Here is a 91,913-nt window from a genome sequence, read left to right on the forward strand (position 1 = left end):
CCCCCGCCGCCGCCGCCGCCGCCGAAGCCGCCGGAAACGCCGCCGCCGCCGGTGAAGAACCTGGCGCCGCCGAAGCCGACCCCGCTGCCGCCGCCGCCGGAAGCCCCGGTGATCGACGTGCCGGAGCCGCGCCCGAACGACGTGGCCACCCCGCCGTCGCCGCCTGCGCCGCCGGCCGCGCCCTCCGACATCAGCGCTAGCGTCGATATCTCGTCGAAGAACATGAACCCGCCGAAGTACCCGCCGGCTGCATTCCGGTCGGGCGCGCAGGGTGAGGTGATCCTGATCATCGACGTCGACGCCAGTGGTAACGTCACGAACGTTGCCGTCGAGAAATCCAGCCGCAACCGCGACCTGGACCGCGCCGCCATGGAAGCAGCGCGCAAGTGGCGGTTCAATGCCGCTGTCGTCAATGGACAGAAGACCGCAGGCCGCGTCCGCGTCCCGGTCAACTTCGCGCTGAACTGATACAAAGGTTGCGCGGACCGGCGCACCGCCGGTCCGCAAGCCCTGTCTACTCTTTGCACCACCCTCATCACCACCACACACAACAAAGGTAAGCGTCATGCTGCAGGAAATTTTCATCGCCGCTGCTGCGGGGGGCAACAACGCATCGAACGCCCTGTCGCAGATGGGCTTCGAGCACCTGATCACCGAAATGACCTCCAAGCCGGGTGACTTCGCCGTCTCCTGGGTGGTGCTCATCACCCTGATCATCATGTCCGCCTCGTCCTGGTACTGGACGATCATCAACATCTTCCGCGCCACCCGCCTGAAGAGCCAGGCCGACCGCGTCACCAGCCTGTTCTGGGACACCCCGAATGCCCAGGACGCCATCCGTGCGATGGAAGAGCAGCCGGCCTCCGAGCCGTTCTCGAAGATCGCCCTGGACGCCGCGCAGGCCGCTGCGCACCACCAGCGTGCCGAAGCCGGCACCGGCACCGGCCTGGGCGAGACCCTGAGCCGTTCGGAGTTCGTCGACCGCGCCCTGCGTCAGGCCGTGACCCGCGAAAGCACCAAGCTGCAGTCGGGCATGACCCTGCTGGCGACCGTCGGTGCGACCGCGCCGTTCGTCGGTCTGCTCGGTACCGTGTGGGGCATCTACGGCGCGCTGATCAAGATCGGTGCCACCGGATCCGCCTCGATCGACGCCGTGGCCGGCCCGGTCGGTGAAGCGCTGATCATGACCGCGATCGGTCTGTTCGTCGCGATCCCGGCCGTGTTCGCCTTCAACTTCTTCAGCAAGGTCAACAGCTCGGTGATCGCCAAGTTCGACACCTTCGCTCACGACCTGCACGACTTCTTCGCCACCGGTTCGCGCGTTCGCTGATCCCGGCTAAGTCGTCCACGCAACGTTAACGGAGCCCGTTATGGCTTTCAGTAGTGGTAACAGCGGCGGCCCCATGGCCGACATCAACGTCACGCCCCTCGTGGACGTGATGCTGGTGCTGCTGATCATCTTCATCATCACGGCACCGCTGATGTCCCACAAGGTCAAGGTGGAACTGCCCCAAGCCAACTTGAAGCAGGATCCGGACAAGGACGACAAGCGTTCGAATCCGATCACGCTGGCGGTCAAGGAAGACGGGTCGCTGTACTGGAACGATGAGCCGATCTCCAAGGAAGCCCTGGAGTCGCGCTTCTCGACCGCTGCACAGCAGACCCCGCAGCCGCCGCTCAACCTGCGTGGCGACCGCACCACCAAGATGCGCACGATCAACGAGATCACCAAGATCGCGCAGAGTCAGGGCATGCTGGACGTCGGCTTCGTTGCGACCAAAGAGAAGGGGAACTGAGCCATGGCGTTCAGCTCAGGAGGCGGCCGTGGTCCCATGGCCGACATCAACGTCACGCCGCTGGTCGACGTGATGCTGGTGCTGTTGATCATCTTCATCGTGACCGCGCCGATCATGACGTACCCGATCGACGTGGATCTGCCGCAGCGGGTCATCAACCCGCCGCCGCAGTTGCGCGATCCGCCGCCGCCGATCGATCTGCGGATCGATGCGTCGAACCAGGTGTTCTGGAACAACAGCCCGGTGGCGGTGACTGCGCTCCCGCAGATGATGGAAAACGAAGTCCAGCGCGATCCGACCAACCAGCCGGAACTGCGCATCGATGCCAATCCGGATTCCGAGTACGAAGTGATGGCCAAGGTGCTGGCCGCCGCCAAGAACTCGGACATGAAGAAGATCGGCTTCGTGCAGCAATAAGCTTCACCGCAATTCGCTTCACCGCAACACCTCAGTCATGACGCGACTGCAAACGCCACCGGCAACGGTGGCGTTTTTTTATGCGCGTGGCGGGGGTCCGACTGCCCTGCCCGTTCCGCCGGCGTCGGCCTGCGGCCGAGCGCGTCGCAGGGCGCGCCGCCTGCCGCGCTGGACGCGCTTCGCGCTCGGCTGCCTCTCGGCCCAAGCGGCCGAGAAGCGCACCGAGCGCCTCTACGCGCTGGGGCGTGCGCGCGTGCTGGCGGTGGCCGAGTTCGTGCCCGGCCTGTCGATGGTGACCGTTCTCCGCCCGGGCCACGTCGCCCCTCGCGGCCCCTCGCACACCGCTGCGTTGCGGGTGTAGGCTGGTGACGCGACACCACACCCACAGGAGGCTGGCCATGGCGTTCAGTGCTGCAGGGAATCGAGGACCGCTGGCGGAGATCAATGTCACCCCGCTGGTCGATGTGATGCTGGTGCTGTTGATCATCTTCATCGTCACCGCGCCGATGCTGACGCGCACGATCACCATGGACCTGCCGCAACGAACGTCGGCGCCATCCACGCCTTTGCCGCCGCCCGACCCGATCCAGTTGCGCCTGGATGCCAGCGGCCAGTTGTTCTGGAACGCCGCGCCGCTGCCCTTACGCAATCTGCAGCCGCGTCTGCAGGAGGCCATGGCGCAAGCCGCCGGCAATCCGCCCGAGCTGCGCATCGATGCCAGCCCGGATGCGGAATACGCGTCGATGGCCAAGGTGCTGGCGGCCGCGAAGAACGCCGACGTCAAGCGCATCGGCTTCGTGCAGGCGCACTAGCGAGCGATACGGTAACGCGCGTCAGCAGCGATGCTGGCGCGCGTGCGGTGGCGTGCTTGGCACGCTCTGGCCGCTTCCCTGCCGCTTCCCTGCCGCACCTCGAAGCACGTGAATCGCGGACCTTGTGTTGCGATCGCCCCGTGCGGCCGCGCTCAGGGCAGCGAAGCCAGGGTCCGGCGGCTACCGGTTCGCCGCCAGCACCGCCAGATACGCCTTCACCGTGGCGTCAAGCCCGGCGTACAGCGCCTCGCCGATCAAGGCGTGGCCGATCGAGACCTCCAGCACCTGCGGCACGTTCGCCAGGAACGCGCCGAGGTTGGCCTGGGCGAGGTCGTGGCCGGCGTTGACCCCCAGTCCGGCCGCCTGCGCACGGCGTGCGGCGGCGGCGAACGGCGCCGCCGCGGCGCTGTCGCCCTCGTCCCATGCGGCGGCATAGGGGCCGGTGTAAAGCTCGATGCGGTCGGCGCCCAGTTCGGCCGCCACCGCCAGGTCGGGATTGTCGGCATCGACGAACAGGCTGACCCGGCAGCCCAGCGCCTTCAGCTCGGCGATCAGCGGTCGCAGGCGGTCGCTGTCGCGGCCGAAATCGAAGCCATGGTCGGAGGTGAGTTGGCCGTCGCCGTCGGGCACCAGCGTGGCTTGCGCCGGGCTGGTCTGCGCGCACAGCGCGATCAGCCCCGGATAGCCGGGCCGCGGCGGCGCGAACGGATTGCCTTCGATGTTGAATTCGACGCCGCGGTCGCGGGTGAGCACGGACAGCGCCAGCACGTCCTCGGCATGGATGTGGCGCCGGTCCGGTCGCGGGTGCACGGTGATGCCGTGCGCGCCGGCGTCCAGACAGGCGCGCGCGGCCTCGAGCACGCTGGGCAGGTCGCCGCCGCGCGAATTGCGCAGCACCGCGATCTTGTTGACGTTGACGCTGAGCTTGGTCATCGCCGGTGTACCGGTTACGGCGCCGCGGCGTCGTCGCTGGCGGCGGCCGCGGCGCGGCGCGCCTCGGCCTGCTCGCGCAGGCGGCGCAGTTCGGCCGGGTCGATCATCGGCATCGCGTCGCGCTGGCTGGCGTCGCCGATCTTGGCCACGTACCAGCCGCGCGCCCAGCCCAGCAGGAACGCCAGCGCGGCCAGCAGGCTCACCACCAGCAACCACATGTGCGGCGTCGTGAACGCCAGAACGAAAGCACCCAGCGCGAGCGGCAGAAAGAGCCAGTACATGACGATCTCCCCAAGGATGGCGCAGTGTAGCGCCGCCGGGCATGCAGGTTCCACGTGGTGCGCGGCCGGCCCAGGTCCGGCTGGCGGGGCGCCGCGACCAAGGGCACCTCCAATCACGACGCAAGCCCCACTGCAGGAGCGGCTTCAGTCGCGAGGGGCGTTACCGGGGACTTCCCGTCGCGGCCGAAGCCGCTCCCACGAGGGTGCCGCTGTGTCCGGTTGAGCCATGGCAAAGCGCGTTGTCGGAGATGCGCTACAGCAGCGGCGAGGTCAGCCGCGCCACCGCCTCGGGCAGCCGGTAGCGCCACAGCGAGCGCTTGCGGTCGTCGCGCACGCGCACCGCGTCGGCCATCTCGCCTTCCAGCAGTTCGGCCAGCTGCTTGGTCAGCCCGCGGTCGCGGAACAGCGTGGCGACCTCGAAATTGAGCCGGAAACTGCGATTGTCGAAGTTGGCGCTGCCGACCAGACACAGGTCCTCGTCGGTGATCAGCGCCTTGGTGTGCAGCATGCGCGGGCCGTACTCGTAGATCCGCACGCCGGCCTGCAGCAGTTCGTCGAAGTACGAGCGCGCCGCCAGCGTCACCAGCCGCGAGTCGCTGCGCTTGGGCACCAGCAGGCGCACGTCCAGTCCGCCCAGCGCCGCCGAGGTCAGCGCCATGCGCGCGGCCTCGCCGGGCACGAAGTACGGCGTGACCAGCCACACCCGCCGCTGTGCCTCGTAGATCGATGCGACCTGCAGCCGATGGATGCTCTCCCACGACGAATCCGGGCCCGACACCAGCACCTGCGCCTGGATCGTGCCGGCGTCACGGCTGGGCATGTCGCTGGGCCAGATCCGCGCCATGTCGAAGGCGTCGCGGCCCTGCCGGGTGGCGTACAGCCAGTCCTCCACGAACACCAGCTGCAGGCTGCGCACCACGTGGCCCTCGCAGCGCAGGTGCAGGTCGCGGTAGGCGTCGGCGCGCAACGCCTCGTTCTCCTCGTCGGTGACATTGATGCCACCGGTGAAGGCAATGCGGCCGTCGATCACCACGATCTTGCGGTGGGTGCGCAGGTTGACCCAGGGTCGCTTGAACTTGAACGGCCGCAGCAGCTGCGTGGGATGGAACCAGGCCACCTCGGCACCGGCGTCCAGCAGCGGCCGCAGGAAGCGCTTGCGCACCTGCGAGGAGCCGACCGCATCCAGCAGCAGGCGCACCCGCACGCCGGCGCGGGCGCGCTCGACCAGCGCGTCGCGGATGCGCGTGCCGGTGCGGTCCGGATTGAAGATGTAGTACTCCAGGTGCACGTGGTGCTGCGCGGCGCCGATGTCGCGCACGATCGCCTCGTAGGTGGCCGCGCCGTCGACCAGCCACTGCACCGCGGTGGCCGAGCTCGGCGCCAGGCCGGTGGTGGCCTGGGCGATCTTGGCCAGTTCCGTGCAGTCGGCGTCCGGCGGGCACACGCTGCTGTAGTGCTCCATGCCCGAGCGCGAGCGGCCGCGGCGCAGGCGCTGCCGCTTCACCTTCTGCGGGCCCAGCAGGTAATAGATGACGAAGCCCAGGTAGGGCAAGGCGGCCAGCGACAGCACCCAGCTCAGCGTCGCCGCCGGCTCGCGCTTCTGCAGCACGATCCAACTGCTCAGCCACAGGATGTACAGCAGGTAGGCGGCGGTGACGTAGGCGCCGATGTGCGGGATGCCGGTCAGCCGGTCCCAGGTGTTCTGCAGAGTCGCGATCACGAGCATCGGCGGATTCTAGAGGGTGGCGCGCGTGTTGCGGCGAAGGCGATGCCGGCCTGGCACTTTGGCGGCCGGCCGGATCGCGCGTGACTGCTGTCTGTCTTGCCGGCCCGGCGGCCACCCTGCTCTGCGAACCGGCGCCGCACTGCGTGGGTATGACACGTGTCCGCGGCAGTCGCATGACGCCAAGGCGTCGGCATTCGCATGCGCTGGCGACGACGTCCCGGTCCGGCCAAATGAGGCGTCGGCAAGCACTGCGCGGCTGCGGCTGGGCCGCCGTGGAGTGTCGACCTGCTGTGCTGCCGGTGTCCGATGCGTCCACCAGGTGCGGCGGTGAGCATGTCGCCTGCGTCGGCCTGAAAGATTCAGCGCACCGGCGGGTAGCGTCGCATCCGCCGAGACGGCCGGCGCGTAGCCTATGCTGATGAGCACTGCCATCAAGGGCCGCGGCGCCGGCAGCCACCTGCCGGGCCGCTTCGAGCGGACCGTCAGCCAGGCCGAGGACGACGGCTGGCATCCCGACGACAGCGAGGAATTCGCCGCCCCGCGCCTGCGCACCCAGGTGAGCGAAGAGACCGCGCGCAGCATCATCAGTCGCAACCAGTCGCCGGACGTGGGCTTCGCGCAGTCGGTCAACCCGTACCGCGGCTGCGAGCACGGCTGCAGCTACTGCTTCGCCCGCCCCAGCCACGCTTATCTGAACCTGTCGCCGGGGCTGGACTTCGAGACGCGGCTGTTCGCCAAGACCAATGCGCCGGAGCTGCTGCGCCGAGAGCTGGCCAAGCCCGGCTACGTGCCCAGTCCGATCGCGCTGGGCATCAACACCGACGCCTACCAGCCGATCGAGCGCAAGCTGCAGCTGACCCGCCGCCTGATCGAGGTCTTCGCCGAGACCCGCCACCCGTTCTCGCTGATCACCAAGAACGCGCTGGTCGAACGCGACCTGGATCTGCTGGCGCCGCTGGCCCGCGACAACCTGGTCAGCGTGCATTTCTCGGTGACGTCGCTGGATCCGCGGCTGTCGGCCAGGCTGGAGCCGCGCGCCTCGGCGCCGCACGCGCGGCTGCGGGCGATGCGCACCCTGCACGCGGCCGGGGTGCCGGTCGGAGTGATGGTGGCGCCGGTGATCCCGTGGATCAACGACCACGCGCTGGAAGCGGTGTTGGAAGCGGCCCGCGAATCCGGCGCCGAGTCCGCCGGCTACGTGCTGCTGCGCCTGCCGCACGAGGTGGCGCCGCTGTTCCGCGACTGGCTGCAGGCGCACCACCCCGACCGCGCCGCGCACGTGATGAGCACCGTGCAGCAACTGCGCGGCGGCAAGGACTACGACAGCACCTTCGGCAAGCGCATGCGCGGCGAAGGGGTCTATGCCGACCTGCTGGCACGGCGCTTCGCGCTGGCGCACAAACGACTGGGCTATACCGAGTCCCCGCGCCGCCGCTTGGACTGCAGCCACTTCGTCAAACCGCAGCCGCCGCGCCCGCCGTCGCCACAGGGCGTGCTGTTTTGAGCGGTGATTCGGGATTGGGGATTGGGGATTCGTAAGGGGGCAGGGATTCGGGATTAGGGATTGGGGATTCGCAAGAGCGGCGCGGCGCTGCGGCCCGACGCAGCCACTGAAATCCAGCTGCCAAGAAAGCAGCTTTTTACGAATCTCCAATCCCCAATCCCCAATCCCTGCTTTTTGACGAATCCCCAATCCCGAATCCCTACTCCCTGCCGTACAGCGCCTGCGCCGACTGGAACAAGATCCAGCTCGTCGCGATGAACTTGTCGCCGCGCTGCGGGCGGTTGCCGCGGTGGGTGTGGGTGAAGGCGGTGGGGGCGATCAGCAGGCTGCCGGCGCGCGGGGCGATCTTGCGGCGCTGGAACAGGAACTCGGTCTCGCCCTCTTCGAAATCGTCGTTGAGGTACAGGGTCCACAGCAGGTGCCGGTGCAGGGTCTCGGCGCTCGGATCGCGCGGGTACAGTTCGCAGTGCCAGTACGGATAGCCGCCCTCGCCCGCTTCGTACCACTGCAGGTTGATCGCGCCCGGGCGCAGGCAGGTGCGCGCCAGGTTGGACAGCGCGGCGTCGTCGAGCAGGGTGAAGTCGTCGGCGCCGAGCCGATGCGGCTGGCCGTCGGCGCCCGGTACCTGCAGCATCAGCGGCGAGATCAGGGTCTGTGGGTACTTGCGCAGGTAGCCCAGCAGCCCGCCGAACACCGCCTGCTGCAGCCGCTGTTCCACGTCGCTCCAGGCCTCCAGGCCGCTGATGCGCAGGTCGCGGCTGCGCTTGAGCTCGGGAAACACGCCGCTGCCGACCTCGCCCGGCCGCAACTGGGTGCTGCCGCGCAGGCGGCGCAGGATGACGGCGCAGTCCTCGCGGGACATGGCGCCCTCGAACACTTCGATGAAATCGGGATGCGTGTCGGACATCGCGCGACCTTACCAGTGATTCTCTGGCACCGCAGCTACGGACGGCGCCGGGACGCTGCCGGCCGCGGATGGCTCAGCCATGCGCTGCGACGACGCTTGGGCTGCCGCGGCGTCCGCTGGTGGATGGCTTGGTGGCGGCGCATTGGAGCGCGCGGTGCCGGCGAACCTCAGCCCTTCCGACGACGCTATCTCGGGCAGGCGGCTGGCGAGCCGCGGCCGCCGCAAGGTCATTCCGTGCGGTCAGCGCCGCTGGCGCGTTTGCGCGCCTTGCGCCGTTGATTGTCCGCACGGAGCGCCGCCGTGCAGTCCGCGCTGGTCGGCAGCGTGCTCCGGGTATCGACGGTGTAGAAACCGCCGCAGCCGGGATCGGAACAGCCACACGGGGTGAAGCGTAGCGGATGCTGCGTCAGCCCAAGCCGCTTCTGTCGCGCGTTGGCGCACTCGCCGCGCTTGACGACGTCGATGATTGCGCTGCGCTGCAGGAACTTTCCAGCCACGTGTCTTTCCTCTGCCGGTGTGACCACGGCGCCCGCCCTGCGGCGTGGGAAGCCGTGCGGCAGCGACCGCGGCCGTCATCCATGATAGACGATGGTGTTGTTCCCACCGCCGCCTCAGCGTCGCGGCCGTCGCCATCACGCCAGCGGCGGCGGGTACGGATTCGCCTTGAGCAGGCGCGCCAGATGCGCGGCGTTGCTGGCGGCGGTCCTGATGGTGTCGGCCAGGACCTTCGGTGTCTGTTTCAGGTCCTGGTAGTCGGTGCTGCCCATCGCCTCGCCGACCCAGTACGGCGGGCTGCCGGCGGCGACGCTGAAACCGAAGTCCGTCAGCCCCTGGTACAGATCGGCGCTCACCTTGTGCGCGCCGTCTTCGTTGCCCACCACCGCGACCATGGCCACGCGGTTGAAGGTGGGATAGATGCCGTCGTCGCCGATTTCGCCGAGAAACGCGTCCATGCGCTCCAGCACGCGTTGCGCCAGGCTCGACGGATGGCCCACCCAGATCGGTGTGGCCAGCACGAAGATGTCCGCGTCCAGCACGCGCTGGCGCAGCTGCGGCCAGGCATCGCCCTCGCCTTCGTCCGCGCTGACGCCAGGATGCACGTCGAAGTCGGCCACGCGCGCCGAATCGCCCTGCACGCCGTGCGCGGCCAATGCCTGCAACACCTGGTCGAGCAGCCGCTGGGTGGACGAGGGCGCGGTGCCGCGCTTGAGCGTGCAATTCAGGCCGAAGGCGCGCAGGGACATGGTCCGACTCCACTTGAAAGCCGTGACTCTTGAACATCGACGGTAGCCTAAGCGTCTCGATGGCGTGCAAGGTCCGTGAGTGGACGCTTGCGACTGGAGCTTTCGCCACCGCTGGCACGCTGCACAGCGTCACACCTCCGACCGGACAACCGATCAGCCGGCGGCTGTCTCTTGTGCTTCGAAGATGGTCAGATGCTGGGCGAGTTCGGTGTACTGGAGATAGTCCCAACTCATGTACAGAAACTCGGTGCCGTCCTGCAGGCGCCGTAGTCCGAAGCGTCTGTCCGTACCATCGACCATTCGCCCCCAGTCGAGCAGCTTCTCGGCCTGGAGGATCAGGTGCTGGGTAGTGATCGCGGCGACGCTGAACACGCGTCCGCCGCGTGTGTCCAGGAACGCCTGCACTGTCAGATGCGGGTAGCTCAGACCGAGTTCGGGCTGCTTGATCGCCGCAAGACGCTTTTCGTATTCCGTTCCGGCACCGCTGGGCTTCCGGTAGCGGATCGAAAAGGTCCGGCGATCCTGCCCCCATTGGACACGGCTGGCGATGCTGCGCATGCCAATACGGTTGCCTACCACCTGCCACGCATCGATGCCGGCCAATGTGTCCATATCAAGCGCCAGCGCCGTGTCCACGTTTGCCTCGACCAGGTGTAGATCGCCACCGCCGATACGTGGATGTGCGGCGATGAGCGGCCACACCCGTGTCTGGAAATCGGACGCGCTTTGCGAAAGGTTGGACTGAAACTGAGATGGACCATCCATGTAGTGCTTCATTCGCGTTCGACTGTGCGCTGGATGCTAAGCGCCGTGCGTGGCTGTGGTACCGCAAGACAGCGATTTGTCTACTCTCGCCGACACATGGATCCGAGTGACCGCTGCTGCACAAGGCCCATCGTGCAAGACGACACCCTGGCGTGCGCTAGGCGCCGGCTAGGGTCTGTCCGATGGCGCCGAATTGCCGCGGATCGCGATGCCGAGCAGGGCCAGCCACACTGCCAGCGCCAGCAGGGTCGGTAGCTCGAAGTGGCTGGAGTTGTACAAGGTGAAGCTCCTGGCGGCGAAGAACAGCAGCGTCCACAGTGCCAGGTTGACCAGCACGATCCGCCGCCGCCAGCGGTGGCGGGTGAACAGGGCGATGACGGTGGGCATCAGCGCGACCGGTGCGGTGGCGAAGAAGAACAGCACGACGAGGGTCTGGTTCATGGGTTGCTCCCGCCCGGTACGACCAGGTGTACGCGACGACCGTCAGCGATCAGCGCACTCCGCGCATGCCGCCGGACTGCCGCTACCCTACCGCAGTCGCGCCGCCGCGCCACGGCCGTTGCGCAAGCGGCCGTGACGTGCCTCCCACACGCCCTGTGGTCTTCGGGCGCGGCTGGTCATACGCGCCCAGCCGCCCGCACCCAAGTTGCGGGTCAGTACGAAAGATCGACGTACTGAACCCGCTTGGCGCCGAACGCACTGCAGCCTTCGCTGGTGGCGTAGTGCAGGACGACCGGAGTCCGCGTACTCGCCGCGGCGAGGATGGCGGAATACTTTTCCTTCGCGATCGAGTCCACCGAAAAATCGATGACCCATCGTCCGTCCGCCGGGCACTCATTGTTGGTCGGCTGGTTCTCCAGCCAGATGGAGGCGTAATTGCCTTCGACCACGAACCGGATGATCTTCCCTTGTTGCGCGGTGTCGGCAAGCGCGCTTCCGCAGACAAGCAGCAACAGCATTCCAAGTACGACTTTCATTGCGTTTCCCCCTGAGCTAAAACCGTTGCGTCCATCCACTACCGATACGGTATCGGCGACGGGACATCCTGCGATGAAACACAGCCATCGACATGCCCACGTCGGCACCAGGCCAACGCGGGTGATATGAGCAATAAAGATCCCCGCTTTCATCGTGGCGCCTGCAACAACACCCCTGTGCAGACAGCCGGCCATCTACGTCGAGCCGCTTCGCCTGGGACTATACGACAGCGTCAATGGCAATCGCTATCGGCAGACCGCCATCTGGCCGCCCGTTTGCATGGGAAACGCTCATTGAGGACGGGCGTCGTGCTCCAGGTGATACCGCACGGCCTCGGCCACTTCGTTCTTCGAGCCCAGGAACACCGGCACGCGCTGGTGCAGTTGTTCCGGCTGCAGGCCGAGGATGCGCGCGCGGCCGGTGCTGGCGGCGCCGCCGGCCTGCTCCACCAGCATGCCCATCGGGTTGGCTTCGTACATCAGCCGCAGCTTGCCGGCCTTGCCCGGGTCCTTCTTGTCCCACGGGTAGATGAAGATGCCGCCGCGGGTGAGGATGCGGTGCACGTCGGCGACCATGCTGGCGATCCAGCGCATGTTGAAGTTCTTGCCGCGCACGCCTTCGCTGCCGGCCAGCAGGTCGGCCACGTACTGCTGCATCGGCGCCTCCCAGTGCCGCTGGTTGGACATGTTGATCGCGAACTCGGCGGTGTCCTCGGGAACGCGCATGTCGGCCTGGGTCAGCAGGAAGCTGCCCTCCTCGCGCTCCAGGGTGAAGGCGTGGGTCCCGTGGCCCAGGGTCAGCACCAGCATCGTGCTGGGGCCGTAGATGCAGTAGCCGGCCGCGACCTGCGCGGTGCCCGGCTGCAGGAAATGCTCGTCGCCGGGCTTGTCGGTGCCCGGCGGCGCGCGCAGCACCGAGAAGATGGTGCCGACCGAGACGTTGACGTCGATGTTGGAGCTGCCGTCCAGCGGATCGAACAGCAGCAGGAAATCGCCGCTGGGGTACTTGTCGGGCACCGGCTGGCAGTGGTCCATCTCTTCGGAGGCGCAGGCGGCGAGGTGGCCGCCCCAGGCGTTGGCTTCGAGCAGGATGTCGTTGCTGAGCACGTCCAGCTTCTTCTGCGCTTCGCCCTGCACGTTGCCGGTGCCGGCATCGCCGAGCACGCCGCCCAGGGCGCCCTTGCTGACCGCGATGGAGATGCGCTTGCAGGCGCGGGACACGATCGTGATGAGCTGGCGCAGTTCCGGGCCGATACGCCCGGCATGCTGTTCTTCGATCAGGAAGCGGGTCAGCGACGTTCGCGACATGGGCAGGACGGCCTTGCGTGAGAAGGGGCCGCCATTGTCGCGGGTTGCGCGGCAGATTTCGATCAGCCGTGTTCCGCGAACGCGCGGTGCGCGCAGACGCAGCCGCCAGAGAGGCACAAAAAAGCCGGAAGCGCAGGCACTTCCGGCTTCGGGGCAGGACCGCGGGGGCTCAGCCCTTGTGCACGGTCGCCACGGCCTGGGTCACGTAGTCCAGGTTGTTCTGGCTCAGCGCGGCCACGCAGATGCGGCCGGTGCCGACCGCGTAGATGCCGAACTCCTCGCGCAGCCGATCCACCTGCACCTTGCTCAGGCCCGAGTAGGAGAACATGCCGGCCTGCTGCTGGATGAAGCCGAACTCCGGCGCGCCCAGGGCGGCCAGCTTCTGCACCATGCCGGCGCGCAGGGCGTGGATGCGCTCGCGCATCTCGGTCAGCTCCTGCTCCCACATCGCGCGCAGTTCCGGGCTGTTGAGCACCCCGGCGACCAGAGCGGCGCCGTGCGTGGACGGGCTGGAGTAGATGGTGCGGATGATGCGCTTGACCTGCGACTGCACCGCCTTGCTCTCGGCGGCGTTGGCCGAGACCACCGACAGCGCGCCGACGCGCTCGCCATACAGCGAGAACGACTTGGAGTAGGAACTGGCGACCACGTAGTTGTCGATGCCGACCTCGGCCAGCAGGCGCACCGCGTAGGCGTCGGCGTCGATGCCCTTGTCGAAGCCCTGGTAGGCGATGTCCACGAACGGGAACAGGTTGCGTTCCTTCAGCAGCTCGGCCACGGTGCGCCACTGCGCCTGGCTCAGGTCGGCGCCGGTCGGGTTGTGGCAGCAGGCATGCAGAAGCACCACGCTGCAAGGTGCGAGCGCGCGCAGGTCGGCGAGCATGCCGTCGAAGTTCAGGCCGTGGCTGGCCGGGTCGAAGTAGGTGTACTCGACCACGTCGAAGCCGGCGGCGCCGAATACCGCGCGGTGGTTCTCCCAGCTCGGGTTGCTGATGGCGATGGTGGAGGTGGACAGCAGCTTCTTCAGCAGGTCCGCGCCCACGCGCAGCGCGCCGCTGCCGCCAATGGTCTGCGAGGTGGCCACGCGGCCGGCGGCCAGCAGCGGCGACTCGGCGCCGAACAGCAGCTTCTGCGTGGCCAGATCGTAGGCGGGCAGGCCGTCGATCGGCAGGTAGCCGCGCGGCTTGGCCTCCTGCGCCAGCTGCTGCTCGATCTGCTGCACGGCGCGCAGCAGCGGGATGCGGCCGTTTTCGTCGTAGTAGATGCCCACGCCCAGGTTGACCTTGGTCGGGCGGGAGTCGGCGTTGTAGGCCTCGGTCAGGCCCAGGATCGGGTCGCCTGGGACCTGTTCCACGTTTGCAAAGAAGGACACGGCGGTACTCGTTCGGTGGCGGAGGTGGGGGCCGGAAGGACCGGAGCCGGCACGGTCAAACGCCTCATCCTAACAAACGCTGCCGCGCTTGGCCGGGTGCGGCCCGGCGGCACATGGGCGATGATGGCGCATGTCCGTTCCCCTCCCCTTCGCCCCGCTCTGCGGGGCCTGCGCTCTGGCGCTGTCTTCCCTTGTCCGTGCCGCCCCCGGCGAGGATCCCGCCACCACCCTGCCCGCGCTGCAGGTCCAGGCCGCCCGCGTCGGTGGCGTGGCCGATTTCGACCTGCCGGCGTCGCTGACCACCACCGGCCTGGGCGACAGCGACCGTCTCGGCGTGCAGGCCTCCGAAGCGCTGGCCGGCGTGCCCGGCCTGCTCGCGCGCGACCGCCAGAACTATGCGCAGGACACCCAGCTGTCGATCCGCGGCTTCGGCGCGCGCTCTGCGTTCGGTGTGCGCGGCGTGCGCCTGCTGCTGGACGGCATCCCGGCGACGATGCCGGACGGCCAGGGCCAGCTGTCCAACTTCAACCTGTTCGGCAGCGAGCGCGTCGAGGTGCTGCGCGGCCCGTTCTCGGCGCTGTACGGCAACTCCTCCGGCGGCGTGGTGCAGCTGTGGAGCGCCGACGGCCAGCCGGACGATCCGTGGCGGCTGCGCAGCGCGATCGGCAGCCACGGCACCGCCGCCCTCAGCGCGCAGGCGCTGGGCCAGCAGGGCGACGTCCACTACAACCTGGCCGCCACCCATTTCAGCACCGACGGCTACCGCGACCACAGCCACGCCCAGCGCACCACCTTCAACGCCAAGATCGGCATCGACCTGGCGCCCGGGCGGCGCCTGGAGCTGCTGCTCAACGCGCTGGAAGCGCCTGACGCGCAGGATCCGCTGGGCCTGAGCCGCGCCCAGGCCGCGGCCGACCCGCGCCAGGCCACCGCCGCGGCCGGCCAGTTCGATACCCGCAAGTCCACCCGCCAGGTGCAGGCCGGCGCGATCTTCACCCAGCAGGTGGACCAGCAGACCTGGCGGCTGATGGGCTACGCCGGACGCCGCGACGTCACCCAATACCTGTCGGTTCCGGTGAGCGCACAGAGCAACCCGCTCAACGCCGGCGGCGTGATCGACCTGGACGGCGACTACGGCGGCCTCGACGCGCGCTGGGCCTGGCAGGGCGAACTGGGCGGCCGCCCGTTCCAGTTCACCGTCGGCGCCAATGCCGACCGCCAGCAACAGCACCGCACCGGCTACGAGAACTTCGTCGGCAGTACGCTCGGGGTGAAGGGCCGGCTGCGCCGCGACCAGCAGGACCGGGTGGAGAACGTGGACCAGTTCGCCCAGGCCTGGTGGCAGTTCGCCGAGCGCTGGTCGCTGCTGGCCGGGCTGCGCCATAGCCAGGTGCGGTTCCGCTCGGACGACGCCTACATCGTCGGCCGCAACCCCGACGACAGCGGCCGCACCGACTATGCGGCGACCACGCCGGTGGCCGGGTTGGTGCTGCGCGTCAGCGACGACCTGCGGCTCTACGCCTCGGCCGGGCGCGGGTTCGAGACGCCGACCTTCAACGAACTGGGCTACCGCCGCGACGGCGGCGCCGGCCTGGCGCTGGACCTGGCCGCCGCGCGCAGCCAGAACCTGGAACTGGGCGCGAAGTGGCGTAACGCCGCCGGCGCCAGCTGGGACGCGGCCCTGTTCCGCGCCAGCACCGACGACGAGCTTGCGGTGGCCAGCAACACCAACGGCCGCAGCACCTACCGCAACATCGGCCGCACCCGCCGCCAGGGCGCCGAGACCAGCCTGACCCTGCCGCTGGGCGACAGCGCACAGCTGCAGGTGGCCTACACCTGGCTGCAGGCGACGGTGCGCCAGGCCTACCTGACCTGTGCCAGCAGCGGCTGCGCGACGCCCACCGCCGTGGTGGCCGCCGGCACCCGTCTGCCCGGCGTGCCGCAGCAGCAACTGTTCGCGCGCTGGCAGTGGCAGCCGCGGGCCTGGCAGTTCGCAGTGGAGGGCGTGGCCGCCGGCGACACCGTGGTCAACGACCTGGCCAGCGAGGCCGCACCCGGCTATGCGCTGCTCAACCTGGAAGCGGCGCGGCGCTGGACCACCGCGCACGGCACCCTGCGCACCTTCGCGCGCATCGACAACGCGTTCGATCGCCGCTACATCGGCTCGGTCATCGTCAACGACGGCAATGGGCGTTACTACGAGCCGGGCCCGGATCGCAGCTATACGGTCGGGTTGCAGTGGGACATGCCGCACTAGCCGAGAGAAGCTGCCAGTCGATCGCCTGTTGGACGTGCCGCCTCCGGACGCCATATGTACACCCCGCATCCCAGCGCAGAACTTCGCCGGCACTTCAGCGAACGTCCGTTTCAAGGAGCAGCTCCATGGGACGCACGCTTTTTGTTCGTTGGGCTCGATGCGAACTATGCACCTGACATTGAGCGCAGCCCGATCTTCCCCGAACTGCTGCGCTATCACCAGGACGGCGTGGACTTCTGGCACCAGCACGGTTTCCACCATCCGTTTCTCCTGCCCGGCTACCGCGGGGATGGCCGGCGCTACCACCGCAACTTCGCGCGACTGGGCTTCCTGCCGCGAGACGCCGCGGAGGTGTCGTTCGTCGAACTGCTGCATCTGCCAACGGTCGGACGCAACTCCTTGGTGGTGTCCGATCTGGATCCCAGCCACCTGCGCATGCTCGATGCGGCGATGCGTCAGGGGCGAGCGCAGCACGTGTTCGTTTCCGCAGGCGTTGCGCGACTGCTGCGTCGCCTGCCGTCGTTCGGCTGGCTACGTGCGCAGCCACTGATCGGCGATGGCCTGCCACAGCTGTACGCCGATGGCGGTCGCTGCGTCCATCAGCATCTGCACCTGTCGAACTACGGCAAGTTCGAGGCGCAGATGCGGCATGAGGCGCACGCGGTAGCGGCGCTACGGCAGGAGTCGCTTGGCAGCCTCGTGTGAATCCGTACCAGGTGCCGTGGTGTCTACACATTGCGCCGCCACTGCAAGCCGTCTACCAAACGCACTGCACCTGTCTACGCGAACCGGCAGCGGACGCTGGCGGCGCGCTTTGCGGCGGCGCTAGCGTAGTGACACCCCCGCACACCGCCATGCTCTCTCCAGGAGACGCACCATGAGCACATCCGACGACAGCCGCGACAACGCCGGCACCAAGAGCAAACCCGCATTGGCCGAAGGCGTCAGTGCCACGCCGTACCAAGGCACCTTCACGGTGGTCAATTGCACCGGCCAGACGATCAGCAACGTCAGTGTCAAACACACCTGTGGCGACTACATGGATCCGGCCGCATCGGCGTCGCTGCTGGCGGGTGGCACCATCGCCTCCATACCGCTACGTGCGCAAACCGGCTCCAACGACTATTGGAACCTGTCGTTCCAGATGAGCGACGGCAGCTCGCGTAGCCGCAACAGCAAACAATGCAATTACGTGCAGGGTGATGCGCCGGGGACCTGCATCATCGCGCTGTACGCAAGCAGCTTCAGTGTGCTGACGCCGGTCAGCTCGCCGTGCATGAACAACAGCTACGACTGAGCCGTCGTGCATGCGCTTGCCGCTGCCGCTTCCCGGCCGCGGCAAACCGCTGTAGGAGCGGCTTCAGCCGCGATGGGCGTTACCGGGATGCCCGTCGCGGCTGAAGCCGCTCCTACAGACGATCCAGGGCTAGCCGGATCGCGCGGCTTCTTGCCGAAGAGGTCCCCCGCGTCTGCGCCCGCCTGCTCTAATGCATCCCCAACTGCAGCCGCCGGTACAGCGTGCTGCGGCTGATGCCCAATCGGCGTGCGGCCTGCGAGACGTTGCCGTCGCAGGCGTCCAGGGCTTGGCGCATGGCCTGCAGCGCCAGGCTGTCGAGATCGGCGGCCGGCAGCGGCGACGGTGCGACGTGGGCGCCGCCCTGCTCTGCCGCGCGGATGCCGGGCAGATAGGCCGGCAAGGCGTCGATATCCACCAGCGCGTCCGGCTCGCTCAGCGCCACCAGGGTGCGCAGGCAGGCCACCAGCTGGCGCAGATTGCCCGGCCACGCATAGGCGCTCAGCGTCGCCAGCGCCGCCGCGGTCAGGCGCCTGCCCTGCCCCAGCCGCGCCCACAGGTCGGCGACCAACGCACGCCGGTCCGGATGCGCGCGCAGCGCCGGCACCTGCACGCAGTGGTGGGCGATGCGGTAGTACAGGTCGGGCCGGAAGCGCTGCTCGGCCATCGCCGCGTCCAGGTCGCGGTGGGTGGCACAGATCAGGGCGAAATCCAGTTTCACCGGCTTGCCGCCGCCCAGCGGCAGCAATTCGCGTTCCTGCAGCACGCGCAACAGCCGCGGCTGCAGGGCCAGCGGCATGTCGCCGATCTCGTCCAGGAACAGCACGCCGCCATCGGCCTGGCGCAGCAGGCCCGGGCTGCCGTGCTTGCGCGCGCCGGTGAAGGCGCCATCCTCGTAGCCGAACAGTTCCGCTTCGATCAGGCCTTCCGGCAGCGCGGCGCAGTTGACCGCAACGAACGGCCGCCCGGCGCGCGCGCTGCGCCGGTGCAGTTCGCGCGCGAACACTTCCTTGCCGGTACCGGTCTCGCCCTGCACCAGCACCGGCAGGTGCGCGTCGAGCACGCGCCGCGCACGTTCCAGCGCCAGCTCCTGCGTGGCATCGAACAGCGGCGCGTCGGACGCCGCCGCGGCCGAGGATCGCGACGCGGTCACGGTGATCGGCGCCTGTTGCGGGCGCCGCCGTGGACGGTCGTCGGCCGGGCTGTCGATGCGTCCGTGCAGCGCCCGACCCTGCAGGTCGAACACGCTGCCCTGCTGGCGCAACCGCGACAGCGGCTCCTCGAACAGCGCCTCGTAGGGCGCACGGCCGAGTTCGTGGCGTTCCAGCCCGAATAGCCGCAACCCGGCCTGGTTGGCGGCCACCAGGCGGCCGTTGCGGAATGCCAGCAGCGCCTCGCGTGCGGTGCCGAGCAGCGCCGGGTCGTGGTGCACCCGCAGCAGCTCGCAGCCGGCAATGCCGTCGTCGAAATAGCGGTGCTCGATGTTGGCCACCGCCATCCGCGCCAGTGCCAGCGCATGCATGTGCTGCACGCTGGCGTCGCCGGAGATGTCGAGCACGCCGGCCAGGGCGCCGTACGGATCGAAGATCGGCACCGCGGCGCAACTGAGGATCTGGTGCGGCGCGAAGTAGTGCTCGCCGCCGCGCACCTCCACCGAGCGGCTTTCGACGATGGCGGTACCGATCGCATTGGTGCCGACCTGGGTTTCGCTCCAGCAGGCGCCGGGCATCAGCGCCACCCTGCCCGCCTTGTCCAGGAAGCGCGGGCTGCCTTCGGCGTCGAGGATCCAGCCGGCCTCGTCGGTGAGCAGCACGATGCTGCCGGTGGCCGCGGCGTCGCCGGCCAGGCCCTCCAGTTCGGCGCGGGCCAGCCGCCACAGGCGCTCGTGCGCTTCGCGCAGGGCGCGCAGGCGCGAGGCTTCCAGCGGCTCGATCGCCGGTTGCGCGTCCGCGGCCAGGCCCAGGCGCTGGCAGCGCTGCCACGACTGCAGGATGGTGTCGGGCACCTGCCCGACCGGCGCGCCGCCGCGTTCGAAGAACGCGCGGCGGGCCTGGCCGAGCTGATGTTGCGAGGGTTGCTGCGCCATGTCCGGCTCCGCTGTCGCAGATTGCGACACATGGTGATACGGGTGTTCCGATAAACAGCACATCCGCCGGCGCGGCGCAATCGAAAGGTGTGACGCGTCGCAGCAAAACCAGCACGCGTGCGTCGATGTATCGCGGCACGACGAGGTGACGCGGCGCAGCACGCAAAACCTGGCATCGGTCTTGCGCCTACGCAGCTACCCGGACGGGCCTGCCCTGTCCTTCTCGACCGCCGAAGGAGACACCACGATGAATGCCGTCAGCACCGCCAAGCCGCATGCCACCGATCCGCAGTCCATCTTCAAGTCGCGCTACGGCAACTTCATCGGCGGCAAGTGGGTGGAGCCGAAGAGCGGTCAGTACTTCGACAACAGCACGCCGATCAGCGGCAAGGTGTTCACTTCGGTGGCGCGCTCCAACGCCGAGGACATCGAGGCCGCGCTCGATGCCGCGCATGCCGCCAAGGACGCCTGGGGCAAGACCTCCAGCACCGAGCGCAGCAACATGCTGCTGAAGATCGCCGACCGCATCGAGCAGAACCTGGAGCTGCTGGCCTACGCCGAGACCTGGGACAACGGCAAGCCGGTACGCGAGACGCTCAACGCCGATGTGCCGTTGTGCGTGGATCACTTCCGCTACTTCGCCGGCGCGGTGCGCGCGCAGGAAGGCGGCATCTCCGAGATCGACCACGACACCATCGCCTACCACTTCCACGAACCGCTCGGCGTGGTCGGGCAGATCATCCCGTGGAACTTCCCGCTGCTGATGGCGTGCTGGAAGCTGGCACCGGCGCTGGCCGCGGGCAACTGCGTGGTGATGAAGCCGGCCGAGCAGACCCCGGCCTCGATCCTGGTGCTGATGGAGGTCATCGGCGACCTGCTGCCGCCGGGCGTGCTCAACGTGGTCAACGGCTTCGGCCTGGAGGCGGGCAAGCCGCTGGCCAGCAACCCGCGCATCGCCAAGATCGCCTTCACCGGCGAGACCACCACCGGCCGGCTGATCATGCAGTACGCCAGCCAGAACCTGATCCCGGTGACGCTGGAGCTGGGCGGCAAGTCGCCCAACATCTTCTTCGCCGACGTGATGGCCGAGGACGACGATTTCCTCGACAAGGCGGTGGAAGGCTTCGTGCTGTTCGCCTTCAACCAGGGCGAGGTGTGCACCTGCCCGTCGCGCGCGCTGATCCAGGAATCGATCTACGACAAGTTCATGGAGAAGGCGCTCAAGCGGGTGGCGGCGATCAAGCAGGGCAACCCGCTCGACCCCAACACCATGGTCGGCGCGCAGGCCTCAGGCGAGCAGTTGGAGAAGATCCTGTCCTACATCGACATCGGCAAGCAGGAAGGCGCCGAGGTGCTGATCGGCGGCGAGCGCAACGCGCTGGACGGCGAGCTGGCCGGCGGCTTCTACGTCAAGCCGACGGTGTTCAAGGGCCACAACAAGATGCGCATCTTCCAGGAGGAGATCTTCGGCCCGGTGGTGTCGGTGACCACCTTCAAGGACGAGGCCGAGGCGCTGGCGATCGCCAACGACACGCTGTACGGGCTCGGCGCCGGCGTGTGGAGCCGCGATGCCGCGCGGCTGTACCGCATGGGCCGCGCGATCCAGGCCGGGCGCGTGTGGACCAACTGCTATCACGCCTATCCGGCGCATGCCGCGTTCGGCGGCTACAAGCAGTCGGGCATCGGCCGCGAGAACCACAAGATGATGCTCGACCACTACCAGCAGACCAAGAACCTGCTGGTCAGCTACTCGCCGAAGGCGCTGGGCTTCTTCTGATGCGCAGGGCAGGGCGGCGGCACGCGGCAGGCGTGTCGTCGCCCTGCCGCCAACTGATCTGGATCAAGGCACTCCGTCGCCGGTCGCGCGATGGTGACAGCACCCGTTTTTCTCAGGAGCGTTGCAATGGACAAGACGATGAAAGCCGCCGTGGTGCGGGAGTTCGGCAAGCCGCTGGCGATCGAGGAAGTGGCGGTGCCGCGGCCGCAGGCCGGCGACATCCTGGTCAAGATCGAGGCCTGCGGCGTGTGCCACACCGACCTGCATGCGGCCGAGGGCGATTGGCCGGTGAAGCCGAATCCGCCGTTCATCCCCGGCCACGAGGGCGTGGGCCATGTGGTGGCGGTGGGCGCCGGCGTGGACCACGTCAGGGAAGGCGATCGCGTCGGCATTCCGTGGCTGTACTCGGCCTGCGGCCATTGCGAGCATTGCCTGGGCGGCTGGGAAACCCTGTGCGAGGCGCAGCAGAACGCCGGCTATTCGGTCAATGGCGGCTTCGCCGAATACGCGCTGGCCAACGCCAACTATGTCGGGCACCTGCCGAAGGCCATCGGCTTCGTCGAGGTCGCGCCGATCCTGTGCGCCGGCGTCACCGTGTACAAGGGCCTGAAGGTCACCGACACCAGGCCCGGCAACTGGGTAGTGATCTCCGGCATCGGCGGCCTCGGCCACATGGCGGTGCAGTACGCCAAGGCGATGGGCCTGAACGTGGCCGCGGTGGACGTGGACGATGCCAAGCTGGCGCTGGCCACGCGCCTGGGCGCGACGGTGACGGTGAATGCGCGCACCACCGATCCGGTCGCGTACCTGAAGAAGGAGATCGGCGGGGCGCACGGCGCGCTGGTCACCGCGGTCTCGCCGAAGGCCTTCGAGCAGGCCATCGGCATGGTCCGCCGCGGCGGCACCGTGTCGCTCAACGGGCTGCCGCCGGGGCAATTCCCGCTGGATATCTTCGGCATGGTGCTCAACGGCGTGACCGTGCGTGGCTCGATCGTCGGCACCCGCCTGGACCTGCAGGAATCGCTCGAGTTTGCGGAGCAGGGCAAGGTTGCCGCGACGGTGGCAACCGACACCCTGGACAACATCAACGACGTGTTCGCGCGCATGCACGCCGGCAAGATCGAAGGCCGCATCGTGCTGGACATGGCCGCCTGATGGACGCGCCCGCGCCCGCAGCCGATGCCGCGCTGCCGCCGCAGGTGCTGGCCACGCTGCCGGCCCTGCAGCTGATCGCGAAACTGCGGGCGCGGCACGGCGCGCTGCTGTTCCACCAGTCCGGCGGCTGCTGCGACGGCTCCTCGCCGATGTGCTATCCGCAGGACGACTTCATCGTCGGCGACCGCGACGTGCTGCTGGGCGAGATCGGCGAGACGCCGTTCTACATCAGCCCGTCGCAGTTCGCCTACTGGAAGCACACCCAGCTGATCATCGACGTCGTGCCCGGCCGTGGCGGCATGTTCTCGCTGGAGAACGGCGAGGGCGTGCGCTTCCTGGTGCGCTCCCGGTTGTTCACCGACGGCGAATATGCCGCGCTGGAGGCGGCGGGGAAAGTGTAGTGGCGCATCCGCGCCATTGTTGCAGTTGTAGGAGCGGCTTTCGCCGCGACCGTGGTGTTACCGGTAGCGCCCGTCGCGGCTAAAGCCGCTCCTACATGGACACGTTGCGGCGTCGACAGAATTCGAGCGAAGCGGAGTAGGGTTCCTGTCCGTGGTGACGTGAGCCCCTTTCAGTCACTGCGCCTCTGACCATGCCGATGGACTGGCCGATGCACTGTGGGAGCGACTTCAGTTGCGACGGGCCTTACTAGGCAAGCCTCGTCGCGACTGAAGTCGCTCCCACAAGGGGCTGCAATGACCCTCATCGCAACGGAGCGAAGGTCACTCCTGTAGGAGCGGCTTCAGCCGCGACGGGCGTTCTCGGGAACGCCTCGGTCGCGGCTGAAGCCGCTCCTACAACGACGGGGCATGCGCAGCACTACAGCGACCGCGGCAATACAGCGATAACGACGTCTTCGGCGCCCTAAGACGCCTTCGGTGGCTTCGCCGGCACGAACGGCGACACCGGGTCGCTCGCCGGGAAGGTTTCTTCCAGCGCTTCGTCCTGATTGGCGTCGGCGTGCCGGCCGTGTGCCGTGTCCGGGGTGGAATGCGCTGGCGTGTCGGGCGGGGCAGGGCGGTTTTCCCCGGTACGCGGTTCGCGTTCGACGATAGTCTCGGGACGGTCGCCTGCGCCGCGGTCTTCGTTGCGTTGCGTCTCGCGTTTGCCGCGTTGCTCGCCGGGGACGGGGGCCGCGCGGCGCAGCGGATCGGTGGGCGTGGACATGTCCGGTTCCTCCAGGCAATGGCGGAGGACCAGTTCACCGCCGCCGCGGTGAAGCCATTGCGAATCGCGCATCCTCCACGCGTCGGTCACGAGTGGCTAACGGCCGCGGCGCTACTGCTGCGCATCCCCGCCGACGTTGCCGCCCGGAGCCCTGCCATGCGCCCCAGCGACCGCCCCGACCCGCTGTTGTTCAATGCCCACCTGGACCCCTTGCCGAGCGTGCCGCCGCAGCGGCGCCGTGGCGCCACGCCGCGTCCGCAGGAGGCGCCGGACTACCGCCGCTACAGCCTGGCCGATTACCGCCAGCGCCGCGCCCGCCACCGCACCCCATGGCGCGATCTGTGCCCGGCCTACGCCTTCGCCCTGCAGACGCATGCCCGCGGCTGGCCGCGCGGGCCGGGTGCCGAGACCGAGGACGAACTGGCCGCGCACTGGGACCTGATGCGCGGCGACTCGCGGCTGGACTGGACCCAGGCGCGGCAGGTGATCGAGGACGCCTGGCAGGCCCTGGACCACCTGCCGGCGCAGGCCGCCGGCGGGGAGGCGCACTGATGCCGCGCCCGATCTGGACCGGCACGCTGTCCTTCGGCCTGCTCAACGTGCCGGTGTCGCTGATGTCCGGCGAACGCCGGATCGATCTGCACTTCCGCATGCTCGACGCGCGCGACAAGCGCCCGATCCGCTTCGAGCGGGTCAATGCCGACACCGGCGAGGAAGTGCCGTGGAAGGACATCGTCAAGGCCTACGAATACAGCAAGGGCAACTACGTGGTGGTCGAGCAGCAGGACATCGCCTCGGCCGCACCGGAGAGCCACGAGACGGTGGAAGTGGAGGCCTTCGTCGACGCCGCGGAAATCGACCTGCGCTATTTCGAGAAACCCTACGTGCTGGTGCCGGGCAAGAAGGCCGAGAAGGGCTACGTGCTGCTGCGCGAAACCTTGCGCAACACCGGCAAGGTCGGCATCGCGCGGGTGGTGATCCGCACCCGTGAGTACCTGTCGGCGGTGATGCCGCTGCAGGACGCGCTGGTGTTGATCCTGCTGCGCTATCCGCAGGAGCTGGTCGACCTGGACGACTACACGCTGCCCAGCGGCAAGGCCGCCGACTACCGGATCAGCGCCAAGGAAACCGAGATGGCGGCGCAGCTGATCGACTCGATGTCCGGGCGCTGGGACCCCGATTCCTACCACGACGAATTCCGCGAGCGGCTGCACGCGGTGATCCAGAAGCGGATCAAGGCGCAGGAGGGCACAACCCAGGTCGACGAGGACGCCGAGGCGCCGCACCGCGAGGATGCCACCACCAATGTGGTCGACTTCATGTCGCTACTGCAGAAGAGCCTGGATGCCAAGAAGCGCACGCCGGCCAGGCAGGACGAACGCGTGCCGGTGCGCAAGACCACGGCGAAGAAGAGCGGCAAGCCGGCCAAGAGCGGGGCCGGCAAGGCGAAGAAGGCGACACGCGCCAAACCGGCGGCCGCCAAGGCCAAGCCGGCCGCACGCAAGGCGCCGGCGCGGCGCAAGGCCGGGTAGGGCAGGGTGCGGCGGCGCCAGGGTGCGCCGCCCATGCCGAGGATGCTGCATCGGGACCGGCAGGGGCGCCATTGGCGTCGCCGTGCGCAGCGGTCGACCGGTGGTCAGCTCACGCCGCGTGGCGTCGGTGGTACGCCCTGCCTTGGCCAACGCGAACGACCGCGGTTGCGAGGAGTGTCATTGCTCGGTCGTTTCTGGCGTCCAGGTCCTTGCTTCCTCGCGACAGGCACACGCAATCGCCGCGCGGCATGCGCGCGGCTGGTTGGCACGCCCTACGGCGAGACCATCCCCTCGCGCGTCACCTGCGCCAGCGAATCGCGCGAGATGGCGGCGATCGACTTGGCGCCGGTCAGGGTCATCGCCACCTGCATCTCCTTCTCGATCAGGCTCAGCAGATGCTCCACGCCGGCCTGGCCGGCGGCGGCCAGCGCGTAGACGAAGGCGCGGCCGAGCAGCACGGTGTCGGCGCCCAACGCCAGCATGCGCACCACGTCCAGGCCGTTGCGCACGCCGGAGTCGGCCAGGATCTTCAGCTCGCCCTTCACCGCATCGGCGATCGCCGGCAACGCCCGCGCGCTGGACAGCACGCCGTCGAGCTGGCGCCCGCCATGGTTGGAAACGACGATGCCGTCGGCGCCGAACCGCACCGCATCGCGCGCATCATCCGGATCGAGGATGCCCTTGATCACCATCGGCCCGGTCCAGAACTCGCGGATCCACTCCAGGTCCTTCCACGAAATCGACGGATCGAAGTTGGCGCCGAGCCAGCCGATGTAGTCGGCCAGTCCGGTGGGATGGCCGCGGTAGGTGGAGATGTTGCCCAGGTCGTGCGGGCGCCCGCGCAGGCCCACGTCCCAGGCCCAGCGCGGATGGGTGACGGCCTGCAGCATGCGCCGCAGCGGCGCATTGGGGCCGCTCATGCCCGAATGCGCGTCGCGGTAGCGCGCGCCCGGCACCGGCATGTCCACGGTGAACACCAGGGTGGTGACGCCCGCGGCCTTGGCCCGCTCCAGCGCGTTGCGCATGAAGCCGCGGTCCTTGAGCACGTACAACTGGAACCACATCGGCCGGTCGATCGCCGGCGCCACTTCCTCGATCGGGCACACCGACACCGTGGACAGGGTGAACGGCACGCCCTTGGCCGCCGCCGCCTTCGCCGCCTGCACCTCGCCGCGGCGCGCGTACATGCCGGTCAGGCCCACCGGCCCCAGCGCCACCGGCAAAGCCAGGCGTTCGCCGAATAGCTCAGTGTGCAGGTCCAGCGCCGACATGTCGCGCAGCACGCGCTGGCGCAGGGCGATGTCGCGCAGGTCGGACACGTTGCGGCGCAGGGTGTGCTCGGCATAGGCGCCGCCATCGATGTAGTGGAACAGGAACGGCGGCAGCCGGCGCTGCGCGGCGGCACGGTAGTCGGTGGAGGCGGAAATGATCATGGGGGCAGGGGGTCAGGGAGAGGAGGGCAGGCGCGAGGCACGGGCGCGGCGCGCATCGTCCTCGTCGAGGGTGCGCAGCGCGCCGTGCACGAATTCCAGGTGGGCATGCGCGGCGGCGCGGGCGCGTTCGGGGTCGCCGGCCAGGATCGCGTCGCGCAACGCGCGGTGCTGGGCGAGCAGGGCGGAGAAGATGCGCGGCGATTCGAACAGCTGTTGCCGGCTCTGCGAGATGTTGGCCTGCAGCAGGTCGAACAGCCCGCGCATCACCTGCAGCAGCACGCGGTTGTGGGTGGCCTCGGCGATGGCCAGGTGGAAATCGGCGTCGGCGTGTGCCTGCGCCGCCGCATCGGCCTGCGCATGGGCCTGCAGCAACGCCTCGTAGGCGGCCGCGATGCGCGCGCGGTCGTCCTCGGTGGCGCGCAGCGCCGCATGCCAGGCGGTGGCGCCTTCCAGCGCATGGCGGGCCTCCAGCACGTCGAAGCGGTACTCCGGGTCGGCGTGCAACAGCGGCAGGAACGGCTGCAGCGGCGCCACCACCTGGTCCTCCGGGGTCGGTGGCCGTTGCACGTAGGTGCCGCCACCCACGCGGGCCCGCAGCAGCCCCTGGCTGGCGAGCTGGGCGATGGCCTCGCGCAGCACCGGGCGGGAAACGCCCAGTTCCGCGGCCAGGGTCCGCTCGGCGGGCAGGCGCGCGTCGACCGCCAAGCCGCGTTGCGCGATCAGCGCGCGCAACTGCGCGGCGACCCGGTCGCTGAGCCGGGTGAGGGACTCGGCGGCAGCGGTCGTGGTGGTGGCTGTGGAATTATTGGTCATACCAATAAACTGTCAGGGGCGCAAATGGTGTGGCCATTAGGCGCCGAATCTCACGTACCGTCAACGCTTTCGGTGATGCGGGACGCCTAAATTGGTAATACCAATTGGGGCGTGCTGTCGCGGACCATCGCCGCAGCCAATACCATCAGCACCGCCGACAGGCCCGGTTCCACCCCGATCAACCGGCGCAGCGTGCGCACCTATGCCGCGGTCGGCGCCCACGTTGGCTGCCGCCTTGCCTGGCGACACCAGCGCGGGCGCAGCGTCGGCACCAGGGAGAGCAGGCCGATCGCTGCGAAGGTGCCGAGCATGGGCCCAGAACCAGGGGGTGTGCAGGTAGTAACCGGTGCCCTTGAGCCCATAGCGCACGCACAGGGCGCCCACCGCCAGGATCAGTGGCGCGGCCAGCGCGTAACCGGCGTCGGCGCGAACCAGCTGTGCTAGCCGGGGGCGGTCCAGCGCAGCAGGCTCCATCCCGCCACCAGCGCGGCGATCAGCAGCATCGCCAAGTGGTGCAGGGCGCCCAGGATCAGGTCGACAGTGCCCACCGCCGCGGCCTCACCACACCCACGGCAGCAGCCGCCAGCTGTGCGCGGCGTAGTCCGGATATTCCTCGGGGAAGGCCTGGGTCAGCATCGCTTCCTCGACCCGGATGCGGCGCAGGAACGCCCAGGTTACCGGCAGCACGATCGCCAGCAGCGACAGCACGTTGCCCATGCCCAGCGCCAGCCCGTAGAACGCCAGCAGCGCGCCGGTGTAGGAGGGATGCCGCAGATAGCGATACGGCCCGTGGCGGACCAGGCGGTGGCCTTCCTGGATGGTCACGTCGACGGTGAACCAGCGCGCCAGTATGCGGATCGACCACAGCCGCAGCGCCAGGCCGCCGCCCAGCAGCACGCAGGCCACCCAGCGCAACGGCTCGCGCACGTGCGGCGCATAGCGCCACACGCCGAGCATCGACAGCAACACGCCCAGCGCGACCGCCGCGTACAGCACGCGCCACAGCAGGCGCAGCGTGCCCTGGTCGCGCGCACCGCCGTCGGCCGCGCGGCGGCGGCGACTGAGCAGCAGTTCGTACGCGCCCCAACTCAGGCCGAGCAGCATGAACAGCAGATCCGGGTGGCGCAGGGTCAGGGGCATGGCGGTGTTCCTCGTGGCAGCGTGCACGACGCATTGCGTGGCAGGGCGGATGAACCGGGCCCGTCCTGCGTGTCGATCGGCCGGCGCGCAGTGGGGCATGGACGCAGTGTGCCGCCATCGTGGTGGCGCGGCAGTGGCCGCTGGTCATGTCCACTGCCTGCCGGAAGTCACTTTCTGCGCCCGGCCCATTGCCGCGGCGTCGGCACGGAGTCAGCATCCGTCGCATGAACCGATTCCTGCGCGACCTGATCGAACCCAAGCGCCTGGCCGGGCTGCTGACCGTGGCCACCGTGCTGTGGTCGTTCCAGTTCGCGCCGCATGCGCTGGCGCCATGGCGCTGGATCGCCGCGGCGTTGTTCCTGCTGCCGCTGCTCGGCGCGCACTACCTGCCCGTGCGTTGGCGCGACGCCGCACTGTGGCTCGAGGCCGCCGCGGCGATGGCGCTGGTCTGGCTGGAGCCGCATGTCGGCACGGCACCGGTGCTGCTGGTGGTGGTGGTCGCGCAGGTGGCGCTGCAGTGGCCGCCGCGGCCGGTGCTGGTGCTGGCGCTGCTAGCCAACCTGGGCACGTTCCTGGCGCTGTCCGCCGCCGGGATCAAGCATCCGCTGCTGACCACGCTGATCTACGCCGGCTTCCATGCCTTCGCCGGCCTCAGCGCCCACTACGCGCGCACCGCCGAGCTGGCGCGCGAGGCGCTGGCACGGGTCAACGCCGACCTGCTGGCCACGCGTGCGCTGCTCGCCGACAGCGCGCGCGATGCCGAGCGCCTGCGTCTGGCGCGCGAACTGCACGACGTGGCCGGCCACAAGCTGACCGCGATGCGGATCAACCTGCGCCTGCTGCTCGCCGACCCGGCACTGGCGCGGCACGAGGAACTCGGTGCGGTCGAGCGCCTGTCTGGCGAACTGCTGGCCGACATCCGCAACGTGGTGCAGTCCTTGCGCGACGAACGCGGCCTGGACCTGGAAACCGCGCTGCGCGCGCTCGCCGCGCCGTTGCCGCGCCCGCAGCTGCGGCTGCAGATCGACTCCGGCGTGCGCATCACCGATCCGCACCTGGCCGAGACCCTGCTGCGACTGGTGCAGGAAGCGCTGACCAATGCTGCGCGGCATGCCGATGCCGGTGAGGTCCATGTGTGCCTACGGTACGAGGACACGCAGCTGTGCCTGGACATCGAGGACAACGGCCACCGCGCCGAGCGCATCCGCGAAGGCAACGGCATTGCCGGCATGCGCGAGCGCCTGGCCGCGCTGCACGGGCGCCTGGAACTGGGCCGCACGCCGCTCGGCGGCATGCAGCTGAGTGCGAGGCTGCCGCTGTGAGCGCGTTGCGGATCGCCCTGGCCGACGACCAGGTACTGGTACGCGCCGGTTTGCGCGCGCTGCTGCAGACCCAGGGCATCGTCGTCGCCTGCGAGGCCGACGACGGCCAGGCGCTGCTCGACGCGGTCGCCGCCACGCCGGTGGACGTGGTGCTCAGCGACATCCGCATGCCGGGCATGGACGGCATCCAGGCGCTGCAGCAGCTGCGCGCACGCGGCGACCGCACGCCGGTGCTGCTGCTCACCACCTTCGACGACTCCGACCTGCTGCTGCGCGCTACCGCCGCCGGCGCGCAGGGCTTCCTGCTCAAGGACGCCGCGCCCGAGGATCTGCGCGAGGCGATCGCACGCGTGGCCGCCGGCGAGACCCTGCTGCAGCCGGTCAGCACCGACCCGGTGCGCGCGCGCTACCGCTACCGCGACGAGGACGCCCCGCGCGACACCTTCAACGAACGCGAAGTGGCGATCCTGCGCCTGCTCGCCGGCGGCTACTCCAACAAGGAGATCGCGCGCAGCCTGTTCCTGGCCGAGGGCACGGTGAAGAACTACGTCTCCACCATCCTCGACAAGCTCGGCACCCGCGACCGCACCCGCGCCGTGCTCAAGGCGATCACCTTGCGCATCATCTAGTGCTGACAAGCGGCATCGCCGCGACGGCCGCCGGCAGCGCGTCGGGACTGAAGTCCCTCCCACACTGTCTCCATCCAATATGGCCGCGCGCTGCGGCTTGCCGTAGGAGCGGCTTCAGCCGCGACAACCGACGTCGCGGTGCAAGGGATGCCGATGAGCCCTATTCCCATAGCGCCAGCACACCATCCACCGCCGCGACGCCGCCCCATGTGGGAGCGACTTCAGTCGCGACGCGACACCCCCCGAACGCGCGCGCCTCCACCCACACCGAACTCCATACCCCGCCGTGTGCTGCCGTCGGGACTTCTGCATGCCCGCCGCAGACATTAAGATGCCGCGGGCATTGTGCCGACGAGGAATTCACGTTGATCATCCATCCGAAAGTCCGCGGTTTCATCTGCACCACCACGCATCCGCTCGGCTGCGAGCGCAACGTGCTCGAGCAGATCGCCGCCACGCGCGCGCGCGGCGTGCGCCACGATGGCCCAAAGAACGTGCTGGTGATCGGCGCGTCCAGCGGCTACGGCCTGGCCTCGCGCATCACCGCCGCGTTCGGCTTCGGCGCCGCCACCCTCGGCGTGTTCTTCGAGAAGCCCGGCAGCGAGAAGAAGGCCGGCACCGCCGGTTGGTACAACGCCGCCGCGTTCGACAAGCAGGCCAAGGCCGACGGCCTGTACAGCAAGTCGATCAACGGCGACGCGTTCTCCGACCAAGCGCGCGAGAAGGTGATCGAGCTGATCAAGCAGGACATGGGCGGCCAGGTCGACCTGGTGGTGTATTCGCTGGCCTCGCCGGTGCGCAAGCTGCCGGGCACCGGCGAAGTGAAGCGCTCGGCGCTCAAGCCGATCGGCCAGACCTACACCGCCACCGCCATCGACACCAACAAGGACGCCATCATCGAAGCCTCGATCGAGCCGGCCACCGAGCAGGAGATCGAGGATACCGTCACCGTGATGGGCGGCCAGGACTGGGAACTGTGGATCGACGCGCTGGACGCCGCCGGCGTGCTCGCCCCGGGCGCGCGCACCGTCGCCTTCAGCTACATCGGCACCGAGATCACCTGGCCGATCTACTGGCACGGCGCACTGGGCAAGGCCAAGGTCGACCTCGACCAGACCGCGCAGCGCCTGCACGCGCGCCTGCAGCCGCACGGCGGCACGGCCAATGTGGCGGTGCTGAAATCGGTGGTGACCCAGGCCAGCGCGGCGATCCCGGTGATGCCGCTGTACATCTCCATGGTCTACAAGATCATGAAGGAAAAGGGCCTGCATGAAGGCACCATCGAACAGGCCGACCGCCTGTTCCGCGAACGCCTGTACCGCGAGGACGGCCAGCCGCCCGCCACCGACGAGGAGAACCGCCTGCGCCTGGATGACTGGGAACTGCGCGACGATGTGCAGGACGCCTGCAAGGCGCTGTGGCCGCAGGTGACCACCGAGAACCTGTTCCAGCTCACTGACTATGCCGGCTACAAGCACGAGTTCCTCAAGCTGTTCGGCTTCGAGCGCAAGGACGTGGACTACGACGCCGAGGTCGATCCCGACGTGAAATTCGATTGCGTGGAGCTCTGAGGGGCGGGGATTCGGGAGTGGGGATTCGGGAGTCGTTTTGATCCCTGGTCCCGGACAGACCATGCGGCCGGCAGCGATGTCGGCCGTTTTCTTTTGCGGTGGCCACCGCGGCGATGGCAAGGCCGAGATGAGCGGTACCTGCGTGGCGAAGCAGGTGAGGGCTATGCAGTTGCGGCAGGCCAGCTGGGCGGTGGATTAGCGGCGCTACCCGTAACACCGAAGCAGCAAGACTTGCGCCGTTGCGCTCGCACCTCGCATCGCCAACGTTCGATTGCCGGTCGCGGCTGAAGCCGCTCCTACAAGAGCGCGCTACACCCGTAGGAGCGGCTTCAGCCGCGACAAGCCAAGCAGTGATGCGTGTGTTGACCGAACCGCGTCGGGACTGAAGTCCCTCCCACAAGGACACCAGCCATCCCCGCGGCAGCTTCCCCCCTGTAGGAGCGGCTTCAGCCGCGACATTCGAAGCCGCGGTGCAGGAACTGCCCGCACAGCATCAGGACTAAAACCGCGCCCCATCGCAACGCCAATCCGCACGCAAACCCAGCAGCGCCAGCGCCTTTACGATTCCCCATTCCCCATTCCCCATTCCCCACTCCCGGCTTTTCACCGCCTCACATCGAACCGCGTCGCCCCCACGCACGCCTGCACCTCGGCCTCGCTCAGCGCCAGCACGTCGCCCGGCAGCGTGTGCTTGAGGCAGCCGGCGGCCAGGCCGAAGCGGATCGTCGCGGTGTCGTCCCAGCCACGGCTCAACCCATGCAGCACGCCGGCGGCGAAGGCATCGCCGCCGCCGATGCGGTCGACGATGCCGCTCAGTTCCTCGGCCGGCGCCTGCGCCACACCGCCATCGCGGCGCAGCAGCATCGCGCCCAGGCTGTGCCGGTCCACGCTGTGCGCCACGCGCTGGGTGCAGGCCATCGCCTGCAGCTGCGGGAATGCGGCGAAGGCGTCGCGCGCGCCGGCCTCCACCCGCGCCTGCACGCTGTCCTGCGGATAGCGGTGGCCCAGCACCACCTCCAGGTCGCGGTAGTCGGCGAACAGCACGTCCGCCTGGGCCAGCAGCTGCCGCAGGATCCCCGGCGCATCGCCGTTCCACGCCTCCCACAGCTTGGGCCGGTAGTTGCCGTCGAACGACACCCGCACCCCGGCCGCGCGTGCGGCCCGTGCCGCTGCCAGCGCCGCGGCCGCGCCGCGTTCGCCCAGCGCCGGGGTCACCCCGGACAGGTGCAGCCACTGCGCGCCCTGCAGCAGCGCCGGCCAGTCGTGCTGGTCGCCGGCATCCAGCGCGAAGGCCGAGCCGGCGCGGTCGTAGGTGACCTCGCTGGGCCGGTGCCCGGCGCCGGTGCTGAGGAAGTACAGGCCCATGCGTCCGGGCACGAAGCGCACTCCGCTGGTGTCCACGCCATGCCGGCGCAGTTCGCCGGCCGCGGCCTGGCCCAGCGGGTTGTCCGGCAGCACGCTGACCACGGAAACCGCATGGCCGAAATGCGCCAGCGCCACGCCCACGTTGGCCTCGGCGCCGCCCACCTGCACCTCGAGGCGCGGCGTCTGCAGCAGCCGCTCGTGGCCGGGTGCGCCCAGGCGCAGCAACAGTTCGCCGAAGCAGACGATGCGGGAAGCGGTCATGACGGGCGGGTCCGGCGGCCGAAGGGACGCCAAGCATGCCGCGAAATGCGAACGTGGGCCAGAAAAAGTGACTAGCGGTGTCATTTCTGTGCGGCAGCAGGCGGTTCGGCACTGGCCGGCGTCGCGATCCTGCGCTATCTCATTGACTGCAAAGACCCTTGGGTCGCCGAGCACTCTGTTGCGCTGCAAGATGCCGCAATGTTTCGCAACTGTTAACGTTGGTTTTGACCAGCGGTGTCATTCGCGACAACGCCCGTAGTTCCACGCCGTCATGTAACCCTTGGGAGGGGAGGACATGCAATCACGTACCGAACGCCGGAAGACACCGGTTACCTTGCTCGCGCTGTCGATCGGCCTGGCCCTGCAGGCCGGTGCCCTGCAGGCACAGGAGGCGCCGGCGTCCGCGCCGCCCGCCACGGCCTCCGCCGATGCCACCACCGAGCTCGACACCGTCGTCGTCACCGGCTACCGCGCCAGCGTGGAGAAGGCGCTGGACATCAAGCGCGCCGAAAAGGGCATGGTCGACGCCATCGTCGCCGAGGACGTGGGCAAGTTCCCCGACACCAACCTGGCCGAATCGCTGCAGCGCATCCCCGGCGTGGTCATCACCCGTGACGCCGGCGAAGGCCGCAACATCTCCGTGCGCGGCCTCGGCCCGGACTTCACCCGCGTGCGCATCAACGGCATGGAAGCGCTGACCACGGTCGGCGCCAGCGACCAGAGCGGCGGCACCAACCGCGGTCGCGGCTTCGACTTCAACGTGTTCGCCTCGGACCTGTTCACCCAGATGGTGGTGCGCAAGACCGCCTCGGCCGACGTCGAGGAAGGCTCGCTGGGCGCCACCGTCGACCTGCGCACCGCGCGGCCGTTCGACTACGACGGCTTCACCTTCGCCGCCAACGGCCAGGCCACCTACAACGGCATGTCGCAGAAGGCCGATCCGCGCATCGCCGCGCTGGTCGCCAACACCTGGGCCGACGGCACCTTCGGCGCGCTGATGTCGGTGGCCTACTCCGAGCGCCAGGTGCTCGAGGAAGGCAGCGGCACCACGCGCTGGGCCAACGGCCCGAGCAACAACGGTTACAGCCCGACTTCGCCGTTCGCCGCCGCCAACAGCGCCAACGTGTTCAGCCCGCGCATCCCGCGCTACACGCAGATGGAGCACGAGCAGAACCGCCTGGGCGTCACCGGCTCGCTGCAGTGGAAGCCCAACGACAGCACCGAGTTCTCGCTGGATGGCCTGTACTCGAAGATCGATGCCAAGCGCGACGAGCACTACATCGAGGCGATCAGCTTCAGCCGCGGCCGCTCGCAGAACGGCAAGCCGGACATGATCGTGCGCGACGGCTACGTCGACCCGGCCTCCGGCGCGCTGCTGTACGGCCGCTTCGACAACACCGACATCCGCTCGGAGAACCGCCACGACGAGTGGAACACGGTCTTCAAGCAGCTCACCTTGAACGGCGAGCACCGCTTCAGCGACACCTTCAAGATCACCGGCGAGATCGGCACCTCCAGTTCCAAGCACCGGAACCCGATCCAGACCACGGTGATCATGGACAAGAACAACGTCGCCGGCTACAGCTACGACTACCGCAACAGCTACACCTCGCCGGTGTTCAACTACGGCATCGACCCGACCGCCGCCAACGGCTGGACGCTGGCCGAAGTGCGCATGCGTCCGCAGTCGGCCAACAACAGCTTCGACACCGGCTCGCTGAACTTCGAGTGGAACCTGGGCACCAACTTCACCCTCAAGGGCGGCGTGCTGGCCAAGAACTACGGCTTCGACACTAAGGAGTTCCGCCGCGCGTCCGAGACCAGCGTGCCGACCTTCGCCACCGGCAACCGCATCGTGCCGACCGACCTGGTCGCGCTCGCCGGGTTGAAGGGCATCGAGGGCACGCCGTCGAACTGGGCGGTGCCCGACCTCAACGGCATCGCCGATGCGCTGGGCATCTACAGCGGCACCGGCACCTGGACGCTGACCGAGCGCGCGGTCAACACCCGCAGCGTGGAAGAGAAGGACCGCGGTGCCTGGTTGATGGGCGACTTCGCCTTCGATATCGGCGCGATCCCGTTCTCCGGCAACATCGGCGTGCGCTACGTGAAGACCAACCAGTCGTCCACCGGCTACGCCCTGGTTGGCGCGAACCTGATCAACACCACGGTCGAGCGCACCTACAACGACACCTTGCCGTCACTGAACCTGGTGGCCGAGATCACCCCGGATTTCCTGGTCCGCTTCGGCGCCGCCAAGGTGATGACGCGGCCGGGCCTGGGCAGCCTGACCCCGGGCGTGACGGTCGCCGTCGCCGGCGGCGCGCGCACGGTCAGCGGCGGCAATCCGAACCTGGATCCGATCCGCGCCAAGACCGCCGACCTCGGTTTCGAGTGGTACCTGCAGGAAGGCGCGATGCTCGGCCTGGCGCTGTTCTACAAGGACATCGACAGCTTCGTGCAGACCGCGCGCACCATCGCCCCGTACTCCAGCAGCGGCCTGCCGGTCAGCTTGCTCGACGGCACCGGCGCGGCGGCCAGCGACGACTTCGTCTTCAGCGTGCCGCTCAACACCCCGGGTGGCAAGCTGAAGGGCGCCGAGTTCAACTACATCCAGCCCTTCAGCTTCCTGCCGGGCAAGTGGGCGAACTTCGGCACCCAGCTCAACTACACCTACGTGCAGTCGAAGATCCAGTACGTCACCGGCACCGGCGCGCTGTCGTTCAACACCGACCTCACCGGTCTGTCGAAGAACTCGTACAACGCAACGCTGTTCTACGAAGGCGAGCGCTTCAGCGGCCGCGTGTCGCTAACCCACCGCGACGGCTACCTGACCCAGGTGCCGGCCACGGAAACCGGCTTCGACATGCAAGGCATGCGCGGCACGAATGTCGTGGACGCCAAGCTGACCTACAAGATCGACGAGAAGATCGACATCAGCCTGGAAGGGTCGAACCTGACCAACGTGCCGTACTACGAGTGGGTGCAGACCAGCGCCACCGGCGCGCAGCTGCCGCTGACCTACAGCGAGACCGGCCGCCAGTACGCGATCGGGGTGCGTTACAAGTTCTGAAGACTGCGTTCGCCGGTGCCGCGCTGCGGCATCGGCAACGCCCCGCTGCCCGCATACTCGCGGGCCGGGGAAGGAGATCGCCGCGCGCTGCAATGGTGCGCGCCGATCGCAAAGGAGCGAGATGAAACAGGCAATGTGCCGCAGCGCCATACGCGCTGCCCGTGGTGTGGCCGCAATCGGTTTCTGGGCATGGCAGCGCCTGGAGGCAAATGCGGTGCAGTGCCTGACAGCCATCGGCTCCGTACGTGCGTCATCGGATGCGCCGGCATCGCGCGTCGCGGCTAAAGCCGCTCCTACCCGAGCGCGCGCTCTTCGTAGGAGCGGCTTCAGCCGCGACACGCGTTCCCGATCCACTTCGGCACAACAGGGCTCCACCAAAAAAGCCTCATACGCGCAGCGCTCCTGGCGCATCGCGCACCAGCTCGCCCTGCTCTGCACCTTCGCATTCCCCACCATCGCCGCCGCCGCGGCTCCCGAGCTCCTGTTCCGCGTCTCCGCCGACCATGGCCTGGACGCCGACGTCGCCAAGGGCGATGCAAGCCCCAACTTCCGCGACAAGATCGCCCTGGTGCCCACTGGCGTCTCCGGCCAGGCCATCGAATGGGCCGACGACGGCGTGCTGTCCTGGAACGCCCCCGGCAACCTCTACACCCAGCGCGGCACCCTGTCGTTCTTCTGGCGCTCGCGCTACCCGGTCGGCGAAGCGCCGTTCGTGATCTTCCGCGTCGGCTACGCCGACCACACCAGCTGGGACATGGCCTGGCTGCGCATCGACTGGAACGGCCACGGCTTCGATGCCTTCGTCACCGACGCCAACCTGGCCCGCACGCGCGTCTCCTTCAAGCTCGACAGGAACCCGGCACCTAGCGCCTGGACCCACCTGGCCTTCGCCTGGGACGAGACCCGCGGCGTGCGCCTGTACGTGGACGGCAAGGAAGCCGCGCGCGTGGACTGCATCCAAGCCTGCGCCAAGGGCGGCTCGCTCGACTTCGACGCCGCGCTGGACCAGCTTGGCCTGGCCGCGCGCGTGCTGGCCCCGCACCAGGTGCAGAGCCGCTACAACTTCCTGCGCGGCAGCGACTTCGACGAGATCCGCGTTTACGACCGCATGCTCGACGCCGCCGGCGTCGCCGCCCTGGCCAAGCAACAGGAACCGCGCAGCGCCGAGCCCGTGCCCGACAGCGCCGCGCGCAACGCCTGGCTGCAGCGCTTCGGCTGGGACCACGGCCGCGCACCGCCGGCACTGGACGCGCCGTCCACGCGCATCCGCAAGGTCGAGTTCGCCGACGCCAAGGACCTCAAGGAGTGGATGTGGAAGGCGACGGACGGCATCGCCGAGACCACCTGGCCCGGCGTCTACAACCGCTCGCGCCTGCCCGGCCGCAACGACTACTTCCAGTTGCCCGACTGGAACGTCTACGTCGAAGGCGGCAAGGCGCTGGATCTGGCCCTGCCCGACGAACCGTTCAACCGCATCGAACTACGTGGCGCCGCCTACGGCCAAGCCACCTACGCCGCTGATGGCGCGACGCCCACGCCGCTGTTCTCCCGCGCCCAGGGCACCGTGCGCAGCGTCGACCAGTTCGAACGCCGCCGCGGCGGCCACCTGCGTTTCACCAACGTCGCCCAGGAAACTCCGATCCAGGAGATCTGGGCCTACGACGTCGGCGCCGGCGCCGAGCCGGCCAACCCCAGCGCCACGCTGCGCTACACCGTGCGCAGCGACATCGCCCCCGACTACGCCAACCTCGCCGCGCTGCGCGCCTACATCGCCGGGCGCTACCCGCCGGACGAGCGCAGCACCGTGGTCGCGCTGCCGACCAAGGCGCCGGCGCGCAAGCGCGCCGAGGAAAAGACCGCGGTGCCGCCCCTGCCGATCGTCCATGTGCTCATCCCCTCCAACCTCGGCGACGCACCGGCCGCGCAGCCGCTGATGCGCAGCTGGTCGTACGGCTGGGAGAACATGCACGACGGCCTGGACGGCATCGCCATCGACCTGCCGGCGCTGCAGCTGCCGGCCACGCACAACGGCCTGATCCCGCTCAACATCCGCGTCAAGGATCCGATCTGGCCCGGCCGCGACATGCTCGACGTGTCGGTCTCGGTCGCGCCCGGGCAGGCGCGCACCCTGTGGCTGGACCTGCGCGACCGCATCCTGACCGACGACAGCCTGATGCTCAGCATCGCCTCGGCCGCGCCCGGCTTCGACGCGCGCGCGCTGGACGGCACGCAACTGCGCCTGCTGTTCAAGCCGCGCGACCAAGCCAAGGCCGAGCACATCGCCGACCGCTTCAACCAGGTCAAGGACAACTGGGGCTTCCTGGTCGAGGAGCACACCACCTCCAAGCGCCAGCGCCTGTACGCGCGCCTGGATGCCGACATCCACGACTTGCTGCGGGTGGACCCGGACAACGCGCTGGGCCGCCAGTACTGGGCCGACATCAGCTACGGCAACCAGGGCCCGCTGCCGGTGCAGTTGCCGCAGCCGCCCAAGGGCGTGCCCGGCTGGGCGTTCTGGCAGCTGGAAGACCTCAAGGCCACGCGCCGCTACATCAACTGGTGGATCGACGAGCGCCAGGTCGACTACGGCGATTTCGGCGGCGGCATCTCCGACGATTCCGACCTCACCCAGCAATGGCCCGGCGTCGCCCTGATGGGCGTGGACCCGGACAAGCTCAACGCCTCGCTCACCGCACTGTCCGACGCCAACTACCGCAACGGCATGTTCACCGACGGCCTCTCCACCATCGAGACCGACGAACTGCATTCCTACGAGGACGGCATCAACATCAACAGCGAAATGCTCTACCTCAACTGGGGCGACCCGCTGACGGTGGAGCGGTTGATGCGCACGGTGAAGGCGTTCGACAACATCATCCAGGTCAACCCGCAGGGCCACCTGCTGTTCGCCAGCAACTGGTTCGGCGGGCGCAAGGTCTACCGCGAACCGAACTGGGAGTGGCAAAAACCCTATTCGTTCCCGATCCTGCACCCGGCGCTGCTGCTGGGCGGCTACAACGCCGACCCCAACAGCCGCCGCATCGTCACCGGCCTGGCCGACGGCTACCTCGCCCATGCCTACACCGACGCCAAGGGCCAGTGGGCGCTGCCCAACGAGATCAACTGGGCCACCGGCAAGACCCGCGGCGGCAGCCTGTTCGACGGCAGCGGCGGCCCCGACACCCTGCACACCTTCTGGGCGGCGTACCGCTGGACCGGCGATGCGCGCTACCTCCAGCCCATCGACTACCGCGTCGCCAAGGCCGGCCCCGGCGGCCTGTCCCTGCTCAACGAGAACTTCCTCGACTTGCTCGGCAAGCGCGACAGCTGGGGCGCCAGCCTGGCCAAGGCAGCGGCCGACGCCGACCCCGACGACGCCCCCGACTTCGCCCATCACGTCGCCTGGGAACAGACCGGCGACCCGCGCTGGCTGGAAACCCTGTACCGCGCCGAGACCCGCGACAAGCTGCAGAGCTTCTACATGAACACCGAAGGCCACTGGTGGAGCGACCGCGTCGAATCGCCCACCGTGAACCTGCAGCGCGCCCGCCTCGGCGGCGTCGCCCTCAAGCGCAACCAGACCTACCCCGGCCACACCGTCAGCTGGCGCTTCGCTGACCCCGATGGCGCGGTGCTGGTGGCGCTGCTACTGCCGAAGCCGCGGCAGGATCGATTCACCGTCATCGGCTACAACACCAGCGGCAAGGTGCAGCGGGCGCAGATGACGGGGTGGAATATTGCCGCTGGGCAGTGGCGGATGCGTGCGGGCGTGGATCGCGATGGCGATGGGAAGATCGATGGCAAGGTCGCTAACCGCGAGTTCGCGTTCGAGAAGAGCGGGGCGGTGGATGTGGAGTTCCCGCCCGGGCAGACGTCGGTGATGGAGTTCGAGCTGGTCACGCCGGCTGCGGTGCCGGTCGAGCTGCGGCCGGACCTGGGGATCGGGCGTGGGGATGTGCGGGTGATGGCCGATGCCATCGAAGTCACCGTGCATAGCCTGGGGCATGTGGATGCGCCGGCGGGGTTCGTGGTGTTGGAGGATGGGCGGGGTCGGGAATTGGCGCGGGTGGCGTTTCCTGCGTTGGAGGCGCCGCGGGATTTGGAGCCGAGGACGGTGCAGGTGCGGTTGGTGGTGCCGGGCGGTGCGAGCGCCAAGGGAGGGCGGCTACGCATCGTCACGGAGGGCGACGTGTCGGAACTGACCCAACGGAATAATCTAGTGGATGTGCCCTGAATTAATCAGGGCACCCTTCGACGGCACAACTTGCCTAGCCAAGCGTCTTCGCCTGGGATGTTGCCGGTCGGCGGCCGAATTTGTCTCCCCCAAGAATGTGACGTCGTGCTAGAACAGGATCGTCTGTGGGGATCACGGACTTTCACCGGACCTGATTGGACGGTTGCGCCTGCGGGATACGCGGCGTAGAGCAGCCAATCTGCAATGGAAACTAGGACGCCACTTTTTCTCAGGGGGAAATCGATGTTTACCAAAGTCTCGATCATCGCGGCACTGGCTGGGTTCGCCGTGTGCCTGGCTGCTGCATCTGCGGACGCACGTGTGCGTGCGTCTGGTTCACACCACACGACCAGTCATGGCGGTCACTACACGTCGGGCCACGGCTCTTCGCATAAGGGTGGTAGCTACCGTAGTCCGAGTACCAACAATCACTATAGGCAGCATAAGCTCTGATAAAAGCTTGGCAATAATAATATGCATTTCTGAGGAACGCTGCAGGTAAAGTGAATTTAATTGAGAAAAATAAATGGATTTTAATAATAGAGTGAAGAAAGAAGTAACTGAGGCTGTGGTACGAGCAATCCTTGTCGACGCCGGATATCGGGTTCTTGACTTTGGAATTGAAAGCCAGATACGCGAAATAGAATGTTTAAGCGCACTCGAGTATCTTGGGTTGGACTTCCCTGCCGCACTTCGTTCACTACCTGATCTATTGGTGATGGATCGAGAGCAAACACAAAAGCAGCTTGTGGAGGTAAAGTTTAGAACTGGATGGGACAAAAATCTGCTTCTAAACATCGAAAATCAAGTCCGTATGTTTAACAGCATAGTTCTCATTTATTTGAACACCCAGCCGCAGTTAAATGGTAGAGATCCCTCTCCTAGCAGCTACCTCAGATGCTGCCAGCTTAGGATAAGTGGTGATGTTTATCAGGTGGAAGTCTTACATGGTTCAGAATTCTTATGGCGAGATGTTGCTCAGCTAGGAGTGCACGAAGGACAATGGTGGGGGCTTAGGCGGCTACAGGATGTTTTTCCAAAAATCATTGGTCGAGCTGAAGCGCAGTCATTACAGACCGCTATAAATTCAATTAAAGGTTTGATTGACGCGTGAGCGTGCTGATGTGCCTTCAAGGACGCGTTTAGGATACTAGAGGAATTCCTTTCCAGAACTCTCCATCAAAGTGTGAAGAAAGGCTTCCTCCAATCTTACTATAGGTGGGTGAGATCGGTGATAGCGAGAAAAGAAAATCTATTCGAGGACATCGCAGGAGCATATGTCGGTGAAAGTCTATTTTTCTGACTATTTCTCAGTTTCTCCGGAAACACTCAAGGAGCATGGAGCTCTAAACGTCTCGCTCATTAATGATCTTCCGTTATTTATCGACCCCTTTTTGCTATTTAATAGCGAAAAGAAGGAATATATTGATCTGCATGCCGCCATCATCAAATACATTCGGTTTCTAAGAGAGTTATCAGGGGGTGGCAAAACTAGCGATGGTCACGTCAAACACCTCTTCACCTTCAAAGAGGTGAAGCAAAATTGGCTTGGGTATAGCATGGTTGGTAACAGTGGCTCAGGTCTAGGCGCGAAGTTTGCCACCGCCATGAATGAGAACCTGTCAACTATCTTCAGCAACTTTGGCGATGAAAAAATTACCAAAGGAAGCCATCTAGAGAAGCTATGCCTCATTAAAGATGGGGTTGGCAAAGATGCCATCAGCGACTTCACTACAAATCTAATCAAAAGCTATCTTTGCGAGTACACCCAGTCTTTTGCAGAAAAGCACCTAGCAAGTAATCGCATCAAAGTCGTCGATGTGTCGCACGCAACATTTAATTACGATCTACGACGTTGGATGCCAAAGCAATACAAGCTCCCATACATTGATGGTGACTATGTACTTCTCACCCCTAAGGACATCCTTACCAAAGATGAGGCATGGATAAACCGTCATGATATTGTGGCTGACTTCGAAGATATCCTCGACGCCGTACCAAACGACGTGCTTCGCGCGCAAATTAATGACTACTTTCTTCGCCAAATCCCCGATGATGCAAAAAAAAAGGACATGAACGAAGCGGCCATTAGGGCCATCCGTACATTCCCTCAAATCATCGACTATTACATACGGTACAAGGAGGACAACGGAGACAAGGCCGTTGCAGTCAGTGAAGAGAGACTGAAAGAAACCGAGTCGCAGTTTATCAATCAAGTGTCGAATCTCATCGAAAAGCTTGTCGAGGACGACAATTTTTACAAGACTCCGACCGACACATTCGAAGAAACGAGTCGACGGGTCCAGTTCCTCAAGCAAGTCATCGAGAAGAACGACGGCTACAAAATTTTCTATATCAAGGGAAAACCCGTACAGCGTGAGGTCGACCTTCAACTGATGTTTCGACTGACGTGGTTTGCATCCAGCGATGATGTAAACGCTGAAGTGAACAATGGTAGAGGCCCTGTAGACTACAAAATATCGCGCGGCTCAAAGGATGCCACTCTTGTAGAATTCAAGCTTGCAAGTAACTCGAAATTAAAACAAAACCTTGCCAAGCAAGTTGAGGTCTACAAGGACGCCAACCAAACTAAGAAGTCAGTCAAGGTTGTTCTACATTTCACGGATGAAGAATACGCAAAGGTCAAAAGAGTAATGAAAGAACTCAAGATCAAGGAGGGACATGACTTCGTCCTCATTGACGCGAGCCGCACCAATAAACCGTCAGGCTCAAATGCAAAATAAAAGTGGAGGACGACCTCGTGGGAAGGAATTCTAATGGGCATCAACCAGACTGAAGTCGATACGCACTGGAACTATTTCCTCGCACTTGAAGAGGACTTCCTGTGTATATCCAGATATGTACATTTCAACGTAGCCAACAACAAAGCCTACTCTATCGAATTCGCAAGAATCATTCTCGCAGCAGGCTCAGAAGTCGATGTCGTCGCCAAGGCCTTGACCAAACAAGTGATAGGCGAAGACACCGAGAATATCGCAGAACACAGAAAGGCGTTACTTCCTACCTATCCTGAAATTTCAAAGCACACGGTATCTATGGATCGGTTCGGTATGACCGTGACACCTTGGGAGAATTGGGGCGCGGACAAATCACCGGAGTGGTGGTCAAGCTACAACACTGTCAAACACAATCGTGGACGGAATTTTCAAGAGGCGAATCTTGAGAATACATTCCGTTCTGTAGCGGGTCTTTTCATTCTTCTTATCTACCACTTACGAACAATGGGAGCTAAAGAAGTCCATCCACCTCCGCGCATTCTTTCAACGGAAGAAACATTCACATCCTTTGCAACCGACCCAAGAAGAAGACTATTTCTTCTTTATTCGCTGAATTATTAACAAGGAAATTATCGGGGTAGCTGAGAAAACAGGGGTCAGAGTGCACTTTTATGTGTGACACTTCGAAAGTCCGTTCTGACCCCAGTTCTCCGTTCTCTTTCGACCGCAGCGTTATGGGTCCAGTAGCAGTTGACGCCCATGACACGACATCTTGCTCTTTTACTGTCTTTGCTCCTTCCGGCATCGAATGTTGCGAACGCCAGGTGTTTGCTAGGTCAGCCGGCGACGGTTCGGCTTACTGGCGTCCTTGAGCGCGTCACGTTCCCAGGTCCACCCAACTACGAGAGCGTCCAGAGCGGCGACGCACCCGAAACCTACTACGTCCTGCGCTTACCGGAGCCAGTAAATGGGGTCAGAGTATATTTTTCCTGGCACTCTTGAAAGTGCACTATGACCCCAGTTCTGGTTTGATCCTTCTTCACGGCGCGGCTTAACTCAGAGTTAGATCTTGCTCACATCGTCTCGGTGAATCGAATGAATATAGCTTTCCTCTTCAATTCAGACCATCCTTCTCTCGGTGGCTATTACGGCCCGCCGGTAATGGATCTGATACTCAAAACTGGCATATTGCAGAACGAAGTACGCTCAATGCGGGTTTCGGTAGGTGACATCCTTACCTTTAGCGCTGCTGGCGAGAGCAAAGATCCAACTTACGATTATCTTGTGCAACTCTGCCGTAAGGTGTACGTTCCTAATTCATTTCATCATTTGAATATGGAAAAATTGGAGGCAACATTCAGAAATGCGACAGTTTACTGCTGGCTGGTCCAAAATATCACATCAGCAGCTGCACAACTGCTGGATCAAAAATTAGATCCAGTTGATTGTTATCTAGGCGCTATGGACGTGAACTTCTCGACACCTCTTCATCTAAAATTCTTCCGAAATAGTTTAATCGAGAAGTACAGGCTGAATGGAAGAAGGTGCGCTGTCTTCTATGATATGGGCCTAAACGAAGATCCAGACATCTCTGTCAAGGAAAGTTTTGAAGAGCACGGGTACATCGTCTCCTATGAAGATCAAGGTGCTCGCCGAACAATCTTTGACAACTACGATACCCTCGCCCACTTCAAAAGAGTTGAGTCATTTAAAGAATTTTGCTCTACGCTTCCCGAACTAACGACTGATGATGCGTCAGATTTAGCGCATAGTTTGGAGGAGCTTCATCCAAAACTATTTGATGCGTTCGCAGCCGCAGCTAGGACGCTTGATCGAGCAGAAACAGAGGAAGACTACGCTCAGGCTGCCCTGTCAGGGCGAAGATTACTTGAAAGGACAGCAGATTCGCTTTTCTCGCCCAGCGACACCGAATGGAAAGGACGCAAAGTCGGTGCGGCTCAGTACAAAAATCGCCTTTGGGCGTACGTGGAGCAAGCCTTAGAAGCGAGTGGCAATGCATCTGAACGTCTTGTTCCACTGGGGAAAGAAGCTGACCGACTTGTAGACTTATTCAATGCGGGCCTTCACGCCGCACCCACTAAGCAGAAGGTCGAACTCGCATTTCGCGATCTCATTATCTGGCTCTCAGTTGTTATCAAAATCAACCCGGAAATGGCTAGGGACCCATATGAACCATATGGTGACGAGCTTGCTTCTTTTTGGAATTCGGTTGTTTCAAGACACAATGACGAGACCTAGTAATTAATTCAAGCAGAAGTAGCAAGAAATATAGCGGGTCGGAGTACACTTTGTGTGCGCGAAGTCTTTAAAAGTCCGCTCTGACCCAAGTTCTACTCGACCCCAGTTCTACTCAGGAGAGGAAAAACAGGGGTCAGAGTACACTTTTCTTGTGTGCGACACCTTTGAAAACTAGCTCTTGACCCAGTTCTAATCTCGTCTCCCGGCAGCAGATCGCCTGCCGCTTCGTTCGGTGTCGTTGCCCCACTACGCTCATTGCCTCGGTCTCGGTTACGTCCAGCAGCTAGGCAACTTGGCAGGCCCCAAGACGGCGATCTGTGGCATGCTCGGTGGCAGTGCTGGGAGCACGGTGCATATTTCACCACCTCTTGGCGTCACCGCTTAACCATTCTTCAGGCCGATGTCGCTCTGCGGCTGGGCTTAATTTAGGTGTTAACTCTGTGGACCAGCCTCATCCTCACATTGACGTTGAGCAAGAGCTCGCCCACGTCATTCGGTCATTGGGCGGCCGAGTGCTTGAAGACGAACACGGTTCGACCCTACCTTTCAAAAACAGTGACTATTACTTTCCGGGATTTGGGATTGCCGCCGAACTGAAGCGGCTTGTGCTCGATCAGGAGTCCGATCCCAAAGCGCAGGAGTGCATTCAATCTAAGTTCAATCAATGGATGGAAGACGGAACCATTGGTGTCTACTACGGCACGCACAGGATCAACTCCGGCGACCTCCCCGAGCGCTGTCAGATCGAGCTTCTGGACTGCTTCAGCGCACCGCTTCGGCGTCGAATCCATAAAGCCAATAAGCAGTTGAAGCAGACACTTGCCCACTTCAAGCCGAAAGCGCCACGGGGCCTTCTATTCATCGTCAACGACGGTAATATGTCGCTCAAGCCAGACATTGTTCGGTTCCTGATCACGAGGATTCTCGGTAAGGATTTCGGCACCATCAACTCCGTTGTGTACTTTACAGCTAATCTCGCTGCAAGTTCGCACTTAACGGAAAAGGACGTTTTTGTTTGGGCACACTTAACCCGAAAGAGCGTTACTGAGCCGATTGATTCGTCATTTGTCATGACGATATTTGATGCTTGGGCTAAACGCGTGGAGCTGATTCGCGGCGACTACGTTGAGCGGATCGTCTTAGATAGGCTTCATATGGGCGATATGGAAAACAAACCACAGAGCTAACATTCGTCCAAGCCGATGCAAGTAGAAATAGGGCAGAGTGCACTTTTGTTGTTTGCGACACCTTTGAAATTTCACTCTGAACCAGCTTTAAAACCCCAGCTTTAAAACCTGGTCCAGCCCGGATGAGGCGCGGAAGACGCACACGTGACGACGACAGCTGACGACCTCAAAGTCCAACTCGCCCGCTCGGGTGTCATCCTGGAGATCGGGGGATTCCGGCCGCCCGACGATCCCCTGGCGAGTTGGTTCGGTCGCGTGAATGTCTGCGCGCCGGGCGAGATATGGCCGGAGACGGCGGGACGGCCGATGCATGCGCTGTGTCAGATCAACGTCAGCGAACTGCCACTGCGGCCGGCCCGCCTCGCGGATATCGCACTGATTGCGGTGTTCATCGGTCCCGATACGCTCCCGGTCGATACGCCCAACGAGGAAGGGTGGTGTCTGCGGGCTTACACGCGCCTCGATGGACTGGTCCCGCTGGCGCCGCGGAATACCAATTCGCCTATCAGCGCATTTCCGATGCGGGCGCATGTCTTTCATGACGACTACCCGTGCTGGGAGGATGCGCCGACGGATCTGCCAGCAGATATCGAAGCGCACTACCACGATCTCTTCCGGAACCTGGATGGCTTCAAGCTGGGAGGATGGCCGACGCTGATCCAGGCCGAGATCTTCTGGGCGCCCTTCAAGCGCCATCCCGCGTTGCCGGAATTCGTCTTCCAGATCGACTCCACGGACAAGGGCCGCTGGATGTGGGGCGACGGCGGCGTCGGCTACCTCGGCCGCGGGACAGTGCCCGGGAAAGAGGACGACTGGGCGCTTGCGTGGCAATGCTAATAGCGACACCCGACGGAGAGGACTGCGGAACTATGTGCGCAATTCAACGGGTGGCGCATCAAGCGAGGTCCTAGCCAGGCTGCGCGCTATTGTGCGCAGTGCGCCGACAGGTCTACTCTGATCCAGCTGTCTGGGTGATCACATTAGGGGGTGTGATATGAAGTATGGAATGCTTTCTTTGGTCCTGCTGGCGGGTCTTGTGGCGTGTCAATCCACGCCATCGCCGCGATCGGCCATCGCACATGGGGATGGCGCGTCGCCGGACCGCCCCGTCGATCTGTCCGCGGCGCATAGCGAAGGCGAAGGTATCGCGGCGCAACGCAACTGGCTCGATCAGCACTACCCCGGCGCGCGCATCAAATCGCAGTCGCTGTTGTTCGAGCCGTCGGCCATGGACCTCATCACGGTCGTGCTGCCCTCCGGCGAGGAGCGCGAGGTCTACTTCGACATTTCGTCCTACTTTGGGAAGTGGTGAGCGGCGCCATCGCCAGTATGATGCGACACGCTTGCGTTAGCGCATCTGCATCAAACGCCCTGCAATGATGAAATGCCAACCTCACCGCCTTGCAGATCGATCCAGGCACCCACGACATGAAGCGACATATCCAAGCGCTTGGAGCCGCGACCATCTTGGCGTGTGTCACCGGGTTCATGCTCTTCGGCTATTCGCCGACGCCCTGTGCCTGCGAGACGCCATGGCAGCTGGTGTATTCCGCGTCCGGCTTGCCGTCTGACCGTCCCTATCGGACCTATGAAGCGGAGCAGCTACAACGTGGCCTTGACCGCCATCTTGCAGGATCGACTGTAGCAGGTTCGAGCGACTACTTCTTCGACGCCTGCCAGGAAACGGCACCGCGGCGGCGGCGATGCGTCATTGCCACCGAAGAATCGTTGCTGCGAAAGTCGGGCTACGTGATCGAGATGGACACGGACGCGGAGGGACGACTCGAACGCACCCATGTGACGACTTACTCGGCGTGGCGCTAGCCGTTCCTACGCGGGAAACAGATCGCATGCAGCGATGATTCGTGTCATCTCGGAATTTCTCGTGTCCGATGACTTGAGAACCGCGACGGCAAGGTTATGCAACAATGCGCGTCGGCCGCTGGAGAGAAAGTATGAAAAAGCATCTCGCCATACTGCTGCTGATCGTGGGCCTTGTCTGTAATGCGCCCGCGCTAGCCCAATTCTCCAGGTCGCCCTTGCTAGGCAAATGGGTGCTCGATGTCGCGAGCATGCCGGTGCCGCCTGACAAGCGTCCGAAAATCGCCACGCTCACCTACAGTGATGTTGGCAAGGGCAAGTGGCAGACGAATGCCGACATCGTCGGTGGCGATGGACATGACATCCATGCTGTCGCCATCTATCCGCTTGATGGAACCGCGGCCACAAGCAATGGATACCCGACGATCGACACCACGGCCGTGTGGCTGCCGGCGCCGAACGTGATGGTCGCAGCGTTCTACTTGAAGGGAATGCCACGCACGACGCGCACTTACACCGTCGCCCCTGACGGCAAGACGATGACAGAAACCGTGGTCTGGTTGAACATCTACGGCGAGCCGCGATCACGATGAACCGCTTCAACCGCGCGGAGCAGCAATAGCAATGACCTGTCGGTGGTATTTGCCGTAGCGCTGCGCTGGCGGTTGCGGCACAGGGCCGAGCAACAATTTAGGCCATGTACGCAGCCGGCAGCGTGCTGGAAGAGCCGCCTATGCATGTGACCAGTTAATCCAGGTCGAAGTCGTAACGCACTACAATGCGGCGCAGAGTTTGGATGGACGGGAACAACATGCGCGGTTTGAACACTTCGTGCGGCGACCTCGTTACGGACGAAAATTCAGGTTCTGCGCTCAAGCCGGTTGCTTGCGTCGACCCACCACTAAGCACATCAGGCGCATCCAATGGATCTGTCCCAACTCGACTTCCACGACGCGACGCTGTTGGGCGTTTCCCTCGACCCGGCCGAGCGCGCCGCCGAGATCCGGCTCGCTTACTATCCGACCAGTCAATCGCGCGAGCGGGTATTGGGTGTCCTTTGCTTCAGTGGCGTGACACGCTTCAACCAGATCGCGGACCTGGAGGCGTTGCAGCAGCACGCTGGACCCGGCAACATCAGCCAGTTGGTCAGTGGCGAGCCGCCGGGCGTCAGTCATCTTTACCTTGTCCGCGGATTGGTCGAAATCGCAGCGACATCGGTTGCATTTCTTGTCGTGCCTGACAACTCGCAACAGACGGCATGCTCTCTTGATGTCACTTGAACTCGAGGCCTGTCAGCCAGGATTGCCTCCATGAGCGTTTGGTTTCTGCTGCTGGCGTTGGCTCCCACTGTCGCTCCCGCACAGCCTGCGGGTCGCTATGTGGCGGTGACAGAGACGGAGTACCAACTGGAGCTGGTCCTTGATCGCTCTGGAACTGCGCGTATCAAGCGCCACCTCTGGGAAGCCGACCACTCGACGGCCGACGTCCGCTCCAGTCTGAAGGGGCATTGGGTCTACCGAAACGACGCGGTTGAGGTGACGTTTGCCCCCGGAAAGGCCGCTTCTTTCCGGCTCGTCTCTTGCCTGTCGTACGCGGAGTTCGACGGGTATGGCTGTTCGCCTGGACTCAAGCTCATCAAGACCAGCCTTCCAGCACGTTGGGGCCTGGAACGGTTCGGCTTGTGGCGTGCGGATCTTCTACGGGCGGGCAGGGGCAACTAGCCAAAGAGGTGATATGACCGGACCTAGTCTATGTTTGGTGCTATGTTCCGAGCGATGGACTCCATTGCGGCTTCTCCGCTCGCTGCGATTGAGCGAAGCTCGGCGAGCACGGCTCATCCCCCCAGAAATCAACGTGGTGTAATCGGCATGCTGAGAATTATCGCAATTGCGGCTTGCATGTGCTTGCTGATGGCGTGCACTACCCAGGTACGGCATCGCTACCCGACCATCGCGTTTGTCGAAAGCAATGACACGGGAAAGGAGGTCAGGAAACTAACGTTCGAGCTGACCGACCAGCCGGCCAAGACATGCATTGCCGGTGAGTGGAAGCAGGCACGTGTCGTATCTGATGCCGGGCGCTATACCGAGTCTCCTGCTTACACCATGGAGGACGGCAAGCTGGAGGTTCTCTTGGTCAACACGGTGTGTGATGGGTACGACTCCTACGTCGGCGCCATCACCGGCACGACGTTCTCTGGTGAGCATGTCGCGTATGGGCTCGGCTTCCACAAAGCCCTCGGCAAGGTCGAAGGCGCCTACCAGGCGCCGTGAGGTGTGGCTAGCGAACGCGTTTGCATCAAATCGGCCTTCTGCTGGCCCGGCACAGGTGCTGATTCCAAAAGCACATTCGTCAGGCCAGGCGACGGCCAGCCAGGCCGGATTGACTGCGGCCGATCACTAGGTAAGGATCACGCCACACCGAGCCTAGGCGATCGGATCGCGATGGGATGCCATGAGCAAGTACACCTTCGAAATAGTGAACTTCCTGTCTGATCAACAGGTCGCTGAACTGGAGGCTGAGTGTGCGCCCTCGCTTCGAATGCTCAACTTGCGCTACACCCCGGACGTGGATCTTTCGCAAGGCTACCAACCGGAAGCTGAGTATCTTGACGTGGTTCGGACCTCCTGGTTGGTCGATGAAGAGAGTGACCGCCCCGAACACACGGTGTTGGTCGAGGGGCTTGGATTCGCCTTCGGCAAGTTATTGCAGCAACGCACCGCCCTGCGTTGGTGTGTGGCGCAGGACAGCGACGGCACTTTTCTCACGATGGGGGCGGATGGACGAAAACCCGGCAAAGGTTTCGGTCCCCGTCTTCAGCTATGTCGAGAAGCGGGAAACGCTAATGAACGGTGAGGTCTTCAGCGACTTCTTCAAGCAAGTCTCGCCCGACCTGCTCGGTGCTTGAGCCGACATAGACATGGCGTGCCGGCGGAATGCGCTTTCGACGACTGAGCTAATGTTGATCCGCACAACGACGCACTCCATCCAGGATGTACGCTGATGACGACCTGCCAAAAAGGCATTTCTCCGGTTGGTTGGTATGTAGGTACCTACGTGATTCGTTTCATCGAACTCGATGCCGTTGGTAACGACGACCCACAAGAAGAGTTTCTGGTATGGGAAAACACGATCATCGTCAGTGCTCCGGATTTCGATGAGGCCTACCGGAAGGTCGTTGCCGTCGCGGAGACGACGACCGGTCCCTACAAGGGCGGTCCCGACGGGGTTCCCGTCCAGTGGGTCTTTGAAGGCGTGACGGAGCTCATGCCCATCTATGAGTCGCTGGAGGATTGGTCCGAGATCATGTACGAAGAGCAAGAGTCCATGCGGCTGGACGCGCTGAGACAGCGGGTGATGTCGCTGGAAGCGCTGAAGGATCAACTGGATGCATGACCACGAAGCCATGAAAGCACCACATAGCGTACGCAGCAGGTGCGAACGCTCGGGTCCGCTTCGCCGATCTGCGTCATGTGTTCTGCAGGTCGTAGGCCAACCGGTCCGAAAGCCAATGCAGGTCTGCGGTCGCATTTTCCTCGGCCTGCGGCTCGGCGAGGCATCCAATGCGCCCTGACCGTCCCAAGGCTACGTCTGTCTCGGTCGCCCTGCTTGTCGCGACGCACACGATCGGACTGGCGCAGATGATCGGTCTGTCCGGCACGCTGGATGTGCCGCTCTGGCTGCCTTACAGCGCCTTGGCGGTCCTCTATCCGCTGGTGATTTTTCTGATCGTGATGATGATGCGTGGCAGCCCACTGGCACGCAGCATATACACGGTAGTTGGCTTACTTGGTCTGGTTTCTACTGCGAGCTCCGCCAATCATCTCGACATGGTGGGCTGGTTGATCGTGGCTGCGAAGCTCTCTGCAATGGCATTGCTCTACGTACCAGCCAGCAATAGTTGGTTCGCGGCCCAAGGTATCGAGGCAGATTCCGCAAAGAAGACCGTTTGAAGACCCCATGACCACATTCCAATTCCAACCCCGCTGGAAGGAAGAACTCGTCTGCACCGGTCCTGGCGGCGAATTCGTTCTGGATTTCCCGATGGGCGTGCCCACGGTCTACGTCCCCACCGAGCATGCCTGGGCGCAGAGTGCACCTGCATGGGCGCGCGACCTGTGGCCGGTGTTCAAGGCCGAGCTGGAAGCCTGGTGCCAGGCGCGCGACGTGCAGTTCTTCCTGGATGGATCGGCCAAGTGCTACGGAGCCACTGCCAAGGCCTAGGTGAACATGCTGACAGCAGGCGGATGCGCGTGGCTTGGTATCCTGGCGCGCCATCGCAGCAAGGTCTCCAATGAGCCAGAGTGCAGAGCGCGCCGACGCGACGAACGTCCCGCTGTATTACCTGATCGTGCCGGAATCGCACGAGGTGCTCGGTCCGTGGGCGGACGCGTTCCCGGCGTATACCGTCGTGGTCGGCTACTCGAGTCTCGGTCACTTCTTTCTGCATGATCCGGCCAGCGAGGATTACGCGGTGCTGCATCCGTTCAAGACCGCCGGCAAGTCGTATGGCGCGCATGCCTCCATCGCGGCGTTCGAGGCAGCCATCCTGCGCGATCCGGGCTTCGAGGAGTACGTGTTGCGCGGCGACCACGTCCGGGCGATCGCGGCGCGTCTCGGCCCGTTGAAGCCCGAGCAGATCTACATCCCGCAACCGTATCCGACGCTGGGCGGAACGGAAGCACCCGAGACGTATGACAAAGGCGATGTATGGGTCTTTGCGGACCTGATCGCGCAAAGCGTGGGTTTGTGACGTAAACCCGAACGATTTCGTAAGGCATGCCTGATGGGGATGTGGCGCGCAAGCCGTCAATCGACACGTGTGCTGTGTCTGCTTGTCGGCGTGCTACTTGGTTTTGCCGCGTTCTGTGTGGGTGTTGATCCCGGGTCTCTGCTACGGTCCGGAGTATGCGTGCTGCTCGCGATCGGTGCCAGCATCTATCTGTTATCTGTGTTTCTGGGCAGTGACGCCTGGCGTAGTCGCTTGATTGGGCTATGGCCGGGCATCTAAAGGCACGCTTCCAGGGAGAACCCAGGCGGCACCAAATCGCCGCCCGGATCAGATGCAACGCGGAAACCGCAGAAGCCGCGCCTCAGTGCTTCGCCGCCTTGCGCCGGTAAACACCATTGAAACTGACGTTGGCGCCACCGCACTCCAGATTGTCCGATGCAACCAACAGGTCGCCGACCAGCTGCAGGCGTACCTTGCAGTCGTCCTGGCTGAGTTCCAGCCGGTTGCCTTCCGGAAAGCCGCGTGCGGTGACGGCGCCCAGGTTGGGGCCGCCGGGCCTTTCCTCGGGGGTCGGGTTGGCGCTGGGCCAGTAGGCATCGCCGTTGGCGGTGATGGTGCCATCGCCGTTGGCGAGCAGCTGAAGCTCGTTGTCGCCGTCGTGCCAGTGGCCGACCCAGGCCTGCGGCTTCGGTGCGGCCGTCGCCGGCAGTGGTTGCACGCTGGACGCCGCCACCCAACCGGCGCTGCCGCCGACCTTGTTGGGGTAGAACGCGCAGACGAAACCGCCCTGGCGCTGCGCCAGGATCACCGTGTCGTCCTTGACCACATAGGCGCGCTGCCGGCACGCGGCCTCGCCCTTGGCCGGGCAGCCGTCGTCGTCGTTGAGCAGGTACAGGCGCGGCACCGCGACCTTGGCGAGCGAGAACCCGGCCGTGCTCATGGGGAAGCCGCCGTTGCGGCACATCGCCGTGTCCTCGTCTGGCGCCGCGTGGGCCAGTGCGGGAAACGCCAACAAGGCGAGTAGCCAAGTCTTGTGCATCAGAGTCGCTCCAGAGGTGGGGCAACAGTGTGGTGCATTCTGGGTGAACCGGTGGCGAGCGAATCGGTAGGCGAGGATGTAGCGGCGTCTGGCCGGCATGACGCTGCATCGCGTGGCGCAGCTCATCGCACGTCATGCGCGTCGACCAGCGGCATCGACGTCGGCGAACGCCTCGACCTGTAAGGTGGATGCCATCGGGCACACCGCGGGGATACCCTTGCGGGGGGTTCGGCTTTCAGACGCAAGAGGGTGGTGGGATGGCAGTGAAGTACCGGGCGGGCGATGTCTTCGCGATCCCGTTGGACACGGGGACGTACGCGCTCTGCCAGGTGCTGTGGGCGCCGCAGGGTGACTATCGCAAGGTGGTCGGCTTCTGTGTGCTGGAACAGCAGGCATCGGAACCGACGCTTGGCCCGTCGCCGGCACAGCCGCTGCCGGTGCGTGATGGCGACAAGGACCTCCGATTGCTGTTCACCGGCACCCAGAAGCTCAAGAGCGGCGAATGGCGGATCACCGGCCATGCGCCGCTGTCCAGCGATGCCAGGGAGCTGCTGACTTTCCACATCGCCGGGGAGCTGCACGAGGGCGATGCCTTCGTGCGGATGCTGTCGGTGGACGAGTACGTCCGCTATCGGTCGATGTCGGTGCTCGGATTCGAGCTGGTGCAGCGGCTGCTTAGCGACAGCCGGTGATCGAGGGCGCGGCCGTTGACGGCCAGTGGCCGCTCGGCGAGCATCGCATGCGGCCTCAACACAAGGGCGTGCCAACGCCGCACATCACTTCTATCTGGCTCAGATGACACCATGCCCGCAAGCCTGCTGACCGAAGTCGTCCTGCGCCCGCTGTTCGAGATCGTCCTCTACGGCCTGTGCTATGTCGTCGGCATGCTCGTGGTGCCGGCGTTCTCGTTCGGCTACTACAGCGTCGAACCGTGGAGCAGCAAACGGCGCAGCAGGTCCGGCAGGCGCAGCGCCTATCTGGCCCCACGCGTGGTCTCGGCCGACGCGGCGGCCTTCTGGGGCGGGCTCGCCCTGGTGGGCTTGGGGTTGTTGGGCTATGCGCTGTGGCAGGCAGCGGGCAGCTAACGCCGAGGCTAGTGAGGCAAGACACAAGAGTCGGGTCGCCTAGGAGAACAGCCATGGCGCAGTCCAAGACACCGTCGCCGTATCGCTGGAGAACAGCGATACGGCGCCATCTGCCCTGGTTCCTGATCGACCTTGGCATCGCGGCCAAAGGCGCCGATTGCGAAGCTGTGGGCGGCAGCCACACTTGGTACAACGTCGACGGCCCGCGCAGCGGGTGCTACCACTGCGAGGTGATACATGTCGGACGTCTGTGGGAGCAGACGGACGTCTAAGCCAGGAGCGATGACAGTGACAATCGCTCTTCGCTCATGGGCTGAGCAAGTGGCATCTAGAGTGACCTTATCTGCCTCGGCATGCCTCCGCTTCATCCATATCAACATTGCTGTATGAAGGTCGACACGATGGCCAAGGATCTCTACTGCTGGCGTTGCGACAAGATTGTGCCGATGTTCGACGAAGAAGAGTGGGAGGCAATGGGTCCCGCTCTGTCCGAGTCGATCAGCGACATCCAGGAGCTTCGACGGGAGGCCGGCATCTCCTTGCGTGAAGCGCTGGCGAAGCCACACGGGCAGCGGGCGCTCAAGCTGCATCAGGAATTGACCGGGCGGACCGAGACCAATCCGGCCGTGATCTGGCACCATCGCATTTCCATCTATGGACCCCCGTGCCACGCTTGCGGAAAGCCATTGCGAACGCCGCGGGCGAAGCTCTGTGCCGCGTGTGGCAGGAGCGTCCCCGCCTGATACGCCTGGCAGCGCGTGATTGGATCGGACCTGCCGGTATACGTGGGCGGATGTCGGCGAAAGAGGAGCACATATGCGAGATCCAGAAAGAATCGATGGCGTTCTCGCGGCGGTGAAGGAGGCATGGCAGCGTGACCCCGATCTGCGTCTCGGTCAGTTGATGATGATTGCGGTAAAGCCCGAGTTGCCCTGTCGCGAGATGTTCTACATCGAAGACGACGCATTATTGCGGCGTCTGCGGAATGATGCGGACGTGCGCGGCTTCGCATCGGCCCGCCGTCGGGACGAAATGCTGACCTTGCGTCGAGCGGTCAGCGAGGTGCTGCACTACATCTGGGACCCTATCGGCATCGCGGGGACCCCGCAGGCGCGCGACGAGTACGATGGCTATGTCGAGCCGATCTGCAGTCTGCTCTGGCAAGGCGCAGACCATTCGGCGCTGGTTCGTCATCTTGTGCAGATCAGCGAGCAGCGGATGGGCCTTCCCGGGATGCAGCAACAAGCCGAACGGGTGGCAGACAGGTTGCTGCAATGGCGTGAGATCGCGACAGGCTGAGTAAGGAGCGCTAAGCGCCACGTTGCTTCCACACCCCCGCCTATGCCACCGTTGCATGGCTATGCTGGATTTCCCCTCTGCAATGGACTGCACCTGACGCTCATGCCCCACTCCGGCACCTGCTTCACCACGCGGTACACGCTGTCGGCGCTGCGCGACCAGATCGACGAGCGCCCCGAACTGGTGATGGCGTTGGAGTGCATGATCGAGGTGGAAGAGGAACACTTCCCGGACCCGCCGACCTTTGCGGCGCTATCGCATCTGGGGCAGTGCACCGCATGCCAGGCCTGGAGCGCTGCCTGGATGGACGCGCAGTTCCCGGAGCGGGTGGTGCGTCGCAAGCGAATCGCACGCTACTGCTGCAGCAGCATGTTCGCGGCAGTGACCAAGCCGGACAGGGTGGTGCGGATCGGGTTCGAGTTGTTCCGTGGCGAGGATCCGACCTGGTACCTCAACGACGCGATCTGCGTGCAGTTCTGTCCGTGGTGCGGGCAGCGCCTGCCCGATCAGCCGTTCGAGCCGGATCTGGAGCCGGATCCGGAGCCAGCACCATGACGCCGTGCCGTCGCGTCGCCGTGATCGCCGCAGTGCAACCGGGAGGGTCGACCGGCCTGCGGATTCCTGTCGACGTTGCCGATCCGCCGAATAATTCGGATGGTTTTTGCCGCCACGTGGCGACGCCAGCACATGGCGGGGTGCCGTGAGGCAGCGACTACTTGCCCTCGCGATCGCGCTGCTGTCCGCCGGCTGGGTACTGCCAGCGTGGTGCGGCGTCGAAACCTGGCTGACGTTCTGGCAACGCCGGGGCGTGTCGGCGATGCAGCATGATCCTTCCGGCGATTCGTTCCCCTACCTGGCCTTCGCCTCGGCCTGTTTCAAGGTCGCCGGCGTGTGGCTCGTTGCCGCGATCGGCATCTGGGCGTATCTGGGCGCGCGTGCCTGTCTACGACGGATGCGATGAGTTGTCATGCAGGCGTGCTGCAATGGATCCGGCCGGTTGCGGCGATGGCATCCGGTTCCGGTAGCCGGGCGCTGCGAGCGCCGTACGCATCGCGCCGCGTCCGCGGGCCGCAGACGACTGCACCGGGCCGCATGACGCACCGCGCCGCTGTCCACCTGGACCGACGCGCGTGCGTTCACCCTCCGGCACTCCGCATCTGCGCATGCTATGACGCATGCCGCGCCGATGCGGGCGTCCGTCATCCGATCATTCGAGAGTCAAGCTGCCGCATGCATCCTGTCATCCACTTCCGCTCCCGCCTGCTCGAGGTGAGCGCCGAGCCGGAGAATCCGATCAATCCGATCCGTGGCAGTTCGCTGCTGGACTGGCTGCGCGTGCGTGTGGGCGACGCCATGGTCCTGTCCGAACCGGACCCGGAGGATTGGGGCTGGGCCTCCGAAGCGGAATGCCAGGGGCGCACCTATCTGGTCGGTGCCTACGCCGAGGAAGAGGTCGATGGCAACCATACCTGGATGCTGCAGATCGAGAAGGAGCGCTCGTTCTGGGAGCGGCTGCTCGGCCGCCATGCGATGCGCGACGACGATCCGTGCTTTGCGCGGCTGCATGCGCTGATCGCGGCCGAACCGCGGTTCACCGATCTTGTGGTGGAGCGCGAACCCTGACGGCCGCTGCCGTCCCGGTGGCACCGCGACGCGGCGCGCTGTCACGCCGCCGCCGACTGCAGCACACGCGCCATCGCGCTTGGGTATGCTCGGCGGCCCGTCTCCATCCGCGTGCCCACCATGCCGATCCGAACCCTGTCGCTGTTCCCGTTGCTGTTGATCGGCACCTCGCCCGAGGTGATGGCGGCGTCCAAGCATTGCCTGCCATATGGGCCGACTCAGGTCACCCTGTCCGGTACTCTCGCGCCGCCGTCCACCAACACCGCCGCGCCCACTGCCCCGCACACGCACTCGCATGCACATCCGGACGCCGTTGCCGCTGCCGGTGCGGCAGCGACCCAGGAAGAGGTCCTGATCCTGCCGCAGCCGCTGTGCGTGGCGGCGTCGGCGGACGGACGTCAGCCGCGGCACGAGCAGGTGCGCCAGCTGCGGCTGGCGGTCACCGCGGACCAGGCGGCGCATCTGCGTGAAGAGGGGACCGGCCAAGTGGTACGGGTGACGGGAAGACTGGCGCATGCGCCGGCCGGCCCGGATGCACCGCCGCTGCGCCTGAGCGTGCTCGGGGTGGACAGCGACTGAGGGCATCGCTGCTACGTGCTTTTGCCGCGACTCGGCGGCATGGGGGGCGTTGCGTAGGAGCGGCTTCAGCCGCGACCGGCGTCACCGGGAAAGCCCATCGCGGCTGAAGCCGCTCCTACGTCGCTTCCCACCTTAGTTTTCCATTGGTCAAGCGCGTTTCGCGTTGCCCAGGCCCGCCTGGTTTCCGCGTCCACGTCGGCCCCTGGCTGGTGCACGGTGGCGCATTCGCATTGACGGCGCGCAGCGCCTGGCCGAGGATCGCCGTGCCGCGCCTGGCGGCCCAAGGTGTCACCGATCCATGAGGGGGAATGCGGTTTCTATGTGCGATAAGTCTGTGGCTGAGCGCGTTCGCCGCCATCGCGAGTGAATCGCCGGCGCGCACTGTCCAGACGTTCTATGCCTGGACGATCGCGCCCGAGCACGCCGACGGCGACGTTGCGCAGGTCCGGCATCTGCTGGGGCGGGAATTGTTCGCGGCGCTGGAGGCGCAGCGCGCCTACGAGGCGGCCTGCGCCAAGCTGGTGCCGGCAGACATCAAGCCGCACATGCTGGACCAGAGCCCCTTCTTCCTGTGGCCGGACCAGCCCACTGCGCTCGTTTCGACGACCGAGCAGGCCAAGGGCGACACCGCGCGGGTACGTGCCCGCCTGGCCGTCGACGGCCTGCAGTGGACGGACACGGTGGTGCTCGGCCGCCAGGACGATCGCTGGGTGATTCTCGACATCGCCTGGCAGGAAGGAACGCTCACCCGACGCCTGGCCGACTTTGCCGCGCAGCGCTGCACGCAATGACGTCACCGGCGTAGACGAGGGAAGCGCGATGGATGACGTCGCCAGCCGTACCGCGCTGCTGCTGAGCCTGCAGCGCGCCCTGCTCGGTGAAGTGCACCCGCAACTGCGGCAGGCCTCGATCGAGGCCGACCAGGCGTGCCGCGTGGTCCGGTTGCGCTTCGAATACGACGGCCCGCCGATGAAAGCGCCGCGCGAACGCTGCTCGTGCGCCGCCACCGAGGTGCTCGCGGACTTCCCGGCGAGCTGGGACCTCGAAGAAGCGCATGTCGCCGTGCCGATGCCGGCGCCGCTGCAGCCACTGCAGCATGTGGCATACCTGCGCGCAGAACCGGACGCTTCGGCCTGAATGGCGCTGTGGGGTTCTATCGTTCCCCCGTGCCCGCCTCCACCACCCCGGGGATCGGCGTTGCCGCCGGAAACGCGTCGCGCAGCAGGTCCACGCCTTGCTGTGGCTTGGCCAACGGCGTCAGGTCCTGGCGGTCGGCGCGCAGTTCGGCGCTGCGATGCGGGGCGATGGCGTCGCGGTGGGCCTGCAGCTCCGGCTGCAGTTCGCCGTCGCGGTTGAATGACCAGGCCAGCATGGGCTCACCCAAGGGCAGAGCATCGCCGGGCTCTGCGCCGTCGCGCGAATGCCAGGTGTGCCAGGTCTTGCCGTAGCTGTTGAGCTTGCTGCGCATCAGTGCCTTCTCCGCGGTGAGCGGCAGGCCAGGCGCGGACAGTTGGCCGGATAGGATCTCGCCGTTGTGCGGGTGCCAGTAGCGACGCTCCTCCGGCGGCAGCCGCTGGAACAGGACTTCGGAAATGATGTACTCCACGCCGGTGAGGTTGGCCTGCGCGGTGTCGCCGTCGAACAGGGCGCACTGGGCGAAATCCTCGTTGACCTGGCGGCAGAAGTGGTGGGCTTCCATCTGCTGGTGCGGGTGGTCGCGCATGGGGTGGAAGCCGATCAGGTGGATGTCCAGCACCGCCGCCGGGCCGTTGTCCTGCAGCGCCTTGGCGCCGGCTTCCAGGACCCGGGTCTTGGCGCTCTCGGTCGCGCCGGGCGGTTGTGTGGCGGGTTCGCTGCGGTCGCGGCCACAGGCGGCCAGCGTCAGCAACAGGGGAACGAACAGGATCCGGCGCCTGCGGTCTCTCCAAGGGCGGCGCGGCGCGCGGGACCGCATGTCCCGGACGCGCGGCGCACGACGGGGGCAGCATCGGCTGCATCGCGTTGATCGACCGTGCCCGCGGTGTCTGCGCGGTGTGGTGATGCGCAGGCCTGACCACGCGGCGGCGCGATGCATGCAGGCCCGCGGATGTCCGCTGCGACCGCTTGGCGTGACGTGATGCGGTCACGCACCGTCGCGCCGTGGCCGCCACGCCGTCATTGCAATGGCGGTGCAACACAGACGACATATCGTGCCGCGCTGCGCCACCGTATGGCGCATGCCGTCGCGTGCTGCTGCGCAAGCCGAACGGACCCGATCTTGCGCGCTCACAAGGATTCGACATGCTGCATTCCGCTCTCTCCCCGCGGCCGCTGACCGCGCGCGCCGCGCCGGCCCGTACCCGCCTGGCGCAGGCCTGCGCCGCCCTGGTGCTGGCCTCGATCGCCGCCGCCGCCGCCGCGCAGGACAGCGCGCCGTCGCTGGCTGGCAGCGAGACCCGCCCGGCCAATGCCGCCGGCAATGGCGATGCGGCGACCTCGCTGGACACCATCATCGTCACCGCCGAGCACCGCGAGCAGAACCTGCAGGAGGTGCCGGTGTCGGTGGGCGTGGTGCAGGGCGAGGCCATGCGCGACTTCACCGCCGGCGGCGACGACACCCTGCTGGCGCTGTCCGGCCGCGTGCCCAGCTTCTACGCCGAGACCACCACCGGCCGCATCTTCCCGCGCTTCTACATCCGCGGCCTGGGCAACATCGACTTCTACCTCGGCGCCTCGCAGCCGGTGTCGATCATCCAGGACGACGTGGTGCTGGAGCACGTGGTGCTGAAGTCCAACCCGGTCTACGACGTGGACCAGGTGGAAGTGCTGCGTGGTCCGCAGGGCTCGCTGTTCGGCCGCAACACCACCGCCGGCATCGTCAAGTTCGACAGCATCAAGCCCAGCGACGACTACACCGGTCGCGTCACCGCCAGCTACGGCAGCTACAACACCGTCTCGGTCGACGGCGGCATCGGCGGCCCGATCAACGACGTGCTGTCGTTCCGCGTGTCCACGCTGTACCAGCACCGCGACAACTGGGTGGACAACACCTACACCGGCCCCAGCGCTGACGGCACGGTCACTCCGAAGAAGGATGCGATGGGCGGCTACGACGACCGCAACGCGCGCCTGCAGCTGCTGCTGAAGCCGAGCGAGAACTTCTCGCTGCTGGGCTCGTTCCACACCCGCGACTACGACGGCACCTCCACCCTGTTCCTGCGCGGCGCGCTGACCAAGGGTTCCAACAAGGTCGACGTGCCGCGCGACCAGGTCGCCTACGACGAGGCCCACGACAACCCGCAGGCGTACAAGACCCACGGCGCCTCGCTGAAGGCGATCTACGACTTCGGCGGCGTGTCGCTGACCTCGATCAGCGCCTACGAGACCACCTCCGGCTACAGCCGCGGCGACACCGACGGCGGCGCTGCGGCCAACTTCCCGGTCAACGGCGTGCCCAACGGCTACGGCCAGTCGATGGGCCAGGTGCGCGACCTGGACCAGTACACCCAGGAACTGCGCCTGGCCAGCGAGGGCGACGACCCGCTGCAGTGGCAGGCCGGCGCGTTCTACTTCGACGGCAAGGACACCACCGACTTCTACCAGCGCGCCTATTTCCTGCAGACCGCCGCGCGCAATCCCAACAACTGGGTGCGCCTGCACAACAGCAACACCTCCTGGGCCGGCTTCGGCCAGCTGACTTACAAGGTCACCGACGCGCTGACCCTGACCGCCGGCGTGCGCCAGACGCGCGACAGCAAGGAGACCAAGCTGCTCAAGACCGCCGACACCGCGGCCGGCGTGGTCACCTACAAGGGCCGCCGCGACGTGCGCCTGGCCGACACCCAGCCGAGCTGGGACCTGAGCGCGATGTATGAGATCAACCCGAACGTCAACGTGTACGCCAAGGTCGCCCGCGGCTTCCGCGGCCCGACCATCCAGGGCCGTTCGGCGGTGTTCAACTCCGACTTCACCACCGCCGACTCGGAAACCATCCTGTCGTGGGAAGCCGGCATCAAGAGCAACCTGTTCGACAACCGCCTGCGCCTGAACGTCACCGGCTTCACCTACACCGTCGACGACATCCAGCTCAACGGCAACGACTCCAACGGCAACGGCGTGCTGTTCAACGCCGACAAGGCCAAGGCCTACGGCATGGAAGCGGACCTGGACTGGCGTCCGATCCCCAACCTGTCGCTGACCGCCGGCCTGAGCCTGCTGCACAGCGAGATCCAGGACAAGCGCGTGTATGCCCAGGTGTGCGGCCTGAATGGCGTGGTGGTATGCACGGTGAAGGACCCGACCATCCGCATCGGCAACAACACCTTCGCCCAGATCGACGGCAACCCGCTGCCGAACGCGCCCAAGTACAACGTCAACCTGGCCGCCCGCTACGACATCCCGGTCAACGACGGCGGCGCCTTCTTTGTCGCCACCGACTGGAACAAGCAGGGCTACACCAGCTTCGTGCTGTACGACTCCACCGAGTTCACCTCCAACGGCAACTTCGAAGGCGGCCTCAAGCTGGGCTACACCGGCGACTACGGCGCGTGGGAAGTGGCGGCGTTCGCCCGCAACATCACCAACGAGAAGAACCTCAAGGGCGTGATCGAGAACTACATGGCGGCCGTGTACAACGAACCGCGCATCGTCGGCGTCTCCTTCAACCTGCACTGGCACTGATCGCAGGCATCGCAGCATACGCGCCGGCAGCACCGCCGGCGCCAGCGGGCGGGAGGGTCAAGAGCCCTCCCGCCCGTTTGCGTTTCTCAGAAGCACGTTGCCGTAGCTGTAGCCCCAGCAATATCCCTGGCCGTTGCTGTCGCTGTCGCTGGGCTTTGGCTGTCGCTTTTGATTTGCCGGGTTCCCTTCCGAAGCGGCGGCCAGTTCGGGGAAAAACCCGAAGGGCGGCGCACAGGGATGTGCGCCGTTCGCGGCAGGGGCAGGGCTCGCCGGAAAAAGGCGAAGCACTGCTTCGCCCCGGCGGGCGGGCTGGCGCCGTGAGGCGACTGCCCCGGACTTGGCTGCAAAGCAGCCAAGCCCCTTCCGCGAATCCCCGGTGCACCCGCGGACCCGGAGCGCGCAGCGCGGAGGGCGCAAGGCAGGATGTGCTTGACCAGCCTTCGGCTGTGGTAAAGCGCTTCTTTTGGTTACTTTTCTTTGCACAAGCAAAGAAGCGCTTCTCAGCAGCCGAAGGCTGATCAAAGTACCTCGCCGCAAGGCGAAAGCCCTTGCAGTTGCCTCAAGCTCGAGGCTATGTAGACCGGCTTTAGCGTCAATGGGGAACAGCACGCCAGAGCGAGACCGGGCTTGGCCGGGTCTCGCCCCGCTCAGTCGGCCAGCCCGCGCAGCAGATCGTTGACGCTGGTCTTGCTGCGGGTCTTGGCGTCGACCTGCTTGACGATCACCGCGCAGTACAGCGAGTGCGAGCCGTCCTTGGACGGCAGTTGTCCGGACACCACCACGCTGTAAGGCGGCACGTAGCCGTAGGAGATCTCGCCGGTGGCGCGGTTGTAGATGCGCGTGCTCTGGCCCAGGAACACGCCCATGCCGATCACGCTGTGGTGGCCGACCACCACGCCCTCCACCACTTCCGAACGCGCGCCGATGAAGCAGTGGTCCTCGATGATGGTGGGGCTGGCCTGCAGCGGCTCGAGCACGCCGCCGATGCCGGCGCCGCCGGACAGGTGGCAGTGCTTGCCGATCTGCGCGCAGGAACCGACCGTGGCCCAGGTGTCGACCATGGTGCCCTCGCCCACGTGCGCGCCGATGTTGGTGAAGCTCGGCATCAGCACCACATCCTTGCCGAAGTAGCTGCCGCGGCGCGCCACCGCGCCCGGCACCACACGCACGCCGGCCTTGCGGAACTCGGCTTCGTGATAGCCGGCGAAGCGCGCTTCGACCTTGTCCCAGAACGGCGCCGGTTGCGCTTCCACCACGGCCATCTCGTTGACCCGGAAGTACAGCAGCACCGCCTTCTTCAGCCACTCGTTGACCTTCCAGCCGCCGTGCCCGTCCGGCTCGGCGACGCGGAACTCGCCGCTTTCCAGGCCGTCGATGACGCGATTGACCACCGGCCGGGTCGATCCTTCGATCTCGTCCAGGGTCAGCGTGGCGCGGCGCTCGAAGGCGCTGTCGATGGTGAACTTCAGCTCGTCGGCGCTGGGCACGGCGAGCGGCTTGGCGCGCAGCGGCTTCGGTGCGGGCTTGGCGGGCTTGGCCGCCGCGGTCGGCGCCGCAGGCGTCGCGGCAGCCGGCTTCTTTGGGGCCGTCTTCTTGGGGGCCGGCGTCTTGGCAGCGGACTTCTTGGCGGCAGGCTTCTTGGTGGCCATCAGCGGGGGTCTCCAGGCGGGGTATCGGGGTCCAGGCAGGCCTGCAGCGCGGCCTGCAACGCCTGGCGGGCGGCGTCGGGCAACGGCAGGTTGTGCTCGTCGGTGATGTGGAACAGATCCTCGGCACGCTCGCCGAAGGTGGCGATGCGCGCGTCGTGCACGCGCAGGTGCTGCCGACGCAGCACCTGGGCCACGTCCGACAGCAGCCCGGGGCGATCCGGTGCGACCAGGCTGAGCCGGGTCAGGCGGCCGTCGAGGCTCTGGCGGAACTCGATGCGCGGGGCGAAACGGAAATGCCGCAGCTGGCGCGGCACCACCCGCCGCGCCGGGCGCAGCCGCGCCAGGTCGCCGGCCAGCGCCTCGCGCAGCCCCGCCTGCAACTGCGCGATGTCGCCGCTGGCGAAGGCGTCGGCGGGCATCACCTCGAAGGTGTCGAAGATCGCGTCGTGCGGGGCGTCGAGCACGCGCGCGCGATGGATACCGTAGCCCAGCCGGTCCAGGGTCATCACGATCGCAGCGAACAGGCCGTCGCGGTCCGGCGAGTACACGAACACTTCCAGCGCCGCGTCGTCCGGGGTGACCGGGCGCACCTTGACCAGCGTCTCGCCGAGTTCCACCTCCATCAGCGAGGTCGCCTGCCAGGCCAGTTGCTCGGGGCGGAAGCGCAGGAAGCTTTCGTCCGGCATGCCGGCGAACTGGCGGTCGATGATGGCGTCGTCGTGGCCCTGCAGGTGCATCAGCGCACGCGTGGCCTCGCGCGACTCCTGCAGGCGCTCGGCCACCGGCAGCGGGTGCTCCAGGCCCTCGCGCAGCGCGCGGCGCGCGGCGAAGTACAGGTCGGCCAGCAACCGGTCCTTCCAGGCGTTCCACAGCTTGGGGCTGGTGCCGGCGATGTCGGCGCAGGTCAGCAGGTACAGATGGTCCAGCCGCTCGCGGTCGCCGACCAGGCTGGCGAAGCGATGGATCACCTCCGGATCGGCGATGTCCTGCTTCTGCGCGGTCACCGACATGCGCAGGTGCTGTTCGACCAGCCAGGCCACCAGGTCGGTGTCGGCGGCGCTGAGCGCATGCGCGGCGCAGAACGCGCGCGCATCCACCGCGCCCAGCTCCGAGTGGTCGCCGCCGCGGCCCTTGGCGATGTCGTGGAACAGACCGGCCAGCAGCAGCAGTTCCGGCTTGCGCAGCCGCGGCCAGACTTCATGCGCGATCGAGAAGCGTTCGTCGGCGCGCGCGTTGGCGAACACCGCCATGTTCTTCAGCACCATCAGCGTGTGCTGGTCGACCGTGTACACATGGAACAGGTCGAACTGCATGCGCCCGGACACCTGCGCGAACGCCGGGATCCACTGCCCGAGCACGCCCAGCCGCGCCATCCGGGTCAGCGTCTGCACCGCGCGCGGGCCGCGCAACAGGGCCAGGAAGCGCTCGCGCGCGGTCGGGCTGGCGCTGGCGTAGGCCGGCAGATGCGGCAGCGCCTCGGCCAGCGCGCGCGCGGTCAGCGAATGCAGGCCGCGGATCTCGCCGTGTGCGGCCCAGGTGGCGAACAGCGCGAACACCTGCACCGGATCGGCCTGCGGCCAGCGCTCGTCGTCGGCAGCCAGGTAGCCGCGGCGCAACGAGAAACCGCCGTCCAGGGGCTGCGGCTGCGCCTCGCCGTCGAACTGTTCCTCGAAGCGCTGCAGCAGCCGGTCGCTGAGCCGGCGCACGATCGCCGCGCTGCGGTAGAAGCGCTGCATCATCTTTTCGACGCCCAGGCTCTCGACGTCGTCGGAGAACCCCAGGCGCTGCGCCAGGGTCTTCTGGTAATCGAAGCGCAAGCGCTCTTCCGGGCGGTTGGCGACCAGGTGCAGCCCGTAGCGCAACCGCGCCAGTTCGCGGCGCTCGCGGCGCAACGCGGCGGCCTCGTCGCCGCCGACGTGGCCCAGCCCGATCAACGGCTCCAGGTCGCGCACGCCGAACGCACGTAGCGCCATCCAGCCCAGCGTATGCAGGTCGCGCAGGCCGCCGGGGCCGTCCTTGATGTCCGGCTCCAGGTTGTCGGCGGTATCGCCGAAGCGCTGGTGGCGGGCCTGCAGTTCCTCGCGCTTGGCCATGAAGAACTCGCGCGGCGGCCATACCCGCTGCGGCGCGATGGCGGCCGCCAGCGCCGCCTTGGCAGCGGCATCGGCCTGCAGCGGACGCGCCTCGATCAACGCGGTCAGCACGGTCTGGTCGGCGCAGGCCGCGGTGCACTGCACGGCCGAGCGCACCGCATGACTGACCGGCACGCCGGCATCCCACAGCAGCGGGAACAGCCGCGCCAGCGCCGGTTCGTACACGGGGTCGAGCTCGCCGAACACCAACAGGTCGATGTCCGAACGCGGGAACAGTTCGCCGCGGCCATAGCCGCCGACCGCGAACAGCGCCAGCCCGGCCTCGCGCGGCACGCAGCGGCTCCAGGCGTGGCGAATCAGTTGATCAAGCGCGCGCGCGCGCAACGCCAGCAGGCGGTCGATGTCGTCGCCCTGGTCGAAGCGCTTGCTCAGCCGCGCATCGGTCTGCGCCAGCAATTGCCGGACCGCGGCGGCCCAGCCAGCGTCGTCGACACCGGCGTCGGGCATGCCGGCATCAGCGCCGGCCGGCAGCAGGCTCACGGTTCGCCGAGGCCGCCCGGCGACAGGGTCAGCACCTCCACCCCATCCTCGGTGACCGCGACCATGTGCTCCCATTGCGCCGAGAGCTTGTGGTCCTTGGTCACCACGGTCCAGCCGTCCGGCAGCACGCGGGTGTAGCGCGTGCCTTCGTTGATCATCGGCTCGATGGTGAAGGTCATGCCCGGCTTCAGCACCAGGCCATCGCCCGGCCGGCCGTAGTGCAGCACCTGCGGCTCGTCGTGGTAGACCTTGCCGATGCCGTGGCCGCAGTACTCGCGCACCACGCTGAAGCGCTCGCTCTCGGCATACTGCTGGATGGCATGGCCGATGTCGCCGAGCGTGGCGCCCGGCTTCACCGCGCGGATGCCGCGCCACATCGCCTCGTAGGTGGCCTCGATCAGGCGCCGCGCCATCACCGAGGGGGTGCCCGCGCAGTACATGCGGCTGGTGTCGCCATGCCAGCCGTCCTTGATCACGGTGACGTCGATGTTGACGATGTCGCCGTCCTTGAGGACCTTGCTCTCACTGGGGATGCCGTGGCAGATCACGTTGTTCACCGACGTGCACACGGTCTTCGGAAAGCCGCGATAGCCGACGTTGGCCGGCACCGCCTGCTGCACCTTGACGATATGGTCGTGGCAGATGCGGTCCAGCTCGGCGGTGGTGACGCCGGGCTTCACGTACGGGCCGATCAGGTCCAGTACCTCGGCGGCCAGGCGGCCGGCCACGCGCATCTTCTCGATGTCCTGCGGAGTTTTCAGATTGACGGTCATGGTCGTCATTATCGCTCATCCAGGCGCTGGCTGAACGCGCTGGGCGATTCAGCAGTTTTCCGGCGCGGCGACGAGCCGACGTCGCCCTCACCGGACTGAACGCGATGTCGTGTGGTTGCCATCTCACGTGAAACCTGGATGACGATCCAATAAAACGTGAACTGGCCCGCAGTTTGCAGCAGGAGCGACACCGGCGGTTGTCCGCCCTCATCGAAGAACCCTGCCATGTACCTCTTCCATCGCGTTCTCGCCTTCCTCGTGCTGTTCGCCGCCGGGACCGGCTTGGCCTGGGCCCAGTCCGACTCGCGCACCTTCAACGTCAAGATCCAGATCACCAGCGTCTGCGACATCCAGACCGCGCCCACCGATGTCGATTTCGGCAGCGTCAATTCCACCCAGACCGCGATCAACAGCACCGGCACCTTGAACGTGCGCTGCACCTCCGGTACGCCGTACAACATCGCGCTCAACGCCGGTTCCGGCTCCGGCGCCACCGTCACCACCCGCACCATGGGCAGCGCCGACGTCAGCAACACCGCGCGCGTGCCCTATGCGCTGTACCGCAATGCCGCGCGCACCCAGAACTGGGGCTCGACCATCGGCACCGACACCCAGGCCGGCACCGGCAATGGTGCAGTGCAACCGATCACCGTCTACGGCCAGGTCGCCAGCACCAACTACCCTGCCGGTTCATACAGCGACGTCGTCACCGCCACCGTCACCTGGTAACCGGAGCCGCCTGCATGCGTTTGCGACTGCATTCCTTCCTGCGCCTGCCGGCGCTCGCCGCGCTGTGGCTGGCGGCTGGCGCGGCCGTCGCCGCGAGCCTGCAGGTGGCACCGACATCGGTGTCCCTGCGTGCCGAGGAGACCGCGCAGGGCGTCTGGCTGAGCAACAGCGGCGATGTGCCGCTGCGTGCACAGGTGCGCGTGTTCCGCTGGCAGCAGCGCGACGGCGAGGATGTGCTCGACCCCAGCGACCGCATCGCGCTCAGCCCGCCGATGCTGGAACTGGCGCCGCACGCGCGGCAGCTGGTCCGCGTGATCCGCCTGGATCCCGCGCCCGGTACCGGCGAGGACGCCTACCGCATCCTGGTCGACGAATTGCCCAGCCAGGACGCCAGCGGCAACACCAGCGCCGGGCTGCAGTTCGTGCTGCGCTATTCGGTGCCGGTGTTCCTCAAGCCGGCTGTGGCCACCGCGCCGGTACTGCACGCGCGACTGGTCCGCGACGGCGCGGGTGCGGCGCTGGAAGTGGTCAACCAGGGCAACGGCCACGCGCAGCTGGTGGACCTGCAGTTCGTCGCCGGCGATGGCCGGCGCAGCGCCATCGCCGATGGCCTGGCCGGCTACGTGCTGCCGGGCCAGCGCAAGCGCTGGCCGCTGCCGGCAACGCTGGCGCAGACACAGGGAACGTTCGAGGCAAGGATCAATGGCGAACCGCGCGCGCAGTCGCTGGTCGTGGACGCCGCGGCGCCCTGAGCTGCTGCTGGCCCTGTGGGCCGGCACCGCCGCGCTCGCCGTCGCCCAGCCTCAACCTCCCGCCCCGCCCCAGGCCGCTGCACCGGCACAGGAGACCCTGTACCTGGAGGTCACCCTGAACCAGACCCGCCAGCCCGGCCTGTTCCAGTTCCAGCGCGACGGCGAGCAACTGCGCGCCACTGCCGCGACCCTGCGCCAGCTCGGCCTGCGCGTGGACGGCGGCGACGCCAGCGCGGCGATCGCCCTGGGCGAGCTGGACGGCGTGCGCTTCCGCTACGACGCCGGCCTGCAGCAGGTGGCCATCGACGCGCCGGTGGCGCTGCTCGACGTCGCCACCACCCGGATCGACGCGCGCGGCGGCGTGCCGTCGCTGCCGGCGACCAGTTCGCCCGGCGCCCTGCTCGACTACGACCTCTATGCCAGCCGCCAGGGCGGCGCCAGCAATCTCACCGCCAGCGGCGAACTGCGCGTGTTCGGCCTGGGCGATGGCCTGCTGCGGCAATCCTTCATCGGCCGGCTGTATCGCGAGCCGCAGCGCGACTGGCGCGCCCAGGCGATCCGCCTGGACACGCAGTGGCAATGGTCGTTGCCCGATCGCATGACCAGCGTGGTGCTGGGCGACACCTTCAGCAGCAGCACCAGTTGGAGCCGCACGCTGCGTCTGGGCGGGGTACGCGTGGGCAGCGACTTCGGCCTGCAGCCGTACCGCGCGATCACCCCGTTGCCGGAATTCCTCGGCGAAGTGGCGGTGCCGTCCAGCGTGGATCTATACGTCAACGGCATCCGCCAGTACGGCGCGCAGTTGCCGGCCGGGCCGTTCCAGCTGTCCGCCGCGCCCGGCGTGGACGGCGCCGGCAACGCCCAGGTGGTGATCACCGACGCCTACGGCCGCACCCGCTCGCTGGCCTTTCCGTTCTATGCGACCCAGGATCTGTTGGCCAGCGGCCTGACCGACTGGTCGCTGGCGCTGGGCCGGGTGCGCGAGGACTACGGCGTCGCCGACTTCGCCTACGCCGGCGACACGGTCGGCAGCGCCAGTTGGCGGCGCGGCGTCGGCCCGCGCTTCACCGCCGAGGCGCATGCCGAGGCCGGGGCCGGTGTGCGCAACGCCGGCGTCGGCGGCCTGTGGCTGCTGCCGCGCGCCGGCGTGTTCGGCGCCTCGCTGGCGCACGGCGGCGCGGCCGGCCAGCAAGGCCTGCAATACGCGCTCAGCTACCGCTGGAACAACGGCCGCTTCAACCTGGCGATGGACACCCAGCGTGCGCAACCCGGCTACCGCGACGTGGCCGCGCGCTACGGCGCCGCGCCGCCGCGGGTCAGCGAGCGCGCCCTGTTCGGCAGCACCTGGGACGGCGTCGGCAACATCGCCCTGAGCTATGTGCGTTTGGCCTACCCCGACAGCGGCGACCAGCGCTATGCCAGCCTGTTCTGGACCCGTGCCCTGGCACGGCAATCGTCGCTGAACCTGAGCATCAACCAGAATCTGGACCAGGCCAGCGACCGCAGCGTGTACCTGGGCTGGTCGATCGCACTGGATGGCCGCCGCCAGGCCGGCGTCGCCGTGCAACGCATCGGCGCGCGCACCAGTGCGACGGCCGACCTCAGCCAGGCGGCCGCGGCCGACGGCGGCAGCGGCTGGCGGCTGCAGGCGCGCGGCGGGCAGGATGGCGGCGGCGGCTTGGCGGAAGCGAGCTGGCGCAGCGCCAGCGCCCGCTATGCCGGCGGTATCGCCAGCGCCGGCGGCCAGAGCTACGGCTATGCCGAGGCGGCCGGCGGCCTGGCCTGGATCGGTGGCGGTTGGTTCCGTGGCCGCGATCTCGACCAGGCCTTCGCCCTGGTCTCCACCGGCGGCGTCGCCGACGTCCCGGTGTTGCTGGAGAACCGGCCGATCGGCCGCACCGATGCGCGCGGCTTCCTGCTGGTCACGCCGCTGCTGGCCTGGCAGCACAATCGCCTGTCCATCGATCCGATGCGGCTGTCGCCGGAACTGCGGCCGGAGCAGGTCGACCAGATCGTGGTGCCGCGCGACCGCACCGGGGTGGTGGTGGCGTTTCCGATCCGCCACAGCGACGGAGTGCTGGTGCAGTTGCACGATGCCGCCGACGCGCCACTGCCGGTGGGCAGCCGGCTGCGTGGGCCGGGCATCGACACGGTGGTCGGCTACGATGGCCAGGCCTATGTGGAAGGACTCAGGCCCGGCCGCAACGACCTGGAGGTGGACATGCACGGCAGCCGTTGCCGGTTGCGGATCGAACGCGCGATGCAAGCGCCGCCCACGCGGTTGGGTCCACTGCGCTGCCTGCCGGAGACCATGCCATGAACGCGCGCGTCTGGCGGATGCTGCTGCCGGCGCTGCTGCTGGCCGCCACGGCGCTGCTGCCGTCGCGCGCCGCGGCCACCACCACCTGTACCGCACAGGCCACCGCGCTCAGCTTCGGCACCCTCTCCGACAGCGCCGCCACCGACGCCACCGCGCAGATCCTGGTGACCTGCCAGACCGGCGCACTGAGCATCCTGGGCACCATCTACGTGCGCATGTGCCTGAACATCGGCGAGGGCGCGCAAGGCGCAGGCCTTGGCATCACCCCGCGGCGCATGCTCAACCCGCTCAACGACAGCCTCGGCTTCCAGCTCTACCGCGACAGCGCGCGCAGCCTGATCTGGGGCAGCGCCCTGAGCGGCTCCACCCCACTGCAGGTGGACCTCACCTATTCGTCGCTGGCGACCGGCGGCACCGGCAACGCCACCTACACCATCTACGCGCGGGTACCGCTGCAGAGCGGCATCGCCACCGGGCTGTACCAGAACAGCTTCAGCGGGGTGTACACCAACCTGCAGTACCGCTACGACGAACCGCTGATCGGCAACCCCGCGGTGATACCCGCCTCCTGCACCACCGGCGGCAAGGGCGGCGGCACCTCGGTGCAGTTCCCGTTCGTGACCACCGCCACCGCCGCGCCGACCTGTACCATCGCCAGCATCGCCGACCTGGATTTCGGCAATCAGTCGGGCCTGATCGACAACCCGCTGAACTACACCACCGCGCTCAGCATGAACTGCCGCGCCCGCACCGCCTGGCAGGTGAGCCTGGACAACGGCCAGAACGCCAGCGGCAACGTGCGCCGCATGCGCAGCGCCAGCGGCCAGTACCTGACCTACGAGCTGTACCGCGACGCTGCACGCACCCAGCGCTGGGGCAGCACCCTGAACAGCGACACCCAGACCGGCACCGGGACCGGCAGCGCGCAGTCGCTGACCCTGTACGGGCAGGTCCCGGCCCGGCAGACCCCCGCCCCGGGGAGCTACAGCGACGTGGTCAAGGTCACCGTCACCTACTGAGGCCTGAACGGCGCCGTCGCGCCGGTCAAGTTACCGCGACCCGGGCCGTTATCGGCTGTGTCCGCCCCGGAGTCCGACTTGATGACCGTGCCGTTCCTGCGACCGCTGCTGCTGGCGAGCCTGTGCGTGGCCGGCACCGATGCGGCGGCGCAGCCCGCCGTCGGCACCGGCGGCGCCCTGTTGCGGATCGGCATCCGCATCGAGCGCAGTTGCGAGGTCGGTGCACCGGCCCGCGCGCAGCCCGGGGCGCTGCCGAGCGTCGCCTGCAACCGCCCGCTGGCCTATCAGGTCAACATCGACGGCGCGCCCGCGCCCAGTGTCGGAACCGCGCTGGCGTTGAGTCTGTCCGCGGCAGGGGCCGCGCCGCGCGGCCCGGCGCGCTACGCCACGGTCGCGTTCTAGTGGGCGGCGCCCGCCGAGTGCGCACGCGCCCGCTGCTGACGCTGCTGCTGGCGCTGGCCGGCAGCGCCGACGCGGCCGGGGTGCGGATCAGCCCGACCCTGGTGCAGTTGGCGCCGCAGGAGACCAGCACCGAGATCTGGCTGAGCAACACCCAGGACCGCCCCTGGCAGGCGCAGGTCCAGGTGTACCGGTGGCGGCAGACCGACGGGATGGACGATCTGGAGAGCACCGACGAGGTCCGCGCCAGCCCGCAATCGATCGATATCCCGTCGCAGGGACGGCAACTGCTGCGACTGGTGCGTACCGGCCGCGCCAGCGCCGAAGAAGCCGCCTACCGCCTGGTGCTGGAGGAACGCGCCACGCCGCCCGACGCCGCCGCGCCGGGCGCGCCCCTGCTGCTGCGCTATTCCACACCGGTGTTCCTGAGCGCGCCGGATCCGGCAGCCGCACCGCGCCTCAGCGCCCATCTGATCGCCGGCGCGCATGGGCCGGAACTGGTGGTACACAATCACGGCAGCGCCCATGCCAGGCTCAGCGACCTGAGCTTCGTCGGCGCCGACGGCCACACCCTGGCCCTGTTCCCCAGCCTCGCCGGCTACGTCCTGGCCGGCGCCTACAAGCGCTGGCCGTTGCCGGCCGCCGCGGCCGCCCCCGGCGGCCGCTTCGCGGCCAGGCTCGACGAGCAGGCCCCGCTGCAGCCGCTGCCGGCCGAGTGAGCCGCGCGGCGCATTGCGCCACCGCCTTCCGCCAGGTATAGTGCGCGGCTTCGTCGTGCCTGTCATGGGCCGATGGACCGTCCACGCCGGACGCACCGGCGAATTCACACCTGCTGCCATCGCCCGTGCCGGGGTGCTCCGCAAGGAGTTCGGCCACGGAGACAGTAGGGAGGCCCAACCCCGGAATCGTCGTGCGGACCCACAAGGCCGCCGTCATGCGCGCGCTTCACCCATTCCTGCCCGCGCACGGCCGGTTCCCCATCAGGAGTCACTGCAATGCCCCAGGTCACCATGCGTCAGATGCTGGAAGCCGGCGTCCACTTCGGCCACCAGACCCGCTACTGGAACCCCAAGATGGCGCCGTACATCTTCGGCGCGCGCGGCAAGATCCACATCATCAACCTCGAGAAGACGGTTCCGCTGTTCAACGACGCGATGAACTTCATCTCCAGCGTCGCGCAGAAGCGCGGCACCATCCTGTTCCTGGGCACCAAGCGCAGCGCCCGCGACGCGGTGAAGGAAGAAGCCGAGCGTTGCGGCCAGCCGTTCATGACCCAGCGCTGGCTGGGCGGCACGCTGACCAACTTCCGCACCGTCAAGCAGTCGGTGGCGCGCCTGAAGGAGCTGGAAGCGGCCGAGACCGACGGCACCTTCGACAAGCTGGTCAAGCACGAAGTGCTGACCCTGCGCCGCGAGCGCGACAAGCTGGAAGCCTCGCTGGGCGGCATCAAGGAAATGAACCGCCTGCCCGACGCCCTGTTCGTCATCGACATCGGCCATGAAGACATCGCCATCAAGGAAGCCAAGAAGCTCGGCATCCCGGTGATCGCGGTGGTCGACACCAACTACAACCCGGACCTGGTGGACTACGCCATCCCGGGCAACGACGACGCCATCCGTGCCGTGCAGCTGTACGCCCGTGCCGCCGCCGACGCCGTGCTGGAAGGCAAGGCCGCTGCGCCGAACGCCGCCAGCGTGCGCGAGGAAGAGTTCGCCGAGGGCGGCGACGACAAGGGCCGCGGCCCGCGCAAGAACGGCAAGAAGGCCGAAGAGACCGCTCCCGCCGCCGAGTAACCGGCGCGCCATGCGGCTGCGCGATCATGCGCAGCCGCCGCCCGGCGCGTTCGGCGCGCCCGGCTTCGCGAGCGCCGCCTGCGGCGCCCGCTTCCCAGATCTTCCGGCCGGCCGCAAGCCGGCCTTTTCCCACCTTTCGTGAGGACATCCCGTGGAAATCACTGCTTCCCTGGTCAAGGAACTGCGCGAGCGCACCGGCGCCGGCATGATGGAGTGCAAGAAGGCGCTCACCGAGAACGCCGGCAACATCGACAACGCCGCCGAGTGGCTGCGCAAGTCGGGCCTGGCAAAGGCCGACAAGAAGGCCGACCGCGTCGCCGCCGAAGGCCGCATCGCGATGGCCCAGGACGGCGGCAAGGCCGTCCTGGTCGAAATCAACTCCGAGACCGACTTCGTCGCCAAGGACAACAACTTCCTGGCCTTCACCGACGCCGTGGTCCAGGCTGCGCTGACCTCCGGCGCCGCCGACGTCGAAGCGCTGAAGAGCGCCAAGCTGCCCGGCGGCGAGACCGTGGAGGAAGCCCGCGCCGCGGTCATCGCCAAGGTCGGCGAGAACGTGCAGGTGCGCCGCCTGGTGCGCATCGACAGCGCCAACAACGTCGCCGCCTACGTGCACGGCGGCCGCATCGGCGTGCTGGTCGAGGTCAAGGGCGGCGACGCCGACCTGGCCCGCGGCATCGCCATGCACATCGCGGCGATGAACCCGCCGCACGTCAAGGCGTCCGACGTGCCGGCCGAGTTCGTGGCCAAGGAAAAGGAAATCGAGCTGGCCAAGATGTCGGAGAAGGACAAGGCCAAGCCGGCCGACATCCTGGAGAAGATCATCAGCGGCAAGATCGCCAAGATCGTCAACGAGGTCACCCTGTACGGCCAGCCCTACGTGCTGAACACCGACCAGACCGTGGAGCAGGCGGTGAAGGCCGCCGGCGCCGACGTGGTCGGCTTCCAGCGCCTGGCCGTGGGCGAAGGCATCGAGAAGGTGGTGGAAGACTACGCCGCAGAAGTGATGAAGCAGGCCGGCCTGGCCTGATCCCGCGCCCGGGAAGAAAAGAGCCGCGCACTGTCGCGGCTTTTTTTTTGCGGGTGTACGCTGCGCGGGCCGGGACAGGCCGCTGCCCCAACCCTCATTCCATGCCGTATCGGAAGTGCATGCATCCTGAACTCGAAGCGATCCTGAGTCACTCCCGCGACCTGCCCTCGCCGCCCGGCGTTGCCCTGCGCATCATCGAACTGGCGCAGGATGCGGACGTGGATCTCGCCGCCACCGCCGACGCCATCGCCATGGACATGGCGCTGAGCGCGCGCATGCTGCGCATCGCCAACTCGCCGCTGTACGCCAGCCGGCGCCGCGTCGACAACCTCGGCCAGGCCCTGACCATGCTCGGCCTGAACGCAGCGCTAAGCCTGGCGCTGGGCTTCTCGATGGTGCAGAGCCTGCGTGGCGGCAGCGGCGAGCCGCAGGAACGGCTGTGGCGGCGCAGCGTGCTGGCGGCGCTGGCCAGCCGCCTGCTCGGCCAGGCCGCGGGACTGCGCAAGCACGAGGAGCTGATGCTGGCCGGGCTGCTGCAGGACATGGGCGCACTGGCCCTGCTGCACGTCTGCCACGACCAGTACGCCGCGCTGCTGCGCGAGGCCGCCGGCGATCCGCAGCGGCTGAGCGCGCTGGAGCGCGAACACCTGGGCGCCGACCGCGCCGAAGTCGGCGCCTGGCTGGCGCAGAAATGGAAGCTGCCCAGCTACCTGCAGCGCAGCATCGGCAGCGGCGGCGACACCACGGCCGCCACCGACCCCTTCGACATCTGCGTGCGGCTGTCCGGCCCGATCGCCGACATCTGGCTCAGCAACGACCCCGAAGCCGCGCGCACCCACGCGATGCAACGCGCCTACCACGAGCTGCAGCTGGACAGCCGCCGCTTCGACGAGGTGGTCGGCCAGATCGCCGAGGCGCTGCCGGCGGTCAGCCCGATCTTCGAGGTGCGCATCGCACAGCCGGAACGGGTCGATGCGATCATCAGCCACGCGCGCGAGCTGATGGTGCTGCGCAACCTGCGCGAAGTGCAGGAAGCCAACCGCGTGCGCCAGCGTGCCGACGAGTACGAGCAGCACGCGCGGCGCCTGGCCGAACAGGCCAGCCGCGACGCCCTCACCGGCGTATTCAACCGGCACCAGCTGGACACCCTGCTCAAGCAGCAGTTCGAGCTGGCCAACCGCCACGACTGGCCGCTGTCGGTGGCCTTCATCGACCTGGACGATTTCAAGAAGATCAACGACGCGCACGGCCACCTGGTCGGCGACCAGGTGCTGCGCGCGTTCGCGCAGACCCTGCAGCCGCTGCTGCGCAGCAGCGACACCGTGGCGCGCTTCGGCGGCGAGGAGTTCCTGGTGCTGCTGCCCAACACCGGCGAGGAAGCCGCGCTCGGGGTGATGCGGCGCATCCTCGCCGAGATCGCACAGCGGCCCATGACCGAAACCAAGCAGGGGCCGCTGCACATCAGCTTCTCGGCGGGCGTGGCCACCCAGGGCGGCCGCGAGCGCTTCAACAGCGCGCAGGAGCTGCTGCAGGCGGCCGACGACATGCTGTACAGCGCCAAGCACGGCGGCCGCAACCGCGTCACCGCGCGCTCGTCCGGCGAGGCGCAACGCTGAAGCATCGCCGGCGGCACAGACGCGCTGGCGCGCATCGGCTAAAATCGTGTGGTTTGCCCGTCATCCCCCAACGAGGTCGCCATGTCCCAGCTCGCCTATCGCCGTATCCTGTTGAAACTTTCCGGCGAAGCGCTGATGGGAGACGGGGACTACGGCATCGACCCCAAGATCATCAACCGCCTCGCCCATGAGGTGATCGAGGCGCAGCAAGCCGGCGCCGAAGTGGCGCTGGTGATCGGCGGCGGCAACATCTTCCGCGGCGCCGGCCTGGCCGCCAACGGCATGGACCGGGTCACCGGCGACCACATGGGCATGCTCGCCACCGTCATCAACGCGCTGGCGATGCAGGACGCGCTGGAGAAGCTCGGCGCCAAGGTGCGGGTGATGAGCGCGATCAAGATCAACGACGTGTGCGAGGACTTCATCCGCCGCCGTGCGATCCGCCACCTGGAGAAGGGCCGCATCGCGATCTTCGCCGCCGGCACCGGCAATCCCTTCTTCACCACCGACTCCGGCGCGGCGCTGCGCGCGATCGAGATCGGCGCCGACCTGCTGCTGAAGGCGACCAAGGTCGACGGCGTGTACGACAAGGACCCGAAGAAGCACGCCGACGCGGTGCGCTTCGACAGCCTGACCTACGACGAAGTCATCGCCCGCAACCTCGAGGTGATGGACACCGCCGCCTTCGCCCTGGCCCGCGACAGCGACCTGCCGCTGCGCATCTTCAACATGGGCCAGCCCGGCGAACTGCTGAAGATCCTGCGCGGCGCCGAGATCGGCACGCTGGTGAAGGGTCGGGGCTGAAAAGCCGGGAATGGGGAATCGGGATTAGGGAATCGCAACAGCGTTGCGCACCGCAACATTGGCGCTAGCCCCGATTCTCGCAACACTGGCGTTCAGTTGGGCGCGCCGGGATGCGCCTTTGCCATTCCCCATTCCCGATTCCCCACTCCCAGCAGGCTATAATCGTCCGATTCAGATTCAGTACGGACACCGGCGATGCTCAACGAAATCAAGCAAGACGCACAGACCCGCATGGCCAAGAGCATCGACGCGCTGCGTCATACGCTCGTCAAGGTGCGCACCGGCCGCGCGTCGACCGCCTTGGTCGAGCACCTGAAGGTCAACTACTACGGCTCGGACATGCCGCTGAGCCAGGTCGCCAGCGTCGCCGTCGCCGATGCGCGTTCGCTGACCATCACCCCGTGGGAAAAGCAGATGGTCGGCGCGGTCGAGAAGGCGATCCTGGCCTCGGACCTGGGCCTGACCCCGAACACCGCCGGCACCACCATCCGCCTCAACCTGCCCGCGCTCACCGAGGAGCGCCGCCGCGAGCTGTCCAAGGTCGTGCACGGCGAAGGCGAGGACACCAAGGTCGCGATCCGCAACATCCGCCGCGACGCCAACCAGCAGGTCAAGGACCTGCTGAAGGACAAGAAGGTCACCGAGGACGAAGCCCGCGCCAGCGAGGACGACATCCAGAAGCTGACCGACAAGGCGATCAAGGACGTGGACGACGTGGTCAAGGGCAAGGAACAGGAACTGATGGCGGTCTGAGCCTGCGCCTGCCGGCCATGCCTTCCGACCCCGTCCCCATGTCCCTGCCCCGCCACCTGGCCATCATCATGGATGGCAACGGCCGCTGGGCGCAGCGCCGCCGCCGGCCGCGCGTGATCGGCCACCGTGCCGGCGCCCGCGCGGTCAACCGCACCATCGACTTCTGCCTGGAGCGCGGCATCGCGGCGCTGACCCTGTTCGCCTTTTCCAGCGAGAACTGGGGGCGCCCGCAGGAGGAAGTGGACGCGCTGATGAAGCTGTTCCTGCATGCACTCGACCGCGAGGTCGAGGAACTGCAGCGGCGCGGCGTGCGCGTGCGCTTCATCGGCGACCGTTCGCGCTTCGCGCCGTCGCTGTGCGAGCGCATGGCCCAGGCCGAGGCGCGCACCCGCGACAATCAGGCCCTGCACCTGTCGATCGCCGCCAGCTACGGCGGCCGCCAGGACATCGCCCTGGCCGCGCGCGCGCTGGCCGAGGACGTCGCCGCCGGGCGCCTGCGCCCGGAGCAGATCGACGAGGACGCGCTGTCGGCGCGCATGGCGCTGGCCGACCTGCCGCCGCCGGACCTGTTCATCCGCACCGGCGGCGACCTGCGCATCAGCAACTTCCTGCTGTGGCAGCTGGCCTACACCGAACTGTGGTTCACCGAGACCCTCTGGCCCGAGTTCGGTCCCGAGGTGCTGCAACAAGCCCTGGACGACTACGCCCGCCGCGAGCGGCGTTTCGGCCTCACCAGCGCGCAGGTCGCCGAAACGGCGACGGAGAACGTTTCCGCATGACCCGTACCCGCGTCATCGCCGCGCTGATCATGGCCCCGCTGGCCATCTGCGCCATCCTGCTGCTGCCGACTCAGTGGCTGGTCGCGCTGGCCGCGTTGATCTTCCTGATCGGCCTGTGGGAATGGCTGAAGCTGGCGGAAGTCGACGACACCCTGCCGCGCACCATCCTGCTGCTGCTCAACCTGCTGCTGATGGTGCTGCTGGTGTGGGCCTCGGCCGGCTCGCTGGTGCTGTTCCAGCTGACCACCCTGATCGGTGCCGGCTGGTGGTGCGTGGCCCTGCTGTGGCTGGGCTTCTACCGCTTCGGCTCCGACCACGCCACCTATGCGCGGGTGTTCAAGCTCGCCGCCGGCACCCTGGCGATCGTGCCGGCCTGGGCCGCGCTGGGTCTGATCCATGCCAGCGAGCCGAACGGCCACCGCTGGCTGCTGACCGCGCTGGCCACGGTGTGGGCCGCCGATTCCGGCGCCTATTTCGCCGGCCGCCAGTTCGGCAAGCACAAGCTGGCGCCGCGGATCAGCCCCAACAAGACCGTGGAAGGCCTGGTCGGCGGCCTGCTGGCCGGCCTGATCGTGGCCGCCGGCTTCGGCTGGCTGGCCGGGGTGACCCTGCCGCACCTGCCCGGGCTGCTGATCGTGGCCGCGGTCAGCGTGCTGGCCTCGGTGGTCGGCGACCTGTTCGAGAGCCTGCTCAAGCGCCACGTCGGCGCCAAGGACTCGGGCAACGTGATTCCCGGCCATGGCGGCGTGCTGGACCGGATCGACGGCGTGCTGGCGGCGCTGCCGATCTTCGCGCTGGGCAAGGACATCTTCGGGTTCTGAGGCCGGTGAACACGCAACCCAGCAAGGCCGCCACGGTTCGCACCATCGCCGTGCTCGGCGCCACCGGCTCGATCGGCGCCTCGGCGCTGGACGTGATCGCGCGCCATCCGCAGCGCCTGCGTGCCGGCGTGCTGGCGGCCGGTCGCAACGTCGACGCGCTGCTGGCGCTGTGCGCCACGCACCGCCCCGCGCATGCCGTGATCGCCGATCCGGCGCTGTACCCGGCGCTGCGCGACGGCCTGCGCGCGGCCGGGCTGTCGACCCAGGCCCATGCCGGCGACGCCGCGCTGGACCAGTTGGTGGCCAGCGACGCCTGCGACAGCGTGGTCGCCGCGATCGTGGGTGCCGCCGGCCTGGCCTCGACCCTGGCCGCGGCCCGCGCCGGCAAGCGCCTGCTGCTGGCCAACAAGGAAGCGCTGGTGCTGGCCGGCGAACTGGTCACCGCCGCCGCCGCCGCGGCCGGTGCCGAGATCATCCCGATCGACAGCGAGCACAACGCCATCTTCCAATGCCTGCGCTCGCGCCAGACCGGCGCCGAGGTGCGGCGGGTGCTGCTGACCGCGTCCGGCGGCCCGTTCCGCGGCTGGGACCGCGCGCGCCTGCAGACGGTGACCCCGGCGCAGGCCGTGGCGCACCCGAAGTGGTCGATGGGGCCGAAGATCTCGGTCGATTCGGCGACGTTGATGAACAAGGGCCTGGAAGTGATCGAGGCCCACCACCTGTTCGCGCTGGCGCCCGAGCGCATCGAGGTGCTGGTGCACCCGCAGAGCCTGGTGCATTCGCTGGTCGAGTTCATCGACGGTTCGACCCTGGCGCAGATGGGCCTGCCGGACATGCGCACCACCCTGGCGGTGGGTCTGGGCTGGCCGGAGCGCATCGCCTCCGGGGTCGCCGGGCTGGACCTGCTGGTGCAGGGCCGGCTGGATTTCGAGGCACCGGACCTGGACGCCTTCCCCTGCCTGGGCCTGGCCTGGCGCGCGATGCAGGCCGGCGGCAGCGCCCCGGCGATCCTGAACGCGGCCAACGAAGTGGCTGTTTCAGCCTTTCTTCAGGGCCGGATCGGTTTCCTATCGATTCCTGCGCTGGTCGAGAACGCCCTGACCGAGCTGCCTGCGGTCGCGGCCGATTCCCTGGACGCGTTGCTGGCGGCGGATGCGCACTCGCGCAAGATCACCGAACTCGCCATTGCCCGCCACTTCGCCCATGCTTGATCCCCACGCCGCCATGAGCCACGCGCATGGGTAATGTCGTCGGCTCCATCTGGTGGATGCTGGTCAGCCTGGGCATCCTGGTGACCTTCCACGAGTTCGGCCATTTCTGGGTCGCCCGCCGCTGCGGGGTCAAGGTGCTGCGCTTCTCGGTGGGCTTCGGCAAGCCGCTGTGGTCGCACTACGACCGCCACGGCACCGAGTTCGCGATCGCCGCGATCCCGCTCGGCGGCTACGTGAAGATGCTCGACGAACGCGAGGGCGAGGTCGCCCCGGCCGAGCGCGCACAGGCCTTCAACAACAAGAGCGTGTGGCAGCGCATCGCCATCGTCGCCGCCGGCCCCATCGCCAACCTGATCCTGTGCGTGGCGCTGCTGTGGGCCATGTTCGTGATCGGCAAGCAGGACTACGCGCCCATCGTCGGCCGCGCCGAGGGCCTGGCGCAGCAGGCCGGGTTCCAGCCCGGCGAGCGCATCGTCCGCGTCGGCGACCGCGACGTCGCGACCTGGAGCGAGGCTGCCATGCAGCTGACAGTGGCCGCCATGGACCGCGAGGACGTGCCGGTGCAGACCGAGGACGCGCAGGACGGCGCCAGCCATACGCGCACCCTGCGCCTGTCGCAGTTGCCGGTCGGTTTCGACGAGCAGCAGGTGCCGGCCCTGGCCGGCCTGACCTGGCGCTTCACCCTGCAGCCGGCGGTGATCGCCAATGTCGCCCCCGGCTCGGCCGCCGACGGCGTGCTGCGCCCCGGCGACCGCGTGCTGGCAGTGGACGGCACCTCGATCACCAGCGCCGACCAGGTCGCGCCACGGGTGCAGGCCCTGGGCCGCGATGGCGGCAACGGCCTGATCGAGGTCGAGCGCAACGGCGAACGGCTGGCCCTGGAGGTCCATCTCAAGCAGGCCGCCGGCCCCGGCGCGCCGACCTGGAAGCTGGGCGTCGGCATCGGCGAACAGCGCCGCCCGGCCTACGACGCCACCCTGCGCTACGGCCCGCTGGCGGCGATCCCGGTCGCCTTCCGCGAGACCGGCCGGCTGGCCGGCGACACGCTCGGCATCCTGCGCCGCATGCTGACCGGCGAGGCCTCGCTGAAGAACGTTTCCGGCCCGATCACCATCGCCAAGGTCGCCAACGTCTCGGCCAAGCAGGGCCCGGACTGGTTCCTGAATTTCCTGGCCCTGCTGTCGCTGAGCCTGGCGATCATGAACCTGCTGCCGATCCCGATCTTGGACGGCGGGCACTTGCTGTATTACCTTATCGAGTTGGTCAAGGGCAGCCCGCTGAGCGAGCGCGCCATGGCGGCAGGGCAATTCGTGGGCCTGACGTTGCTGGCTGGACTGATGGGGTTGGCGTTCTACAACGACCTCTTCGGCCAGGCGCTGCGATGACCCGTGCCGATCCACTCGACCCGCTGTCGTCTTGCGCCGGCGCCCATGCAACAACGATATCGACCTCTACCGGACGTGACATGACGAGATTTCCCACTCGCCGCCTGCTTGCCCTCGCCCTCGCCGCCAGCCTCAGCCTGCCGGCCCTGGCCCAGGTAGCGGAGCCCTTCACCGCCAGCGACATCCGCGTCGACGGGCTGCAACGCATTTCGTCCGGCACCGTGTTCACCTACCTGCCGGTGGAACGCGGCGACAGCGTGGACGAGGCCAAGGTCGCCGAGGCGATCCGTGCGCTGTACCGCACCGGCTTCTTCGAGGACGTGCGCGTCGACCGCCAGGGCAACATCCTGGTGGTGACGGTCAAGGAACGTCCGGCGATCAACAAGCTGACCGTCACCGGCAACAAGGACATCAAGAGCGAGGAACTGCTCAAGGGCCTGTCCGACATCGGCCTCAGCGAAGGTGGCACCTTCGACCGGCTGAGCCTGGACCGGGTGACCCAGGAACTGACCCGCCAGTACAACAACCGCGGCAAGTACAACGTCGAGATCACCCCGACGGTCAGCCCGCTGGACCGCAACCGCGTCGATGTGGCCATCGCGATCAAGGAAGGCAAGGCGGCCAAGATCCGCCACGTCAACCTGATCGGCACCGAGAAGTTCCTCAACAAGGACATCCTGGAGAACTGGGAGTCGCGCGAGCACAACTGGCTGTCCTGGTACCGCCGCGACGACCAGTACTCCAAGGAAAAGTTGTCCGGCGACCTGGAGAAGCTCAACTCCTGGTACCTGGACCGCGGCTATGTCGACTTCAGCGTCGACTCCACCCAGGTCGCGATCAGCCCCGACAAGCGCGACATGTACCTGACCGCCGGCATCACCGAAGGCGAGCAGTACAAGATCTCCGACATCAAGGTCACCGGCGACACCATCCTGCCGCAGGAAGAGATCGAGAAGCTGGTGATCCCCAAGGCCGGCGACACCTTCTCGCGCGCGCTGCTGGAATACAGTTCCGACGCGATTACCAACACCCTGAGCAACATCGGCTACGCCTTCGCCAAGGTCACCCCGATCCCGACCACCGACCGCGAGAAGCGCACGGTGGCGGTGAACCTGCAGGTGACGCCCGGCCCGCGCGTGTCGGTGCGGCGCATCGTGTTCCGCGGCAACACCCGCACCTCCGACGAAGTGCTGCGCCGCGAAATGCGCCAGTTCGAGGACACCTGGTACTCGCAGGCGGCGATCGACCGCTCCAAGATCCGCCTGCAGCGCCTGGGCTACTTCGAATCGGTGGACGTGGAAACGCCGCCGGTGCCGGGCAGCAACGACAAGGTCGACGTGGTCTACAACGTCAAGGAGACCACCTCGGGCAGCTTCACCTTCGGCCTGGGCTATTCGCAGACCTACGGCGTCACCACCTCGGTGCAGCTGTCGCAGAACAACTTCCTCGGCGGCGGCAACCGCGTCGCGGTGGACGCCTCGCGCAGCAGCTACCAGGAGCGCTACGCGTTCTCCTACACCAACCCGTTCTTCACCGACGACGGCGTGTCGCTGGGCTACAACCTGTCGTGGCGCAAGCTGGATTATTCCGACTTCGGCACCGCGCAGTACAACAGCACCAACGGCGCGGCGCAGGTGATCTTCGGCGTGCCGATCACCGAGACCGACAGCGTCTCGCTGATGTTCGGCATCGACAGCAACCAGATCACCACCTACCCCGGCTTCACCCCGCAGGCGATCATCAACTACATCGACGCGATGGGGACCAAGACCTTCCACGCCTGGCGCAGCGAACTGGGCTGGGCGCGCGACACCCGCAACGACTACTTCATGCCCACCCGCGGCATGTACCAGCGCGTCGGCCTGGAAGCCACCCTGCCCGGCTCGACCGTGGAGTACTGGAAGCTCAACTACCAGATCTCCAAGTACTGGCCGATCTCGCCGGCGCTGGTGCTCAACACCCGCGCGGAGTTCGGCTACGGCGACAGCTACGGCAGCGACGTCTCGCGCGACATCTGCGGCGTCACCGTGCCCAATGCGCAGGGCACGCCGGTCTACAACCCGCAGGCCTGCGACGGCACCAACCTGGTCCGCCGCGTCACCGCCTCCGGCCTGCCGTTCTACGAGAACTTCTACGCCGGCGGCACCAACTCGGTCCGCGGCTTCGAGGACAACACCCTCGGCCCGCGCTCGGAGGCCACCGCCTCGTACAGCCGCGGCCAGCCGCTGGGTGGCTCGTTCAAGACCGTGGGCTCGGCGGAAATGTACTTCCCGAAGCTGTTCGACAGCCCGTCGGCGCGCATCTCGGCCTTCGTGGACGTCGGCAATGTGTTCAATGGCGTGGACAACTTCAAGTCCAACCAGCTGCGCGCCTCGACGGGTATCGCCTTGCTGTGGCGCGCGCCGGTCGGCCCGATCTCGATCAGCTATGCGGTTCCGCTGAAGAAGGAAGACAACGACGAGATCGAGCGCCTGCAGTTCACGTTCGGCGGTCAGTTCTGACGAACTGCCCACCCGCTGCCAGGGTGAAACTCTGGCAGCCCAGGTTTTCGCTGCGCGAACACCTGGCCGGGGCTTGGCCTGCCTAATCCCCCGCGTCTTCGGCGCGCCCCCTTTAACAAAAGGGGGCGCGCGCCATCGCATTCGCGCTGACGCCCCACGATTCGCGTTGCGAATCGCGGGCCCCGGCTCATTACTTTCCGAATCCCCGCGCCTTCGGCGCGCCCCCTTTACCAAAGGGGGCTTTACTCCAGTAGGCTGATCCTCATCTGTAGGTTGATCGTGGCTGTTCGGGCGGTGTCGCGCGAGCGGGTCGCACGCCCTACGCGGCAGTACGTATGACCGGGTTGGTGGCACACGGTAGAATCGCCCGGTGAATACTTCGACCTATACCGCTGACGAGATCGCCGAGCGTTTCGGGCTGCAGGTGCATGGCGACGGCAGCGTCGCGGTGCGCGGCGTGGCCACGCTGGCACAGGCCGGCCCGGGGCAGCTCAGCTTCCTGGCCAATCCCCGCTATCGCGCGCAACTGGCCGACAGCACCGCGGCGATCGTGGTGCTGCGCGCCGACGACGCCGAGGCGGCGCCCGGGACCGCGCTGATCGCGCGCGACCCGTATGTCGCCTTCGCCAAGATCGCCGCGCTGTTCGATGCGGCACCGGCGCGGCCGCCCGGCATCCATCCCAGCGCCAGCATCGATCCCAGCGCGCAGGTCGCGGCGAGTGCGCACGTCGGCGCGTTCGTCAGCATCGGCGCGCGCAGCGTGGTCGGCGAGGGCTGCGTGATCGGCCCCGGCTGCGTGATCGGCGAGGACTGCCAGGTCGGCGCGGGCAGCGAACTGATCGCCCGCGTCACCCTGGTCACCCGGGTGCGCATGGGCCAACGCGTGCGCGTGCATCCCGGTGCGGTGCTCGGCGCCGACGGCTTCGGCCTGGCGATGGACGCCGGCCGCTGGATCAAGGTGCCGCAACTGGGCGGCGTCAGCATCGGCGACGATTGCGAGATCGGCGCCAACACCTGCGTGGACCGCGGCGCGCTGGAAGACACCACCCTCGAAGAAGACGTGCGCCTGGACAACCTGGTGCAGGTCGCGCACAACGTGCACATCGGCGCGCACAGCGCCATCGCCGGCTGCACCGGCATCGCCGGCAGCGCCAAGATCGGCCGCTACGTGATGCTCGGCGGCGCGGTCGGCGTGGTCGGCCACCTGGAGATCTGCGACAAGGTCGTGGTCACCGGCAAGTCGGTCGTGCGCAACTCCATCCACGCGCCGGGCGAGTATTCGTCCGGCACCCCATTGACCGACAACCGCACGTGGCGCAAGAACGCCGCGCGCTTCAAACAGCTCGATGCCCTGGCCCGTCGCATCCTGTCTGTCAGCAAGGAGAAGGAATGAGCCACGATCAGCCCCTGCCGGACGCCACCCTGCCGGACATCAACCAGATCCGCGCACTGCTTCCGCATCGCTACCCGTTCCTGCTGGTGGACAAGGTGGTCTCGCTGGATTTCGAGAACCGCCGGATCGTCGCGCACAAGAACGTGAGCATCAACGAGCCGTACTTCCAGGGCCATTTCCCCGGCCAGCCGATCATGCCGGGCGTGCTGATCATCGAGGCGCTGGCGCAGGCCGGCGGCATCCTGACCCAGCTGGCGATGGGCCGCGACGCGCAGTCCAAGCTGTTCTACATGGTCAAGGTCGACAACGCCCGCTTCAACGCCCAGGTGGTGCCCGGCGACGTGCTGGAGCTGCACGTGGAGATCAAGCGGGTGATCCGCAACATGGCGGTGTACTACGGCGAAGCCAAGGTCGACGGCAAGGTCGTGGCCTGCGCCGAAGTGCTGTGCGCCGGCACCCGCGAATGACCCTGGCAGGAGACCTGCGATGAGCGCCAACGCTCCCCTGATTCACCCCTCCGCGATCATCGACCCTGGCGCGACACTCGCCGCCGACGTGCGCGTCGGCGCCTTCACCGTGATCGGCGCCGAGGTGGAGATCGGCGAAGGCTGCGAGATCGGCTCGCATTGCAGCATCGTCGGCCCGACCCGGCTGGGCCGCGACAACCGCCTGGTCGGCCACGTCGCGCTCGGCGGCGACCCGCAGGACAAGAAGTTCGCCGGCGAACGCACCGAACTGGTGATCGGCGATCGCAACGTGATCCGCGAGTTCGTCACCGTCAGCCGCGGCACCGGCAGCGGCGGCGGCATCACACGGGTCGGCAGCGACAACTGGTTCCTCGCCTACACCCACGTCGCCCACGATTGCATCGTCGGCAACCACTGCGTGTTCTCCAACAACACCACCCTGGCCGGGCACGTGGAAGTGGGCGACCACGTGATCATCAGCGGCTTCGCCGGCGCGCACCAGTTCTGCCGCATCGGCGATCACGCCTTCCTCGGCATGGGCGCACTGATCAACGGCGACGTGCCGCCGTACACCATGGTCGGCGGCAATTCTCTGGGCCGCCCCCGCGGCATCAACAGCGAAGGGCTGAAGCGCCGCGGCTTCGATCCCGAGCGCGTGGCCGCGATCAAGCGCGCCTACCGCGCGCTGTACGTGGCCGGCCTGCCGCTGGCCGAGGCCAAGCACCAGTTGGCGGTGCTGGCCGAAGGCAGCGAGGACGTGCGCGCGATGCTGGAATTCATCGAATCCAGCGAGCGGCCGTTGTTGCGATGAACGCCGGGAGTCGGGAGTCGGGATTGGGGATTGGCAACGGCAGCATTGCCGGTGCCGATCGCGCCGCTTCCGCTGTTGCGAATCCCCACTCCCCACTCCTCAATCCCCGCGCAGCACCGCTGCGCATCGCCCTGGTCGCCGGCGAAGCCTCCGGCGACCTGCTGGGCGCGGGGCTGATCGAGGCGCTGCGCGCGCGCTATCCCGACGCCGAGTTCGCCGGGGTCGGCGGCGAGGCAATGCGCCAGGCCGGGTGCCAGACCTGGTTCGATGCCAGCGAGCTGGCGGTGATGGGCCTGCTGGAAGTGCTGCGGCATCTGCCGCGCCTGCTCAAGCTGCGCCGCGCGCTGCGCGAGCGGCTGCTGGCCTGGCGTCCGGACGTGTTCGTCGGCATCGACGCGCCCGACTTCAACCTGGGCGTGGAGCGCTGGCTGAAGCAGCGCGGGCTGCGCACCGTGCATTACGTCAGTCCGTCGGTATGGGCCTGGCGCGAGCAGCGCGCGGCCAAGATCGGTGCCAGCGCCGACCGGGTGCTGTGCCTGTTCCCGATGGAGCCGCCGATCTACGCCAAGCACGGCGTGGACGCGCGCTTCGTCGGCCACCCGATGGCCGATGCGATCGCGTTGCACGCCGACCGTGGCGCGGCGCGCGCCGCCCTCGGCGTGGCCGCCGACGTGCCGGTGCTGGCGGTGCTGCCGGGCAGCCGCCTGGGCGAGATCGGCAAGCTCGGCGACACCTTCTTCGCCGCCGCCGCGCAGGTGCTGCAGCAGCTTCCGAACGCGCGCGTGCTGGTGCCGGCCGCCAATGCCGCGTGCAAGGCGCTGATCGCCGAGCAACTCGCGCGTTCGGCCCTGCCGGCGGCGGCCACCCAGGTGCTGGACGGCGACGCGCGCACCGCGCTGCTCGCCGCCGATGCGGTGCTGCTGGCGTCCGGCACCGCGACCCTGGAAGCCATGCTGGTGAAGCGACCGATGGTGGTCGGCTACAAGGTCGCTCCGCTCACCTACCGCATCGTCAAGGCGCTGGGCCTGCTGAAGGTGGACCGCTACGCCCTGCCCAACATCCTCGCCGGCCACGACCTGGCGCCGGAACTGATGCAGGACGCCTGCACCCCCGACGCCCTGGCCGCCGCGCTGCTGCACTGGCTGCGCAACCCGCAGGCGGTGGCGGCGCTGCAGCCGGAGTACGAACGCCTGCATCTGCTGCTGCGCCAGGACGCCTCGGCGCGCGCGGCCGATGCGGTGCTCGAAGTGCTTGAGAGCCGGGATTCGGGAATCGGGAATCGGGAATCGTCAGGAGCAAGGGCATGAAGCGCTCCCTTTCCCCGCCGTCGCCGCAGCAGTCGCTTTTGTCCCATTCCCCATTCCCCACTCCCGATTCCCGGCTTTACGCCGGCGTCGACGAAGCCGGCCGCGGCCCCCTGGCCGGGCCGGTGGCGGTGGCGGCGGTGGTGTTCGATCCGGCGCGTACCCGCATCAACGGGCTGGACGACTCCAAGCAGCTGACCGCGGCGCGCCGCGAGACGCTGTATGCGCGCATCGTCGAGCGGGCGCTGGCCTGGCAGGTGGTGCTGATCGAGGCCGAGGAGATCGACCGGCTGAACATCTACCAGGCGACCATGCTGGGCATGCGCCGCGCGGTGGAGGGCGTGGCGCACGTGGCCGGCTTCGCCCGCATCGACGGCAACCGCGTGCCCAAGGGCCTGCCCTGCGCCGCCGAGGCGCTGGTCGGCGGCGACGGCCTGGACCGCGCGATCATGGCCGCCTCGATCGTCGCCAAGGTCACCCGCGACCGGATCATGCAGCGCCTGCACGACGAACACCCGCACTACGGCTTCGACCTGCACAAGGGCTACGCCACGCCGGCGCACCTGGCCGCGCTGGCCGCACACGGTCCCTGCATCCACCATCGGCGCAGCTTCGCGCCGGTGCGGATGGCCCTGACGGGCCGGGATTCGGCAGTGGGGATTGAGGATTCGTTGGAGTCGCTGCAGCTCGCGTAGACGCGTGCACGGCGCCGTCAGCATCGCGTGCGGCTCAGGAATCAGTGAGACCGCCGCGAATCCCAAATCCCGAATCCCCAATCCCCGCCCCTCACTGTCAAGCC

At 66.8% G+C, this 91,913-nt stretch carries 94 protein-coding genes; 70 read left to right on the forward strand and 24 right to left on the reverse strand.

Annotated features, from left to right (window positions below):
- The 5 genes from ACP93_RS13370 to ACP93_RS13395 all read left to right on the forward strand — a co-directional run.
- Positions 1–468: energy transducer TonB (locus tag ACP93_RS13370; RefSeq protein ID WP_048491175.1), on the forward strand; the 468-nt coding region annotated here is incomplete at its 5' end.
- 97 nt (positions 469–565) lie between these two features.
- Positions 566–1,330: a TonB-system energizer ExbB gene (gene exbB / locus ACP93_RS13375; RefSeq protein WP_010340667.1), complete on the forward strand. Its 765-nt coding sequence runs from the start codon at positions 566–568 to the stop codon at positions 1,328–1,330.
- Positions 1,331–1,370: 40 nt separating this feature from the next.
- The gene (locus tag ACP93_RS13380; protein ID WP_010340666.1) at positions 1,371–1,796 is read left to right on the forward strand and encodes an ExbD/TolR family protein; all 426 of its coding nucleotides are present in this window, start codon (positions 1,371–1,373) and stop codon (positions 1,794–1,796) included.
- Positions 1,797–1,799: 3 nt separating this feature from the next.
- Positions 1,800–2,213 carry an ExbD/TolR family protein gene (locus tag ACP93_RS13385; protein WP_026143210.1) on the forward strand — a complete coding sequence of 138 codons (414 nt, stop codon included), beginning with the start codon at positions 1,800–1,802 and terminating at the stop codon, positions 2,211–2,213.
- Positions 2,214–2,611: 398 nt separating this feature from the next.
- Entirely contained in the window at positions 2,612–3,025 is a 414-nt protein-coding gene (locus ACP93_RS13395) for an ExbD/TolR family protein (RefSeq protein WP_048491177.1), read from the forward strand.
- Between the two features lie 180 nt (positions 3,026–3,205).
- Here ACP93_RS13395 and ACP93_RS13400 read toward each other — a convergent pair whose 3' ends face one another.
- The 3 genes from ACP93_RS13400 to cls form a co-directional block, all read right to left on the reverse strand.
- Positions 3,206–3,958, reverse strand: coding sequence for a pyridoxine 5'-phosphate synthase (locus ACP93_RS13400; RefSeq protein ID WP_048491178.1), 753 nt, complete (start codon positions 3,956–3,958; stop codon positions 3,206–3,208).
- A gap of 14 nt (positions 3,959–3,972) precedes the next feature.
- The gene (locus tag ACP93_RS13405) at positions 3,973–4,239 is read right to left on the reverse strand and encodes a hypothetical protein (RefSeq protein ID WP_048491179.1); all 267 of its coding nucleotides are present in this window, start codon (positions 4,237–4,239) and stop codon (positions 3,973–3,975) included.
- Positions 4,240–4,492: 253 nt separating this feature from the next.
- Positions 4,493–5,965, reverse strand: coding sequence for a cardiolipin synthase (cls, locus tag ACP93_RS13410; protein ID WP_048491180.1), 1,473 nt, complete (start codon positions 5,963–5,965; stop codon positions 4,493–4,495).
- A gap of 418 nt (positions 5,966–6,383) precedes the next feature.
- Here cls and ACP93_RS13415 point away from each other — a divergent pair, with 418 nt between their 5' ends.
- The gene (locus ACP93_RS13415; protein ID WP_048491240.1) at positions 6,384–7,469 is read left to right on the forward strand and encodes a PA0069 family radical SAM protein; all 1,086 of its coding nucleotides are present in this window, start codon (positions 6,384–6,386) and stop codon (positions 7,467–7,469) included.
- Between the two features lie 199 nt (positions 7,470–7,668).
- Here ACP93_RS13415 and ACP93_RS13420 read toward each other — a convergent pair whose 3' ends face one another.
- From ACP93_RS13420 to ACP93_RS13455, 8 genes are all read right to left on the reverse strand, one after another.
- The gene (locus tag ACP93_RS13420) at positions 7,669–8,376 is read right to left on the reverse strand and encodes a 2OG-Fe(II) oxygenase (RefSeq protein ID WP_048491181.1); all 708 of its coding nucleotides are present in this window, start codon (positions 8,374–8,376) and stop codon (positions 7,669–7,671) included.
- Between the two features lie 227 nt (positions 8,377–8,603).
- Positions 8,604–8,873, reverse strand: a complete 270-nt coding sequence (locus ACP93_RS13425; protein WP_131721627.1) for a hypothetical protein — start codon at positions 8,871–8,873, stop codon at positions 8,604–8,606.
- Between the two features lie 135 nt (positions 8,874–9,008).
- A complete protein-coding gene (locus ACP93_RS13430; protein ID WP_048491183.1) occupies positions 9,009–9,620 on the reverse strand; it encodes a flavodoxin family protein in 612 nt (203 codons plus the stop codon).
- Between the two features lie 153 nt (positions 9,621–9,773).
- Positions 9,774–10,397, reverse strand: a complete 624-nt coding sequence (locus ACP93_RS13435; RefSeq protein WP_048491184.1) for a hypothetical protein — start codon at positions 10,395–10,397, stop codon at positions 9,774–9,776.
- A gap of 156 nt (positions 10,398–10,553) precedes the next feature.
- Positions 10,554–10,826, reverse strand: coding sequence for a hypothetical protein (locus ACP93_RS13440; RefSeq protein ID WP_048491185.1), 273 nt, complete (start codon positions 10,824–10,826; stop codon positions 10,554–10,556).
- 212 nt (positions 10,827–11,038) lie between these two features.
- Complete coding sequence (locus ACP93_RS13445) at positions 11,039–11,515, reverse strand: hypothetical protein (RefSeq protein ID WP_228136034.1); 477 nt, start codon at positions 11,513–11,515, stop codon at positions 11,039–11,041.
- Positions 11,516–11,653: 138 nt separating this feature from the next.
- The gene (locus ACP93_RS13450; protein ID WP_048491187.1) at positions 11,654–12,670 is read right to left on the reverse strand and encodes a class 1 fructose-bisphosphatase; all 1,017 of its coding nucleotides are present in this window, start codon (positions 12,668–12,670) and stop codon (positions 11,654–11,656) included.
- Positions 12,671–12,839: 169 nt separating this feature from the next.
- Positions 12,840–14,042, reverse strand: coding sequence for an amino acid aminotransferase (locus ACP93_RS13455; protein ID WP_048491188.1), 1,203 nt, complete (start codon positions 14,040–14,042; stop codon positions 12,840–12,842).
- 130 nt (positions 14,043–14,172) lie between these two features.
- On the opposite strand from ACP93_RS13455, the gene ACP93_RS13460 reads away from it, so the two are divergent.
- The 3 genes from ACP93_RS13460 (at position 14,173) to ACP93_RS13470 (ending at position 17,596) form a co-directional block, all read left to right on the forward strand.
- Positions 14,173–16,299: a TonB-dependent receptor family protein gene (locus ACP93_RS13460; protein ID WP_048491189.1), complete on the forward strand. Its 2,127-nt coding sequence runs from the start codon at positions 14,173–14,175 to the stop codon at positions 16,297–16,299.
- Between the two features lie 54 nt (positions 16,300–16,353).
- Positions 16,354–17,004, forward strand: coding sequence for a hypothetical protein (locus ACP93_RS13465; protein WP_048491190.1), 651 nt, complete (start codon positions 16,354–16,356; stop codon positions 17,002–17,004).
- A gap of 172 nt (positions 17,005–17,176) precedes the next feature.
- Positions 17,177–17,596 carry a hypothetical protein gene (locus tag ACP93_RS13470; protein ID WP_048491191.1) on the forward strand — a complete coding sequence of 140 codons (420 nt, stop codon included), beginning with the start codon at positions 17,177–17,179 and terminating at the stop codon, positions 17,594–17,596.
- Positions 17,597–17,783: 187 nt separating this feature from the next.
- Here the strand turns inward: ACP93_RS13470 and ACP93_RS13475 are convergent, their stop codons facing one another.
- The gene (locus tag ACP93_RS13475) at positions 17,784–19,679 is read right to left on the reverse strand and encodes a sigma-54-dependent Fis family transcriptional regulator (protein ID WP_048491192.1); all 1,896 of its coding nucleotides are present in this window, start codon (positions 19,677–19,679) and stop codon (positions 17,784–17,786) included.
- Between the two features lie 247 nt (positions 19,680–19,926).
- Between ACP93_RS13475 and adh the strand changes: the two genes are divergently transcribed.
- From adh to ACP93_RS13490, 3 genes are all read left to right on the forward strand, one after another.
- Positions 19,927–21,456, forward strand: a complete 1,530-nt coding sequence (adh, locus tag ACP93_RS13480; protein ID WP_048491241.1) for an aldehyde dehydrogenase — start codon at positions 19,927–19,929, stop codon at positions 21,454–21,456.
- Between the two features lie 126 nt (positions 21,457–21,582).
- On the forward strand, positions 21,583–22,611 hold the full coding sequence (gene adhP / locus ACP93_RS13485; protein ID WP_048491193.1) for an alcohol dehydrogenase AdhP: 1,029 nt from the start codon (positions 21,583–21,585) through the stop codon (positions 22,609–22,611).
- Positions 22,611–23,012: a DUF779 domain-containing protein gene (locus ACP93_RS13490; RefSeq protein WP_048491194.1), complete on the forward strand. Its 402-nt coding sequence runs from the start codon at positions 22,611–22,613 to the stop codon at positions 23,010–23,012. Before adhP ends, ACP93_RS13490 begins: the two co-directional genes overlap by 1 nt.
- A 463-nt stretch (positions 23,013–23,475) precedes the next feature.
- Here ACP93_RS13490 and ACP93_RS13495 read toward each other — a convergent pair whose 3' ends face one another.
- Complete coding sequence (locus ACP93_RS13495) at positions 23,476–23,778, reverse strand: hypothetical protein (RefSeq protein WP_048491242.1); 303 nt, start codon at positions 23,776–23,778, stop codon at positions 23,476–23,478.
- A gap of 156 nt (positions 23,779–23,934) precedes the next feature.
- Here ACP93_RS13495 and ACP93_RS13500 point away from each other — a divergent pair, with 156 nt between their 5' ends.
- Both ACP93_RS13500 and ACP93_RS13505 read left to right on the forward strand, forming a co-directional pair.
- On the forward strand, positions 23,935–24,330 hold the full coding sequence (locus ACP93_RS13500; RefSeq protein ID WP_048491195.1) for a hypothetical protein: 396 nt from the start codon (positions 23,935–23,937) through the stop codon (positions 24,328–24,330).
- Positions 24,330–25,310, forward strand: a complete 981-nt coding sequence (locus ACP93_RS13505) for a non-homologous end joining protein Ku (RefSeq protein ID WP_048491196.1) — start codon at positions 24,330–24,332, stop codon at positions 25,308–25,310. The genes ACP93_RS13500 and ACP93_RS13505 overlap by 1 nt, the downstream gene beginning before the upstream one ends.
- 272 nt (positions 25,311–25,582) lie before the next feature.
- On the opposite strand, the gene lldD is transcribed toward ACP93_RS13505, so the two are convergent.
- From lldD to ACP93_RS13525, 4 genes are all read right to left on the reverse strand, one after another.
- Entirely contained in the window at positions 25,583–26,743 is a 1,161-nt protein-coding gene (lldD, locus tag ACP93_RS13510; protein ID WP_048491197.1) for an FMN-dependent L-lactate dehydrogenase LldD, read from the reverse strand.
- A 12-nt stretch (positions 26,744–26,755) separates the two neighbouring features.
- The gene (gene lldR, locus ACP93_RS13515) at positions 26,756–27,556 is read right to left on the reverse strand and encodes a transcriptional regulator LldR (RefSeq protein WP_048491198.1); all 801 of its coding nucleotides are present in this window, start codon (positions 27,554–27,556) and stop codon (positions 26,756–26,758) included.
- Positions 27,557–27,616: 60 nt separating this feature from the next.
- Positions 27,617–28,030: a DUF2214 family protein gene (locus ACP93_RS13520; protein WP_228136035.1), complete on the reverse strand. Its 414-nt coding sequence runs from the start codon at positions 28,028–28,030 to the stop codon at positions 27,617–27,619.
- Positions 28,031–28,114: 84 nt separating this feature from the next.
- Positions 28,115–28,696 (reverse strand): methyltransferase family protein, encoded by a 582-nt coding sequence (locus tag ACP93_RS13525; protein WP_048491199.1) that lies wholly within the window; start codon positions 28,694–28,696, stop codon positions 28,115–28,117.
- A 224-nt stretch (positions 28,697–28,920) separates the two neighbouring features.
- On the opposite strand from ACP93_RS13525, the gene ACP93_RS13530 reads away from it, so the two are divergent.
- The 3 genes from ACP93_RS13530 to fabV all read left to right on the forward strand — a co-directional run bounded on the left by ACP93_RS13530 (position 28,921) and on the right by fabV (position 32,218).
- The gene (locus ACP93_RS13530; protein ID WP_048491200.1) at positions 28,921–30,018 is read left to right on the forward strand and encodes a sensor histidine kinase; all 1,098 of its coding nucleotides are present in this window, start codon (positions 28,921–28,923) and stop codon (positions 30,016–30,018) included.
- Positions 30,015–30,647 carry a response regulator gene (locus tag ACP93_RS13535; RefSeq protein WP_048491201.1) on the forward strand — a complete coding sequence of 211 codons (633 nt, stop codon included), beginning with the start codon at positions 30,015–30,017 and terminating at the stop codon, positions 30,645–30,647. Before ACP93_RS13530 ends, ACP93_RS13535 begins: the two co-directional genes overlap by 4 nt.
- Positions 30,648–31,012: 365 nt before the next feature.
- Positions 31,013–32,218, forward strand: a complete 1,206-nt coding sequence (gene fabV / locus ACP93_RS13540) for an enoyl-ACP reductase FabV (RefSeq protein ID WP_048491202.1) — start codon at positions 31,013–31,015, stop codon at positions 32,216–32,218.
- Positions 32,219–32,821: 603 nt separating this feature from the next.
- Here fabV and ACP93_RS13545 read toward each other — a convergent pair.
- The gene (locus tag ACP93_RS13545; RefSeq protein ID WP_048491203.1) at positions 32,822–33,844 is read right to left on the reverse strand and encodes a sugar kinase; all 1,023 of its coding nucleotides are present in this window, start codon (positions 33,842–33,844) and stop codon (positions 32,822–32,824) included.
- A gap of 295 nt (positions 33,845–34,139) precedes the next feature.
- Between ACP93_RS13545 and ACP93_RS13550 the strand changes: the two genes are divergently transcribed.
- The 20 genes from ACP93_RS13550 to ACP93_RS13615 all read left to right on the forward strand — a co-directional run bounded on the left by ACP93_RS13550 (position 34,140) and on the right by ACP93_RS13615 (position 53,909).
- A complete protein-coding gene (locus tag ACP93_RS13550) occupies positions 34,140–36,917 on the forward strand; it encodes a TonB-dependent receptor (protein ID WP_048491204.1) in 2,778 nt (925 codons plus the stop codon).
- A gap of 427 nt (positions 36,918–37,344) precedes the next feature.
- Positions 37,345–41,151: a LamG-like jellyroll fold domain-containing protein gene (locus ACP93_RS13555; RefSeq protein WP_048491243.1), complete on the forward strand. Its 3,807-nt coding sequence runs from the start codon at positions 37,345–37,347 to the stop codon at positions 41,149–41,151.
- A 261-nt stretch (positions 41,152–41,412) separates the two neighbouring features.
- A complete protein-coding gene (locus ACP93_RS21190) occupies positions 41,413–41,604 on the forward strand; it encodes a hypothetical protein (protein ID WP_228136042.1) in 192 nt (63 codons plus the stop codon).
- A gap of 73 nt (positions 41,605–41,677) precedes the next feature.
- Positions 41,678–42,265, forward strand: a complete 588-nt coding sequence (locus ACP93_RS21775) for a hypothetical protein (protein ID WP_131721628.1) — start codon at positions 41,678–41,680, stop codon at positions 42,263–42,265.
- 169 nt (positions 42,266–42,434) lie between these two features.
- Positions 42,435–43,895 carry a hypothetical protein gene (locus ACP93_RS21195; protein ID WP_082143472.1) on the forward strand — a complete coding sequence of 487 codons (1,461 nt, stop codon included), beginning with the start codon at positions 42,435–42,437 and terminating at the stop codon, positions 43,893–43,895.
- A 33-nt stretch (positions 43,896–43,928) separates the two neighbouring features.
- Positions 43,929–44,510, forward strand: a complete 582-nt coding sequence (locus tag ACP93_RS21780; protein ID WP_131721629.1) for a hypothetical protein — start codon at positions 43,929–43,931, stop codon at positions 44,508–44,510.
- A gap of 474 nt (positions 44,511–44,984) precedes the next feature.
- Positions 44,985–46,148 (forward strand): hypothetical protein, encoded by a 1,164-nt coding sequence (locus tag ACP93_RS21790; RefSeq protein ID WP_131721631.1) that lies wholly within the window; start codon positions 44,985–44,987, stop codon positions 46,146–46,148.
- 440 nt (positions 46,149–46,588) lie between these two features.
- A complete protein-coding gene (locus ACP93_RS13565; RefSeq protein ID WP_131721632.1) occupies positions 46,589–47,335 on the forward strand; it encodes a hypothetical protein in 747 nt (248 codons plus the stop codon).
- Positions 47,336–47,479: 144 nt separating this feature from the next.
- A complete protein-coding gene (locus ACP93_RS13570) occupies positions 47,480–48,172 on the forward strand; it encodes a DUF1963 domain-containing protein (RefSeq protein WP_228136036.1) in 693 nt (230 codons plus the stop codon).
- Between the two features lie 169 nt (positions 48,173–48,341).
- Complete coding sequence (locus ACP93_RS13575; protein WP_131721633.1) at positions 48,342–48,647, forward strand: hypothetical protein; 306 nt, start codon at positions 48,342–48,344, stop codon at positions 48,645–48,647.
- Between the two features lie 116 nt (positions 48,648–48,763).
- Positions 48,764–49,159: a hypothetical protein gene (locus ACP93_RS21200; protein ID WP_082143468.1), complete on the forward strand. Its 396-nt coding sequence runs from the start codon at positions 48,764–48,766 to the stop codon at positions 49,157–49,159.
- A gap of 131 nt (positions 49,160–49,290) precedes the next feature.
- Complete coding sequence (locus ACP93_RS13580; protein WP_048491209.1) at positions 49,291–49,749, forward strand: hypothetical protein; 459 nt, start codon at positions 49,291–49,293, stop codon at positions 49,747–49,749.
- A gap of 330 nt (positions 49,750–50,079) precedes the next feature.
- Positions 50,080–50,436, forward strand: a complete 357-nt coding sequence (locus tag ACP93_RS13585; RefSeq protein WP_048491210.1) for a hypothetical protein — start codon at positions 50,080–50,082, stop codon at positions 50,434–50,436.
- A gap of 30 nt (positions 50,437–50,466) precedes the next feature.
- Positions 50,467–50,877: a hypothetical protein gene (locus tag ACP93_RS13590; protein WP_048491211.1), complete on the forward strand. Its 411-nt coding sequence runs from the start codon at positions 50,467–50,469 to the stop codon at positions 50,875–50,877.
- Between the two features lie 147 nt (positions 50,878–51,024).
- The gene (locus tag ACP93_RS13595; RefSeq protein WP_048491212.1) at positions 51,025–51,429 is read left to right on the forward strand and encodes a hypothetical protein; all 405 of its coding nucleotides are present in this window, start codon (positions 51,025–51,027) and stop codon (positions 51,427–51,429) included.
- Between the two features lie 181 nt (positions 51,430–51,610).
- Complete coding sequence (locus tag ACP93_RS21795) at positions 51,611–52,012, forward strand: hypothetical protein (protein WP_131721634.1); 402 nt, start codon at positions 51,611–51,613, stop codon at positions 52,010–52,012.
- A 147-nt stretch (positions 52,013–52,159) separates the two neighbouring features.
- On the forward strand, positions 52,160–52,552 hold the full coding sequence (locus ACP93_RS13600; protein ID WP_048491213.1) for a DUF4288 domain-containing protein: 393 nt from the start codon (positions 52,160–52,162) through the stop codon (positions 52,550–52,552).
- A 245-nt stretch (positions 52,553–52,797) separates the two neighbouring features.
- Entirely contained in the window at positions 52,798–53,109 is a 312-nt protein-coding gene (locus ACP93_RS13605) for a hypothetical protein (RefSeq protein WP_131721635.1), read from the forward strand.
- Between the two features lie 7 nt (positions 53,110–53,116).
- Entirely contained in the window at positions 53,117–53,380 is a 264-nt protein-coding gene (locus tag ACP93_RS13610) for a hypothetical protein (RefSeq protein ID WP_048491215.1), read from the forward strand.
- A 70-nt stretch (positions 53,381–53,450) separates the two neighbouring features.
- On the forward strand, positions 53,451–53,909 hold the full coding sequence (locus tag ACP93_RS13615) for a T6SS immunity protein Tdi1 domain-containing protein (RefSeq protein WP_228136037.1): 459 nt from the start codon (positions 53,451–53,453) through the stop codon (positions 53,907–53,909).
- 340 nt (positions 53,910–54,249) lie between these two features.
- Here the strand turns inward: ACP93_RS13615 and ACP93_RS13620 are convergent, their stop codons facing one another.
- On the reverse strand, positions 54,250–54,927 hold the full coding sequence (locus tag ACP93_RS13620) for a hypothetical protein (protein WP_048491216.1): 678 nt from the start codon (positions 54,925–54,927) through the stop codon (positions 54,250–54,252).
- A 257-nt stretch (positions 54,928–55,184) separates the two neighbouring features.
- Between ACP93_RS13620 and ACP93_RS13625 the strand changes: the two genes are divergently transcribed.
- The 11 genes from ACP93_RS13625 to ACP93_RS13670 all read left to right on the forward strand — a co-directional run bounded on the left by ACP93_RS13625 (position 55,185) and on the right by ACP93_RS13670 (position 60,650).
- The gene (locus ACP93_RS13625) at positions 55,185–55,619 is read left to right on the forward strand and encodes an Imm26 family immunity protein (protein WP_048491217.1); all 435 of its coding nucleotides are present in this window, start codon (positions 55,185–55,187) and stop codon (positions 55,617–55,619) included.
- Between the two features lie 111 nt (positions 55,620–55,730).
- Entirely contained in the window at positions 55,731–56,012 is a 282-nt protein-coding gene (locus ACP93_RS13630; protein ID WP_048491218.1) for a hypothetical protein, read from the forward strand.
- Between the two features lie 53 nt (positions 56,013–56,065).
- Positions 56,066–56,284 (forward strand): hypothetical protein, encoded by a 219-nt coding sequence (locus ACP93_RS21800; RefSeq protein WP_131721636.1) that lies wholly within the window; start codon positions 56,066–56,068, stop codon positions 56,282–56,284.
- A gap of 114 nt (positions 56,285–56,398) precedes the next feature.
- The gene (locus tag ACP93_RS13635; protein ID WP_053069754.1) at positions 56,399–56,755 is read left to right on the forward strand and encodes a hypothetical protein; all 357 of its coding nucleotides are present in this window, start codon (positions 56,399–56,401) and stop codon (positions 56,753–56,755) included.
- Between the two features lie 73 nt (positions 56,756–56,828).
- Positions 56,829–57,311, forward strand: a complete 483-nt coding sequence (locus tag ACP93_RS22325) for a hypothetical protein (protein WP_228136038.1) — start codon at positions 56,829–56,831, stop codon at positions 57,309–57,311.
- Between the two features lie 102 nt (positions 57,312–57,413).
- Positions 57,414–57,866, forward strand: a complete 453-nt coding sequence (locus ACP93_RS21205) for a hypothetical protein (RefSeq protein ID WP_082143469.1) — start codon at positions 57,414–57,416, stop codon at positions 57,864–57,866.
- A 106-nt stretch (positions 57,867–57,972) separates the two neighbouring features.
- Positions 57,973–58,272: a hypothetical protein gene (locus tag ACP93_RS13650; protein WP_228136039.1), complete on the forward strand. Its 300-nt coding sequence runs from the start codon at positions 57,973–57,975 to the stop codon at positions 58,270–58,272.
- 269 nt (positions 58,273–58,541) lie between these two features.
- Positions 58,542–58,934 (forward strand): hypothetical protein, encoded by a 393-nt coding sequence (locus ACP93_RS13655; protein ID WP_048491220.1) that lies wholly within the window; start codon positions 58,542–58,544, stop codon positions 58,932–58,934.
- 120 nt (positions 58,935–59,054) lie between these two features.
- Positions 59,055–59,513: a hypothetical protein gene (locus ACP93_RS13660; protein ID WP_048491221.1), complete on the forward strand. Its 459-nt coding sequence runs from the start codon at positions 59,055–59,057 to the stop codon at positions 59,511–59,513.
- 308 nt (positions 59,514–59,821) lie between these two features.
- Positions 59,822–60,304: a DUF3828 domain-containing protein gene (locus ACP93_RS13665; RefSeq protein WP_048491222.1), complete on the forward strand. Its 483-nt coding sequence runs from the start codon at positions 59,822–59,824 to the stop codon at positions 60,302–60,304.
- 28 nt (positions 60,305–60,332) lie between these two features.
- The gene (locus tag ACP93_RS13670) at positions 60,333–60,650 is read left to right on the forward strand and encodes a MafI2 family immunity protein (protein WP_228136040.1); all 318 of its coding nucleotides are present in this window, start codon (positions 60,333–60,335) and stop codon (positions 60,648–60,650) included.
- A 16-nt stretch (positions 60,651–60,666) separates the two neighbouring features.
- On the opposite strand, the gene ACP93_RS13675 is transcribed toward ACP93_RS13670, so the two are convergent.
- On the reverse strand, positions 60,667–61,401 hold the full coding sequence (locus tag ACP93_RS13675; RefSeq protein WP_228136041.1) for an OBAP family protein: 735 nt from the start codon (positions 61,399–61,401) through the stop codon (positions 60,667–60,669).
- Between the two features lie 392 nt (positions 61,402–61,793).
- Between ACP93_RS13675 and ACP93_RS13680 the strand changes: the two genes are divergently transcribed.
- The gene (locus ACP93_RS13680) at positions 61,794–64,172 is read left to right on the forward strand and encodes a TonB-dependent receptor (protein ID WP_048491223.1); all 2,379 of its coding nucleotides are present in this window, start codon (positions 61,794–61,796) and stop codon (positions 64,170–64,172) included.
- Positions 64,173–64,819: 647 nt separating this feature from the next.
- Here the strand turns inward: ACP93_RS13680 and dapD are convergent.
- Genes dapD through ACP93_RS21805 form a run of 4 tightly spaced genes read right to left on the reverse strand, consistent with a single transcriptional unit; the run spans position 64,820 to position 69,454 of the window.
- Complete coding sequence (dapD, locus tag ACP93_RS13685; protein ID WP_048491224.1) at positions 64,820–65,821, reverse strand: 2,3,4,5-tetrahydropyridine-2,6-dicarboxylate N-succinyltransferase; 1,002 nt, start codon at positions 65,819–65,821, stop codon at positions 64,820–64,822.
- The gene (locus ACP93_RS13690) at positions 65,821–68,454 is read right to left on the reverse strand and encodes a [protein-PII] uridylyltransferase (RefSeq protein ID WP_255347939.1); all 2,634 of its coding nucleotides are present in this window, start codon (positions 68,452–68,454) and stop codon (positions 65,821–65,823) included. Before ACP93_RS13690 ends, dapD begins: the two co-directional genes overlap by 1 nt.
- Positions 68,451–69,227: a type I methionyl aminopeptidase gene (map, locus tag ACP93_RS13695; protein ID WP_048491251.1), complete on the reverse strand. Its 777-nt coding sequence runs from the start codon at positions 69,225–69,227 to the stop codon at positions 68,451–68,453. The genes ACP93_RS13690 and map overlap by 4 nt, the downstream gene beginning before the upstream one ends.
- An 8-nt stretch (positions 69,228–69,235) precedes the next feature.
- Complete coding sequence (locus ACP93_RS21805) at positions 69,236–69,454, reverse strand: hypothetical protein (RefSeq protein WP_131721637.1); 219 nt, start codon at positions 69,452–69,454, stop codon at positions 69,236–69,238.
- Between ACP93_RS21805 and ACP93_RS13700 the strand changes: the two genes are divergently transcribed.
- From ACP93_RS13700 to ACP93_RS13800, 21 genes are all read left to right on the forward strand, one after another.
- On the forward strand, positions 69,453–69,956 hold the full coding sequence (locus ACP93_RS13700; RefSeq protein ID WP_048491225.1) for a Csu type fimbrial protein: 504 nt from the start codon (positions 69,453–69,455) through the stop codon (positions 69,954–69,956). The genes ACP93_RS21805 and ACP93_RS13700 overlap by 2 nt on opposite strands.
- Positions 69,957–69,970: 14 nt before the next feature.
- Complete coding sequence (locus ACP93_RS13705) at positions 69,971–70,708, forward strand: fimbrial biogenesis chaperone (RefSeq protein WP_053069755.1); 738 nt, start codon at positions 69,971–69,973, stop codon at positions 70,706–70,708.
- Complete coding sequence (locus ACP93_RS13710; RefSeq protein WP_053069756.1) at positions 70,659–73,028, forward strand: fimbria/pilus outer membrane usher protein; 2,370 nt, start codon at positions 70,659–70,661, stop codon at positions 73,026–73,028. The genes ACP93_RS13705 and ACP93_RS13710 overlap by 50 nt, the downstream gene beginning before the upstream one ends.
- Complete coding sequence (locus ACP93_RS13715) at positions 73,025–74,047, forward strand: Csu type fimbrial protein (protein ID WP_048491226.1); 1,023 nt, start codon at positions 73,025–73,027, stop codon at positions 74,045–74,047. The genes ACP93_RS13710 and ACP93_RS13715 overlap by 4 nt, the downstream gene beginning before the upstream one ends.
- An 81-nt stretch (positions 74,048–74,128) precedes the next feature.
- On the forward strand, positions 74,129–74,449 hold the full coding sequence (locus ACP93_RS13720) for a hypothetical protein (RefSeq protein WP_048491227.1): 321 nt from the start codon (positions 74,129–74,131) through the stop codon (positions 74,447–74,449).
- A gap of 17 nt (positions 74,450–74,466) precedes the next feature.
- Entirely contained in the window at positions 74,467–75,165 is a 699-nt protein-coding gene (locus tag ACP93_RS13725) for a fimbrial biogenesis chaperone (protein ID WP_106407106.1), read from the forward strand.
- Between the two features lie 276 nt (positions 75,166–75,441).
- Complete coding sequence (rpsB, locus tag ACP93_RS13730) at positions 75,442–76,239, forward strand: 30S ribosomal protein S2 (RefSeq protein ID WP_017908839.1); 798 nt, start codon at positions 75,442–75,444, stop codon at positions 76,237–76,239.
- Between the two features lie 151 nt (positions 76,240–76,390).
- On the forward strand, positions 76,391–77,269 hold the full coding sequence (tsf, locus tag ACP93_RS13735) for a translation elongation factor Ts (RefSeq protein ID WP_048491229.1): 879 nt from the start codon (positions 76,391–76,393) through the stop codon (positions 77,267–77,269).
- 119 nt (positions 77,270–77,388) lie between these two features.
- A complete protein-coding gene (locus ACP93_RS13740) occupies positions 77,389–78,885 on the forward strand; it encodes a GGDEF domain-containing protein (RefSeq protein ID WP_048491230.1) in 1,497 nt (498 codons plus the stop codon).
- Positions 78,886–78,966: 81 nt separating this feature from the next.
- The gene (gene pyrH / locus ACP93_RS13745; RefSeq protein WP_010344040.1) at positions 78,967–79,689 is read left to right on the forward strand and encodes a UMP kinase; all 723 of its coding nucleotides are present in this window, start codon (positions 78,967–78,969) and stop codon (positions 79,687–79,689) included.
- Positions 79,690–79,884: 195 nt separating this feature from the next.
- Complete coding sequence (gene frr / locus ACP93_RS13750; protein WP_048491231.1) at positions 79,885–80,442, forward strand: ribosome recycling factor; 558 nt, start codon at positions 79,885–79,887, stop codon at positions 80,440–80,442.
- Positions 80,443–80,480: 38 nt separating this feature from the next.
- Positions 80,481–81,221 (forward strand): polyprenyl diphosphate synthase, encoded by a 741-nt coding sequence (gene uppS / locus ACP93_RS13755; RefSeq protein ID WP_048491232.1) that lies wholly within the window; start codon positions 80,481–80,483, stop codon positions 81,219–81,221.
- The gene (locus tag ACP93_RS13760) at positions 81,218–82,042 is read left to right on the forward strand and encodes a phosphatidate cytidylyltransferase (RefSeq protein WP_048491233.1); all 825 of its coding nucleotides are present in this window, start codon (positions 81,218–81,220) and stop codon (positions 82,040–82,042) included. Before uppS ends, ACP93_RS13760 begins: the two co-directional genes overlap by 4 nt.
- Positions 82,043–82,047: 5 nt before the next feature.
- The gene (gene dxr / locus ACP93_RS13765; protein ID WP_082143471.1) at positions 82,048–83,253 is read left to right on the forward strand and encodes a 1-deoxy-D-xylulose-5-phosphate reductoisomerase; all 1,206 of its coding nucleotides are present in this window, start codon (positions 82,048–82,050) and stop codon (positions 83,251–83,253) included.
- Between the two features lie 26 nt (positions 83,254–83,279).
- Complete coding sequence (gene rseP / locus ACP93_RS13770) at positions 83,280–84,638, forward strand: RIP metalloprotease RseP (protein ID WP_048491234.1); 1,359 nt, start codon at positions 83,280–83,282, stop codon at positions 84,636–84,638.
- Between the two features lie 80 nt (positions 84,639–84,718).
- The gene (bamA, locus tag ACP93_RS13775; protein WP_048491235.1) at positions 84,719–87,139 is read left to right on the forward strand and encodes an outer membrane protein assembly factor BamA; all 2,421 of its coding nucleotides are present in this window, start codon (positions 84,719–84,721) and stop codon (positions 87,137–87,139) included.
- A 370-nt stretch (positions 87,140–87,509) separates the two neighbouring features.
- Complete coding sequence (gene lpxD / locus ACP93_RS13780; protein ID WP_048491236.1) at positions 87,510–88,532, forward strand: UDP-3-O-(3-hydroxymyristoyl)glucosamine N-acyltransferase; 1,023 nt, start codon at positions 87,510–87,512, stop codon at positions 88,530–88,532.
- Positions 88,529–88,999 carry a 3-hydroxyacyl-ACP dehydratase FabZ gene (gene fabZ, locus ACP93_RS13785; RefSeq protein ID WP_048491237.1) on the forward strand — a complete coding sequence of 157 codons (471 nt, stop codon included), beginning with the start codon at positions 88,529–88,531 and terminating at the stop codon, positions 88,997–88,999. Before lpxD ends, fabZ begins: the two co-directional genes overlap by 4 nt.
- A gap of 19 nt (positions 89,000–89,018) precedes the next feature.
- On the forward strand, positions 89,019–89,810 hold the full coding sequence (lpxA, locus tag ACP93_RS13790; RefSeq protein WP_048491238.1) for an acyl-ACP--UDP-N-acetylglucosamine O-acyltransferase: 792 nt from the start codon (positions 89,019–89,021) through the stop codon (positions 89,808–89,810).
- Positions 89,807–91,117, forward strand: a complete 1,311-nt coding sequence (gene lpxB / locus ACP93_RS13795; RefSeq protein WP_204243692.1) for a lipid-A-disaccharide synthase — start codon at positions 89,807–89,809, stop codon at positions 91,115–91,117. Before lpxA ends, lpxB begins: the two co-directional genes overlap by 4 nt.
- Positions 91,114–91,809, forward strand: coding sequence for a ribonuclease HII (locus ACP93_RS13800; RefSeq protein ID WP_048491239.1), 696 nt, complete (start codon positions 91,114–91,116; stop codon positions 91,807–91,809). The genes lpxB and ACP93_RS13800 overlap by 4 nt, the downstream gene beginning before the upstream one ends.
- Positions 91,810–91,913: the final 104 nt, after the last annotated feature.

It is taken from the genome of Xanthomonas sp. NCPPB 1128 (assembly GCF_001043115.1).
Taxonomy (GTDB): Bacteria; Pseudomonadota; Gammaproteobacteria; order Xanthomonadales; family Xanthomonadaceae; genus Xanthomonas_A.

Bases quoted from the DNA above. Each gene is read 5' to 3' on its own strand.
- exbB (WP_010340667.1), top strand. From the start codon at position 566: ATGCTGCAGGAAATTTTCATCGCCGCTGCTGCGGGGGGCAACAACGCA.
- ACP93_RS13380 (WP_010340666.1), top strand. From the start codon at position 1,371: ATGGCTTTCAGTAGTGGTAACAGCGGCGGCCCCATGGCCGACATCAAC.
- ACP93_RS13385 (WP_026143210.1), top strand. From the start codon at position 1,800: ATGGCGTTCAGCTCAGGAGGCGGCCGTGGTCCCATGGCCGACATCAAC.
- ACP93_RS13395 (WP_048491177.1), top strand. From the start codon at position 2,612: ATGGCGTTCAGTGCTGCAGGGAATCGAGGACCGCTGGCGGAGATCAAT.
- ACP93_RS13400 (WP_048491178.1), bottom strand. From the start codon at position 3,958: ATGACCAAGCTCAGCGTCAACGTCAACAAGATCGCGGTGCTGCGCAAT.
- ACP93_RS13405 (WP_048491179.1), bottom strand. From the start codon at position 4,239: ATGTACTGGCTCTTTCTGCCGCTCGCGCTGGGTGCTTTCGTTCTGGCG.
- cls (WP_048491180.1), bottom strand. From the start codon at position 5,965: ATGCTCGTGATCGCGACTCTGCAGAACACCTGGGACCGGCTGACCGGC.
- ACP93_RS13415 (WP_048491240.1), top strand. From the start codon at position 6,384: ATGAGCACTGCCATCAAGGGCCGCGGCGCCGGCAGCCACCTGCCGGGC.
- ACP93_RS13420 (WP_048491181.1), bottom strand. From the start codon at position 8,376: ATGTCCGACACGCATCCCGATTTCATCGAAGTGTTCGAGGGCGCCATG.
- ACP93_RS13430 (WP_048491183.1), bottom strand. From the start codon at position 9,620: ATGTCCCTGCGCGCCTTCGGCCTGAATTGCACGCTCAAGCGCGGCACC.
- ACP93_RS13435 (WP_048491184.1), bottom strand. From the start codon at position 10,397: ATGAAGCACTACATGGATGGTCCATCTCAGTTTCAGTCCAACCTTTCG.
- ACP93_RS13440 (WP_048491185.1), bottom strand. From the start codon at position 10,826: ATGAACCAGACCCTCGTCGTGCTGTTCTTCTTCGCCACCGCACCGGTC.
- ACP93_RS13445 (WP_228136034.1), bottom strand. From the start codon at position 11,515: ATGAAAGCGGGGATCTTTATTGCTCATATCACCCGCGTTGGCCTGGTG.
- ACP93_RS13450 (WP_048491187.1), bottom strand. From the start codon at position 12,670: ATGTCGCGAACGTCGCTGACCCGCTTCCTGATCGAAGAACAGCATGCC.
- ACP93_RS13460 (WP_048491189.1), top strand. From the start codon at position 14,173: ATGTCCGTTCCCCTCCCCTTCGCCCCGCTCTGCGGGGCCTGCGCTCTG.
- ACP93_RS13465 (WP_048491190.1), top strand. From the start codon at position 16,354: ATGTACACCCCGCATCCCAGCGCAGAACTTCGCCGGCACTTCAGCGAA.
- ACP93_RS13470 (WP_048491191.1), top strand. From the start codon at position 17,177: ATGAGCACATCCGACGACAGCCGCGACAACGCCGGCACCAAGAGCAAA.
- ACP93_RS13475 (WP_048491192.1), bottom strand. From the start codon at position 19,679: ATGGCGCAGCAACCCTCGCAACATCAGCTCGGCCAGGCCCGCCGCGCG.
- adh (WP_048491241.1), top strand. From the start codon at position 19,927: ATGAATGCCGTCAGCACCGCCAAGCCGCATGCCACCGATCCGCAGTCC.
- adhP (WP_048491193.1), top strand. From the start codon at position 21,583: ATGGACAAGACGATGAAAGCCGCCGTGGTGCGGGAGTTCGGCAAGCCG.
- ACP93_RS13490 (WP_048491194.1), top strand. From the start codon at position 22,611: ATGGACGCGCCCGCGCCCGCAGCCGATGCCGCGCTGCCGCCGCAGGTG.
- ACP93_RS13495 (WP_048491242.1), bottom strand. From the start codon at position 23,778: ATGTCCACGCCCACCGATCCGCTGCGCCGCGCGGCCCCCGTCCCCGGC.
- ACP93_RS13500 (WP_048491195.1), top strand. From the start codon at position 23,935: ATGCGCCCCAGCGACCGCCCCGACCCGCTGTTGTTCAATGCCCACCTG.
- ACP93_RS13505 (WP_048491196.1), top strand. From the start codon at position 24,330: ATGCCGCGCCCGATCTGGACCGGCACGCTGTCCTTCGGCCTGCTCAAC.
- lldD (WP_048491197.1), bottom strand. From the start codon at position 26,743: ATGATCATTTCCGCCTCCACCGACTACCGTGCCGCCGCGCAGCGCCGG.
- lldR (WP_048491198.1), bottom strand. From the start codon at position 27,556: ATGACCAATAATTCCACAGCCACCACCACGACCGCTGCCGCCGAGTCC.
- ACP93_RS13520 (WP_228136035.1), bottom strand. From the start codon at position 28,030: ATGGAGCCTGCTGCGCTGGACCGCCCCCGGCTAGCACAGCTGGTTCGC.
- ACP93_RS13525 (WP_048491199.1), bottom strand. From the start codon at position 28,696: ATGCCCCTGACCCTGCGCCACCCGGATCTGCTGTTCATGCTGCTCGGC.
- ACP93_RS13530 (WP_048491200.1), top strand. From the start codon at position 28,921: ATGAACCGATTCCTGCGCGACCTGATCGAACCCAAGCGCCTGGCCGGG.
- ACP93_RS13545 (WP_048491203.1), bottom strand. From the start codon at position 33,844: ATGACCGCTTCCCGCATCGTCTGCTTCGGCGAACTGTTGCTGCGCCTG.
- ACP93_RS13550 (WP_048491204.1), top strand. From the start codon at position 34,140: ATGCAATCACGTACCGAACGCCGGAAGACACCGGTTACCTTGCTCGCG.
- ACP93_RS21775 (WP_131721628.1), top strand. From the start codon at position 41,678: ATGGATTTTAATAATAGAGTGAAGAAAGAAGTAACTGAGGCTGTGGTA.
- ACP93_RS21780 (WP_131721629.1), top strand. From the start codon at position 43,929: ATGGGCATCAACCAGACTGAAGTCGATACGCACTGGAACTATTTCCTC.
- ACP93_RS21790 (WP_131721631.1), top strand. From the start codon at position 44,985: ATGAATATAGCTTTCCTCTTCAATTCAGACCATCCTTCTCTCGGTGGC.
- ACP93_RS13575 (WP_131721633.1), top strand. From the start codon at position 48,342: ATGCTTTCTTTGGTCCTGCTGGCGGGTCTTGTGGCGTGTCAATCCACG.
- ACP93_RS21200 (WP_082143468.1), top strand. From the start codon at position 48,764: ATGAAGCGACATATCCAAGCGCTTGGAGCCGCGACCATCTTGGCGTGT.
- ACP93_RS13580 (WP_048491209.1), top strand. From the start codon at position 49,291: ATGAAAAAGCATCTCGCCATACTGCTGCTGATCGTGGGCCTTGTCTGT.
- ACP93_RS13585 (WP_048491210.1), top strand. From the start codon at position 50,080: ATGGATCTGTCCCAACTCGACTTCCACGACGCGACGCTGTTGGGCGTT.
- ACP93_RS13590 (WP_048491211.1), top strand. From the start codon at position 50,467: ATGAGCGTTTGGTTTCTGCTGCTGGCGTTGGCTCCCACTGTCGCTCCC.
- ACP93_RS13595 (WP_048491212.1), top strand. From the start codon at position 51,025: ATGCTGAGAATTATCGCAATTGCGGCTTGCATGTGCTTGCTGATGGCG.
- ACP93_RS21795 (WP_131721634.1), top strand. From the start codon at position 51,611: ATGAGCAAGTACACCTTCGAAATAGTGAACTTCCTGTCTGATCAACAG.
- ACP93_RS13600 (WP_048491213.1), top strand. From the start codon at position 52,160: ATGACGACCTGCCAAAAAGGCATTTCTCCGGTTGGTTGGTATGTAGGT.
- ACP93_RS13605 (WP_131721635.1), top strand. From the start codon at position 52,798: ATGATCGGTCTGTCCGGCACGCTGGATGTGCCGCTCTGGCTGCCTTAC.
- ACP93_RS13610 (WP_048491215.1), top strand. From the start codon at position 53,117: ATGACCACATTCCAATTCCAACCCCGCTGGAAGGAAGAACTCGTCTGC.
- ACP93_RS13615 (WP_228136037.1), top strand. From the start codon at position 53,451: ATGAGCCAGAGTGCAGAGCGCGCCGACGCGACGAACGTCCCGCTGTAT.
- ACP93_RS13620 (WP_048491216.1), bottom strand. From the start codon at position 54,927: ATGCACAAGACTTGGCTACTCGCCTTGTTGGCGTTTCCCGCACTGGCC.
- ACP93_RS13625 (WP_048491217.1), top strand. From the start codon at position 55,185: ATGGCAGTGAAGTACCGGGCGGGCGATGTCTTCGCGATCCCGTTGGAC.
- ACP93_RS13630 (WP_048491218.1), top strand. From the start codon at position 55,731: ATGCCCGCAAGCCTGCTGACCGAAGTCGTCCTGCGCCCGCTGTTCGAG.
- ACP93_RS21800 (WP_131721636.1), top strand. From the start codon at position 56,066: ATGGCGCAGTCCAAGACACCGTCGCCGTATCGCTGGAGAACAGCGATA.
- ACP93_RS13635 (WP_053069754.1), top strand. From the start codon at position 56,399: ATGAAGGTCGACACGATGGCCAAGGATCTCTACTGCTGGCGTTGCGAC.
- ACP93_RS22325 (WP_228136038.1), top strand. From the start codon at position 56,829: ATGCGAGATCCAGAAAGAATCGATGGCGTTCTCGCGGCGGTGAAGGAG.
- ACP93_RS21205 (WP_082143469.1), top strand. From the start codon at position 57,414: ATGCCCCACTCCGGCACCTGCTTCACCACGCGGTACACGCTGTCGGCG.
- ACP93_RS13655 (WP_048491220.1), top strand. From the start codon at position 58,542: ATGCATCCTGTCATCCACTTCCGCTCCCGCCTGCTCGAGGTGAGCGCC.
- ACP93_RS13660 (WP_048491221.1), top strand. From the start codon at position 59,055: ATGCCGATCCGAACCCTGTCGCTGTTCCCGTTGCTGTTGATCGGCACC.
- ACP93_RS13665 (WP_048491222.1), top strand. From the start codon at position 59,822: ATGCGGTTTCTATGTGCGATAAGTCTGTGGCTGAGCGCGTTCGCCGCC.
- ACP93_RS13670 (WP_228136040.1), top strand. From the start codon at position 60,333: ATGGATGACGTCGCCAGCCGTACCGCGCTGCTGCTGAGCCTGCAGCGC.
- ACP93_RS13680 (WP_048491223.1), top strand. From the start codon at position 61,794: ATGCTGCATTCCGCTCTCTCCCCGCGGCCGCTGACCGCGCGCGCCGCG.
- dapD (WP_048491224.1), bottom strand. From the start codon at position 65,821: ATGGCCACCAAGAAGCCTGCCGCCAAGAAGTCCGCTGCCAAGACGCCG.
- map (WP_048491251.1), bottom strand. From the start codon at position 69,227: ATGACCGTCAATCTGAAAACTCCGCAGGACATCGAGAAGATGCGCGTG.
- ACP93_RS13700 (WP_048491225.1), top strand. From the start codon at position 69,453: ATGTACCTCTTCCATCGCGTTCTCGCCTTCCTCGTGCTGTTCGCCGCC.
- ACP93_RS21805 (WP_131721637.1), bottom strand. From the start codon at position 69,454: ATGGCAGGGTTCTTCGATGAGGGCGGACAACCGCCGGTGTCGCTCCTG.
- ACP93_RS13705 (WP_053069755.1), top strand. From the start codon at position 69,971: ATGCGTTTGCGACTGCATTCCTTCCTGCGCCTGCCGGCGCTCGCCGCG.
- ACP93_RS13710 (WP_053069756.1), top strand. From the start codon at position 70,659: ATGGCGAACCGCGCGCGCAGTCGCTGGTCGTGGACGCCGCGGCGCCCT.
- ACP93_RS13715 (WP_048491226.1), top strand. From the start codon at position 73,025: ATGAACGCGCGCGTCTGGCGGATGCTGCTGCCGGCGCTGCTGCTGGCC.
- ACP93_RS13720 (WP_048491227.1), top strand. From the start codon at position 74,129: ATGACCGTGCCGTTCCTGCGACCGCTGCTGCTGGCGAGCCTGTGCGTG.
- rpsB (WP_017908839.1), top strand. From the start codon at position 75,442: ATGCCCCAGGTCACCATGCGTCAGATGCTGGAAGCCGGCGTCCACTTC.
- ACP93_RS13740 (WP_048491230.1), top strand. From the start codon at position 77,389: ATGCATCCTGAACTCGAAGCGATCCTGAGTCACTCCCGCGACCTGCCC.
- pyrH (WP_010344040.1), top strand. From the start codon at position 78,967: ATGTCCCAGCTCGCCTATCGCCGTATCCTGTTGAAACTTTCCGGCGAA.
- frr (WP_048491231.1), top strand. From the start codon at position 79,885: ATGCTCAACGAAATCAAGCAAGACGCACAGACCCGCATGGCCAAGAGC.
- uppS (WP_048491232.1), top strand. From the start codon at position 80,481: ATGTCCCTGCCCCGCCACCTGGCCATCATCATGGATGGCAACGGCCGC.
- ACP93_RS13760 (WP_048491233.1), top strand. From the start codon at position 81,218: ATGACCCGTACCCGCGTCATCGCCGCGCTGATCATGGCCCCGCTGGCC.
- rseP (WP_048491234.1), top strand. From the start codon at position 83,280: ATGGGTAATGTCGTCGGCTCCATCTGGTGGATGCTGGTCAGCCTGGGC.
- bamA (WP_048491235.1), top strand. From the start codon at position 84,719: ATGACGAGATTTCCCACTCGCCGCCTGCTTGCCCTCGCCCTCGCCGCC.
- fabZ (WP_048491237.1), top strand. From the start codon at position 88,529: ATGAGCCACGATCAGCCCCTGCCGGACGCCACCCTGCCGGACATCAAC.
- lpxA (WP_048491238.1), top strand. From the start codon at position 89,019: ATGAGCGCCAACGCTCCCCTGATTCACCCCTCCGCGATCATCGACCCT.
- lpxB (WP_204243692.1), top strand. From the start codon at position 89,807: ATGAACGCCGGGAGTCGGGAGTCGGGATTGGGGATTGGCAACGGCAGC.
- ACP93_RS13800 (WP_048491239.1), top strand. From the start codon at position 91,114: ATGAAGCGCTCCCTTTCCCCGCCGTCGCCGCAGCAGTCGCTTTTGTCC.